This is a genomic window from Thermoactinomyces sp. CICC 10522, from assembly GCF_016055075.1.
In the GTDB taxonomy this organism is placed as follows: domain Bacteria; phylum Bacillota; class Bacilli; order Thermoactinomycetales; family Thermoactinomycetaceae; genus Thermoactinomyces_A; species Thermoactinomyces_A daqus.
In genome coordinates this window covers 1-115,343 of the sequence record NZ_JAECVY010000005.1, presented here as the reverse complement: position 1 = coordinate 115,343, position 115,343 = coordinate 1, and the positions used below count along the sequence as shown (strand labels likewise).

The following is a 115,343-nucleotide window of genomic DNA, read 5'->3' as shown; positions in this document are numbered from 1 at the left end:
GCAACCTGTCTGAAATCTCCCGTTTTTGCGCTTCCGATAACAGCGTGTACCAAGAGAGAGTACGGATTCTCCCCAACCAGTATTCATGCGAAAAGGCGATGGAATATTCCCACTCCCAGCCCGCCGTCAGCCGGAGACCCGCTTTTTCCCATTCACTGAACCAACTGAGCGGAAACCCGAGAAGCCTTTCCTTCTCTTCTTTGCGGGATCCCGGTTTATCGACTGCATCTTTTGGCAAGAACGATTTTGCCATCACAAAAGTATCCCGGAGCAAGGGATTTTGCTTGGACAGATCAAAACGCGAATCCATCACGATGAAAAGTCCGCCTTCCTTTAATATGCGTTTCACCTCCTTGATCGCCTGCGGCCGGTTAAACCAATGCCATGCCCGCAATACTGTGACCATCTCATATTGAGCAGACGGAAGAGTGCTGTTTTCCGCGGTCGCGCAGATATAGCAGATCCGGCTTCCCTCCTCCCCCTTTCGCGCTTCAGCCAGCAGTTCAGGGGAAGGGTCAACACCGGTAACCTGCGCTCCTCTTTTCACCAGTTCCCGGCTGAGTACCCCGGTTCCGCATCCGAGATCCACTATCTTTCTCCCCTCCCACCGCACGCCAAAACTTTCCAGCTGCTTAAATACTTCAACAGGAAAATCATTGCGCCATCTGGCATAATCCTTTGCCACTGAACCAAACTTGACCTCCATCATATCCCCCGAAAAAAATTTTTTATTAAGATTGTCCCCTTAATAATTATATATAATATTCTGATATATCCAACCAAAAATAAAGCAGAGATCGAATAAATTTCGACCTCTGCCGTACACTTTTCCGTTTAGTACAGGGACATATACTGCTCGCGTTCCCACGGATGAACAGTGGTGCGGAACAGATCCCACTCGATTTCTTTCGCTTCCACAAAATGAGCCAAGGCGTGTTCGCCGAGCGCTTCAACCATAACCGGGTCGTTTTGCAATTCCACCAAGGCTTCTTGCAAGTTGGCCGGCAGATTGTCAATTCCTGCATCGCGGCGCTCTTGCTCATCCATCACATAGATGTTGCGATCCGTTTGTTGCGGTAACGGAAGTTGTTGCTTAATGCCGTCCAAACCTGCTTTGAGCAGAACCGCCAAAGTCAGGTACGGGTTGGCTGATGGGTCGGGAGAACGAACTTCGATCCGGGTGCTGAGTCCGCGGGAAGCCGGAACCCGAACCAGCGGACTGCGGTTTTTCGGCGACCAGGCAACATAACAGGGTGCTTCATAGCCCGGCACCAGACGTTTGTACGAGTTAATCAGCGGATTGGTGATGGCCGTAAAAGCACGGGCATGTTTCAAAACACCGGCAAGGAAATGACGTGCGGTTTTGCTTAAACCGAGCTCGTCAGATTCATCGTAGAAGGCGTTCACTTTCCCTTGGAAAAGGGACATATGGCAGTGCATCCCTGATCCGTTTACCCCAAAGAGCGGTTTCGGCATAAAGGTCGCATGCAAACCGTAACGACGGGCAACGTTTTTCACCACCAACTTAAAGATTTGGATATTGTCGGCAGTCGTTACCGCATTGGCATATTTGAAATCGATTTCGTGCTGACCCGGTGCCACTTCGTGGTGAGACGCTTCCACTTCAAATCCCATTTTGTCCAAAGTAAGCACGATATCGCGACGGCAGTTTTCCCCGAGATCCAGCGGTGCAAGGTCAAAGTAACCGCCTTTATCGTTCAATTCAAGGGAAGGTTCACCTTTTTCATCGGTTTTGAAGAGGAAGAACTCCGGTTCGGTGCCCACGTTAAACGCGGTGAAGCCCATTTCTTCCGCTTCTTTCAAGGCGCGTTTCAAAATTCCGCGGGGATCGCCCTCAAACGGTGTGCCGTCCGGATTGTAAATATCACAAATGAGTCCGGCAACTTTTCCGTGTTCATTTCCCCAGGGATAAATCACCCAAGTATCGAGATCGGGATACAGATACATATCCGATTCTTCAATGCGCACAAATCCTTCGATGGAAGATCCGTCAAACATCATTTTATTATCAAGCGCTTTTTCCAACTGGCTGCGGGGAATTTCCACGTTTTTGATTGTTCCCAGCAAATCGGTGAATGTCAAACGAATATACGAAACCTTTTCCTGATCGGCAATCCCAAGAATATCTTCTTTGGTGTATTTTGCCATTGTGTCGTTCTCCCTTCACAATTTATTTATGACACCGGAAGCAGGAGGGAAGCATTAATGGCGGAAAAAGCGCGACATCTCTCCATGTGTAAGAGGAATTTGCCCCGGGCGGTTCGGATGGATGATCTGCTGCTTCAACATCCGGCGCAGTTCCCGCTCGGTAAGTTCTTTTTTCACCCGCTCCACTTCTCTCTTCGCTTCCAGGACTTGCTGATTTTGTTTAAACATCTCTCTCACTCCGGCCAGATTAAGCCCCTTTTCCAGATAGGACTTAATCTGCAATAGCCGATCCACGTCATTAAATGAAAACAACCGCTGATTCCCTTTGGTTCGTTCCGGGCGAATCAATCCCTGCTGTTCGTAATAGCGAATCTGACGCGGGGAAAGTTCGGTCAGCTTTGTTACAATTCCAATGGGAAACAAAGGCATATTCCGCCTCAGCTCATCGCGTACACTCATCGACGGCCGCCTCCTTTCCTCAGGCTGCTTTCCATACTTTAATTGTATTCATGTCAGGTTTATTAGTCAAGCGATGTAATAAAAATTGACATGATTAAGTGCGCATATTGATGTGCTCATTTTGCCTCCTGCCGGACTTTTTTATAATAAAAAGAGCCCGGTTTCCCAGGCTCTTCATGTTATGAAATGCCGATGCGGACGAAAAACCAGATCAGCATCCCCGTCATCACCAAAAATTTGATAAACACTCCGCCGACAAAGCCGACAAAGGTGCCAAAGGCCACTTTAAAGGCTTCTCCCCAAGATTTTTTCAGGATGAACTCAAGCAAAAGCACCAGCACAAACGGTCCGACAATAATTCCGACCGGACCGATGATGAAGGGGAAAACGATGATCCCCACAATCGCAGCGATAACGGACCAGACGGAGCCCCCGTACTTTTTCACGGCGATACTGGAAGAAAGATAATCGACCAAAAACAGAAGAAGGGTAAGAATGATCACCGTGACCCAAAACGAAACTCCCAGTGGAGCCGCCGCGGGGATAAAGAAACTGTAGACGGCAAAGCCCGCCAATAGCAGCGGCGCATCCGGCAGGGCAGGAATAAACAAACCCGCAAAAGCGAGCAGGAACAATACAGCCACCACAATCCACAGAAGCACTTCCAACCCCGGTTCCTCCTTTTATCCACTTTGCTTGAGAACAGCCAATTTTCCAGTTTCCATCATAAATTCCAACGCCTGAACGATCGCGATTTTCACGTGCGAATAGGTTAATCCGCCTTGCATAAAGGCAATATAAGGCTCGCGCAAAGGGCCGTCCGCCGACAATTCAATGCTCGCCCCCTGTACAAAGGTTCCCGCCGCCATTATGACCGGATCTTCATACCCGGGCATATGATCAGGCACCGGCTTGATATGGGCATCGATCGGCGAGGAAGATTGAATCCCCTGGCAAAAGGCTATGAGCAACTCAGGACTGCCCAGGGAAATCTGCTGAATGATATCGGCTCTGGTTTCATCCCATGCCGGGGTCGTCCGAAATCCCAATTCCTGCAACAAGGCCGACGTAAACACCGCTCCTTTCAATGCTTCGCCGACAACATGAGGAGCGAGAAACAATCCTTGATAATAATCGCGCAAGTATCCATAAGTGGCGCCCCCTTCCATGCCGATTCCGGGAGCAACCAGACGGGAGGCGGCTTTGGCAACCAAATTCGCCCTGCCGGCAATGTATCCCCCCGATTTGGCAAGGCCACCGCCCGGATTTTTGATCAGGGAACCGGCGATCAGATCGGCACCCATATGAGGAGGTTCTTGTCCCTCCACGAATTCGCCGTAACAATTATCGACAAAGATAACGAGATCAGGCCGGATGGAGCGGATTTTCCTCACCATCTCTCCGATTTGCCCGACGGTAAACGACGGGCGATCGGCATATCCCCGCGACCGCTGAATCCCGATCATTTTGGTCTTGTCCGTCAACGCGGCAGCAAATGCTTCCCAGTCGATATTTCCGGCAGGGGTGAGCGGAATTTCTTTATAAGCAATACCATAATCGGCCAATGAACCCGAGCCGTCTCTATCTGAACCGATCACTTGCTGCAACGTGTCATACGGGCGCCCCGTCAGGTAGATCAGTTCATCCCCCGGACGCAGGATTCCATAAAGGCACGCGGAAATGGCATGGGTGCCCGAGATGATGTTCGGGCGCACCAAAGCTTGCTCCGCCCCCATCAATTCAGCAAATGCCTTTTCAAAAATCTCCCTTCCCATATCGTCATATCCATAGCCGGTCGAAGAGTGCAGGTGGAACTCGCTTACCCCGAGTTTCCGAAACACCTGAAGCACTTTCCATTGCATCTCATCGACGTGATGCGAGATTTTGGCGATCATTGGAGCGATCTTTTCTTCCACTTGCAAAACGTTTCGTTCAATCCATTCACCATGTTTTAACTCATTAAACACCAATCCATCATTCCCACATTTAAAATTCCTCGCTTAAACGGGCAAATTGAAGCAAGGCGGGCGGCAGTTTCCCGAGTTGTTTGCGCGAGAGGCGAAACTCGAACCGGATCTTTGTATCCATTGCCTTGCTTGAACATACCTCTGCCGCCTCATACAGGGCAGCAATCAAATCTCCGCGGTGGATCGGGATTTCCGCCGTACCGGTCACCGTCTCCGCACTCAACATTGCCGCGATTTTCTCTTTGAGCCGCATCAAATCATCGTCGCAAAAAGCCGAGATCGAAATCGCCTCTTTGCCCTGGAGATTGACGTTCAGCTCCGGTTGGAGATCGGCTTTATTGAGGACGATCAGAGTCGGGAGATGGGCTGCATCCAGTTCCTCCAACACTTTCTCCACCGCCTTCATCTGTTCCTCCGCCTCTTTATGCGATGCATCGACGACATGTAACAACAAATCGGCCTCTTTCACCTGTTCCAGCGTCGAGCGAAACGCCGCCACCAGATGATGGGGCAATTGGCGGATAAATCCGACGGTATCCGTGAGAATCACCTGTTCCCCGCCCGGCAACTTCAAACTGCGGGAAAGGGGATCAAGTGTCGCAAACAGTTTGTTCTCCGCCAAACTGTCCGCTCCGGTCAGACGGTTGAGCAAAGTGGATTTCCCGGCATTTGTGTAACCGACCAAAGCGATTTGGGTCACCCCGGTCTTTTTACGGCGCTGCCCCAGCAAACGGCGATGTTTTTTTATCTCTTCAAGCTGAGCGGTGAGAGCGCGGATTTGGCGACGGATGTGACGCCGGTCCGTTTCCAGTTTCTTTTCACCGGGACCGCGCGTGCCGATGCCTCCCCCCAGACGGGAAAGCTCTTTCCCTCTCCCCTGAAGGCGCGGCAACAGATAATTAAGCTGCGCCAATTCCACCTGAATCCGCCCCTCCCTGGTTTGGGCCCGACCGGCAAATATATCCAAAATCAGCTGGGTCCGGTCAATCACTTTGCAGGGAAACAGCAGTTCCAGATTGCGAATTTGCGCAGGGGAAAGCTCCTGATCAAAAATGACCAGATCCGCTTCCGCCTGCTCCGCCCATTCGGCGATCTCCTGTGCTTTGCCGTGTCCGATCAGCCATGCGGGGTCGGGGCGGTCACGAAACTGGATCACCTTTCCGGCAACCTCCGCTCCCGATGTCTCGGCAAGGCGGGCCAATTCTTCCAAAGTGGAAGTGATTTCCGCCTCGTTTCGTTTGGATCCAGTTCCCACCAAAATCGCTTTTTCTCGTTCAAGCATCGAAATCGTTACGTCATCCCTTTCTCAAAGAAAAACCTGGTTTTTGGCCCTTTCATTATACCATGAATAAACAGGCGGGTTTTTTTCCGCTTCCCGAAATTGGAAATCTTCCCCTCTCAGCATCATCAGATCATCCTTGCTGGCATAGCGCAGGTTTAACAGGCGAACAGCCTGATTGCGAATCGCCTGCTCCACCAGATTGCGAACATGCCTCGCATTGCCAAACTGCTCATCCCTTCGCTCCATTTGCTCCTTAAGGTGCTGGCGCAATTTCTCCTGCGCCGTTAACGACAACCGGTACTGGCGCTCCTGCACCATCTGTTCGGCAATTTCCATCAATTCATCCAAATGGAAATCGGGAAATTGCAGATGGATGGGAAAGCGGGACGGAAGACCCGGATTTAAGCGCAAGAATTGCTCCATTTCTTCGGAATAGCCGGCCAGAATGAGAATAAAGTCATTTTTATAGTCTTCCATTGATTTGACCATCGTATCAATCGCTTCTTTGCCGAAATCCTTTTCGCCGCCTCTGGCCAGTGAGTAGGCCTCATCAATAAACAAGATGCCCCCCAGCGCTTTTTTCACGTGTTCCCTCGTTTTTTGCGCCGTATGGCCGATATACTCCCCGACCAGATCCGCGCGCTCCACTTCAACAAGATGGCCTTTGGACAAAACCCCCATCTCTTTGAACAGACGGCTTAAAATACGCGCCACAGTGGTCTTTCCCGTTCCGGGATTTCCGGAAAAGATCATGTGCAGCACCTGTTGTTCTGCGGCCAAGCCTGCCGCGCGCCTTCTTTTGCCAATCTCCAGCCACGCGTAAATCTCTTTGACAAACTCTTTGATCTTGGACAATCCGACCAAATGCTTCAACTGTTCCATACAGTCGCGCAAAGGGCCGTGCTCTTCATGAACAAATGCCTCTTCCTTCAAAGCGGCGGGACAGGCGGAAATTTGCATCTCCTGCCTGGGGTGGTCAAAAACAACATGAATTTGGCTTTTATTTATCCCTTTAAGAACTCTCCGATTCATGGAGTTCACCTCTTGATCCGGGTTCGCTAAACCATGTATACGCGCCCGCCCAGATTTTGGTGAACAAAAGAAAACCAAGCAAGCTTAAAAGGAAAGCCTGCCTGGCTTCATCACAGTAAACAGGAAAGCTCTTATACCTCTTTTTGCTCTTCAGCCGGCATCAAAGAAACAGGCCTTGCAGGAGTAAAGGTGGAAATGGCATGTTTATACACCATTTGTTGTTTACCATCACTGTCGATCACGATGGTAAAATTGTCAAAACCACGAATTACTCCCCGAAGTTGGAAACCGTTGACCAAATAAATGGTCACCGGGACAGATTCTTTGCGAATCTGATTCAAAAATGTATCTTGAATATTGATCGATTGTTTCAAAATCCGAACCTCCTATGTATTTTGCATTTAACATTATTGTACTCTATTCTCTGGGCAAATGAAACTTTCCTGCAACAAGCTGCTGAATTTCTCTCAAACATTGCGGTTCTGTCACATCAAACCAATGAATCTCCTTGAGGCGGCGAAACCAGGATAATTGCCGTTTCGCATATTTTCTGGTTCCTTTTTTTATAGAATCGACTGCTTCGGCCAGCGTGATGTCCCCGTTTAAATAGCTGATGATTTCTTTATACCCGATCGCCTGCATCGAGGTCAAACCCAAATGGTAACCCCGCTCTTTCAACCGTTTGACCTCTTCGACCAAGCCCGCTTCGATCATTTGGTCCACCCGCCGGTTAATCCGCTCATAGAGAAGCTCCCGCGGCATCGTCAGCCCGATCCAGAGCGCATCGAACGGGGAAGTTCCTTTCCCTTTCAATGATGAGAAAGGTTTTCCGGTCACTTCATAAACTTCCAGCGCGCGGATGATGCGGCGGAGATCATTGGGATGCAATTTGGCGGCTGCATCCGGGTCCACTTCACCGAGGCGACTGTGCAGGTATTCATTGCCTTTTGATGCGGCCAAATTGCGCAGCTCCTCGCGAAGATCCGGGTTTTCCGGCACATGCGGCAGTTCGTAATCATGCGTCACCGCTTCAATGTACAATCCCGTTCCTCCCACCAGCATCGGCAAATGCCCGCGCGCATGGATCTCGGCAATTTTTTGCCGGGCGAGTTTCTGAAATTCCTGAACGGAAAAAGGAACATCAGGGTCGATTAAATCGATCATGTGGTGCGGCGCTGCCCTTTGCTCCTCCGGGGAGGCCTTGGCAGTACCAATATCCATCCCCTTGTATACCTGCATGGAATCTCCGGAAATAATCTCCCCGTCAAACATTTTTGCCAGGGTCAGGCTGAGATCCGTCTTGCCGACAGCCGTCGGTCCCACGATAACAAGCAATTCCTGCTTCACTGCTTCTCCCCTTTCCGGATCACACCCCAGGCAAACTGGGATGATTCTTTCGCAACGACAAAGCCGAGCCGCTCAAATTCCCCGCTTTTGACCCGTTCTTTCAGCAAAACCGCTTTTTTCGCCACCCTGACGGCTTCAGCGACCGATTCCTGATCAAGCGGAGCCGGATTGGCCAGCGGTTTTAATTGCTGCATGGCTGCGGAGGCCTTAACCGTCTCCCGAAACATGGGATCGAACATGACAATATCAAATGATTCATCTGCACACTGCTTTAAATAGGTCCGATAATCGGATTGAATCACTTCAACCCTCCGCATGGCCCGGTCCAGCTCCTTGCGCTGTGTCTGATAACTGTGCAGGCCGTGTTTGACGATGGCCGCGATCACCGGCTCGCTTTCCAGGGCCACAACCTTGCCGGAAGGGCCGACCGCAAAGGAAGCGACGATGGAATCCGCTCCCATGCCCAGGGTGCAATCCAATACGCGATCCCCTTCGCGCATCCCGGCAACGGAGACCATCGCATCCGTATCCCCGCCGATGAGCTGTTTGATGCGCAGGGCGGACATATTGGGGTGAAAGAAAAACTGATTCCCCTCTTTGTCCTCATAGCGCCACTCTTTCTTGGTCACAATCACCGCCCGCTCCAGTCCTGTTTGCTGAAACAGATCAGGCAGGGAAGCGCGTTCCCGGCTGATATACCGGACACCGAGGGAAGCGGCCAATTCCATCGCTTCTTTTTGCTGGCGATTCCCCGGATGAAATGAGGTTGTGACAAATAAAATGCTACATCACCCTTTTAAACATTTTTTCCAGTTCATAGGTAGAAAAATGAATGAGGATCGGCCGGCCGTGCGGACAGGTAAACGGGTTCTCACAGTCGTTCAACCGCCGGAGCAGCTCTTCCATTTCATCCTGGCGCAAATGGCGGTTGGCTTTGATCGCCGCTTTGCACGACATCATTTTCGCAGCTCCGTCCCGCAGCATCGCGGTATTCACTTCGCCATGTTCTTTCAGCCATTCGATGATTTCATGCACCAATTCCACCGGCTGACCGCTTGGAAACCAGGTTGGGTAAGCCCGCACGACAAAAGTGGTGCCACCGAACGGTTCAATCTCCAATCCCCACCTGCGCAAATAGTCAAGCCGGCTTTCCAGCACTTCCGCTTCTGCCGGGGAACATTCGATCGTGAGCGGAACCAGCAGGGGATATTGTTTATGATTCTCTTCTCCCAGTTTTTTTGAGTAGATTTCATAATAAATCCGCTCATGGGCCGCGTGCTGGTCCAGCAAATAAAATCCGTCTTCCGCCTGAGCCACAATATAGGTTCCGTGAATCTGCGCCAGAGGCAACAGGTGCGGGAGACGGGGTTCAGCCGGTTGCTCTCCGGGTTCTGTTTCCGCCGCATTGTCTGGCAAGCCGGTTCCCTTTTCCTCGGGTGCGGGCTCCGGTTCCTGTTTCTCCGCTTTCCGCGTTTCTTCTGCCTGTGTCAAGGAAGAAAGGGCCGACCGATAACGAGGCGAATTCTCATCTTTTGTCTGCTTGGGTTCCGGTTCCCAACCGGCCTGCTTAGGCGCCGTTTCCTTCACACGATCCGGTTCGGTTCTGCTCGCGGGAAGCGGGTACGCCTTTTTGGCCTCGCTCGCAGCCAAGTCCCAGCGGAGTGATTCCTGGATCGGCTTTTTCTCTTTGCTTCGCGGTGCCTCGGCCTGGGGAACAAACCGCTCACGTCCGAAGGCCTGTCTGATGGCCTCTTCAATCAGCTGGCAACATTCTTTTTCCTTGCTCAGTCGCACTTCCAGCTTGGAAGGATGAACGTTGACATCGACCAGTATCGGGTCCATTTCAATATGCAAGGCACCGATGGGGTAGCGCCCGGATGGGAGCAACGTGCCGTATGCCCGTAACACCGCCTGGGTGATGGGGATGGAACGGACAAAACGGCCGTTGAGGATGATCGAGAGATAAGAACGGGTCGAACGGGTCACCTCCGGTTTGCTCATATATCCCTTGAGGCGGAAGTCCAAATTTTCACCGCTGACCTGGACAAACCGGCTGGCCACTTGTTTACCGTAAAGCGCATAGAGCGCGTGCAACAATTTTCCATCACCTGAAGTGCGAAACAACTCGCGGCCGTTATGTGTGAGGGAAAACGCGATCGAAGGATGGGAAATCGCCAGTCTGCCCACGACATCCGCCACATGGCTAACCTCAGTGTTGACGGTTTTTAAGTACTTCAAACGAGCCGGGGTATTATAGAACAAATCTTTCACTACGACATCCGTTCCACGGGATCGCGAAGTATCTTCCACATCAAGCACTTCACCGCCGGCAATCGTCACCCGGGTTGCCAGTTCGGAGGGGTCATGGGCTGTCGTCAAAGTCACCCTGGCCACAGAGGCGATGCTCGGCAACGCTTCACCGCGAAACCCGAGCGTCTGGATGGAGAAAAGGTCACGCTCTCGCTTGATCTTGCTCGTGGCATGCCGCGAAAAAGCCGTAACGGCATCTTCCCTGTCCATCCCGCTGCCGTTATCCGAAACCTGAATGAGCGAAATGCCGCCCTCTTCAATCTGCACGGCGATTTTGGTCGCTTCGGCGTCGATTGCGTTCTCAACCAGCTCTTTCACCACGGAAGCCGGGCGTTCGACCACCTCACCGGCTGCGATCTGGTTGGCGAGGTGGTCGTCCATCACTTTAATTTTTCCCATGCTGCTCTCCCCTCCCCTTCATTTTCTATCGGTTCAATTTTTGTTTCAGCTCATGGAGAAATTGCATGCATTCAAACGGGGTTTTATTCATCAAATCCCATTCTTTAACGGCCTGAACAATTTCCGCACCGATCCCGTCCGCCTCTTTGACAGCCGGCGCCTGAACCGGATCGCTCTTTTGCACCCCTTGGTAATCAAACAAGCTCAACTGGCCGGACAAATCCTCAGCCGTCGTTTCTTTGGCCGTCGCCTCACTCTCCATCCGCCCCTCCAGCTCATGAAGCAGCTGCTTCGCCCGCTTGATCACAGGTGCCGGAAGGCCGGCCAATTCCGCTACATGGATGCCATAACTGCGATCGGCTCCCCCGGGAATGATCCGGTGCAAAAAAACGACCTTTCCGTTCTTTTCAATACACTGAGCGTGAACATTGACCAAACGCTGCAATGTTTCCTCCAGACCGGTCAATTCATGGTAGTGCGTCGAAAAAAGCGTTTTTGCTCCAATTTGGTCGTGAATATACTCCACGATCGCATGCGCGAGCGCCATTCCGTCGTAAGTGGAGGTTCCGCGTCCCACTTCATCCAGCAATATCAAACTGCGCGGTGTCGCTTCTTTCAGCGCGTGACACGTTTCGGCCATCTCGACCATAAAGGTACTGCGCCCGCCAATGAGATCGTCCGCCGCCCCGATCCGCGTGAAAATGCGGTCAACGATGGCGATCTCCGCCTCGTCGGCCGGAACGAAACTGCCGATCTGCGCCATGATCGTAATCAGCGCCACTTGCCGCATATAGGTGCTTTTGCCTGCCATGTTGGGGCCGGTGATCAGTAAAATCTGGCGATCCCTGGCATCCAGATCGGCATCGTTGGCGACAAATTCCCCGCCGGGGGTGACCGCCTCCACAACCGGATGGCGCCCCGCCCTGATCTTCAACCCGTCTTCCGCATGTACGCGCGGGCGGGTATATTGATATTTTTTGGCCACCAGAGCAAAAGCCTGCAACACATCCAATTCCGCGACAGATTCGGCCAGCCGCTGCAGACGGGCTGCTTGTTCCGCCACTTTGGCACGCACTTCCGCAAAGATCTCATACTCCATCTCCACCGATTTTTCTGACGCGTTTAAAATCATCTGCTCCCGCTCTTTTAATTCCGGAGTGATAAACCGTTCGGCGTTGGCCAGCGTTTGCTTCCGCTGGTAACGGTCTTCCGGCACCAGATGCAGGTTGCTTTTGGTCACTTCGATATAATAACCGAACACGCGGTTATATCCAATCTTCAACGATTTGATTCCTGTTTTTTCCTTTTCCCGCTGCTCCAGTCCGGCGATCCAGCTCTTTCCATCCTTTTGGATTGCCCGCAATTCGTCCAATTTTTCATGAAAGCCCTCACGGATCATTCCTCCCTCTTTGACCGATACCGGGGGCTCATCGACAATCGCAGAGGCAATCCATTCCCGCACATCCACACATTCGTCAAGACCTTCCCCCATTTCAACCAATTCACGAGAACCGGAATTGATTAAACGCTCGCGCAGCTGCGGGATCACGGACAGCGACCGCTTGACATTGACCAGTTCACGAGCATTGGTGGACCCGTAAGCAATCCTGGCCGCCAACCGTTCCAGATCATAAACCTGCTTCAGCAAATCGCGAACCTCGTCCAACAAAATAAAATCGGACAAAAAGGATTCGACCGTATTTTGTCGCCGCTTAATTTCACTTAAGCTCAACAGCGGCTTGTCCAGCCACCTTCTCAGCAGGCGGCTTCCCATGGCCGTTGCCGTCTGGTCAAGAAGCCACAGCAGGGAACCCTTCTTTTTTCCGTCGGCAAGTGTCACCGTCAGCTCCAAGTTGCGCCTTGCCGACTCATCAAGCATCATATACTGTTTCGCATCATAGCGGCGCAAACGCTGAACATGCCCCAATGTCCGTTTTTGCGTTTGTTGCAGATACGCAAACAACAGGCGGACAACGCGTTCCAGTCCCGGAGTTTTGCATATGTCCGCAGCATCGGGAAATTGCCGGGGCATCTCTTTCATCACTTCCGCCTCTTCCTGCGGCGTCAGGGTGAAAGACGTGATCAGGCATTTCAACCGCGTTTCCAGCTTTTCGCGAAGAGCCGTGTTTTGTGCCAGTTTTTCCTCAAGGACAATCTCTCTCGGACGATAGCTCGATGCTTCATCCAGCACAAACTCCAAACCATCGGTCATCTCGGTAACATGCCATTCCCCCGTGGACAGATCAACCGCGGCAAGGGCCATTTCCCCCTCAGAGCCTGACAGGGTGAGCAGGAAATTATTTTCTCTCTCATCCAGCATATTCTCTTCGATAATCGTGCCCGGGGTGATCACCCGGACCACTTCCCGCTTCACGACGCCTTTGGCCGTGGCAGGATTTTCGATCTGCTCGCAAATCGCAACTTTGTACCCTTTATCGATTAAACGTTCCACATACGTATGAGCGGAATGATAAGGCACTCCACACATGGGAATTCGTTCGTTGCCGCCATCGCGGCTTGTCAGCGTGATCTCCAATTCTTCCGCCGCTTTTTCGGCATCTTCAAAGTAGGGTAGGAACCGAGCGCCTGACCGCCTCGCGGCGATTGGTTTCTCCGCCCCTCCCTCCGAACCGTACGTACACCTCTCGGCGTATACGGCTCTCCACCTGCCGGAGCCGGTTTAGCCTCCATCTCCTGCGGCAACTGCTCATCCTGCCTGTTTTTGCTGAATATGTAATGTAAAAGTGCGATGACCTTCACGGCTAAACCGGTTAACGCAAGACGCCGGATTTTCCCGGAGCCTCCCGCTCCTTCCTTCGCCCTGCGTTAAACGCAGCAGGCTGTCTCCCTTCGCCATGTACCAGGCTTTCCCTGGCGCGGACTACTACGGAGACTCCGTCACCATAGCGGATATTCAGACACCTCATGTGCCATAGCTGCAAACAAGCCTTCCGCCTTAGGTGATCCCCATTTAGATTCTGAGGAACAGGCGCGCTGTGATGTCGGATGGGACGTTCGCCCTTTTGTCTCCGACGGAGATGCTTGGTCAAGGGACGCCCCGCCCGGCAATGTCTTTCTGCCGTGCGGCTTGACCATGTGACGTTCCGGTTGCCTTCCGTCACAGGCTATGATCGGCCAGCTCGGGCTATCCTTCAAGCAGTCCAGCCTTCATCCTCATTCACAGCATTTCGTCTTGCCGTTCAGTCGTGCTGTGGCAACCCAGCAACTTACGGCTTTACCAGCATGCTACACTCCCCGTCGGGTTTCCCCTTCGGATCAGCTGGTTGACGATTGGCATCCGTGCGTCCGACCGCCAACTGCCTTGCCAGGGGCAGATTTCACTCAGAACCCTTATGGGCGCACAAACATTTCATAAAAATCGCCTAAACGAAAAAATAAAAAGGCATCAGGATATTGTGCCTTAATCGATAAGTATTGCTGAATCATCGGCGTATATTTTGCCAACGTTCTCTGCCTCCGTTTTTCTGTTTTTCATTACACCATTGTAACACGAATGACCATTCAACACATTATGTTTGCTCCGTTTTTTTCTTGCCGTATGGCGGCAAACGCCAAAATTTGCGAAAATCCTGCGATTCATCCCAAGTGATCCCGGAGGCGAGATAATGGTAAAAATCATCCAAATAGGTCTGGTACACTTTATAATCCGGGCATTGTTTCAGATCTTGCCACAAGATGGGGAGCCAGTCGGCAATCGCCTGTTTCCGCCCTTTGTAATAGGCTTCCTGCATCGATACATCGGCCAGCGGATTATACCGAAGCTGTTTATAATTGGCGGCGATCAGCTTCGCTGTCACAAACACGCCTTTGGTCAGTGTAGGGGAGACAAGCCAGCTCGGCGGCGTCCGATACTCGAATCCGCCGTAGTCCTGATAGCGAAAATCCCCCAGAAAACCGTACTTGGGACGCCGTCTCTTCCCTTTTTCATCCTCTGCGATCACGAGCAACATTGCCAAATAGTTATCCAGTGCCCGGAGCAATTTAAAATCCGGCTGTATGCCGCTGAAATGGATATGCCCTCCCAGCGGAAATCCCTCATACGGCATGGCACCTGCCAGCCACTTGGCCGGAACTTTTCCCATTTTTTTATTGGCAAAAATGAGTGACTGATAAATGCGCACAACGAGCTGTCGCGGATTTGGCGTCGGGTCGGGTCTGAGTTCGACAAGCGGTTTGTGCGAGCGATTTTGACCCAACCAGATCGCGTCACATCCCACCTTGCCGCGAACGGGAAAATAATTTGAAGCAATCAGCAATTTTCCTTGCGGTGATTCCATGACAAATTCAGGGTCTGCCCCCAAAACAATCTCCTCCAACGGTGTCCGGGAGCGTGCACACCCTTTCATGTATTGGGTGATCGCCTGCACATATGCCGTTTCCATTTCCTTATTTAAACGCGGGGACGGGTTCACTTGCTGAATCACCATTTTCCTTCCCGTGCCAATCCCCAGTTTGACAACGCCATAGTCCAATCCGAGTGCATAAACGGCGCGGATGGCCAATTCCTGCGCTTTGCGCGTTTCCCTCGTCCGTTCCGACAGGGGAACGCGCCGGTAAGTCACCCGTCTTTGTTTTTTGGCAGCCGGAAGAAAGGCGGAATTGTTTACTGAACGATAGATCAGCAAAACCCTTGTTTGGAAAACGGCCAAAATATACTCTCTCAATATGGTTGCATTCACTGCCACAGGCAGGCCATGCATCAGCAATATCCGATTTCGCTCCACCAAATTCCGGCACTTCGTCACCTGTTTCTCATCGTTCAATACAAGCATGTATTCCGATAGCCTGCTTGCTTCCGGCAGTTCTAAGCGGATGGTCGATGCCAAATTCTGCTTTTCCACAATGAAATCGCGAATCCCTTTTCCATGATCTACTGCCAGATAAGGAAGGGTAATGGTGCCCATAACCTTTCCCCTTTCTTCCCATCTCTCTTGCTCACTTCAAGGGCATGATGCTGATATAGTATGTGGAACGGGGAAAAATGGTTAGCAAAAGACAAAAGTCTAATCGGGCGGAGCATTGAAGCATATGATAGATGGTGACACAAAAAAAGGATCAGGAGCAACCACCCGACCCTCTGCAAACATAAGCTGCTGATTGATGCAAAACCAGCAGCCGGCAATCAATTTTTCATCTTTTACACTCAATCCTAGTCCTCCAAATCGTCGATGACCAGATCAGGATCCAAATCGTCAAAAGAGGACTCATCCATTTCACTGTACCCGCTCGCCACTTCTTTATCATCCAGCTCCGCATATTCCAACGGGTAGACGGGTACACAAATTTTGGTTTCTCCGATCATTTCGACGGCAAACTCCTTTTCGATTCGCACATCGACTCCATCATGATGTGAGGCGATCGACGCTTCCACGCAGTTTGGAGCCTGCGTCACAGCGGCACTAACTGAAACTGAGGCATCCCGGGTGTTTTGGTCATAATAGCTCAGCGGAACCTGCTCTGTATAAAAAACGGTTTCTTTGACAACATCGGTTTTGGTGTTTCCTTTTGTCGAATACCAGATATTAATATCATAGCTACCGCGAACTTCAACCGCTTCCCCGACTTTGCTGCATTCATATTGATGGTTGATCACCCACGCGCCCAGAATCGTGTGCAATTTTTCCGGCGGAGTAATGGTATGTGTCACTTGCGAAAATTTTCTTCCTTTTCCACATACCGCTTTGGTCACTATCTGACGGTACTCCACGGCTCTATCTGTATAGGACAATATGCTTCCCTCCTCCAAACATGTTCATTAACAAGTGTATGCAGGGCCATCGTCTAGAGTGCAAAAAAACCCCACGGAAAAAAACCGTGGGGACGTCCTTTTTTTTACGAGCAGTTGCAGGGGCCGCCGCTTCCGCAGCCGCTCCTTACCGGTCCGCCCGTTTCCACCTCTATTTTTTTGGAAATAGTATCCGCCAGCACTTGCTGAATGGTTTGCAGCAGGTCATTCACTTCGACCTGGCGCTGCCTGAACTCACAAACGATCGGCATCTCGTCCAGATATTGATTAAGCTGATCCAACTCTTTCTCCAGAAGCTTTGCATATTCCATTTTTTTATAATGTTTAGCGTGAACCCATTCTTTTTGCTTGCGCTTGATGGCGGCAATGCTGTTCTGCACAGACTCGCTTTTTTCGACTTGCTCTTCCGCCAGCCGAAAGCGGATCACTTCCTCGCTTCTGCTGAGCAACTCGGCAAATTTCCGCGCCTCGACCAGGATGGGATGGTTTTCGGGAATGGCATTCACCTCATCCACCCACTTTCGCAAGCGGTTTTTCTTCCACCCACACACCTTTTAGCGTCCATGTTTGCGGCTCGTCAATCCGCACATACGCAAATTTTCCGATCAGATGTTTAGGCCCGACAAAGTTAACCAATTTATTGGTTCGGGTTCGGCCGGACAGGACATTCGGATTTTTTTTGCTTTCCCCTTCGACGAGCACTTCGACCACTTGCCCGCGCAGTTCCTCATTTTTGCGCCGGCTGATCTCGTTTTGCAATTGATTGAGGCGGGCCAGCCGCTCTTTTTTCACTTCCATCGGCACGTCATCTTTCATCTTCGCGGCAGGCGTTCCTTCACGGGGCGAGTATATAAAGGTGAAAGCAGAATCGAATTCGACTTCTTTGACGAGAGATAAGGTTTCTTCAAACTGCTCATCTGTTTCCCCGGGGAAGCCGACGATAATATCCGTGGTCAGCACCACATCCGGAATTGCTTTCTTGATTTTGGAAACCAATTCCAGATAGCGTTCGCGCGTGTATTTACGTGCCATCAACTTAAGCACTTCCGAACTTCCCGACTGAACCGGCAAGTGGATGTGTTCCACCAGATTTCCGCGTTTGGCCAACACTTCAATCAAATGGTCATCAAAATCGCGCGGATGACTCGTAGTAAAGCGAACCCGTGGAATGCCGATCTTGCGCACATCGTCCATCAAATCGGCAAACGTATACTCCCGGTCGGTAAAATCTTTCCCGTAAGCATTCACGTTCTGCCCGAGCAGGGTGACTTCCTGATAACCTTTGCGCGCCAATTCGCGAATCTCGTCCAGCACATCTTCGGGCCGGCGGCTCCGCTCTTTCCCCCGGGTATACGGAACAATGCAGTACGTGCAGAATTTGTCGCATCCGTACATGATATTCACCCAAGCGCGCAAGCCATCTTCCCGCACTTTGGGCATGCTTTCAACAATATCGCCCTCTTTGGACCATACTTCCACCACCATTTCCTTGCTGAAAAGGGCGTTTTGCAGAAGTACCGGAAGGCGGTGAATATTGTGCGTTCCAAAAATCAGGTCAACGTGTTGGTAACTTTTTAAAATGCGTCCGACAACCACTTCTTCCTGGGACATGCATCCGCATACCCCGAGAATGAGATCGGGGTTCTCCAGCTTCAACTGTTTCAGGCGTCCCAACTCACCAAAAACCTTGTCCTCCGCATTTTCCCGGATCGCACAGGTATTAAGCAGGATGATGTCGGCATCCTCCTCGCGCTCAGTCCGGGAATACCCCATTCTCTCAAGAATCCCGGCAATCGTCTCACTATCGTGAACGTTCATCTGACAGCCGTACGTTTCGATCAAATAGTTTTTCCCCTTGCCGACCTCACGCATATTCTCGGGGATTTCCTCAAACTGAATCACTTGCACTTCTTCTTTTCCGCGTTTCTTTGCCGCTTTTAAGTCCGGAGCAACAAAGTATTGGCTGTAGTCCTTTACTTGTTTGCTCATGTTTATTCACCCTTTCTGGTGAGAGTATCCTTTCCATATATGAAAAAACAGTCGATTCACCGTGAAAATGAGATGGAGCAGGCATATTGAAAACGGTTGGGAGTTTTGAGTCACAGACTTCAGCCCCCCATTCCAAAAAATCCTCCATTCAAAACCATCATTTGGTGAAATCACATACTCGGCTTGTATTCAACAAGATGGAAATTACAGCTTTTAACTAAGTTATTATACATGATGTTTACCAATGGTTCAATGATCAGGGTTTCCAGCGGCGACAACAACTAACGAAAGGGACGTAAAACCCCGGATAAAGTCGAATAAGAAAACAGAAGAGGAAAAAACAAGCGAGCGTCACTTCATCCCAGAAAATCTGTTCCCTTTTCCTCTTCTTTTTTTATAATCATCCATTGCAACCGGGAGCCTGGGAGCATCCCCTCGCTCCCGATTGCTTTATTCTCACAGATTATGTTTGCCAAGAGTCCAAACCCTTATGGCAAATCGGATCCACTATTGATACACTGTGAATTAGGATCGGGACAGTTTTCATTGATAAACCATCCCATTTTGCAGGAGTGATCCATTTGCCCAAGAGTCAACCGCTGATCGAACTTCGCGAAGTCACCAAATCATACGACTCCCCGGAAGGAAGAACCACCCCTCTCAAAGAAGTAAGTGCAGTCATTCCGCCAGAATCGGTTATTGCCTTAATGGGACCTTCGGGCACCGGCAAAAGCACCCTGTTCCGTCTACTAAACCGCTTGGAGGACCCGGATCACGGTTCGATTACATATAAAGGAAAACCGCTTTCAGAATGGGACCCGATTTTACTGCGGAGAGAAGTCCACCATGTTTTTCAATCAGCTGTTTTATTTCCCAAAACCGTGGCCGATAACTTAAACTACCCCCTTAAATTACAAGGAAAATCGATGTCCGAAGAAGAAATGGCGCGATTGCTGGAGCGGGTTGGTCTGTCAAAATCGTATCTCACCCGTTCGATTGAAAAACTTTCCGGCGGAGAAAAACAACGCGTCCATTTGGCCCGTTCTCTCTCCTTAAATCCGCATGTACTGTTACTGGATGAACCAACAGCTTCGCTTGACCCTGAGAGCACGGAACGGATTGAACAGGAGATGCGGTGCTATCGGGAAAAAGGGCATACGGTGCTATGGATTACTCACCAACCGGAACAAGCCCGGCGCATCGCAGATCAAGTCTGGCATTTGGAAAGCGGGCATTTGCGACAGGAGGAAATGAAGCGATGACCTGGACAGCTACGGTCACCACCCTGGGATTTATATTGATTTCCATGTTTGTTTCCCTCTGGCTTCGTTTGAAACTGGAACGGGATCTGATCATCGGAACCATTCGGGCCACGATTCAGTTAATCAGCATCGGCTATGTCCTTCATTTTATTTTCACCAGTAACCATTGGTATTGGATCGGGCTGGTTTTATTGGTGATGATCACCGTCGCCTCCCAAAACGCGGCTGCTCGGGGAAAAGGAATTCCCTGGATTTTTTGCCGCATTTTTTTGACCATTTTCATCGTCGCCGGTTTTACCCTGCTCATGATGCTCTTTTTACACCTGATTCAAGCCAAACCGCAAGTTCTTATTCCCATCAGTGGAATGATCGTGGGTAATAGCATGGTTGTCTCCTCTCTCGTCCTGAATCAGATGAGACAACAGGCGGAACAGATGCGTGAGGATATTTTAGTTGCCTTATCGTTGGGAGCGACCAGCCGTCAGGCAAGCATGCGGCTGACCAGGGAAGCGATCCGCTCCGGGACGATTCCCATTGTCGATTCACTTAAAACAGTCGGACTGGTGCAACTGCCCGGAATGATGACCGGGTTGATCATTGCCGGCACGAATCCGATTGAAGCTGTGCGTTACCAGCTATTGATCATGTTTTCTTTTACTGCTTCGGCGACACTGACCAGTATTCTGATGGGCTTATTTGTTTATCCTACGCTTTTCAATCGGGCACATCAATTTATCGGTTGGAGAGGAAAAACCGACAAGTAATGCCTCCTTTCCAACTTTTATGAAAAACGCGATTCTTTTCTTTTTTAAAGGGAGAATCGCGTTTTTCGTTTTTGAGGACTCTTTTCAGCCGATCATGAAAAGGAATTGGCCCAAAAAGAAGATCCGCCTCTTTACTTAGACATATTATTAATAGTAATATTATTACTATGAAACAGACAATCAAAAAATCCCCGATCGCCCTCGCAATCCTTTCGCTTCTCATCGAGGAACCGATGCACCCTTATCGCATGCAACAACTTTTAAAAGAAAGGGGGAAACACGAGGTCATCAACATTCGTCACCGAACGGGCATTTATCAGACGATTGACCGTTTGCTTCGTGACGGCGCCATTGCCGTTCGGGAAAAAAAACAGCATGAAGGGAAACCGGAACTGACCGTTTACGAAGTGACGGATAAAGGAAGAACAGCGGCATTGACTTGGCTGAGGGAAATACTGTCCACACCGAAACCGGAATTTCCGGAATTTCCCGCCGCCGTCTCTTTTATGATGCTTCTTCCGCCAGATGAGGTGGTACGGGAACTAAAAAAAAGAGAAAGGGCACTTGAATGCCGTTTGAACGCAACCCAAAACCAGTTGCAAACCGTGACATCTGAAGGGCTCCCCCGCTTGTTCCTGCTCGAGACCGAATATCAACACGCGATGTATGCAGCAGAATTGGCATGGGTCCGCTCCGTGATCCATGACATCGACACAGGAAAAATCCATTGGGATCAGAAGTGGCTGCGTGAGATTGCGAATAAGTTTTCCCCCTTGGACAACCGTCACAGCTGACGGGTTCCAGGGGAAGCAAAGGAAACAAGGAGGAACCGGATATGTCCGATAAAGCGCCAAAAGGTTACAAGGGGATTGGCATGGAAGGATTTATTGCTTCGTGGTATGCAAAAAACACCCAAAAAAATATGGAGCAATACAAAAGAGATGCGAAGAAGGTTGCCGCCATTGTTCCGGAAGGCGGATCCGTTTTGGAAGTTGCCCCGGGACCGGGATACTTGTCAATCGAACTGGCAAAACTGGGCAACTACCGAATCACCGGCTTGGACATAAGTAAAAAATTCGTGGAGATTGCACAGGCCAAAGCGAAAGAAGTGGGTGTAACCATCGATTTTCAGCATGGCAATGCCGCCCGGATGCCATTTGATGACGGAACGTTTGACTTTATCATCTGCCGGGCTGCCTTTAAAAACTTTGCCCAGCCGGTCAATGCCATTAATGAGATGAACCGGGTTTTAAAACCTGGCGGAAAAGCGGTGATTATGGATTTGCGCGGCGATGTTTCCACAGAAGTAATGGAAAGGCACGTCGAGGAGGATCTGGGTCTTACCGGATTGAACGCATTGCTGACAAAATGGGCCTTTAAATGGATGTTGATCAAACGCGCATATACAAAAAAACAGTTTACGGAGTTGGTCGCAAAAAGCCGCTTTCAAACATGCAGAATTCAGGAAGATTCAATCGGACTGGAAGTATGGATGGAAAAAGGGCAAGAAGGCCGGTGATCCCCAAAAACCCCGGCTTCAGCCATGGGAATGAGAACGAATATCAGGCGAGGAGGGGGTGTTTTTCCCCTTCCCGCGCCATTCATTCGGCTGGCACAAAGCCATCATCAAGGGTCTTTTATCCTATACTTTTTCTTTTTTCACGAAGGAGATGGCCCCATCCTGAAGCGAAGCGATCCTGGCCAGCGATTCCACGCGAAAACCACTTTGCCGAAGCCTTGTTCCTCCATCTTGAAATGCCTTCTCAATCACAATTCCAATACCGACTACATGAGCCCCCGCCTGTTGAACCACATCAATCAATCCCTCTGCTGCTTGTCCGTTCGCCAGAAAATCGTCGATGATTAAGACGTGATCATCCGCATTTAAAAACGGTTTTCCGACGGCAATCAGAGTGGTTTCCCGCTTGGTAAAAGAGAAAACTTCCGCCTTGTAATACTGATCGGCCATGGTCAGGGATTTCTTTTTCCGGGCAAAGACGAGCGGAACCCCGAGTTGCAGTGCCGCCATCGTTGCCGGCGCAATTCCCGACGATTCAATCGTCAGAACCTTGGTAATGGCTTCATCTTTGAAACGACGGGCAAACTCTTCACCGATTTCCCGCATCAGAAACGGGTCAACCTGATGATTCAAAAAGGAATCCACTTTTAAGATCTCATCTGACAGCACTTGACCTTCCAACAGAATTTTATTTTCCAAACTTTGCATTTCGCACCCTCCCAAACAGGTGATAGTAAAAAGCACCCCGGCAGCCTGCCCACGCGGAGTGAGCGGGTTACCCGGGTGCAAACGAACACCGGCAAAGAGATCTATACGGGTCTCAGCTGATTAACGGATGTCCGTCGAGTTCAGATGCTTTTCCCTGCTCCCGGTTCCTTCGTCACAAAGGTCGTTGCAGAAAACACCCATCCCCTCCAATTGAATTTTGTCAACAGCCTCAGACCTTTCCAGGTCTCTTCATTTTTGCTCACTCATAGTCGGGCTGTTTACGGCAGCTCGGTAGAGACTCGCGGGCCTTATTCCCGCCATTATATGAGTGCATTCGTTTTTTATTTTTGATCAGGTGATGTTTTGCCTGATGATCCACATTCCTGACAATGAACAAGCCCAATTATCCATGTGTACCAGTTTAACACAAAGAACCCGGACTGGCGAGAGTTATTCTTTCCCCTTTCCGTGCGCAAACCCAATTGCGGCTCAGGCAAGGTGAATGATCAATCCCGGTTTTGCCGGATGACAAAGGCCTGGATATACCGATGCTGCTTCCCTGACCACCTCGCTCAGCTCAGCAAGGGGAGACAGATGAGTAATAAGGAGCTGTTTCGCTTGGATCTGTTTGGCTGCCATTGCCGTTTCCTTTACAGATAAATGGCTGACAGGGTTTTGAGGGCGTTCCGCTTCCAAAAATGAGCCTTCACAAACAAACAGGTCCGGCTTTGCCGCCATGCTGATCCAATCCGTTTTTGGACCTGAATCCGCCCCATACAGAATCGTTTGCCCGCCGGAGTCGATTCTCATCGCATAACAAGGGACAGGGTGATCCGTAGCAAAAAATTGAATCTTTACATCTCCCAACTTCAGCATGTCCCCTTCTTTTACCGCCTGCCTTTGAATATAACGCCCATAGCTCAATTGTCGAAACCATGAATCTGGCTGAGCAGGGGACCAGACCGGTAACGGGCGGTTCCTCATGCCTTGATTCATGGCAATCATGATCGCATACTGCAAAACAAAAAAGTCGGAAATATGATCATGATGCAAGTGGGAAAGAATGACGGCATCCACTTCATAGAGCGGAAGAAACTTGGCCAATTGCGATAACACTCCACTGCCGCAATCGATCAGAATCTTTTTCCCGCCAGCCTCCAGCAGATATCCCGGAGTCGCCCCGCCCGGTGCAGGAAAAGGGGATTGGCATCCCAATACCGTCCATTTCATCTTCACACCCCCCCGGTAAATAAAGAAACAGCCACTTTCATTTGGCGAAGTGGCTGTTTGTCCATTATTATGCGAATTCGGCAACCAATTTATCAAACTGTTCGCGGGAAATCATGATGTCTTGTTTGGCCAGCGGCTCTTCTTTAAAGCCTTTGATTTTGCTTTCATATGATTGCTGCTCTTTGTTTTGGTAGATAACCCCCGTTACCAGACCATGATTTTCCATCAGCGTTTGCATGGCCAGCTGGCGATCGGACGGATCATAGTTTTCAACTTGATCCAGGTTGACCAGATTCTCTTTGAACCAATCATACGTGTTGATTTTGTTGTAGGTGACGCAAGGACTGTAAACGTTGATCAAAGAAAAACCTTTATGCTTGATTCCTTCTTCGATCACGCGGGTCAATTGTTTCAAATCGCTGGAAACCGATTGGGCGACAAAGCCGGCCCCCACGGTCAAAGCCATTTCCATGGGGTGAATGGCCGATTCGATTGAACCGTACGGCGTGCTTTTCGTTTTGAAGCCAACTTCGCTTCGCGGCGAGGTTTGGCCTTTGGTCAACCCGTAAACCTGGTTATCCATCACGATATAGGTAATATCGACATTACGGCGGATGGCGTGAATGGTATGGGCCATACCAATGGCAAAGCCGTCTCCGTCCCCGCCGGCAGCGATCACCGTCAAGTCACGATTGGCCAGTTTCAACCCCTGAGCAATCGGCAATGCGCGTCCGTGTACACCGTGAAAACCATAAGCATTTACATAACCGGAAATCCGTCCGGAACAACCGATCCCTGAGACAATGGCCACATCATGCGGTTCCAACCCTACATTGGCAAAAGCGCGCTGCATGGCGGCCAACACGGAGAAATCTCCACAACCTGGGCACCAATTGGGTTTAACTTTATTGCGGAAGTCTTTAAATGTGGCCATGAACCAACAGCTCCTTACATTGTTTGTAAATTTCGGAAGGCAAGAACGGATTGCCGTCATACTTACCGAAATGAACCAGTTTTTCTGCCATTCCGATATTCATTTTGATGAGATTGGTTAATTGCCCCGTAGCATTGTTTTCTACAACAAGTACTTTCTTCGCTTTTTTCATTTGCTCAAGCATAATGTCGCTCGGGAATGGCAACAATTGACGAATATGGGCGTGATTTACTTTCAGGCCTTCAGCCTCAAGACGCTCTTTAGCCTCATGAATCGTGCCGCGGGTAGAGCAGAAACCAACAATGAGAAGATCCGCATCCTCATGGGCAGCGTCCAGGTAGACCGGTGTATCGAAATCAATGCCGTTTTTCAGTTTGGACAAGCGTTTCTCCATCATTTTTTTACGATTAACCGGATTTTCGGATGGACGGCCTGTCTGGTCATGTTCAACCCCGGTCACATGGTGCAACCCGTTTTTCTTGCCCGGGAGCACACGGCGGGAAATACCGTCTTCCGTAAACTCATAGCGCGGGAACAGCTCGGAATTTTCGAGTTCCGGCAACTCTTCATCCCAGCCCACCAGTTTTCCGCGGCGAATTTGAATCCGGTCGTAATCCAGCGGCTCAACCGTTTGTTTACCCAGCGCAAGAGCCAAATCGGTCAAAACGATTACCGGACATTGATACTCTTCGGCAAGATTGAATGCCTGGATTGTGTCGTAAAAACATTCTTCGGCCGTACTTGGAGCAATCACGATTTTCGGTATTTCACCATGGGTGCTGTACAGCATTGCCAGCAAGTCACTCTGCTCTTGTTTGGTCGGCAGACCCGTACTCGGACCCCCGCGCTGCGTATTGATGATCACCGCCGGAGTTTCGGTCATACCGGCCAAACCGATCGCTTCCGTCATGAGGGAAAGCCCCGGACCGGCAGAAGCGGTCAATGCGCGGACGCCGCCATAGTTCGCCCCGATCGTCATGGTGATGGCAGCGATTTCATCTTCGGTTTGTACAACGGTGCCACCGAATTCGGGCAGCTTTTTGATAAGATATTCCATGATTTCAGAAGATGGCGTAATCGGATAAGCTGCCATCAAGCGTGCACCAGCTGCAATGGCTCCCAAAGCGACGGCATCGTTTCCGATCATGTACAACCGTTTTTTGCCATCGGAGGATTCCAGACGGAATTGGGTAAAGCTGTTCCCAACCTCGCTTCTTACATATTCAGCCCCTCTTGTGATCGCTTCCATATTTCGGTCCACAACTTTTTGCCCTTTGCGCGCAAATCTCTCTTCAATGACTTCTTTAAACGAGTCCGCATCAATGCCCAAAAGTGCAGTCGAAGCTCCGACAGCCACCATGTTTTTCATTTGGGCCATACCGATTTCTTCAGCGATTTTCGTAAATGGAACAACGAGAAGGCGAGCGTTTACTCCTTCCGGAACGGTTGGATTAAACTTGGCATCGGCCAAGATGACTCCGTCTTGAATTAACTCGTGAGCATTCAAGTCAATCGTTTCCTGGTCAAATGCAACAAGAATATCCAGCTCGTCGGAAATGGAGCGGATTGGGTTTATGCTGATCCGAATCTTGGTGTTGGAATGACCACCCTTAATCCGTGAGGAAAAATGTCTGTACCCGTACAGATAATACCCTTTTCGATTGAGTGCCGAAGACAGGATTTCGCCGGCACTGTCAATACCTTCCCCTTGCTGTCCGCCCACTTTCCACGAAAGCTGCTTAACCAATGAACTCATCTCCTTTAATACAGCCACACACTACACAATATGAAATGAAAAAAAATTTATATCAACTCTTGCCCCGAGAGGATTCAAAACCCCCCCTGTGGCGAGTGATAGCATTTTCATGTATTAATTCTAGTCCTCTGCCAGACAAAAAGCAACCTATTAAACTTTTCTCTCTTTGGAATTTATCTGTTAAAAATCCCAATAAACCCTCTGTGAGAAGATGAGATTCATTTTGCTCGCATTTTTTGCTGTTTTATAAAGATAATTGTTTTTCGTAAAATCGGTAGCCATTTTCCCAAGACCATTTTTTCACAGAAGACTCAGGGAATGCCTTTAAAAGGGCCTCTGTTAGGTAATGTATGTAACGATAACTCTCCAGATGCTTGATTTTGTAGCTGATTCCGTCAAAATCCGAGCCGAAGAAAATATAATCCTCCCCTCCCAGCCCGCACAGGTGATCAATATGTTTCAGCACATGGGAAATCGACGCATCCGGATAAGAAACATGGACAAAAGACGGGACAAAAGTAACCCCGATTCTTCCATCTCGTTCGATCAGGGCCCGGATCTGGTCGTCTTCGAGATTTCGCTTATGCGGACAGATGGCCCGGCAATTCGAATGTGACGCGAGAATCGGCAGTTCTTCCTCCCCGATGACCTCCCAGAATCCCTTCACCGACAGATGGGAAACATCGAGGATCATGCGCAGTCGTTTCATCTCCTCAATCACTTGCCGTCCGAACCGGGTCAATCCTCCTCCACGTTCCTCCTCAATTCCGTCGGCCACTTCGTTGGCATAATTCCAGGTAAGACCCATTTGCCGGATTCCCAGACGCCACAAGAGCCGCAGATTGGTCAGTTCCCCTTGCAGGGCATCCGCTCCCTCAAGCAGCAGAAGCGCCCCGATCCGTTCCGGCGAACATTCTCTCAAACGCTTGCGATCGGCAATCAAGATGACATTTTGCTCGTCCTGGATGATCTCTTCATAAAAGAGGTCGATCTGCTTCAAAGCAACTTGGAGCCGCTGCGCTTTGGCTACCGTCTCCGGTACCCAAACAGCAAAAACTTGCAGAGCGACCGGCGCTTCCCGCAAATTAAAATACGAACTGTCCAGCTTCGATTGAGGGTCGTAGAACTTATGCTTCACCGGATCTTTCCACATTTTGCTCAGTACATCACAATGTCCATCCAGCCATTGCATATTTTTCACCTCATATTTATAAAAAAAACCTGTCTATAAAAATAAACAGGTTTTTTTGAATATATCGATTAGATAAATTAGCGCGGTTCCACGATTAATTTAATCGCGGTTCGCTCTTCACCATCGATCACAATATCCGTAAAAGCAGGAATACAAATCAGATCAATCCCGCTCGGCGCCACAAATCCTCGTGCGATCGCAACCGCTTTAACAGCTTGATTCAGCGCCCCTGCGCCAATTGCTTGCATCTCTGCTTGACCACGTTCACGCAAGACCCCGGCGAGTGCACCAGCAACAGAATTCGGGTTAGATTTTGCTGAAACCTTTAATACTTCCATGAAGGTACCTCCTCGATGGTTGGAGTGAATCCACTACTTCTATCCTATTCGACTTCTTCGTAAAAATTCCTTCTAATTTACATTGATACAGCTAAAAAATCACAAATAAATTTATTTAAAATCAACCGATCAAGGGGTGATCTTCATCGATCTGAATGCGCTTCATCTGTTTCGCTTTTTTGCTCTGTTTGTCCAGATCAATCAGAACAGCATTAAATTTTGCCTTTCCTTTGGCCACTTCAAAGCGAACCGGCATCTGCGTTAAAAATCGTTTGATCACTGCGCTTTTTTCCATGCCGATCACACCGTCTGCGGGCCCGACCATCCCGACATCCGTAAGGTAACCCGTGCCCTTGGGCAAAATCCGTTCATCCGCCGTTTGCACATGGGTATGAGTACCGATCAGCGCAGAGATCCGTCCGTCCAAATACCAAGCAAGCGCCTGTTTTTCAGAGGTGGTTTCGGCATGAAAATCGACCAGGACCATGGAAGAAGGAATTTGGTTCAAGATCTCATCCGCTGTCCGAAACGGGCAATCAAGCGCCCCCATATAGGCTCTTCCCATCAAATTTATCACCGTTAAGCGGCCCGCTTGTGTCGAAAAAACGGAAAACCCCTTCCCGGGAGTATCTTTGGGGTAGTTTGCCGGACGTATGATATTCGGTTCATCGTCGATAAAATCGAAGATTTCCGGTTGAGACCAGGTATGATTTCCCAAGGTGATGCAATTGACTCCCGCATCCAGCAATTCTCTTATCGCATGGCGCTGAATGCCTCTGCCGTTGCCGGCCGCATTCTCCCCATTGGCCACAATGAAATCCGGTTCGTAGATCTGAATCAGCTTTGGCAAATAATTCACAACGGTTTGTCTTCCCAATGCGCCTACAATATCACCGATCATTAAGATTCTCATAAAATATTTTAGCCTCCACAACCAGATGCTGAGAAAAAATAAAGCGGCCAAAAGGCCACTTTATTTCGCGTACTCCACCGATCTTGTCTCCCGGATGACCGTTACCTTAATATGGCCGGGATAATCCAACTGATTTTCAATTTGTTTCGTGATCTCGCGGGCCAAACGAGCAGCTTCGGCATCATCCACTTCCTCCGGTTTTACAATGATGCGGCATTCACGCCCTGCTTGAATGGCATACGATTTTTCCACACCGTCGAACGAATCACAGATCTCTTCAAGCTTTTCCAGTCGCTTGATATAAGCTTCCAACGTTTCACGGCGCGCTCCCGGTCTGGCTGCAGACAATGCATCGGCGGCCCGAACCAGTACGGCGATGACGCTCGTCGCTTCACAGTCCCCGTGATGGGATGCAATGCTGTTGATTACAACGGGGTGCTCTTTATATTTTTTCGCCAATTCCACCCCGATATCCACATGGGAACCTTCAATTTCATGGTCAATTGCCTTTCCGATGTCGTGCAACAGGCCCGCTCTTTTCGCCAAATGAATATCTTCACCCAGTTCAGCGGCGAGCAAGCCGGCCAAATGAGCCACTTCCATCGAATGTTTAAGCACATTTTGACCATAGCTCGTACGAAATTTCAAGCGCCCGATAATCTTGATCAGATCAGGATGCAATCCGTGAACCCCTGTTTCAAAAGTGGCTTGCTCTCCGTATTCACGAATTCGCTCATCCACGTCACGACGCGATTTTTCCACCATCTCTTCAATGCGCGCCGGGTGAATCCGCCCGTCGGCAACCAGTTTCTCCAGTGCCACCCGGGCCACTTCCCGCCTGATCGGATCAAATCCGGAAAGAATCACAGCTTCCGGCGTATCATCAATAATGAGATCGATTCCGGTCAGGGTTTCCAAGGTTCGGATATTCCGCCCTTCCCGTCCGATAATACGCCCTTTCATCTCATCATTTGGCAAGGTGACCACAGAAACGGTCGTTTCGGCCACATGATCCGCAGCGCAGCGCTGAATGGCCAATGACAGGATTTTGCGCGCGCGGCGATCTCCTTCTTCCAACGCCTCCTGCTCCATCTCTTTGATGATCTGGGCCGTTTCATGGCGCATTTCGTTCTCCACTTTGGCCAGGATCAGTTGGCGCGCTTCCTCTGTGGTCAAACCGGATATTCTTTCCATTTCTTTTGTCTGTTCCTGGTATAGCTCATCGATTTGTCGCTGTTTCTTTTCAATTTCCCGTTCGCGCTGATTCAGATCTTCTTCACGCTTTTCCAAAACATGTTGCTTTCGTTCCAGCGTTTCTTCTTTCTGATTCAGCCGCCGTTCAATGCGGTGCAATTCATTGCGTTGTTCGCGAATTTCCTTTTCCGCTTCACTTCGCAAGCGATGCGCCTCATCGCGAGCTTCAAATATCTTTTCTTTCTTGAGGGCTTCCGCTTCCTTGTTCGCTTTATCCAAGATTTCAGCAGCCTCTTTTTCCGCACTTCCGATCCGAGCTTCTGCTGCTGTCTTTCGAATCCAATAACCGATTCCGATTCCGATTCCGAGAGAGGCAAACAGCAGAATGACGTCAGCTACGTCCAAAACCATCGTCCTTCGCTCACCCCCTCTGTCTCTATTTACAAAACAAGACCGATGAACTCGGTCTTCTCTCGTCCGCCGTCATGTTTTGCTATACCAGGTGAAGGCTGGGAAACCAGCTAACATTTTCAAACTTCACTTTTAGTCAACAACCATACACGGAACCAGAAGAGATATCCTTACCTCTAAAAAAAGGCAAAGATACATTACAATTGTATAATTTATACATTCTCATTGTCAAGGCAGAAGGCAAGCCGCCTCTTCGTTCCACCGGATAAAATGACAGCGCTTTCACGACTTCTTTTTATTTTTTCATTAATTCTGAATGCAGTCAAGTCCATTTGAAAAAATAAGAGAGCCCCGCGAAAGGGGCTTCCGGCCGGGCAAAAGATACAGACCGGCTTTTACAGGCTGGCTGCTTTGCTTTTTTCCACCTCCGATTTTCCACCTGATAGTTTGACATAATAGGCAGTATCGGCCGATTCCGTCAAGTGAACGTTATGAGTGACCAGGATGATCTGCCGGCCAAACGTTTCCGCCACCGATTTGAGAAATTCGATCATCGGAATGATAAAATCTTCACTCACATGCTTACCGGGTTCATCGAGAATAATCGGCCCTTCCAAACGGGGTTTTACCGTCTCGATCAGGGCGATGCGCAAAGCTAAAGAGACGACATCGACAATACCGCCGCCCCGTGCATCCTGCGGCTTGTTTTTAAATGTCTGGCCCTCCCATTCGGAAACAACATAAAAGTCTGCCGTCGGATTCCCTCCGTGCTCGGATAATTCAATTTCAAAACGAAATGAGGGGCCAAACACGTATTTGAGCGCATTGGTCACCAATGTTTCCAACTGCTGTTTCGCCTGCATGCGGGCATGTTCCGCAGAGAGTTGGAATAAAACCCTCACCTTGTCCAGAAGGTCGCGTTCCCGAATGCAAACATTCCATCGCTCTTCTGTTTCCCGCAAGCTTTCCAGGTGCAAATCGCGCTCCGCTTTGCGGCTGACCAGCTCCGTTCTCGCCGCCCTGAGCGCTTCCTCCAGCTGATGCAGTGAAGCGTCCGCACCCATTTTACTTATTCAACTCCTGAGGCAGGTAGCTCCATGCTTTCTCCAGATCCTCTTTGATTTCCTTTTCCAGCCGCTCAATCTCTTCCTGCAGCTGATCCGGCTCTACTCCCAGCTCCTTGGTCTCCCTCAGTATCTCTTCTTCCTGCCGCTCCAGATTTTCCAGACGCGCTTCCGCTTTTACCAGGTCACTTTTGGCCTTCTCCAGTTGCATGCGAATCTGCTTGATTTTCTCTTCCAGCTGCTGCACGCGCATAACCTCCTTGGTATTCATTCATGATATGTTCAATGATCGAACCGCTGATCGGCGACCCGCAAGTAGGACAGGTTCCCTGCTGTTTTAAAAGCTCTGCCCATTCATTTGTCAGCCGGATAATGGTTTGCTCCTGATCATGGATATACTGTTTGCCCCTGGAGATTCTGTCCCGGACGTCAGTAAGGTTCCGATGGAACGTTTTCAATTTTCGGAGAAGTTCACTCTTGGACTCAAGCGGCGGCAACACAGTCCCCAATCCCCGGGCCCGGCGTTGCTGTTCACTCACTCTCCCCCGCAGAAAGCCGATCTCCTTTTGCAGGCTTTTCACTTTCGCGCCAAGCTGCATCAGCGTTTTCAAACGGCTCATTTTCTCGCGGGCAGCCTCATACGACCGGCCGGCCTCCGGAACCTGTTCCAAACGCTTCTGCTCCTTCTCCCAATGGCTGCGCTGCTCGCGAAGGTTGTCCCATTTACTCTTTAACTGGATCAATCTCATCCCTGTCTGCTTTTTGGCTTCGGAAGATCGCAAAGCCTCCTCCGCCAGGGGAAGCCGGTCCGCAGCCTGAATCAGCTGCCGGTTCTCCCCTATTTCCCTCTGCACACGCAGCCATTTTTCCTGCTGCCTTGTCCATTGCCGGGCGAGGATGATTTTTTGTTCCAAGCGGGCGACCGCAGCTTCGGCGAGAGAGAGGTTTTTCAGTTTCGCAATCGTCTCTTTTTCTTTTTGTTTGCTGCTTTCAATCGTTTGCAGCGCATGCACATGCTTGCGCAACGTTTCCAGAAGTTCCTGCTTGCGGCGCGCCTGATAAAAGGCTTCTTCCGCCGTCTCCAGGTCGCTCTCCAACTGATCCAGGTTTCCGTAAGGTTTCAGCTTCTCCTCCAGCTTCTCCCGCTCTTCTTCCAGTCGCCTGATCTCGCTGTTCAGCGCCAACCGGTCCCCGTTCGTTTTTTTCAGCGCGTTATCAATCAGGTGGGCTCCGCTGATACGCCCGATCGTCTTCGCCTTTGTCTGGCTCGATTCAAACAGGAGAAACGGGCTTTCCAACTGCGTTCCAAAGTGAACCAACATCTCCTTTTGATCCAGCTTGACCGGTTGGATTCGATGGACATCGGTCACCTCCTGGGGAACGGTGTTGCCGAATCCCTCAAATATCTGCTCCGTCCCGTCCGGTTTCCTCAGGATATAGCGATTTACCGACGAACTGCGCAGTCTGATCACTTCCGTTCCATCGGCAAAGATGAGGGAAACGCGGCATTCTTTTGCTCCGGTACGGATAAATTCACTTCCGCGAGGGATATTGAACAATACCCAGCGAAGCGCCCTCAAGATCGCACTTTTTCCGCTGTCCGAAGGGCCGACAAAGACGTTCAGCCCATCCGAAAAATCGATTTCGGTATAGTGGTGGGACTGAAAATTCTCGATGATCAGCTTTTGAAAACAATTCAATGGCCGCTCTCTCCTCCCGCTTCCTGTTCAATGGCGATCCGCCGCTGGGCCTCAAATTTCACTTCATCCTCCACGTCGTTCATGCGGGAAATCTCATCGATGATATCCAGGACGTCGATCGCCTGAAAATCAGCCGCAGACCGAACCTGCTGCACAAAAGAGGTTAATTGCTCCTGACGGTAAGCCGCTTTTTCCAAATAAGAGCGGTCAAGCACCTCATCTCCCCTTTTTGCGCAGGTAAGGGGAATGAACCGCACGTCAACGTCCCGCCCGAGCTCAAGCAAAACCACTTGCGGCATCCGCCTGATTTCGGACGGGTGATTGTTGATTCGCGCCAAGGCCCCCGGATTGACAATATATTTGCCATCACGGTGCTGCACGGGAAATCCTGCGTGATAATGCCCCGTCAATAAGATATCCACATCATCAGACCAAGCATCGTGAATCATCGTATGGGGAACTCCGTCGGGCAATGCCCGGTCAACCAACATGCCGTGAACCATGTGAATGCAGTAGTCCGCCTCCATTTCATTTTGCACGTGGTAATCCGCTTTGGGATCCCTTTTATCCAGGTCATAGTGAAAAGGTTGCCCGCTCAGCTGGATGACCAGTCCGTCTTTTTCCAGTTTCACCTTTTCATCCCCGCTGATCAGGCGGATCACCCCAAAGGCATCCAACAATCCCAGCATGGTCCGCGGAGTGGTGGCGGGATTGTGCCCATAGATATCATGATTGCCGGCAATGGCATAAACAGGGGCGGGAAACTGCCGGAAAAGACGGGCAAACTCACGAACGACTGCCGGCGAGAGATTGGGCCGGTCAAATACGTCGCCACCGTGCAAAATGAAATCCACTTGCTCCCGTTCGGCTATTTGAATGACCTCTTCCAGCTTAAGCCTGATGGTTTGCTCAAACTGATCGGTTCGGCTGCGCGGTGAAGTCCCGCGAATGTGGGTATCCGTCATATATAAAATCCGCATCACCAATGCTCCTTTTCCTCTTCGTACCGCGTGCGTAACTGGTTCAGCACCAACCGAACCACTCCCATCGAATAACCTTGACGCAGCAGGTACTGCCCCAGGCGCCGCTCGACGGTGGGCCAGGGTTCACGGCCAATACGAAGATAGCGCCTTTCGGCAACCTGCATTGCCAACTGGCGCTCTTTGTCCTGGTCCACCTCTGTCAGGGCTTCATCGATCAAAGATAAATCGATTCCTTTTCTCATCAATTCCTGTTTCAATCTGCGGCTGCCATATCCCTTGCCATGCATCCGCTCATTCACCCATTGCCGCGCAAATTGGCGATCGTCGAGATAGCCCGATTTTTCCATCTCGGCGATCACCTGACAGATCATCTTTGCGGAAAAATCTTTTCGTTCCAACTGCTGCCTTAATTCACAGGCTGTTCGCGGCTTATACGAAAGAAAGCGCAAAGCTGCCATCCTGACCTTGTTATATTCCTCCGCAGCCAGAATTTCTTCCAACTGATGCCGATCCATTTCCATCCCTTTATGTAACCGGAAACGAACCAAAACATCCTCATGGATGGAGCAAAAGGGTTCCCCATCCACTTCGATCTGGTAGCGTTTGGAACGAGCCGATTGTTTTTCAATACGGGTGATTCTGTTCATCGTTCCCTTCATCCATTCTGCTCCGGCTTAAAGATCAAGCCAAATCGAGAGATTCTTCCGGTTTGCTTTTGTCTTTTGCCTTTTTCCCTTTTTTCTCTTCTTTGGTTTCGGTTTCTGCGACCGGCTCTTTGATCAGAGGCAAATCAAAGTGGGTGCGAATGCGGTTTTCGATTTTCAGACAGAGTTCCGGATGTTCTTTCAGGAACTGCTTGGCGTTCTCCCGCCCCTGACCGAGACGGTCCCCTTCAAACGAATACCAAGCGCCGCTCTTGTTGATAATATCCAGTTCCGCGCCGATGTCGAGCACGCTTCCCTCTTTGGAAATGCCTTCGCCAAACATAATATCGACATCCGCTTGTTTAAAAGGCGGTGCGACCTTGTTTTTCACCACTTTGATCTTCGTGCGGTTTCCAACCATGTCATTTCCTTGTTTGATCGACTCCTGACGGCGAACTTCCAGACGCACGCTGGAATAAAACTTCAGTGCGCGCCCACCCGGAGTCGTTTCCGGATTTCCAAACATGACGCCGACTTTCTCGCGAATTTGGTTAATAAAGATGGCGACCGTTTTCGATTTGTTGATCGCTCCGGACAACTTCCGCAGCGCCTGGGACATGAGACGCGCCTGCAGCCCTACGTGTGAATCGCCCATCTCCCCTTCGATCTCCGCTTTTGGAACCAATGCCGCAACCGAATCGATGACGATAATGTCAACCGCTCCGCTGCGCACCAACGCTTCTGCGATCTCCAGCGCCTGTTCTCCCGTATCCGGCTGGGACAACAGGAGCTCGGAAATATCGACGCCAAGTTTTTGCGCATAAATCGGGTCCAGCGCATGCTCGGCATCGATAAAAGCTGCCGTCCCGCCCAATTTTTGCACCTCGGCAATCGCATGCAATGCGACCGTCGTTTTCCCCGAGGATTCAGGACCGTACACTTCAATAATGCGTCCTCGCGGAAAGCCGCCGATCCCCAGCGCGATATCCAAAGCCAATGCTCCGGAAGAAACGGTTTCCACCTGCGGGGTGACTTCTTCTCCCATCCGCATGATCGAACCTTTGCCGAATTGCTTCTCTATCTGCCTCAATGCCATTTCCAACGCCTGACGACGATCTGACATTCATGTTCCCCCTCTATCCCATTAATCACATATCAACATCATACCCTGTTTTTTCTCTCCTGCCAAGATCATTTACGAACATTTATTCGATTTTCGGTGAAAGATGCAGGCCGGACCAGCAATGGGAAGGCATAAACGTTTTCTGTAGTGTGAGATCGGAAATATTGTGGTACATTACTACTTGAAGAAGAGAAAAAGGAGGAGCGCCCAATGGACAAAGAAGCTCTCAAAGAGCAGATAATGGAAAAATTGGAAGAAGTAAATGACCCTGAGTTAAATATCGACATCGTTAACTTAGGTCTTGTCTATAATGTGGAGATTGATGATGAAGGGAATGTCAAGATCACGATGACCCTGACGGCAATCGGTTGCCCGCTGGCAGGAACCATCAACGAGCAGGTAACTGAAGCAGTGAAACAGGTGGACGGCGTGAAAGAGGTGGAAGTGGACATCGTCTGGAATCCGCCCTGGGATAAAAGCCGCATGTCCCGCTATGCCAAAATCGCGCTGGGCATTCCCGATTGAGTTGCCGCGAAAAACAAACGAGCCGGAAGAAATCCTCCGGCTCCATTTTATGTTTTCCGTTCTTCCGGTTCGCTTCCTTTCCCCGCGGCATCGCGTCATTGGCGAACCGCCCCATTTCCTCCGATTGCGGCCTAACCCGGGCAGCAAATCAACCCCCGTTTCCTCATGGCGCCTGGCAATCTGCTCGGATGCAGTTCAGCTGCGGGCGCAAGCCGCGATTGCTGGCGGAAACGTCCTGCAGAGGCTCCATTTTGTCTTCAGCCGGGATTCTCTTGTAAAATGAGCCCTTGGCATCTCCGCACTCATCAGTACCGCCGGTTATCCATAAAAAGCCAGGCATCCGTTTTCGATACCTGGCCTCTTAAAAAACTTTATTTTCGCGGGCGAGCAGGCTCCATGTTCACCCGGGCACCATTGATTTTGGACTGTCTGAGCGCTTCGTATACAAATGGCGCGACATCTTCCGGTACCTCGACAAAAGAGAAACGGTCATAAATATTGATTTTGCCCACTTGGCGCAAAGCGATCCCGGCGTGTTCCGAGATGGCCTTGGCCAATTCCTGCGGGCGCAGATTCGCATTGCGACCGACATTGATGAAAAAGCGGACCATGCCCGGCGCAGCTCCCGTTTCTCCAAAGTTATAGGTGGTGTCGATATTTTTGACAAAACGATCGGAGAAAGCCAAATATAATGCAGCCTCTGCCACCTTTTCCGCCGAAAACTTGCCGCTGAGCTGATCCACCAATTCATCGAACAGCGTAAGATCGGCATCGGATTGGATAATCTCTTCGATTTGGGCGATCCACGAGGCTTGCTGTTTGGCGGCTACTTCTTCCAATGTCGGCAGTTCGCGCGCTTTGAGCCGGGCACCTGTTTCCTCTTCAATCGTTCTGAGTTGCTTCATTTCCCTCGGTGTCACCAGCGTGAGGGCCACCCCGTTTCTCCCCGCACGGCCGGTTCGCCCGATCCGATGGACATAACTTTCCACATCTTGCGGAATATCATAGTTGATGACATGGGAGACGCTTCCCACATCAATTCCCCGAGCCGCGACATCAGTCGCCACCAAAAGTTCGATCTCTCCGCCGCGAAAAGCATTCATCACACGATCCCGCTGCTGTTGCGCCAAATCCCCGTGCAGGCCGCCGGCGAGGTAACCTCTGGCTTGCAGCGACTCCGTCAATTCGTCCACACCCTTTTTGGTGCGGCAGAAAATGATCGACAAGTCGACTTCTTCGCTGTCCAAAATCCGGCACAGCGCCTCAACCTTGGTATTTTCCAAAACGCGATAATAATATTGCTTAATGACCGGAACCGTCACCTCACCCCGGTTGACCGTGATGTAGCGCGGCTTACGCATGTATTTGTTGGCCAGTTGCCGGATCGTCGGCGGCATTGTGGCCGAGAAGAGCAGAAGCTGACGGTTTTTCGGCAAAAAGCGGAACACATTTTCGATATCATCGATAAAGCCCATGTCGAGCATTTCATCCGCTTCGTCCAGGACAACCATCTCCACTTGTTCCGTATTGATGGTGCCACGGCGCAAATGATCCAATAAACGCCCGGGCGTACCGATGACCACATGGACTCCTTGTTGCAAAGCCTTAATCTGCCGACCGATCGACTGTCCTCCATAAATCGGCAGCGTCTTCACCCGTTTGGGACGGCCGATTCTTCTCAATTCTTCCGATACCTGGATCGCCAACTCACGGGTTGGAGCCAGAATCACACTCTGAATCACCCGTTCAGCAGGATTGATGCGCTCCAAAACCGGAATCCCGAATGCGGCCGTTTTTCCAGTGCCGGTTTGTGCCTGACCGATGACATCTTCCCCCCGCAAAACGGCGGGAATGCACTCCGCTTGAATCGGAGAGGGCTCTTCAAAGCCCAAATCTTGGATTCCGCGTAAAATTTCTTGGCTTAATTGAAACTGATCAAAACGATTCATCTTGTTGTTTCACCTTTCTTTAAACGTTGCTGAAGGATGAAGCAGGCATGTTTGGCAGCCAACAGCCGAATGCGCCGGCGCGTACCCCGAAGCCTGTAACAGTACACGCGGGCAGGCGATCCTGCCTCCTTCAATCCAATATAAACGAGGCCTACCGGTTTGTTTTCAACTGAGGCCGGACCGGCTACACCGGTAATCGATAACGCAAAATCGGTTCCGAACTGCCGGCGGGTATTTTCCGCCAGAATTTCGGCGACCTGAAAACTGACCGTCCCGTGCTTTTCCAACACATCCGCCGGGACTTGCACAATCTGGTTTTTACTTTCGGCAGAATAGGAGACAAAACCGCCGCGGAACACCTCGCTGCTGCCGGGAACAGAGGTGAGCAGTTCAGAAAGCAATCCGCCTGTGCAGCTTTCCGCCACGGAAACCGTCCTGCCTTGCGCAGCGAGAGAGGAAACCAGAACTTCCTCAAGCGACCGGTCTTCCTCGCTGAAGCAAAAATCGCCGACTCTCGCCAAAATTTCTTTTTTTACCGGCTCAATCAACGCCCTGGCTGATCGTTCATCCTTTGCCTTGCTCGTTAACCTCAACACAACTCCGGCCTCTTTGGCGTAAGTGGCTATGACCGGATTTCCGTATTGCTGGATCAAATCCTTTATTTTTTCTTCCAATAAGGATTCACCGATGCCGAAAAACGAGAGAGGTTGCGAAACAATCGCCTGTTTTCCATAAAATTGCTGAAGCAAGAAGGGGCGCACGCTCTTTTCAAACATGGGGATGAGTTCATTTGGAGGGCCAGGAAGCAAAACATAGGTAACATCGTGATGGGAAACAGCCAGCCCTGGAGCGGTGCCATGATCATTTTGAAAGACGGTTCCACCCGGAAAAACAAACGTTTGTTTATAATTGTTTGCGGGCATCGACCGGCCCCGGTTCGAGAAATAACGCTCTAACCGCCCGGTTACTTCAGGGTCCTGCACCAGGTTGACCCCGATGAACTCTGCCAGCGTCTCTTTGGTCAAATCATCCATTGTCGGCCCGAGTCCGCCGCAGAGAAAGACAAGCTTGGAACGGGCATGAGCGGAACGGAGAACCTCCAGAAGCCTATTCGCATCATCACCGACTGACGTATGCAAGATCACCTCGATTCCAAGCGACACGCATTCGCGGGATAAAAACGAGGAGTGTAAATCGACTGTTTCGCCGAGAAGAAGCTCTGTTCCAACCGTAATAATCTCCGCTTGCATCAAATCGATCCTTTCCCTGTAAACCGTCCCTTTACTGTGTCTTAGTAAGGGTAACAATTTTTCTATTTTTATAGAAGTAATCAAGCCCGGAAATAATCGTAATCAGCACTGCCAGCCAGGTAGCCACGAGTGAAAACGGAAATGAAATCGTTGAAAAAGGAACGTTATTCAACATCAAGGAAACAATGGCCACGATTTGAATGATCGTTTTCAGCTTGCCAAGCGGGCTGGCCGCAATGATATATCCTTCAGCCGCTGCGATCAACCGAAGACCTGTTACGGCGAATTCACGGCTGATAATGACGATGGCAATCCAAGCATCCAGGCGCTGCATCTCGACCAAGGAAACGAGTGCCGCCGTAATCAACAATTTATCCGCCAGCGGATCCAAAAACTTCCCCAAATTGGTCACCATTTTGTTTTTTCGGGCGATGTAACCATCCAGTCCATCGGTGACCGCCGCCAATATGAAGATCAGTGTCGCAATCATTTCATTCATTTTTAGAACGACTGAACCCATTTGAATTTGCCCGATATCAAACCGCACGAGCAAAAAAATCATCACAACCGGCACGAGGAAAATGCGGGCTAATGTAATTTTGTTGGCCAGGTTCACTACAACCAACCCTCCTGGCATGAACTGATTTCTCCTTGGCAGTTTCTTCCCCTGCCATGATCATTTGGAAGTGAACCATACTTGTTGGCTCGTAAGACCATCTTACAAGATTTAAGCTGTTTTGGTTAGAACTCATTTGCTTATTTTTTGTCAACGTACTTCCTCCAAGGCAGGAAAGACCCAGTCTAATTCTTCCGTAAGTATAAACCATGCACTTCTCGCATGTCAAAAAAGAACAGAGAGGTGATCATTTCCTCTCTGTTCCATTTTCTCCTTTTTTATTCATTTTGAGACTGTTGGCCGTCAGACTCAACCCGTTTAAATTGGAACAAAGAGACTGCCTTTTGAGCCGAAGTATCGATCAAGACGCCATTGGCATGGAGCTGGACCCGGTCCGGATGATCAATCCTGAGCGATATCCATTCCTTGTCTGTAAACGTCACCGTTTGTCCGGCAGCCAATTCTTTGTCGGCGATCAAATCTCCGTTCGGTCCGCCGGATCGGGCTCGAATATCCGTCGGCTCTTGGGCAGCAATGGTTAATTCAACCTGATCGGCATTGGAAATTCCGTATACGTCACCGTATTTTGATCCAGTTTCCGCCGACTCCAAAATAGTCACTACCGGCCTTTTCGCGGAAACGGGAGCGACCGTGCCATCGCTTTCCTCGGAGGATTGAGCAGGGGTTATGCTTTTCACAGCGTTCACCTGCGGCTTATTCATTCCGAAAATCAACCAAACGATCACGCCGGCCGCCACGAGCAAGACGGCAATCGAACTGATTAAGATCCATTTCAATTTTTTATTCAATACTTCAATTTCGTTCAGCAAAACAATTTTGACCCGTTCCCAATCCGCTTTTTTTCGGCGTTTGACTTTTCTGCTTTTCGCTCTGGAAAGAGAAGCGTTTTCCTCCTCAGAAGCTGGCACCGGCAAAGACTCATTCACCGCCGCATCCTCGACCACTGTCGTCCGATAGTAGCGTAAAAGGGGATTAGGGTCGATTCCCAGCACTTTGGCGTAGGATCGGATAAATCCTCTGACATACAAAGGGTCAGGCAAAGCTGAAAAGTCCGCCCTTTCTAAGGCTTCGATGTAATCAGGCTCCAGACCGGCCCGGTCGGCCGCTTCCGAGACACTCATCTCTAGCTGTTCTCTTGTTTCTTTTAATTGTTCAAAGGGATTGGCCATCGCAATCATGTACCTCCCGTGATTGTGTTCAGTGGCCCAACTTCTTCAGTATAGCCCACAAACAAAAGATCCGTCAAAAAAGCAAGCCCTAAACGAAACAGGGCTTGCTTTCTCAAGAGGATAATGGTTATTGCACATATTTAATGTGAACATATCTTGACGAATTGACCGCTTTTCCATTTACGGTCACAACTACACCATCTGACGGTTTCAAGCCGATATACAAATCCGGCCCGTGGCTGAAATCGTAGTTATACGTCCAGGACTCCCCTTGCTTGATCGTCACGTCGGCAAATTTATTCACACTGCCGGTCGCGCTTGGCAGATTGTCTGTCAACTGGATCAAGCATTTCCCCGAAACGGCTTTGATCACGAGATTCACTTTTTCTTCGCCGCTCCAGCGATAGTTATTCACATTGTTTCCTTGTTGCATCAACATCAATTTCCCTGTCGGAGATGCCATTGGTTCAGGATTTGCCGGCAGGGTTCCCTGATTTGATGATACGGTTTGAGTCTTTGGCGCCGATTCATCCGGCGCTTCATTCCCATTATTCATATAGGAAACAACGGCCCATGCCACCGGAATGCACAGCACTAATCCGGCGATCGCAATGGCCACCGAGCGCTTGATCGGCCAATTAAAAGCAAATTTCTTCGCCGATTTTCGATTTTTGACGGCGCTTCTGCTTAAACGTTGCAACTGTGTCGCTTGTTGTTCGGGTGCCGCTTCCATACTGGCACTGATTTCTTTTGCCGGAACAGGTGGAAGGGACACGGAGGTCAAGCCCGTTTTCGTTTTTGAAACCCGGGATAACGGTCCCGAACCGGTACGCCCTGTGGGTTGCGGTCCGGTGATTCCCCGTTTTGGGATATTCGATTGTACCGGCAATTCCCGTGTTCGCTTTGCGGGTACAGGAAAAGGCATTTCTTTATTCAGCTGTTCCTGATTTGATTGTTGAGCTGCCGCGGCCGTTTGATTCGGTCTTGTATCAGACTGCTGTTGCTGGTTGGGCAAGACCGCCCGCATCATGGTGGTATTGGAACGCATATATCCAACATCGCGCCTCGCCAGTTCCCGATTGCGCCGCGCACTGTCATTATCCGTTTTCGGAGCCGTCAATGCCGTCTTTGTATCGATCCGCTGCCCGGATTTTTGGTTTAAAGGTTTGCGAAGCATCGTCTCTTGAGACACAACGCCTTGAGGGCCTGTCCCGCCTGACACAACCGGTATTTTCCCCGTTTGCCCGAGCGGGGGAAACGGAAAGGTTTGTGTCTGGGACAAATCCTTTTCAGTTACTGCCTTATGTACACCGGTAAAACGCTCTGCCTGTTCTATTTTCCGGTAATGGCGCAAGATATGATGTGGCTCTACTTTGACGCAGTTGGCATAAGAGCGAAGATAGGTTCGAACGTAAAATGGACTCGGTAATTTATCAAACTCTCCATTCTCAATCGCAATCAGAAATGATTTTTGAATTTTCGTTTTTTCTTGTAGTTGGTCGAGGGACAGTCCAATCGCTTCTCGGGCTTGTCGAAGATACGAACCAATTTCGACAGACACCCCAGCCACCTCCTGAAAGGTTGTTGAACCATCGCTTTTTTGCACCTGGCTGTTGGTTCGGCAACCTTATAAAATTGTAAATCTCCATTTATTTGCTATTCGTTTTTTTACAATTGGCTGGCATAATCCTTTTTTCTCACATGATTTACCAGCAAAAAAACATGCACCGTCTTCGCAACAATTTATGATATTATGGGGAATCCATATTTTTCAGACTAACAGAGGTACCTTGACAAAAGCAAGAACCAATCCAGCATTCTCTCGCAACTCAGCATAAAAACACGAACTATTTCGACGGCGCACTTCTATAAACACAATTCGATTCAAGCATACCACGCTGATTCTTCTGTGTCAAAAAAAGCTCTCCAAAAAGAGAGCTTTACTGAACAAAAGAAATATAAATATCCTTTTCATCAGTGTAAACATCGGTTTTTACAGGGAAATTATTAATGGTAACAGAAATATTATTAGGTTTAAATAATTTCAGCCAAATCCCAGTCGAAAAAGACTGGGAAAAATCCGGTCTGTCAGGGTTTACCTCTCCCGCAGCAACCGGTGAGCCTATCTCCTGTTGTCTGACCTCATAGCCGCTTCCGCTCCCTTTTAACCATTTGATCTTTAATTGGAGCTTGTCGGCATTTACAAGTTCATAACGATCGGTGCCATATGTGGAGGAATTGAGAGGCGACAGAATCGGTTGACGATCCCCGGCCTCATGTTTCCCCTCGATTTTCGCTTGCACCGTTTCCATGTCAGGCTTGGCATCAGAAGCATTTTCCATGCGAAACCACATGAATGCTACGGCGGCAATCACGAGTAGGATCGCCCCGATGATCAGCAGAATGGTGTAAAGCTTCCCAAAGGTGAATCCTTTTTTCTTATCCGAATTTCTATGCTCACTCCGTGAACTGCGGCGGGTAAGTACAGGCGGGTCATTTTTGGCAGGAATACCAAGTTCCCCGGAATCCGGAAGAGCAGACTTTCTCGAAGAAGGACTCCTCCTTTTCGGGCCAAGGTCAGCTGTTTCATCCGGCTCCGTCATGCCGGTTTCGTATTCTTCCGCCGCCCGATAGGCATTCGTCTGTCTGAATCGCTCTGACCGCGAACGATAGGCACGCTCCTCCGTCTCACGGACACGGCTTCCGGATAACCCCCTTTCCTCTTGGGGCGCGTAAGTCATCTCCGGCTCATCGTTCCCGTACCCTGTCGGCCCGGCGGAGGGAAGAGAAAGGCGACTGCGGCTGGCATTGTTTGCAGTCAGGGCGTTCCGGTTCGCCTGATTCTGGAGTAAAGCAAGCAAGGCTCCGGGATTTTCTCCCACCGCGATCGCATAACTGCGAACATATGAACGAACATAGATCTGCCCCGGCAAAAGATCAAATCGCCCGGTCTCGATCGCGGCTAAATACTTTTTTTGGATTCGAGTGCGCGCTTCAATATCGTCCAAGGTAAGCCTCAACGATTCGCGTGCATATCTCAACCTCTTTCCAATCTCAACGGACAACCAAAACCCTCCTCATCCAACACAAAAACGCCGTTTACTTGCTGATTTTAACACGATAGCTTTTGACTGTATCCTGTGCATCTGTATTAATTTCTTGACCATTTACCGAAATTTGCACATTGGAAGGGGTGCCGAGGCGAAACCAAATTTCATCTTTCCCCTTTGTATCCAACACCACTTCTTGTCCGACTTTCAATGTGAATTCTTCCGGTCTGTCATTGTAGGAAGGAGCGTAAATAACCCGCGATTCACCGTTTTCCCCTTTCAAAACGACTTCCAGCTTGTCCACATTCGAAATCGTGTATAATTGTCCTTCATACGGGTTATCCGATATTTCTCCTTCTTGCAGGATCGGGTTGTTCGCAGCCAAAGCATTGGCATTCCCAATTGGGGCCGGTTGACTTTGCTGCGTTCTGGGTGAAGTATAACCGGCGTGCGAGGATGGATGGCTGTTTCCCCAGTAGTAGTACGCTCCCGCCCCGATCAAAAGAAGCGCACCAATGGCCACCGCCACAGTAAGCTTAGATGATTTTTTTCCATTTTTCAATGCTTCTTTGCTTTTTTGTTTGCTTTCCAAAGCAATGCGTCGCGGAACAAACGTCGTTTGCTCAACCGCTTTCGCCTGAAACGGCGGCAGCGACAAATTTTGGGAATTTACGGGAGCCAATGGCACCGGATAGTTCGCTCCTCCTTCTCCTTGCAATCCGGAGGATGCCCTGTTCGTCACCGGCTGCGGCAATCTCAGCTGCTGTTCGGCTGGCAAGGCGACTCTTCCGGTTTGACCGTTAAATGAAGGCTCGGGCAAATAATCCGAAACACCGGGAGTCAAATGCTGAGATGGTCCGGCAGATCTGGCTGTTTCCGAAATCCCAGGCGATTGCACCTGCCGCTCAAACCTTTCCAACAAAGGCCGCGCGTCCACACCCAAACTCTTGGCATATGTCCGCAAAAAAGCTTTGGCATAAAACGGACTGGGCAGAAGTTCAAATTGTTCATTTTCGATCGCTTGCAGGTATTCCAGGTGAATATTGGTCACCTGCTTCATTTGTTCAAGCGTATACCCGTTTTGTTCTCTCACACGTCTTAAATAAACTCCGATCCCCGCCATTTCCCTATCCCCTCCCAAGCAAAAAACTAAAAAACTGCAAAAAACTCAAAACTCGTTAAAGCCGGTTTCCAGCATATCGTATGTGATTTCCTCATCAGGAAAATTCCTGAGCTCGATAATATAATCGAAATCATCCATTGTATATTCTGTCTCTTTCACAAACACATCAGGATGTTCGATCACTTTGGTCGCCGGCATGCGCAGGATTTCCCGCACCAGCATGTCGTGCCGCTCAGTCGCCCGCAACGTGGAAACAATCCCGTCGATAATGTAAACATGCTGCTCCGATAACTCATCCTGTGCCAATTGGCTGCGAATCGTCTGTTTTAACAACGTGGATGAAACAAACGTCCAGCGTTTATTCGCACAAACACTGGCGGCCACGACCGATTCCGTTTTTCCGACGCGAGGCATTCCCCGGACACCGATCAACTGATGTCCTTCTTTTTTGAATAATTCAGCCATAAAATCGACCAATAACCCCAATTCTTCTCTTGTAAAGCGGTATGTACGCTTGTCTTCCAGACAGCGATCGAGGTAACGTCCATGTCGTACCGCCATCCGGTCCATTAATTTCGGTGGTCTCAGAGCAGTGATGGTGATATTGTCAACGCGTTTCAATATTTGAGCCAGTGCATCAATTTTTTGATGATCTTCCGTCTTCAGCAGCATTCCGCGACGGTTATTTTCAACACCATTAATTGTCAATATATTAATGGAAAGCATCCCCAGTAATGAGGCGATATCACCAAGTAAACCCGGACGATTTTTGTGAATTTCATACTCCAGATACCACTCGTGGTTTTTCACATAACCACACCCTTTACCCGATATATAGGGGTTTATTATGTTTTTTAGTATAGCACATCAGCAAAGTCGGGAGAAAGATGCAAATCAAATAAAACAATTTAAGAACAAATTAAAACACCCAAAAATATCGGGTGTTTTAATTCGCGAACTACATACCGTTATTTTTTTCCATCGTCAACTAATTTCACCATCAAACCTGCCATCACGCGCTGTTCATTTTCGTCCGCGACGCTCCAGAGGTCTTTTAACAAGCGTTCCTGGTCATTTTGCGGATCAATATCCTTGGCCAGGTAATCACCGAGCTGATAGGCCAGGTCAGAGATGGTGTTGGCATCCATGCCCATTCCTTTCGCTTGGTCCACGCGCTCGGCAAGAAAGTTTTTCCACTCCTGAAAATTATCCAACACAGACATTTTGCATTTCCTCCTTAGATGCTGTTCAACGTTCCTAGGAGGTAATATGAGTTTATTTCCCTTATTTTATGTATTGGAAGTTCATTTCAGGTATACCAGCCACCGTTGACCGCCAGAACTTGACCTGTGACGTAGGCCGCCTCCGGCAAACAAACATAACGGATCAAGGAGGCCACCTCTTCCGGCAGCCCCAGCCTCCCAGCCGGTATCTCTTCCGCAAGGCTGCTTCGTTCTTCCCTGGTCAGCTGCCTCTCCAACATCGCGGTCTGTATTGCTCCCGGGGCGATTGCATTTACTGTAATTCCGGAAGGGGCCAACTCTTTCGCCAGCGCTTTGGCCATGCTGATCTGTGCCCCTTTTGCCGCCGAATAAAGCACTTCACACGCCCCACCTGTTTGCCCCCAAATGGAAGAAACCAGCACAATCCGCCCTTTTTGCTGTTGAATCATGGCCGGGAGAACGGCTTGAACCAAGGAAAATGCGCCGCGTACATGTGTATCCATCACCTGGTCGTAATCCTTTTCCGTCATGTCTTGAATCAACCCCGCCACGCTGTTTCCCGCAGCATGGATTAAAATCGTCGGATTGCCAAAATGATGGGTGATTTCCCGGTAAGCCGCAGATACGGACTCCCTGTTTCTCACATCGACCGGCACAGCCAGCGCCCGCACTCCGAACCGGCGACAAATCTGCTCTGTCTGCCTGGCGACCGTTTCCGCTGAATGATACCCAATTATCACATCTGCTCCGGCTGCGGCCAATTCGACTGCCGCCGCTTTTCCGATTCCGCCGCTCCCCCCTGTGATCCAGGCGATTTCACCATGCAATGGTTTCACTCGATCTCCCTCCAACAAAAATGCGCCCAATCGGACGCATTTTTCAGTCAATGTTTATGTCGGGGCTCTCATCCCCGCATGTACGATCAATTGCATCTTTTCAGCCATCATGAATGAGGGCGCACAATCGAAACAGCAAAACGATTCCAATCAATATGCTGTTGCATGCGCCGGTTTATATCGTCTACGCTGAGACTTTCCAGCACGGGTATGATTTTGAACAAATCCGCATCGTTAAAGCGATAGTTGGTAAACTGATTGGCAATCCACTCCGGCGAGTTGAGGAAACGCAAATTGGCCCCGATCTTTTTTTTGCGAATCCGTTCAAAGGTTTCGGGAGATATCCCCTGTTCCACCCGTTTCGGCAGTTCATCGCGAATTCTTTGCAACAGCTGATCCGGATCAAAAGTATCCCCGCCGATCATGGAAAATCCGTAACCGCGATCCAGCGAATAATCACAGCCAAAGCTGTCATCGATCAAGCCGTCATCATACAGGGACTGGTAAAGCTCGGAAGAGGAGCCGATGAGCGCCTCCAGGACGATCTGGGTGGCCAGCTCCTGTTTCATCAGGGCTTCCCCCGTCAGGTTGACAGCATCTTTCCCTTCCTTAAAGCCAAACAAACATTTGGATATCCCTACACTCAGTTCCATTTCCTTCACTTTTTCCGCCACCTGATCAGGTTCATCCGGGAAAAAGCGGTGAATCTCCTTGATCTCATCAAACGTTTTGGCCGACTGATTTTCGCGGATCAGTTCTATCGTCGCCTCAGGGTCGACCGGCCCAACCAGGAACAGAAGCATATTGCTCGGATGATAAAATGTTTGGTAACAGGTGTAAAGCAACTCTTTTGTAATTTTGGAAATCGACTCGATGGTGCCGGCGATATCAATTTTAACCGGATGTTGTTGATACATCGCTTCAATCAAGCCAAAATAGGAGCGCCAGTCGGGATTGTCGTCATACATTCGGATTTCCTGGCCGATAATCCCTTTTTCCTTTTCCACATTTTGATCCGTAAAGTAGGGACTTTGCACAAAATCGAGCAGGGTCGTCAAGTTCTTTTGCACCTGGTCCGTGCAGGAAAACAGGTATGCCGTACGAGTAAAACTCGTAAACGCATTGGCTGAAGCTCCCTGGCGGGAAAACTCCTGAAACACATCTTCCCCTGAAGGCTGCTCAAACATCTTGTGTTCCAAGAAGTGAGCGATTCCGTCCGGGACAGACATCTTTTCTTGCCCCTGAACCTGAAAGGTGTTGTCAATCGAGCCGTATCGGGTGGTAAAGGTCGCATAGGTCTTGTTAAAGCCGGGCTTTGGCAACAGATATACCTGCAGCCCGTTGGGCAGTTTTTCGTAATACAAGGTTTCTTCAATCTGCCGGTGCTCAATTTTTTGCATTCGCGTTTCCCTCCTGGTCGCGCAAGAAGTAAATGGTTTCAAGCTGAATTTTTTCGGCAACCCGCGTAATATCCTCTTTGCGCACCTGCTCAAGATCATGAAGCAACGCTTCCAGCGTTCTTTCCCTTCCGCTCAATACCGACTGATTAAAATGGAAATGAATCAGTTCAAACGAACGATCCTGCTGTTCTTTCAGCTGATTGGAAAGCGTCGCCTTGGTCTGATCCAATTCCTTGTCACTGATATCTCCCTGCTGCATGGCCGCCAACTGTTTCTTGATGATATCCACCGCTTTTTCAAAGTTGGAAATTTCGATCCCCGACTGGATGATGAGCAACCCTTTGTGGCTTTCCAGCCTGGATGAACAGTAATAAGCGAGACTTGCTTTTTCGCGCACGTTCAAAAACAATTTCGAGTGGGGAAACCCGCCGAAAATGCCGTTGTACATCATCAAAGCGGGATAATCATCATCCTGGATGGTCACGTTGGTTCGGCATCCCAGATTGAGTTTTCCCTGCTTCACATTGAGGCGGTCAATGACTGTTTTTTCCTTGCGCGCTGCGGAGTGAACCGCTGAAGGCACAGCAAGCGTTTTCCGCCTCTGCCGAAGTGAATCGCCAATATTTCTCTCCAAACGTTTTACCACATCGTCCGCAGAGACATTGCCGACGCAATAAATATCGATTGGGCAGGTTTGAATCACTTCCTGGTAATATGTATAGAGATTCTGCGCGTCAATCTGCGGCAAATCCTCGATCCGGCCATGGTTGAACAGCGCGTATGGCTCACCTTTGCACATCTCTTCCACCATGCGCTGGGAGGCATATCGGATCTTGTCATCTTGAAGGCTTTCAATTTTCTGTTTCAAATTTTTCTTTTCCGCCTCCACATAGGAAGCTTTAAAGCCTCCCTGTTCCAAGTGCGGTGAAAACAAGGCTTCACTAAAAAGATTAATTCCTTCATCCAACAGGGATTTTTTCTCGCTGAGATACCGTTCGTTGGCAATTTCCATCCCGATCTGGATGAGATGGCGCTCCCCCCGTTTGAACACATCACCAAACAGTGTCGCACCGTAAAAAGAATCCAGTTTTCTCCTCAATTCGATCGTCGTGGGGTAAGAAGCTGTTCCCCGCTGAAGCACACTCGGCAAAAGTGCTGTTTTCGTCACATATTCCGGCTTTAATTCCTGAGCGATAAACGCCAGCAACGCCGTCGTCTTAAATTTTTCGCTCGAGCAGACGTGAACGCGCACGTCGCCGATTGAAACGGTTTCAAATTGGATTGTCGACACGTTGACACCTCTCCTTTTTAAATGGGCCGATGTATAAACATTATAGTCTAATTAGCCGCGGTTGGAAACGATAACCACTTATAGTATGACCGAAAAGCAGAAAAAAACCTCTACCCGTTTTTTTTGGATAGAGGCCAAAAATGTTTTCGTCAGGCCATCAGTTTGGCAATTTTTTTCGAAAGCGCCAAAAGGATAATCCCGAAGATAATCGAGAGGGCACCGATCGCACCGAATATCTGGAAGTAACCCATCGTCTCGGTGAAGGCAGCCAACTGTCCGGCAAGAATGTCCGCAATACCGGTGCTGGCCAGCCATACTCCCATCAACAGGGATGCGTATTTGATCGGTGCAATTTCACTCACCATCGACAAGCCGATCGGCGACAGGAACAATTCCCCGACCGTGTGGAAGAAGTAAGTGAAAATGATAAAGAGAATATTGGCTTTCACGGTGACATGATGCGCATCACCGCCGGTTTGCATCACTGCTGTCAACAACACCATATATCCGATTCCGAGCAGGATCATTCCCAATCCCATTTTGACCGGGGTTGGCCAGTCACCTTTTTCCCGCTTGGACAAGGCAGACCACAGCTTGGCAATCAGAGGGGCAAGGATGATGATAAAAGCGGGATTAATCGACTGGAACATTTCCGTCGGAACTTCCCAGCCGAAAACATTCCGGTTCACAAAAGTCTGGGTATAGAAAGTTAACGATGTACCCGCTTGCTCAAATCCGGCCCAGAAGAAAACAACGAAGCAAGTTAAAATAATAATCGCTAGGGTTCGCCGTTTTTCCTGTTTCGTCAGCGGCGTTTTTTTATCCACCGCCGGCATCTGCTTGGACGGCGCCATTTTGCCAACCGGTTTTTTTCCAATCTCACCGAGGAAACGGTTGGACAGCGCATTAAACAGCACTTGCCCGATAATCATCCCGATGGAAGAAGCCAGGAACCCATAACGATAGCCGTGTTGAATGACTCCATTCACATTCGTGCTGAAGTAGTCGCCGACCAGCCCGACGACCAGCGGAGCCAGAAAGGCACCGAGGTTGATCCCCATATAAAAGATCGTAAACGCAGCATCTCTCCGTTTATCATCTTTTTCATAGAGCTCGCCGACCAAAGTTGACACGTTCGGCTTGAAAAATCCGTTACCGAACACCAAAAGGGCAAGCCCCAAATACAATCCCCACCGACTGTGTTCGGCAAATAAAATGAAGTTTCCCAGCGCCATGGTGACCCCGCCGAGAGTAATCGCCCACCGCCGTCCGAGAAAGCGGTCGGTCAGATAACCACCGGCCAACGGTGTAAAGTAACAAGCACCGGTATAAAAACCGAAAATCAGAGAAGCCGTCCCCTGATCATAACCCAGGCCTCCGCTCAGGTAAGAGGCGGCCAGATAAAGGGCGAGAATCCCCCTCATGCCATAGTAACTGAACCGCTCCCACATCTCTGTGAAAAAGAGCAGATAAAGGCCGCGCGGGTGTTTCTTTTTCGGCTCTGGTACAGGCACGTTACTTTTTTCTATTTTTACTGCAGCTTCCATGACAGACCTCCTTAGAGCATGTCGTCGGAACATCCATTGGAAAGATACGAATTTCCGTTATCCGAAAAAAAGTTTTACTAAGTAAATGCTTTATAAAGTAAAACAATTGTATAAAAAAATATCCGTGATGTTTTCCCCGATGACAATATGATTTAAATTTAAAGAAAATAACCACGAAAAAAATGATTACCAGAGCAGAGACGGCGCCGAATTTTCTGGCTTTTACACCATTTTTATAAAATTGCCGTAGGAATATTTTAGTATAAACCAAAAGATAAATCAAAGGAAAAAATTAGAAAAAGAGAGAGTAAGCCTGTATTTATCACAATCCAAATGATCGTAGCACTTCTTGAATCCAAGAGAATAAAAGAAATCATTGTTAAAATTTCAATATAGATATGTAAATCGAGATAATAGTATCAATTGTGTAAAATAAACAAAATTTTATAAGAAAGATTGAATTACGCAAAAAAGACCCCAGCTGGTTGCTGAGGTCTCTTCACGACCGTTTATCGGGCCCCTTTTTCATATGGCTTTCCGTTTGCCGCGGGCGGTTCTGCCTTGCCGACAAATCCGGCCAAGGCCAAGATGGTCAGGATATACGGAAGCATGCTCAGCACTTCACTCGGCACGTAATTCGTCAAATGATACAGCTGACCGGTAAGTGCCAAAGCCACAGCCAATCCGAAGAACAGACCGGCCCACAAAACGCCGAAAGGACGCCATTTGCCAAAAATCAGTGCAGCCAGGGCGATAAATCCTTGTCCGGCCACCGTCACCTGCGTAAACTGGCTGCCAATGGCAATCGAAAGGCCCGCACCGCCGATTGCTGCCAGCGCACCGCTGATCATGACAGCGATATAGCGCATCACAATCACGTTGATTCCGGCCGTTTCCGCCGCGTGCGGATGTTCCCCGACCGCTCTTAACCGCATGCCAAATGACGTCTGGTAAAAGAGAAAATAAGTGATAATGACCAAGGCGATCGCGATATAGGTCGTCGGAAGCGCCTGAAAAATCGAAGGACCCAATACCGGGATCTTATTCAGGAGGGGAATCGAAATCACACTCAGCTTATCCGGGACAACCGGCGTTTGCGAAGAGCCGTTATACATATGCTTGGTTAGATAGACAGCCAGTCCAAGCGCCAAAAAGTTAATCGCAACCCCACTGACCACCTGATCCGCTTTAAACGTAATCGAAGCAATCGCATGCGGCAAAGCTAACAAAATGCCGGCAACAATCGCGCACAAGAGTCCGATCCAGGCGTTGCCGAAGAAGATCGTCGTTACCGCTCCGGTAAAAGCGCCGATCGTCATCAGGCCTTCCAGCCCGATGTTCACCACCCCGGAACGCTCCGAGTACAATCCGCCAAGTCCGGCCAAAATCAGTGGTGTTGAGTAAAGCACGGTCATCGATAAAATGTTTGTCAGGGTTTCAAGCATTGGTTTTCACCCCTTTTTTGCGCCGGGAATGAAAGATCTTTTCCACAATGTTGGCGGCCACAAACAAAATGATCGCCGCAAATACAACGCGAATGACCTCAAACGGCACTCCTGCTTCAAACTGCATGTTTCCGCCGCCATATTCCAGAACCCCGAAAAGGATGGAGGCCAAAATCACTCCGACAGGTGTATTGGCTCCCAGCAAAGCGACGGCGATCCCGTCAAAGCCAATGCCGGTGAAATCGTTCATAATCGGCAAATAACCATTCGTACCGAGCGCTTCGACCGCTCCGGCCAAACCGGCAAATGCCCCGCTGATCATCATTGACAAAATGACGCTTTTCTTCACATTCATCCCGGCATATTCAGCCGCGAGCGGATTGAAACCGACAGCCCTCAGTTCGTAACCCAGCCGGGTGCGCCAAACGAGGACATACATGACGAAAGCAGCGGCCAAGGCGATCAGAATGCCCAAATGAACGCGCGCTCCTCCAAACAGATCGGATAACCACTGAACCCTCAGTGAAGCGGAATCGGGAATTTTCTCCGTGGAATCAGCTCCGGGGGCCAGCCAATGAAAAACAACGGCATTGGAAAGATAAAGGGCGATATAGTTCATCATAATCGTGATAATTACCTCATGAACCCCGCGCACTGCTTTTAAGAGGCCGGGAAGATAAGCCCAGATCGCTCCGGCCAGCCCGCCGGCGATCACGGCTGCAACGGCATGCAAACCGGAAGGGAGCGGTAATTTTAAACCGACGATGATAGCGGCCATCTGTCCGACGATAAACTGCCCTTCAACCCCGATATTAAAGAGACCGGTGCGAAAGGCAATGGCTACGGCCAAACCCGTCAATAACAAAGGGGTGACGGTCCGGATCGTCTCTCCCAGATCATAAGGCTGAAACAAAGCACTGACAAAGAGGGCATTATAGGCTTCGAGCGGGTTATACCCGGCCGCGACCATCATAATGGCCCCAATCAACATTCCCAGCACAATCGAAATGAGGGAAGCCAGAAATGTTGACATCTTGTTCATCCGCGAGAACAGTTGCTGCACAGCTATTTCACCTCCTGTTTTTTGCCGCCCGCCATCAGGAGACCCAATTCTTCTTCCGTCGTCGTTTCCGGATCAACCCAGCCGACGATTTTCCCTTCGTAGATCACGGCAACGCGGTCACTCAGTTTCAGGACTTCATCCAGTTCCAGGGAGACCAGCAGAACCGCTTTGCCTTTATCCCGTTGTTCGACAAGACGGCGATGGATCGACTCAATCGCACCAACATCCAGGCCTCGGGTTGGCTGTGCAGCAATCAGAAAGTCGGGATCGCGGTCCACTTCCCGCGCGATGATCGCCTTTTGCTGGTTACCGCCCGACAGTCCCCGAATCGGAACGTGTTCATTTGGGGTGCGCACATCAAACTCTTTGATCAAGCGCTTGGCATATTGATCAATCTCGCCATTTTGAATAATTCCCCTCTTGGTAAACGGGGCTTGATAATATGATTGCAAAACCATGTTTTCACTGACGGTAAAATCGAGCACAAGCCCGCGTTTATGCCGGTCTTCCGGAATATGGCCGACACCAGCTTCGATCACCTTTCGCGGTTTGAACCGGGTCATGTCTTTTCCATTGATGTGAATGGAACCGGACTCGATGTCGCGCAATCCGGTAATCGCCTCGATCAATTCCGTCTGTCCGTTTCCGTCAACACCGGCGAGTCCGACGATTTCACCGGCTCTCACTTCCAGATCAAGGCCATTTACCGCACGGACACCGCGATGATCCAGAGCGACCAGTTGTGAGATCTTGACAATCGGTTCACCGGGTTGCTTTTTCTCTTTTTCCACGGTGAAGGAAACCTCGCGTCCGACCATCAAGGCGGCCAATTCATTTTCATTCGTTTCGGCCACATCGACCGTTTGAATCACTTTTCCGCGGCGAATCACCGTCACCCGGTCACAGGTGCTCATGATCTCCTTCAGTTTATGGGTGATAAAAATGATCGTCTTGCCTTCGTCGACCAGCCGTCGCATAATCTCCGTCAACTCTTCAATCTCCTGCGGCGTCAAGACTGCCGTCGGCTCGTCGAAAATGAGGATATCTGCTCCGCGGTACAACGTTTTCAAAATTTCCACACGCTGTTGCATCCCGACGGATATATCGGCAATTTTCGCCCGCGGATCCACTTTGAGGCCGTACTGATCCGATAAGCGCTGAATCTCTTTCTCCGCTTTTTTGATATTTAACAGGCCGAACTTGCTTCGCTCATCACCCAAAATGATGTTTTCCGTTACGGTAAACGGCTCAACTAACATAAAGTGTTGGTGAACCATCCCGATTCCGAGTTTGTTGGCCACAGTGGGTCCCGTAATTTTGACCGGCTTCTCGTTAATGCGGATTTCTCCTTCGTCCGGTTGGTACAGGCCGAACAAAATGTTCATCAGCGTCGACTTTCCTGCACCATTTTCCCCCAATAACGCATGAATTTCGCCTTTTCTGACCGTCAGATTGATCTGATCATTGGCGATAATTCCGGGAAAACGCTTCGTAATCCCAACCATTTCCACTACATTCACCCTGATTCCCCCCTTCTCGGCGGCATATTTTTCCATTTGTCATTAAATTAAAAAGCGAAAAAAGCTTGAGGATTTAAGTATACAAGGTATTAGGGCATATTTCAAAGGGATTTCTATTTAAAAAGGCCAGCATAGACGCTGACCCGATTTCCAATATTATGGTTTAAAGTTGGCAAGTTCTGCTTCGGTACTCGGAACTTTGAGTTGACCGCTAATAATTTTTTGTTTGTACTCTTCCACTTTCTTCTCAACATCGGGACTCACATGTTTATCAGCCATGGAGATTCCGTTTTCTTTCAGACCCATCACCACATGTTGACCCGGTTTCAGTTTTCCGTCTTTCAATTCCTTGGTCACATTGTAAACAGCCACATCGACGCGTTTGACCATCGAAGTCAGGGTATGGTCGGGAGCGAGGTTGGATTGGTCACGGTCTACACCGATCGCCCAGTACTTCCCTTTCTCGCGGGTTTTCACTTCATCAAACAAGCCTTTGCCTGTACCGCCCGCAGCATGGAAAATAATATCTGCTCCGTTGTTATACATGCTTTGGGCCAGGGAACGTCCTTTTACCGCGTCAGCAAAACTCTCGGCATAAGCGACCGAAACGGTAGCTTTCGGATTTACTGCTTTTACCCCGGCTATATAGCCCACTTCAAATTTTTTGATAAGCGGAGATGTCACCCCGCCGATAAATCCAACTTTGTTTGTTTTCGTTGTTAAACCGGCAATCACACCGACCAGGAATGAGCCTTCCTCTTCCTTAAAGGTAACGGCAGTCACATTTTTCGGGATTTTTCCTCCGAGATCACTGTCGACAATGCCAAATTTCGCATCAGGGAACTGATTGGCAATATCAGGAATCGCCTTGTCGAATTTGTAACCGATCGCCCAGGTGATATTGCGTCCCTCACGTGCAAACTTCGTCAAGTTCGGTATATAATCATCATCGCTTTTTGATTCAAGGGCTTTAATGTCGACACCGTAATCTTTTTTCGCTTTCTCCAGCCCTTCCCAGGCGGATTGGTTGAACGACTCGTCATTCAGCCCGCCGGTATCCGTCACCAACCCGGCTGCAAAACCGCCTTTTTTGGTAGTCGCCGACGAACATCCGACTACTGTGAACACCAATGCCGCACAAAGGAAAAGTGCAAGCCAGGATCTTTTTGCCATGCAGTGGCCCTCCTCCAAAAAAATTAGAATATGAGTTCTTTCCGATTGCAGAATAATCGGAAGGCAGCCGGAAATAAACATATTCCGAAACCGAATTTTATGTATTTCGGAGAACTATGTTTATATAAATTGAATCCATTTTTTCCGGCTGTTTTTTATTGCTCATAGTAATTTATATCATGCTTGTTCACTATTTGGCTACATTTTTCTTTTCTTGATATTGCTCCAGTGTTATTAATACTTCCCTGGGCTTGCTGCCTTCATACGGCCCGACGATTCCATTGCTTTCCATCATGTCGATCAAGCGCGCCGCCCTTGTATAACCAACCCGCAATCTCCGTTGCAAAAGCGAAACGGACGCCGTCTTCGCTTCCAAAACGAGCTGAACCGCCTGCGGAAACAGTTCATCATCCACCCCGTCCATCCCCTGATCCGGGGCCGTGGGAATCAACTCTTCCTGATAACGCGGTTCCTGCTGTTTGCTCACAAAGCGGACAACCGCTTCCACTTCATCATCGGAGAGAAATGCCCCTTGTACGCGGATCGGTTTGGAAGCACCGATCGGCAAATAAAGCATATCACCCCGTCCCAGCAATTTTTCCGCTCCCCCCATGTCCAAGATGGTGCGGGAGTCGGCCTGTGAAGAAACGGCAAAGGCAATTCGCGAAGGAATATTCGCCTTGATCACCCCTGTGATTACATCGACAGAGGGCCGCTGCGTGGCGATGATTAAATGAATCCCTGCCGCCCTGGCCATTTGGGCAAGCCGGCAAATCGCGTCTTCCACGTCGGAAGGAGCCACCATCATCAAATCGGCCAGCTCGTCCACAATGACGACGATGAAGGGAAGAGGCTCCAGGTTCTTCTCTTTGTTTTCGGCCGCCATCTGGTTATAGCGCTCAATATCTCTCGCCCCGTGCTTGGCAAACATTTCATACCGTTTTTCCATCTCGGTCACCACTTTTTTCAGGGCGATCGCCGCCTTGCGCGGATCCGTGACAACAGGGACCAGCAGATGGGGAATTCCGTTATATACATTCAATTCCACCATCTTGGGATCGATCATCATCAATTTCACTTCGTCCGGCCGGGCTTTGTACAGCAAACTGGTGATGATTCCGTTGATGCAGACGCTTTTTCCCGAGCCGGTCGCTCCCGCTACCAGCAAATGCGGCATGCGCGCGAGGTTGTCAACAATTGGTTTGCCGTAAATATCCCGCCCCAGCGCAATGCTCAATTTGGAGGGATGATCGCGATATTCAGGGCTTTCCAAAATATCCCTCAGTCCGACCAGAGAAACCTCCTGGTTCGGCACCTCGATGCCAACAGCCGGTTTTCCCGGTATGGGCGCCTCAATGCGGATATCTTTCGCGGCCAGGGCCAAAGCGATATCATCTGCGAGATTGACAATCCTGCTCACTTTCACCCCGATCTCCGGCTGAATTTCATACCGCGTCACAGTCGGGCCCCGATGAATCCCGGTCACCTTGGCCTTGACTCCGAAGCTTTCCAGCGTCTCCTTCAGTGTGCGCGCATTCTCCCTATGGTCGTCTTGGTCCACCAGACTGCGCTTTTTCGTTTCCCGGAGCAAGGTCGTCGGCGGCATCAGATAATGCGCCATTTCATCTTTCGAATGAAAGCGCACTTCCATCGTTTCTTCTTCCTCGGCATCCTGCTTCTCCACCTGCTCAGTCTTCGGTTTCGTTTTCAACTTTAGCGCTTCCGGAATCATTTTTTCCAGTTCCAGCTCCATTTGCGTTGCTTGCTGCGCCTTTTCTTTTTCATTTCCCCCGTAGATGGCGTCTTCAAAGTCATAAATCACCGGTTCGATCGGATCGCGGCTGACAGAGGCTGCCGCCTTCGTTTCCCCGGATCTTTTTCTCCTGATCCGCTTCGGTGGTTGCTTCTGTTTGTAGTATTGGCGCAACCAATCGATGATCAGCTGTCTGCCCCGTTTTTTCCAGGCACGGAATAATTGTTTCACGATCCCGAAGAATTTCACATAAGAAAAATCGGCCACGAGCAAAATTCCGCACAGCACCAATGCGCCCAGTACAATCAATGTCCCCATATCATCAAATAAAAAGTGCAATAAGGCATAAGCGAAAGCACCGGTCATTCCGCCCCCGACATCAAGAGGAAGGCGGGAAGTCCGTTCCTCCAAAAGCAAATTCCATGTCGTGTCCACAATTCCGCTGTTCGTATGGATCGTTTGAAAAGTCCAATAGTGATTTAACGTCAGAAATGAAACGAGAATCATCGTCAACCCGCTCATGCGCGGAGTCCATTTCCGTGGCCATTTGCGGTTGGCCATGACATAAACGGCCAGCCAGACTCCCAGAAGCGGAATCACAAAATTCCATGTACCGAAGACAAACCGGGCCAAGTAAGTCAAGTTCCGCCCGATTGCCCCGTAGCTGGCCATGGTAATAAAAGAGGCAGCGAGAATCACAATCCCGTAAATCTCAAACAAAATCTCATTTTTGAGCGATTTCTCCGCATTTGCTTTTTTCTTTTTTCGTGCCATATGTATCACCTTTCACAAAACCGTCACTCTTCATTATAACATGGAAAAGCTTGCCTGCAGAATGGTCCGTCCTAAATTTTGGGAATAGAGTGAAAGAAGAGATATTTTTATTGCCTGACCGAAGAGGTACGTTTTGCCAATCTCAGCAGGGGATCGGGCCTGTTGAGACCCTTCGGAACACAGGCAGGTTGGATAGCATATTCACGAGCCGATTTGCAACAAGCTTTCAAAAAGGATCATTCCCCTCCAAGCGTAGTTGAGGCGGCCGGGTCTTTTATACGGAAATAATTAGATATGATATAATAATCTAAAAAAATTTAATTGTTACAGAGAGGAGGCAGGCGCCGTCACTGGCCTTTCGCAAGTGGTCCAAGGCGTAAAAAATGAGGGTTTCCTTATTCGTAACCTGTTTGACTGATGTATTTTTCCCGGAAGTGGGTAAAGCCGTTGTCGAGATACTGGAAAGGCTTGGATGCGAGGTGGATTTTCCCGAAACGCAGACATGCTGCGGCCAGCCTGCCTATAACAGCGGGTACCACCTGGAAACCAAAGAGGTGGCCGAGCATATGATCGAAACGTTCGAACCGGCTGAATATATCGTAACACCATCCGGTTCATGCGCAGCGATGTTCCATGAATATGAACAGTTATTCAGCGGTCAGCCGGATTTACAAGCACGTGCCCGGGCCCTGGCGAACAGAACCTATGAATTCACCCAATTTTTGACTGAGATCTTGCAGGTTGACGACCTCGGGGCGGAACTCCACGCAACAGCCACTTATCACCCTTCCTGCCACATGAACCGTCTTTTGGGGGTAACGGAAGCTCCGTACCGCCTGCTGGAAAATGTCAAAGGGCTGAAGTTGATTCCACTTCCTCATGCGCATGATTGCTGCGGGTTCGGCGGCACCTTCTCTGTCAAAATGAATGCGATTTCATCCCGGATGGTCGATGAAAAAGCACAGCATATCGAGGAAACAAGAGCCGGGCTCCTGATCGGAGCCGATTGCAGCTGCCTGATGAATATCGGCGGCCGTTTGAGCCGCTTGGGAAAACCGGTCAAAGTGATGCATATCGCCCAAGTGTTAAACCATCTCCGGCAGAGAGGGGATGAAAAAGATGCCGATTAAAATCGGACAAGATCCCTTTTTTAAACGCGTCGAAAGCGGAATCAACGACCGGCAGATGCAGAAAGCCGTCAGTTCCGCACAGGAACGATTTCAGAAACGCCGGCGGGAGGCAACAGAAGAGCTTGGAAACTGGGAAGAGTGGAGAAAATGGGGTGAAGCGATACGCGCTCATACCATGCGCTATCTGGACTACTATTTGGAGCAACTCTCCGAAAATGTAAGCAAAGCCGGCGGGCACGTTTTTTTCGCCCGGACTGCCGCGGAAGCGAATGAATACATCATCCGGATCATTAAAAGCAAACAAGCAACCCGTGTTGTGAAATCCAAGTCGATGATGACTGAGGAAATCAGTTTAAACAAAGCCTTGGAAGAAGCAGGCTGCGAGGTATTGGAAACGGATTTGGCCGAATTTATCTTGCAAGCCGATGATCATGACCCTCCTTCCCATATTGTCGTCCCTTCTTTGCACAAGGACAGGGAAAAAATTCGTGAAATATTTGCGCGCCTGGGGTATCAGGGTTCTGCCGTCCCCGAAGAAATGACGCGTTTTGCCCGCAACTATCTGCGCAAGAAGTTCCTGTCCGCCGAAATCGGCATTACCGGTTGCAATTTTGCGGTAGCCGAATCCGGTTCGGTCGTTTTGGTGACAAATGAAGGAAATGCCCGCCTCTGCACAACCCTTCCCAAGACGCAAATCACCGTAATGGGGATGGAGCGGCTGGTTCCCACTTGGGAAGAACTGGATGTATTGGTCACATTATTGTGCCGAAGCGCTGTCGGCCAAAAATTGACCACTTACGTAACCGGGCTGACCGGTCCCCGGCGGGAAGGCGAGGGAGACGGGCCGGAAGAATTCCATTTGGTCATTCTCGATAATGGCCGTTCAAATATATTGGGCACGGAATTTCAAAGCATCCTTCACTGTATCCGCTGTGCTGCCTGCATCAATGTCTGCCCCGTCTACCGCCATATCGGCGGGCACGCATACGGATCGATTTACCCCGGGCCGGTCGGGGCAGTCTTGACTCCGCTGCTGGCTGGTTATGACGAGTATAAGGAGCTTCCTTACGCTTCCAGTTTGTGCGCGGCATGCACCGAAGTTTGCCCTGTCCGTATTCCCCTCCATGAATTATTGATCGAGCACCGCCGGAAAATAGCGGAGGACGAGAAAAAAGCTCCGCCGGGTGAACGGCTGGCCATGAAAGGATTTCGCCTGGCCGCCACTTCGCCAAAACTTTATCGGCTTGCGTCCAAAGCCGCGTCCATAATGGCAAAACCGTTAACGGAAGAAGCAAAGCTGAAAACGGGCTTCGGTCCGCTTAAACCCTGGCTGGAAACACGTGACTTCCCGGCACCGGAACAGGAAACTTTTCGGGAGTGGTTCCAAAAACAGCGGAAAAAGGGGGAAAATTCATGACCATTTTAAACCGGGACGCTTTTTTAAATAAGCTGGCCGAAAGGCTGGGGCGCCCGCGCATGCGGGAGGAGATACAAAAACCGGAGTGGGATCAGGCCAGACTCGTTCCGCCGGAAGATAGAAAGGGGTGTGAAGAGTGGGTTGAGCGCCTGGAAAAACAAGCACAACTCAATCGCACCACCTTTTTCCGCATACCGGCTGACTTCCTGCCCGAAGCAGTTTGGAAGATGATCAAAAAGGCCGGGGCGAAAACGGTTATTACCTGGGATGATGTGCGTTGGAACGAGTACGGACTCGATCCGGCATTGAATGCCAAGTTGGAGGAGCATAGGATCAGGCTTCAGCAATGGTGTGACGAACAAGCAGCGGAAAGCATTTCGCTGGCTGAACAGGCGATGATCGGCATCACCTTCAGTGACTTGGCTCTGGCCGAATCTGCAACCGTGATGTTACTCAACGGACGGGGAAAAGGAAGATCCGTCAGCCTGTTGCCGCACAAGTACATCGCCATCATTCCGAGAAGCACCATCGTGCCACGGCTCACCCATGCAACCCGTGAAATCCGTCGCCGCATAGAGAAAGGGGAATTGCTTCCTTCCTGCATTAACTTTATTTCCGGACCGAGCAACAGCGCAGATATTGAAATGAATCTGGTGGTGGGCGTTCACGGACCGGTGGAGGTCACTTATATCGTCGTGGATGACCGCTAAGCGTTATCCCTGCGGTGAGAAGGGACGAGTGCTTATCTGAGCGCAAAAAAAGCCCACTCTTTTGATCGAGCGGGCTATTTCCGGCAAATCCAATCACATGGCAGGAGTGATCGCCAGTGGGGAAAGGAACCTCTTCCACTCAGGCTTTGTCATTCTGTCACATCGAAAAACTGAAGGCATTTACCTTGGCAGCAATCCCTTTGGCCATTTCTTTTTGCGTGCTGCGCCGGTCGCGCCTGGCCACTCCCGACTGATAGGCGGCTTCGATCACCGCTTCTCTCACCTTTTCCACTACACGGCTGTTAAATACACTGGGAATGATATACTGCTCACTCAGCTCCTCATCGGAAACGACGGAAGCGATGGCCTGAGCGGCAGCCAATTTCATCTCTTCGGTGATTTTGGACGCGCGGCAATCGAGGGCGCCTCGAAAAATCCCGGGAAAACACAGCACATTATTAATTTGGTTCGGATAATCGGACCGGCCTGTCGCCATCACCCGAACATAAGGTTCCGCTTGATCCGGCGCAATTTCCGGAACCGGATTGGCCATGGCAAATACAATCGGATCGGGAGCCATGCTTTGAATATCTTCCACTTTCAAGACACCGGGACCCGAAACCCCGATAAAAATATCCGCTCCTTTTATCACTTCGGACAGAGAGCCTTCAAGCCTGCGGGGATTGGTATGGGCTGCATACCAATTCCAGAAAGAATTCTCATACCTGCGGGTTGCGACAATCGCCCCTTCCCGATCGACACCGATCACATCCCGCACACCGGCGGCCAACAGCATCTTGGTGCAGGCAATTCCGGCTGCACCGATGCCGCAAACGACCACTTTGCAATCGGCCAGATCTTTGCCGACCAATTTGACCGCGTTAATCAGCCCGGCCAGGGCCACGACCGCCGTTCCGTGCTGATCATCATGAAACACGGGAATATCCAGTTCCTGCGAAAGCCGTTGTTCAATCTCAAAGCATTTCGGAGAGGCGATGTCCTCCAGATTAATCCCGCCGAACGTCGGGGCCAGCGCCTTGACAATTCGGATGATCTCCTCCGTATCCTGCGTCGCCAGGCAAATTGGAAAAGCGTCCACTCCGGCCAGCTGTTTAAACAGCATCGCCTTCCCTTCCATCACCGGCATGGCCGCTTCCGGTCCGATGTTTCCCAACCCGAGCACTGCTGAACCGTCTGAGACAACCGCCACTGTATTTCGTTTGATCGTGAGTGAATGGGCCCGCGAGGATTTTTCCTGAATCGCCTTGCAGACCCTCGCCACTTCCGGAGTATAGACGCGGGACAGATCATCGCGGTTTTTGATCGGCATTTTGGGCACCGTTTCGATTTTTCCTCCCAAGTGCATTAAAAAGGTGCGGTCCGAAACGTTGATGACGTGAACACCGGAAATTTCTTTCACGATCGACACCAGCCGGTCGCCCAATCCGTAGTCGGTAATATTGACGGTAATATCGCGAATGGTGAATGTTTTTCCTTCCTGAATCACGTCGATGGCAATGATATCCCCGCCTGCTTCACTGATGATTGAGGCGATTTTCCCGAACGAAACCAATTCTTTTTCCAGTTTTAATCGCAAGATGATACTCGTCTTTGCCCCCATTGAAATGCTCATTCAGATCGCCTCTTTTCTGATGATATATAGTCCGGGAAGGAAATGGCCCGATTAACCTCCGGTATAAGCCCTGATTGGTTTGCCCGCCGGATCGCTCCTGTCCTCCGACCGCATTCTCCCATGCGGATGAATCGGCAGCTTCAAAACAGCCTAAAGACCGATGCTCCGCGTTCAGGGCATGTTTCACCATTTTGCGGTTGCCGGACCCGGTTCTGTACACCTTCAGGGACGGGAACGATTTTCCAGCCCCGCCTCGACGGAAGCGGTTTTATCAGAAATCCGGCAATGTTCCGGCATCAATCGCTTTCTGCCGTTCAATCCGCTTTTATTCCATGGCATCCCGGGACAAAAAATTCGCGTGCCAATCCCGAAAGGGAATGCAAGGGCTTCATTCGTTGTGGTTATTTCGACTCCCTTTATTTTCATTTCTTATCCATCCCCACCGGAACTCCTTTTCTCTTTTTTTAACACTTCGTGAACTTCAATCAAGAGCGGCCTCCACTTCTGTCATCCGTTCCTGCCGGCCGCCTTTTCATCTCGGCACAGCGGGCCGGCGTCGGAAATATTTTGCCGGGATTGCATAAATTTTCAGGATTAAATACCTCGCGAATTGCCAATTGCACAGCCAGCTCCTTCTCGGAGAAGAGATAGCGCATCTCTTCCCGCTTTTCCAGACCGACACCGTGCTCCCCGGTGATGCTGCCACCCACCTCGGTGCAAACCTTCAAAATCGCCGATCCCGCCCGGACGGCTCTCTCTTCTTCACCGGGGATTCGCGCGTCAAACATGATGAGCGGATGCAAGTTACCGTCTCCGGCGTGAAAAACATTGGCAATGCGCACTCCATGTTCGCGGCTGATCTCTTCAATCCGGGACAGCACTTCCGGAAGCCGGCTGCGGGGGATGACTCCGTCCTGGACCAGATTATTCGGGGAAATGGTTCCGACGGCGCCAAAAGCAGTCTTGCGGTTATTCCACCAGCTCTTTCTTTCTTCCTCGGAAGAAGCCGGGCGCACTTCCCGCACCCCGTGTTTCCGGCACACGTCCACAATGCGCTCAATCTGTTCGTCCAAACCCTCGGCAATTCCGTCCACCTCGACCAATAAAACAGCCCCGAGATCGCGTGGATACCCTATCGGAAACGTCCCTTTTTCCACGGCTTCTATCGCCAGGTTGTCCATCATCTCCAAAGCCGCCGGGTAAATCCCCGCAGCGATGATGCCGGTAACCGCTTCGCTCGCCTGTTTCACCTCATCGAACATGGCGAGCACGGTTCGCACCCCTTCCGGCTTTTTTTCAAGCCGTACCGTGATCTCCGTCACAATGCCCATCGTCCCTTCCGATCCGACAACCAATCCGGTTAAATCATACCCGGGTTCGTCGGGAAGACCGCCGAGTTGAACCACTTGACCGTCGGGCAACACCATGGTCAAACCGAGAACGTGGTTGGTGGTGACGCCGTATTTGAGACAGTGGGCCCCTCCGGCATTTTCACCCACATTTCCCCCGATGGTACAAACCTGCTGACTCGAGGGGTCCGGGGCGTAATAGTAGCCGTGACCGGCAACGGACTCTGTCAGGTGCAGATTGATATACCCTGGTTGCACCACTGCCCGCCGGTTCGGGAGATCGATTTGCAACAGGCGGTTCATCCTGGCCAGACTGATGATGACCTCGCCACCCGTCGGAGTGGCCCCTCCGCTCAAACCGGTTCCCGCTCCGCGCGGAATAAAGGGAATTCCCCTCTGAGCCAGAAAGCGGACGACCTCTGCTGTCTCTTCCGTGCTCCCGGGAAAGACAACGGCTCTGGGCAACGCCTTTTTCAGGGTGTAGGCATCACACTCATAGGCGAGTAAATCTTCCTGACGGAAAAGGACGGCATCCTTTCCGACACAGCGCTGCAGGGCGGCAATCAGTTCCTGATGTTCACCGCCATCCTGTCTGCCGGCCGTCTCCTGCTCATCCCCTTCCCCGCAGCGATAAGCCTCGTCCAGCAATTCAACCGTATGCACGACCCGTTCCCGTCCGCGGCGCTGATGAACGCCCATCGATATTTGCAGCATGCAACCGGGATTTCCCATAGCAATCCAGTCCACGTCCGGCGGAACATCATCCATTTTACGTTCCAGAAGGCGCCCGGCCATATCAGGGTAAACCAGGTTATAAATCCCCGCACTCCCACAGCAACGGTCGGCTTGGGGCATCTCAATCAAAGTCAGCCCCGGAATTTGTTTAAGCAGCTGCCGCGGCTCGTTTCGCACTTTTTGTGCATGGGCCAAATGACAGGCATCGTGATAGGTTACGACCCCTTCCACCCTGCCGGACGGCGGTCTCAGACCGATCTCGCACAAAAAAGCGGAAATGTCCCGCACCTTTTTTACAAACTCCTGCGCCTTTTCATGGTAATCGGGATCGTTTCTGAGGAGTTGGTCGTATTCTTTCATCGCTGCCCCGCAACCAGCTGCATTGACAATGATGGTATCCACATCCGCCCGCAAAAACGAATCAATATTTTGTTTCGCCATTTTTTTTGCGGTCTCCCGATCCCCTGCATGTATTTGCAGGGCCCCGCAGCAAACCTGCCCCCGCGGCACCGCCACTTCCAAACCGTTGCGGCTTAAAACCCGGACTGTTGCTTCATTGATTCCCGCGTATAAAACATCCATCACACACCCGGCCAAGAAAGCCACACGCCCGCGCTTTTCGCCAAGCGCCGGGGTCACTTCCGCCAGGGTCTGCCGGGAAAATCGCTTCGGAACCGGCGGCAGAACCGCCTCCATCTTCCGGATGTGCTCGGGTAACAACCGGAGAATCCCCGTTTTTCTGACTAAAGACTGAAGACCTGATTGCTGGTAAAACCGGAGCAGACGGCCCAGCGCATGCAAGCGGCCGGGATTGGGAAAAAAATGCCGCAAAAACAACCGGTTGATCCGTCCCTTTACTCCCCGTGGAGGCATGGCCTGATAAAGCTGACCGCGCGCCTCTTCGATCAAGGCACCGACCTCCACCCCCGAGGGACAGGCCGTTTCGCAAGCCCGGCAATCCAGGCACTGAAAAACCGGATCAAACAAGCCTTGGTTTAAGGAAATCCGCCCTTCGCCCGCTGCTTTGATCAAATGAACGCGCCCTCGCGGAGAATGGGGCTCCAGTTTCTCTTCCTGATAAGTGGGGCACGCGTCCAAACACATGCCGCAATGGATGCATTTTGACCATTTCTCCGGATCGGGCGGATCAGCAAACGGATATCCTGTCAGCGGTTTTGTTTTCTTGATCGGATCAGGCACGATTGATCCCTCCTGCCCATCGACCCGGATTAAAACGCCCTTCCGGGTCCAAACTGGATTTGATCTTTTGCATCAAAAACAGTCCGGACGGCATTTTGCCCCAAACGGGGATCTTCTCTTTCAAAAAGGAAGGGGCATGCAGCATCACCACATAACCAAACCCTTCTTCAATCCGCTGCCGCACCTTTTCAATCAGTTCTTTGGCACAGGCCCATTGATTCTCGTCTGGCCGGAGGACAGCCAGGGTGATCCCGGTGCCCGGTCCCCCGTGAACCAACGCTTCTATGCCCGCTTCTTCCGCCAGACGATGCACCAGTTCAACCACCGAGTCCGCCTGATCAGGCAGCGTGCTGATTTTCAATGCAACTTTTTCCGCACTTTGCGCATCCCTGGCATGTGGCAGAAGTTCTCCCAATGAACGCCATAGTGCAGCCGCCCATTCATTTCGCAAAATCTCCCGAATCGTTATCCCTTCTTCCTTTGCCCAGTTCACCACCTGGTTCTGCTCCTTGGCAACCGCCTTGCTCTCATCTTCAAATCCGATCATCAAGCCAAACGAATCATGCTCACCGGGAAGAAGCGATGTCAGCACCGAATCATTCACCAATTCGGCCGCAGAAGGTTCCAGCGACGAATCCAGCAGGCGCCGGCTGAACCGCTTCAGGGAAGGAAGATCCCCGTTTTCCAGGATGATCACTGTTTCCTCCGGCGGCAAGGGACGCAATTTAAATGTGCATTCACTAATCACGCCCAGAGTTCCGAGCGATCCGACAAACAGCTTATTCATGTCATATCCGGCGACATTCTTGACGACTTTTCCACCAGTCGAAATGATCTCGCCATCAGCCAGAATCACTTTAAGTCCGGTCACCCAGTCACGCGGCGTTCCATACTTCAACCGTTTGGGGCCGGTCAGGGCGGCAGCGACTATTCCGCCCGCCGTACTCAACTCCGGCCATCCCGGATCGAGCGGCAACATTTGCCCTTTTTCCCGCAAGACCGACTGGATCCTGCTCAGCGGAATACCCGCTTGCACTGTCACCATCAAGTCTCCGGCGGAATATTCCGCAATCTGATTGTATCTGGCCAGCGACAAGGTAACCGCCGCCTCTCTCCGGTCAGGATGGCCATAACTTGCGCGCGCCCCCAGACCTTGAGGGTTGATTACTGCTCGCGCCTCGCCGGCCCAGCGGATCACTTCAACTGCATCTTCCTCCGATTCGGCAAAAACGACCAAATCGCCACCGGCATCATCAGCCGGTAACATCACTTTGTTTTCTCCCAGCCGTTCAATCAGACGGTTTCGGTCTGTTTGGGTTATATCGCGTTTATTCACGGTCACAGCCTCTCCCCTGTATGACAAGATGACAGCGCCGGGATTTCAATTTTCCCTTTGATACAATTCAACATACGATTGTCTCTGATGGTGCAAATGATGCTCCATTTCCTTCGCCGCCGTTCCGTTCGAACTCCGTAAAAACAACCGATCGCATCATCCTCCTTTTCCCCTTGTTTCAGTCCAGCCAACGTATATCGTATATAATATATTATATAGAATAATTAAATTATTTTCCCATGTCATTTCATCTCTGTCATCGCAAGGAGAACTCCGGCAACATTACCCAAAAAGAAAAAAAGAACCCTTAACGAATTAAGAGTTCCTGAGGTGTTTTTCACAAATTAAACCCGTGGCTGGTTGGTAATCTTCATGCCCGGTTGGTAGCGCGGATCCAGGTAATGAGCCGGATCGGGACTGATCAGGCGAACCAGCGTCGCCTCTCCTTCATTTTGCTTGTTCACCAGCATGGTTATTCCATCCACAGTCATCTCTTCCAGTTTTATTTGCGACGGATCATAATAAGCGAGGTCCAACGGAAAGGCAGAATAATAAATCATTGCAGCAACGCTCCCTTTTTTCGGGCTTCAATTCTCGTGTTCAATTCGGCCAGTGCATCAGAGATGCCCCCGACCTTGTCGATCAATCCATACTCGACGGCATCCCGGCCGATCACGTTCGTTCCGATGTCCCGCGCCAATTCCCCCGTCCGGAACATCAATTCGCGAAATTTTTCTTCCGAGATATCGGAGTGTTCCGCCACAAACCGGACAACCCGATCCTGCATTTTTTCCAGATATTCAAATGTTTGTGGCACACCGATCACCAAACCGGTCAAGCGTACGGGATGGATGGTCATGGTTGCCGTTTCGGCGATAAAGGAAGTGTCGGCAGCGACAGCGATCGGCACCCCGATGCTGTGCCCTCCCCCGAGAACGACTGAAACCGTCGGCTTGCTCATCGTGGCGATCATCTCCGCAATGGCCAGTCCTGCCTCGACATCTCCGCCGACCGTATTAAGGACGACGATCATCCCTTCGATTTTGGGATTTTGTTCCACCGCGATAATCTGGGGAATCACGTGTTCATATTTTGTTGTTTTGTTCTGCGGCGGCATCACTAAATGCCCCTCGATCTGGCCGATAATATTTAGACAAAAGACATTGGTTTCCAACTGGGGCACATTAATTTGCCCTAACTGTTGCAAGGCATGAACCGTTTCATTCTTCTTCTTTAACTCCTCTTCGGAGGGCCTCGCCTCGGTTTTTTCTTTTTCCTCATTCGGTTGGTTGGTCATGGAAAATCATCCTTTCCTCTCATCTCTCCTTAGTATGTACGAGAGGGAGGCCTTCTAATAAAAAATTAAACAATAACGCCGGGTCTCAATGTTTTCCAATATTTTGACCAACGGCGCATCTTTCTTCATTTATTTTCCATAAATTCCTTTGTTATCTTTATTTCAACTTTCCTTCCTTTTTCTTATAATAGAGGAGAGATAGCATCCTTCCATTTGCACTCCTTGTCCAAGCTATCTCAAACGGAAACGATGTTCCCCGGTTTTGAGGACGCCAGTCGTCCTCTTTTTTTTGCATGCAAAAGCACCTGTTCTCCCCAGAAAGGAGGCAGGTGCTCACTGGTTTGACCAAGAAGTGTCGGTTTGTCCTGTTGCCGGAACACGGCGCTCTTAAGCCTTTGCCAGTTCCTCAATCATCCGGATCACTTTGTCGCGCGGATCTTCACCCTCATTTTTTTCCATTTGCGCAACCACTTCCGCCCTCCGGTCAAACAGGCGAAATACTGCATTTAAAAAAGTTTCCGCCGTCATTTCTTCTTCCTGCAGCACGTCGCAATATCCCATCTTTTTAAATGACTCTGCGTTCAGGATCTGATCCCCGCGGCTCGCTGCTTTTGAAAGCGGAATCAAGAGCATCGGTTTTCTCAGGGCCAAAAATTCAAAGATCGAATTGGAACCGGCGCGGGAAATGACCAGATCGGCCATATTCATGAGATGCGGCAATTCGTCAGAAACGTACTCAAACTGCTTATAACCCTCAAATTGCAGCGAACTGTCAACTTGCCCTTTACCGCAAATATGGACAATTTGAAATTGTTCCAGCAGTGAAACCAGATTTTCCCTTACCGCTTCATTAATCCGCTTGGCACCAAGACTTCCTCCCATGATAAGCAAAACGGGTTTATTCGGCGAAAACCGGCAGATCGCCAATCCCTGTTCGCGATCTCCTTGTTTCAGCTCTTCACGGATCACGGCTCCCACATATTCGGCGCGATCCGACTTGAAATAGCGGGTCGTTTCCGGAAAGGTCGTAATCACCTTCGAGGCAAACGGGGTCGCCAATTTGTTGGCCAGACCCGGAGTTAAATCGGATTCATGGATGATCACCGGAACCCGATTCAACCAACCGCCGATTACAACAGGGACGGAAACAAATCCTCCCTTGGAGAAAATAAGCCCGGGCTTTTGCCGTCTGATCAGCCGGTAAGCCTGAAAAATCCCTTTTAAGACGCGAAACGGATCTTTAAAATTGTTCCAGTCAAAGTAACGGCGCAGCTTACCGGTGGAAATCGCATGGTACCGGACCTGATCCAGCCCGGCGATCAACTGCTTTTCAATCCCGTTTTCAGATCCTATGTATTCCACTTCCCAACCTTCCCGCAAAAAGTGCGGAATCAACGCCAGATTGACGGTGACATGCCCTGCAGTCCCGCCGCCGGTAAACAAAATACTCTTACGCAAAGAAAAGCCTCCTTTCCGCTTTTGCCTTTTGGAATAAATCCATTTTAACAGCTTTTTCACCAACCACATCAAAAAATTATTTGAAAGAATAATGGAAAACAGAAATTTCCATTTTAATGGATGATCCCCCTGATCATCCGGGTAAAAAACCATAACCGTAATCATCCAAAGAGGGCATACCATACATGTGGACATTTACTTTTTCCGTCAGGTTAAAATCCTGTGATCAGCTGCAACCTGATTTATTCATCCCGAGAAAGGCGGAGTGAAAATTAATGGATATTTTAATCGGATCGATTTTGGGCATGGTGGAAGGCTTGACGGAATTCGCCCCTGTCTCCTCCACCGGACACATGATACTCGCCGGTCATCTGCTGGGATTTGAAGGAACCGTCCGGGCTACGACGTTTGAGGTGGTGATCCAACTCGGTTCGATCTCGGCTGTCGTTGTCTTTTTTTGGAAACGCCTGCTGAGCCTGGTTGGGCTCTATCGCACCCCCGGGCAGGAAAAAAGCGCGCACTTGAATCCCGTTCATATCCTCCTCGGAATGTTTCCGGCCTGTCTCCTCGGACTCTTGTTTCACAACTACATAAAAGAGAAGCTGTTTACAGCGCAAACGGTGATCTGGGCTTTAATCCTCGGTGGGATTCTGATGATCCTAGCTGAGGCATTTCGCAAAGCGCCCCCCTCTGCTGCAAACTTGGATCAGGTAACCTACAGCCAGGCGTTTATTGTCGGCTTGTTTCAATGCCTTGCTCTGTGGCCCGGTTTCTCGCGTTCCGGTTCGACCATTTCAGGTGGATTGCTGGCGGGAATGAATCATCAGACGGCATCGGAATTCACCTTTATCCTGGCTGTTCCGATGATGGTGGCCGCTACCGTAAAAGACCTTCTGGATAACTGGGAGCTTCTTCACGCCAGCGACCTTCCTCTCTTTATAGCCGGGTTTGTCACTGCGTTTGTCTTTGCCCTGATTTCGATCCGGTTTTTCCTTCGACTGATCAGCCGGCTGAAATTGACGCCTTTCTCCATTTACCGGTTTATCCTGGCCATCGCCTTTTGGGGTCTCATGAAATGATGCGGAGATACCATGATCAATATCAGAAAAGCCGGGAACAAAGAGATCGCGCGGCCCGGTCCGAACAACCCGCAAAAAAAGAACAGCCGGAGAGGCGAAACTCTCAAAGCTGTTCTTTTGCCTTGTCCTTATGTCAGTTTTGATGGGTCGGTTTTAAGGTCGGCACACGGACTGGAGCATGATTTTTTCATCGAACAGGCCTGACATTTCCCCAGCTTGCTCCTTTTGACAAAACGGAACAAAGTGAAGGCGGCATAACCGAAAATGATGAGACCGAGCAAAATGTCCACCAGCATCCTCTCTCCCCCTTTTCATTGAAATCCCAACCATTTGCCCCCCTGATAAATGATCAGCGAGATCACGTAGGCGACCGCCAGCGCATATCCGACGGAGAACCAGGTCCATTTCGCCGATCCGGTTTCCTTTTTGATGACGGCCACAGTCGCCAGACACGGAATATAGAGGAGGATAAAGGCCATAAAGCTGTATGCCTGCAGCGGGGTGAAAAAGTGCGAAATGATTTGCCCCAGGCCGGCATCACCCGAAGTCGCGTAAATGATGTTCATGGTCGACACAACGACCTCTTTGGCCAGGAAACCGGTAAGCAAGGATGCTCCCGCCTGCCAATTGCCAAATCCGAGCGGGGCCAAAAGCGGAGCGAGGATTCCTCCGATTTTGGCCAAAAAGCTCTGGTTCATCTCGACTCCGAACCCACCGGGTCCCGCATACCCCAACAGCCAGATGGCAACGGAACCCCCAAAGATAAACGTCCCCGCTTTTCTCATAAAACCTTTTCCCTTTTCCCAGGTGCTCCGCATTAACGTGAGCCACTGCGGAACCCGATAGGGCGGCAACTCCACGACAAAAATCGATTCTCCGTCATCCATCAGGCCGGTTGAGAACAGTTTGGCCAAAATCAAAGCCACAACCACCCCCAACACATAGAGGGACAGGACGATCAGCGCCTGATGTTCTTTAAAAAAAGTTCCCACAAACAGACTGTAAACCGTCAACCGTGCTGAACAGGACATCAAAGGGGTCAGGATGATGGTCAGCAACCGCTCTTTTGGCTGCTCGATGGTGCGGGCGGCCATCACTCCCGGCACATTACAGCCGAAGCCGATAATCATCGGAATAAAAGCTTTGCCGTTGAGGCCCACCGCTTCCATCAATTTGTCCATCACCATCGTCACACGCGCCATATATCCTGAATCCTCAATAAAGGAAATGAGCAAAAACAGGATAAAAATTTGCGGAACAAAGACGAGAACGCCGCCGACTCCGGCCACAATTCCCTGAATCACGACAGCCTTCATAAATTCCGACGCCCCGATTTGTGTCAATAACTGCGTCAGGGTGTCAGCGAGCGGACCATTGATCCATTCATCAAGCAAGTCGGACAATGGTGTGCCGAGCCAATCAAAAGTAAGCTTAAACATCAAGTACATAAACAGCAAGAAAACAGGAATGCCCAGAAAGCGGTTCGTCACAATCTGATCAAGGCGATCAGTGAAGGTGACGCCAACTTCCTTGGCCCGGGTCACACAGCTTTCCAAAACGGATTGGATAAAGCGGCTGCGCACCCGGTGTATATGCTGCTGAAGCGATTTTACAGACGCTTCGGCGCACACCTCACGTTCTGCCTGTTCAAACAAACGCTTCAAGTCTTCTTCGGAAATGTATTTGGTTAACAGCCCTTTCACCGTCTGGTTGCCTTCAAAAAATTGCAGGGCAAGCCAGCGCTTTGAAGGCAATGACAGCCCGTCCGGAATCTTTGAACACAACTCGCGCATGGCTCGTTCCAAAGGCAAACCGTAATCCAGATGCAAAGGCTCTTTGTTTTCTTTGGCACTTTCCGACAATCGGCCGGCCAATTCGGCGCAACCTTTGCCGGTGCGGGCGACAATGGGAACCACCTGACAGCCGAGCTGTTCTCCCAAACGCTCCGCCTCAATCAGGCTCCCCCGTTTTTGGGCCACATCGATCATATTAAGCCCGATCAAAACCGGTTTTCCATACTCCAGCAATTGGATGGTTAAATACAAATTTCGTTTTAACTGTGAAGCATCGACAATATTTAATATCAAGGAAAATTCATCATGTAGCAAAAAGTGCGTCGCCACGCTCTCATCGCGTGATACAGGATTGAGCGAATAAATTCCGGGAAGGTCGATTAAGGTGCCTTGCTTGTTTTTCAGGGTACCCACTTTCTTTTCGACGGTCACTCCGGCCCAGTTGCCGATATATTCGTATGAACCGGTCAGGATATTAAACAGGGACGTTTTCCCCGTATTTGGGTTACCGGCCAACGCAATGTTGATCATATGCGTTCCACTTGAATGCCCAGAGCTTCCTGACGCCGGATGCCAATGCATTGACCATCGATCTCGATTGCGATCGGCCCCCGAAACGGCAAAATCCGTTTAACCGAAACAACGGAGCCTTCCATAATGTCCAAATCGACCAAACGCTGTTGCACAATCGGATTTACATTCGCTGTATCGATAATCCGTACACGATCTCCCTGTTTGATTTCCGTGAGTAAAATGGTTCTCACCCCAGTAAAATAATGATAATCATTATCAATTCATTTACATTATATGAGATAAATTCTCATCTGTAAATGATTTAATGCAAGCATGTGATGGAGGTATTCATGAAAGCGAGCGGCCTTTGTCTCCGCTGAAGTGGTCTATGTCAATAATCAACGCACTTGAATTTGATCATTATATCTGCTGTTTTCACAGCAAGAAAAAAAGGAAAAAATAAAGGGGAGGAGTATCAAATCCGATTGCCAGCATGTTGCTTCTGTAACATTGCCTCAAATCAGTTGACAAACCACCTGACAGAAGGGATTCCTTTGGAACACAAAGCACTTATTCACTTGCTCCTGCATTACAAATATATCGGCATCTTCAGCCTCTTTATGTTCGGGTTGATCGGGCTGCCCGTGCCGGATGAAGTATTGCTCACACTCATCGGCATTTTGGTCACAGAAAAAAAACTGGCGTTGATCCCGAGCGCGCTGACCAGCTATGCAGGCAGCGTAACGGGGATGTCTTTCAGCTACTGGATCGGCCGGGCTTTAACCAAGACCTTAGTCAAAAGATTCGGCCGTTGGTTTGGCATCACCCCGGAGCGATTGGGAAAGGCACATACATGGTTTGAACGGTACGGAAAATGGACGATCAGCGCCAGTTACTTCATTCCCGGTTTGCGTCACGTGATCGCTTACTTTTCCGGTTTCAGCCGTTTATCCTACCCCCGTTTTCTCCTGTTTGCCATCATCGGCGCCGGCTTCTGGATCACCCTGTTTCTTTCTTTGGGCCTGTTGCTCGGACGGGATTGGCTGTTTTTGCTGGCGGCCATTCACCGCTATATGCTGATTGCCGTTTGTCTGGCCGCAATGTTGTTGCTGTTCGGCTGGTCTCTCAAAAAAACCATGACAAAACCCCGGAAGAATCCCGAACATGATTAACATGCCGCCTTCCGGGGCCTTTCTTTTCCGCGCCATCCTCTTTGGCTCCGCTATATATCCCACTTTCCGCTGATTTTCGCCCACAAGCCGGGGTCCAGATTCCCCCCGCTGATGATGACACCGATTTTCTGCCCGCATGCAAAGGGAACTTTCCCTGCCAACAAGGCGGCCACCGTTACGGCTCCTGACGGCTCCACCACCCACTTGAAGCGAGTAAAAATATAGCGCATCGCCTCGATAATCTCCTCTTCCGTCACCGTGACGATTTCGGAAACATGATTTTGGATGACGGGAAACGTCAATGTCCCGAGTGAAGTGGTTCGCAGTCCGTCCGCGATCGTATCGGGTGAGTCGATGGTTACCCGCTCTCCTTTTGCCAAGGATAAGGCTGCATCATTTGCCTTGGCGGGTTCGGCTCCGACGATGCGAATCGACGGATTCACTCCATGCGCGGCAATGGCCGTCCCGGAAATTAATCCGCCCCCGCCAACCGGGGTCATGATTCCATCCAATTCCGGTACTTCTCTCAAAAGCTCCAATGCAGCCGTCCCTGCCCCGGCGATCACGCGCGGATGATCAAAAGGGGGAATCAAGACCATTCTCTTTTGCTCCATCCACCTCTTGGCAACCTGTTCGCGATCTTCTTTCCACCGGTCATAAAAAACGATCTCCGCCCCATAGCCCCGGGTTGCTTCCACTTTTACCCCGGGGGTATCCTGAGGCATGACGATGACCGTCTCAATCCCCAGAATTTTGGCGGCCAGCGCAATCCCCTGGGCGTGATTTCCGGAAGAAAAAGCGATAACGCCCCTTTTTTTGTCATCGTCGTCCAGTCCGCTGACAGCATGGTAAGCCCCGCGAAACTTAAAGGCTCCGCCGCGCTGAAAATGTTCGCATTTGAAATAAACTTCGTACCCCGTCCACTCATTAAATGAACGGGAAGTCATGACCGGAGTCCGGTTTGCAATCCCGTCCAGATTCTGCGCTGCTTGCACAATATCATCAAAGTTTACGCTTTTCCCCACTTTGATCCGCTTCTCCCCTCTTGGAGCCGGCCATCGCAAGATCCGGGATACGCCGGCAAAATTCCGGGCAGTAACCAAAGCCCGGATAGAAAACAAGCCCGCTCCGTTTCTTTCCTTCGCCTTCTTTAGATCACCCTCAAGGAAAAAAACCCATTCCCTTCTTCAGAAATCCGCCTCTTCACCGGGAATCACTGCCGAAAAACGCAGCACAGCCCGGTGTCCTCCGGCTGAACCACCTCAAAACATGCAAATGCGATGCGTGAGCAATATTCCCCCGCTTTTCTCCTTCCTGGGCAATCATCCATACGGCTGTGCCAAAGACTACATATAACGAATACATATATTGTATCCCAATTGTCAGTGCGAAAGGAATGAAGACTATGCACCACAAACAAAGGGGAGAATTTGACCACCCCTATGCCCATCTCCAGCAACAGCCATTTCCGTTTCCTCCGAGCCGGCCTCAACAACCGATGCAGCCCGGACAACCAACCACCCCGTCTCAGCCGCTGACGCCATACCCGATGATGCCACGGCAACCTTCGCAACCCGGACCGGGAGGACCTTCCCCGACCAGGCCATCGTACCCATCCCCCATGCCAGCCAGACCGCAACAACCTTCACCGCCGGGGCTCGGAACTGGTCCGACCCGTTCGATGCCGAATCCCCTGCAATGGTTTCTTCAATATATTTATCGACCGCCGCATCGGTATTAAGAACACCTTGGCGCGTCATCGACAGGGCTGACGATTTCCAACTGAAAGAAACCGTCAGCCCGTTTTTTGGCCCCGCCACTCTGCATGATTTTCTCACCCCGCCAGGAAAAATAGACGGTTCAATCAACTGAAGACAAAAGGCCTTCAACTGCCCCTTCCTGTACAGCATCGGCCAACGAACGGCCGATGAGCGGCGAACAAGGATCGTTGCAGAGCAAATAAAGCTGATGCAGGGCCCGTGTACACCCGACAAACAGCAACTTTGCGTTTAATTCGTCATCAGGATAATGTTGATCATCAAGGTCCATCATCACCACCGCATCAAATTCCATCCCTTTGCTCAAATAAACGGGCAGGATGGAAAGGCCGCCCCGATACTCAGTTTGACCGGAGAGGATCAGGTTGGGCTGCCATCCGTTCGCCAACAATTGTTCATATATTTTTCTGCTTTCTTCTTCCGTTCGCATGATAATCGCCAGCGATTGAACTTTGGCAAACGTTTGCCGGAGCAATTGCAAAAGCTTCTCCAGCCTCTCCTCCCTGCCGGCGTGAATCACACGGACGGGTTCCCCGCTGCGGTAAACAGGTTTGGCCAGAGCGACATCCCCTGCATATTTGCTCACAATCTGATTGGCAAAGCGTATGATCTCCATCGTGGAGCGATAACTTGTATTCAGCTCAAATTTCCGAACCTGATCCTGATCGAACACCTCAGCCAATTCACGCCACTCTGTAATCCCGCGAAAGGAATAAATGTTTTGCAACAAGTCGCCCAAAATTGTAAAAGAATTTCCCCGGCAGTGCTTTTTTAAGATCGCCAGTTGATAAGGCGATACGTCTTGCGCCTCATCCAAAACAATGTGATCATACACTTCCTTGGCATCCAGTCCGAAAAAGCGGTGCTTAATTGCCACGAGCGGGGCCAAGTCTTCCCATTCGATTTCTTTCTTTTTCCCGGCCACCATCCCGTATTCCGCCGGCAAAGATCGCAGCAGCTGCTGATACCATTTCAAGGGAGTGTGATTCGGCCATGTTTTCATAAAGCTGCGCAACCGGGCGGATGCTTTCTTTTTTATCTCTCTGCGCGGATCAAGATGGCGGATTTCTTTATATTCCGTTTCCAACCAGCGTTTGATCCGGGCCATCACCCGCTCTTTGCGCTTCATCAGCGGCTCATGCCGATATTCCTCATAAAACCATTTTTGAATTTCTTCAGCCGGCAGATGCTTGTTCTCCCAGGCCACAAACGGACGGTCTGGCACAAAGGACGCCTCATACTCATCCAGTCGTTTTTCCACCAGTTGCATAAAACGGATGCTTCCTTTGAAACGGGCAACCTCACTGCCCTTTGTCCCCTCCGTTCGCTGCTCAAACCACCATTCCAACCGTTCATCCTGACTTCGCAACTCCACTTGCTCTTCCAATTGTTCCAAAGCCCAGTCGGCAAATGTGGTTTGTTTTACATCCCCCACTCCCAGTTCCGGCAGTACATCGGAAATATAATCAATAAACATTTGGTTTGGAGCAAATATAATCATTTTCTCCGGGCGGATCTTTTCCTGGTAGCGGTAGAGTAGATAAGCGAGCCGATGAAGCGCGACCGTCGTTTTCCCGCTGCCGGGTACACCCTGAATGATGATGGCCCGGTTACGCTCCGCGCGAATAATCTGATCCTGTTCATACTGAATCGTCGACACAATGTCCCGCAGGCGGTGATCTTTATTTTCCTCCAGACGATAAAGCAAAAATTCATCAGTCACGTTCACATTTTCCGCACCGCGCACATAACTGTCGACGACCCGCTCCAACTGCTGATTTCGAATGGCGATATTCCGTTTCAAATGGACTGTTCCTTCAATGCGTCCATCGGGAGAATCATAATAAGCCCGATCACTCTGTCCGGAAAAAGAATAAAACATGCTCGAAACCGGCGCCCGCCAATCAACCACCAGCAAATCGCCAGTATCCTCGTCTTGAAGTCCCACTTTGCCAATATAAATGGGAACCACCCGGCTTGTTTGCTGCTCCTGAAAATCAAACCGTCCGAAATAAGGTTCCTTTTTGGCAATGTCCAGATTTTGCCTTTGTTTTTGCCGCTGAGCGTCCAGCGCTTGTTCCACAGGATCCTTCCCATAATAACGGGGGATTCCATCCAGTGTTTTTTGTTGCTGTTCCACTTTTTTCAATACATCTGCCAATTTTTTCTTCTCCTCATTAAAAGGGGTATCCAACCGATTCACATCCTTCCAAGAACAGTAAAAAGCACCGGGATTGGACGGTGCTTGCATTAAATCCATGTAATTTTTTAAAACGGGAAATGGTTATATTCTACACCATTTCTTTCTTTCCTCCAAAAATAATATCAAAACTCATTCGAATTCCGAAAAAAGGTCCAGTACAGAAGACGAAGTGGGCAAACACCAATCTCTTTGCAAAACAAACGCCAAAGTTTTCCAGCTGATCAGACATACTCCCGCCAAGATCATCTGCTGAATGACGGATTCCGTCACAACCGTTTTCTCCTCTTCTTCTCCAATCACCATAAACACCTGGTATCCCTGTGATACTGCCGTGAGCGCGGTAAAGACGGCGGCCGGATCGAGTCCTATCCCGGCCAAAATCAGACTTTTGCACTTCGTCTGCCTGATTGCCCCAACAAAATCACAATGCTCCCAGGCATTGGTCTCTGTTCTCGGAAGAATCGGCACTGCCGGAAAGAGGCTGTGCAATTTTTGCTCCAGCACCCCTCTCCTGCTTCCCTTCTCCGTCCTCAGCAAAGATATCAACGCCGGCATCTGAAAAATCCCCGCCAGCCGGCCAAGCGCAATCATCCGTTTCATCAATCCGGAATGTGCCACCGGACCGGCAGCAGCCAGCAGCTCCTCTTCCAGATCCAGATAGACCAGAACCATCCTGCCCGGATCGTGCTGCGGAGGAGCGGGCCCCATTTCCGGAAACGGTTTTCCTATTTTAAACCAACCGGGATCAACACCTTCATAATGGCGTTCATTATGAACTTCATGATGCACTTCATGGTGCACTTCCGTAAAAGTGCCACGTCGCTTCCTATTCATAATATTCCCCTTTTTACCCCTCTGATCCTTTCTTCAATGTATGCCCGGTTCTTCACAAAAGAGACTGTCTCATCTGTAACCGGACAGCAGGCCATTGCAATAAATCCCTGAACATGGGAAAAACGGCCATATCCTTTTGTGTTCATGACGAATAGCTTAATTAGGGACATCAGCAGAGGAAATGGAGGAATCATGATGCCACGTCGTACCGAATTGGCCCGGACGGCCGAACAATGTGCACGAACCTGTGAACAGCTGGCCCATACCCTTTGGCACCGGCAGGACGTGCACCGGAGAATGAGACAAATCCGCCTGTTGCAGGATTGTGCCTTTTCCTGCAGACATTTACACCTGTTACTTATCAGAAATCGTCCGGAAGCAAGACAAGAAGCGGAGCGCTGTGCTTCAATCTGCGAAAGATGCGCCAGGGAGTGCCGGAAATTCTCCGATCCGGAATCCCGCCACTGCGCCGAGGTGTGCACGAACTGCGCCAGAGATTGCCGAAACTACGTCCGCGCTCGGTCGTTCAGTTATGAGTGGGATCTGTACAGCTATTTTTAAACCGGGGCCTCCCGGTTTTTTTATGCATCCATCCAATATCCTATATATGGATGGATAACTGTCCGCTGAGCGAGAGATATTACCCCTAGCCAAATTCAGGAGCCATCAAAAGGAAAGGAGTGAAAACCAACATGAAACAAGTGCGATTGTTTGGCCTTGTATTCGCCATCATCTGTCTGTTAATTGTTCCCCTTGACGCCAAGGCACATGAAGCAAAACCGTATCACTTCGGGTTTAAAAAGAGCAAAAACGGCCAGCTTCCTTCCATCGCCCAGGAAGGATTCATGGAGATCCTGAAAGAGCATGGGGCCATTTTCCTCGGGGATTCTCATAAAAAAGAGCTGTATCTCACCTTTGATAACGGATATGAAAATGGATATACCGGCAAAATCCTCGACATTCTCAAAGAAAAAAAGGTTCCTGCGGCCTTTTTTGTTACGGGTCATTATGTCAAAGACCAGCCCGAATTGATCAAACGAATGGTTAAAGAAGGACATGTGATTGGCAATCATTCATGGAATCATCCGGACCTGACCCGGGTTTCGGCCGACACGATCAAAAACGAGCTGACCCAAGTGAAAGACGAGGTCACCCGTATAACCGGTACGAAAGATATGCATTTCCTCCGACCGCCCCGGGGGATTTTCAGCGAGCAATCCCTGGCTGTCAGCGGCAAACTTGGCTATACGAACGTTTTCTGGTCCGTCGCTTACAAGGATTGGGATCCCAAAAGGCAAAAAGGCTGGAAATATGCTTATGAGAATGTAATGTCCCAACTCCATCCCGGGGCTGTGATTCTGCTGCATACCGTCTCTAAGGACAATGCCGAGGCATTGAGCAAAATCATCGATGATGCCAGAAAGCAGGGGTACCAATTTAAGAGCTTGGAACAACTGAAAGTGAAAAATTACCGGTAGGAATATGGAAAAAAGAAGGAGCCATGCCCGGCTCCTTCGACTTCATTTTTCACGGGTATGTCCTTATTCTTTTCTTGATAAACCCATGGCCTGAATCAGGGCTTCATGGATTCGCGTGTTTTCATAAACCCCCATAAACAGCCGGCCGCCACATCCTGCTGCCGTCAACGGAACATCAACAGCCGTATGCCCCGTGGTTGTCCAATCAGCAAAAAACTTCTGGTCAGAATGGGCTACATCGAAAGGCCCGTCTTCTCCGGATATGGATTTTTCGTCACCAGACTCATCTTTGCTGTCCGCCTCTTCCACAGCCAAGCCGCCGGTTTCATGATCAGCGAGGACGATGACTAAAGTATCCGGATGTTTTTTGGCATATTCCTTTGCCAGGGCAACTGACTTGTCCAGCTGTTGTCCTGCTTTGATCATTCGTGTCGCGTTATTTTGGTGCCCCATCTCATCAATCGCTTCCTCTTCGACCATCAGGAAAAAACCTTTTTTGTTTTTGGACAAGGTATCGATCGCTTTTTTCGTCATTTCAGGGAGGGAAACAACCGGGGCATACTGATCGCCATCGCCTTCAGGAAGCTGTTTGAACATTTCTTCATTCGCAAAAAGCCCAAGCAGTTTGTCACCATCCGCTCTTTTTAATTGCTCTGCATTGGTAACATAGTCATAACCGAGCCGCTTCGCTTCTTCAACAAGATTCCCCTTTGTCCCTTTGCTCGCTTCACTTTGGCCTTCCGCCGGATGATCAGGATAAGCGCCGGGATTTCCCGCCGGGTACCAATAATCTTCCCCACCGCCAAGGAGAACGTCGACTTTGCTGTTTTCAAGGTACTGTTTGCCGATCTCGCTCTGCAAGGAACGATCGGAGACATGTGCTCCAAAGGCTGCCGGCGTGGCATCGGTAATCTGGCTGGTTGTAACCAAACCGGTTGATTTGCCTGCCTTTTTCGCCCGTTCCAAAACAGTTTCCACCGGCTGGTGATTGACATCCACTCCGATGGCCCCATTGTAAGTTTTTACCCCGGATGCCATTGCCGTTGCGGCAGCGGCCGAATCCGTCACCACACTGGCTGAAGAAGTGTGAACCTGACCGATGTAAGGCATATCATTCATGGACAGCGCAGCCGTTGCGATCAATTTTCTGTTCAACTTTTCCCTCTCCTATCACTGATTTGTTTAATCTCCTCCATTCTAAATCGGTTTTATTAAACAATCTTGAAGAAACTGCAAAAATAGAATTCATTTCGTGTTACTGAATCAAATTTCCAACAACTGACCTAAGAGACAGACCTACAGCCTGCGCGCTGAACAGACCGAGATCCATCATGCTCGAGAAGAGGCATCAGCATTTCCCGAATGATGATAATCCATTTTTTGAACCGGAAGGAGATGAAGGGATTTTGAAATTCAGACAAGAAAAACTTAGCGCGGGAGACGGTTACCGGGGTACAAGGAAGAGCATGTCCAAAATTGCCCGGCGTTTACACAAACAACGTCTTGTTTTCGAATAAAGCGCGTTCCACGCACCCATTTAATATTGACAAATAACTAATTTTATGTTATTATTAAATTTTATTTGACAAACTAAAACACCACCTGTTATGATGGATACGAGACGAAACCCAATCCGGCAATCCACAGAGACAGGGGGTACATATGGAAAACTTACCATGCAAGGGATGCAGAGGATTATGTTGCGGACCTGTTCCTGTTACAGAGCGAGAGCTTAAGATAATAAAAAAGAAAATTAGATCGATGCCACATAAACAACGTTTGGCATTGGAGAAACAACCGCGGTTTTATGGAACGTGTATCTTTTATGACCTGGAAAAGGACCGATGTGGGATTTATTCGGCAAGACCGGAAATTTGCCGTGTGTTTGGCTATCATAAAAACCTGTCTTGTTTCCGCAAACCCGAATTGGCGACAAAAGATAATTGGACAGCCAAAGAAAAACATGTTGGTATATTGTCTCAGGATTTTACTTGGAAGGACTTCAAATGACGTTTTTTGGTTTTTTTCAACGCTTGGCAATTTGATCATCCGCCATCCTTCATTTGCGTGAATGGAATGCGGATGCATCTTTTGTTCGAAAGAAAACATTTTTTTCACTATAAAGAATAAATCCAAGGCCATGAAACAGTTCGATGGCCTTGGATTCATTACCCACTGCGCCGACCTCTCCGTTGATCCCAATCCGGCATTGTTCCGGAATTTACCCCGTTCTGCAGATTGTTCAGCACTCGGACAAACGATTACGGACAATCTGTGTCGCTTTCACCATATTTTTCAGTGAAGCGACGGTTTCCTCAACTCCACGGGTTTTTAAGCCGCAATCAGGATTAACCCAGAACAGTTCAGGTTCCAGAACTTGCAGGCCGCGTTCAATGATGGCAATGATTTCATCAGCGGACGGAATTCGCGGACTGTGGATATCATATACTCCCAGTCCGATTCCTTTGTCATAGTCATAATCTGTAAACGCAGATACCAATTCCCCGTGGCTTCGCGATGTTTCGATTGAAATCACATCCGCATCCAACCGGCTTATGGAGTCGATAAAGTCATGAAACTCACAGTAGCACATATGCGTATGGATTTGCGTCGTGTCTTTCACCGAAGAAGTCGTTAGGCGAAATGCCTTCACTGCCCAATCCAAATACTCCTTCCGTGACGATTTTTTAAGCGGCAATCCCTCCCTGAGGGCTGGTTCATCCACTTGGATCATCTTTATTCCGGAAGCTTCCAACGCTTCCACTTCTTTTCTCAATGCCAGAGCAATCTGCCAGGCCACTTGCTGTCTCGGCAGATCATCACGAACGAATGACCAATTCAAGATGGTTACGGGCCCTGTAATCATTCCCTTGACCGGTTTTTCCGTGAGGGATTGGGCAAAAACACTTTCCTTCACACTCATGGGTTCAAGAAACTCCACATCACCATAAATGATGGGTGGTCTTACACAGCGCGATCCATATGACTGAACCCACCCATTCTGCGTAAAGGCAAACCCTCCCAGCTTCTCACCAAAAAACTCCACCATATCGGTCCGTTCAAATTCCCCGTGAACCAGAACATCGAGTCCGATCTCTTCTTGAATATGGATCCAGTTTTTGATTTGCTTCCGGATAAATTCATCATAACGCTCTCCTGTCCACTCTCCCTTCCTCCACTTTCGCCTGGCTTGCCGCACTTCTGAAGTCTGCGGAAAACTCCCGATCGTCGTGGTCGGCAACAGCGGGAGTTTCAATACGTCCTGTTGCTTCTTTCGCCGCTCCTCAAACGGGAGGTTACGTTGCAGATGATGAGTTTGCAGATTTTCGACAGACCGATGCACTTCCGCACGGTTTCTCACCGGGGATTGAGCCAACTGACGCAGTGCCGCACGGCTGTTGTCCAATCTCTCCGAAACAGTGTGGAAACCATGGTTAAACCCTTTGACCAAAGCGGCGATTTCATCCAGTTTTTCATCGGCAAAAGCGAGTGCATTTTTTATTTCCGGTTCCAAATAAGTCTCATGTTTGACGGAGACAGGAACATGCAACAAACTGCAGGATGGTTGCAGCCATATGCGGTCCGGGGAAACATAACCGGTGATTTCCCTGATCAACTCCGATTTTTTCGGCAAATCCGAACGCCAAACATTTCTCCCGTCAACCAGCCCAACCCCCAGCACTTTGTCAGCAGGAAAACCATACATTTTGATATATTCAAGATTCTTCTCCAAACCGTATGCAAAATCCAGCCCAATCCCTTGGACGGGCAAATCGATCAGCTCCGGATACCATTCGGCATAATCAAAATAAGTTTGCAGCATGATGCGAAGCTGAGGGGCTGCTTCGTGCAATTGCCTGTAAATGTATGCGACCGTTTCCATCTCTTCTTTGCTGATGGATGTAACCAGAACCGGTTCATCAAATTGAATCCACTCAACGCCTTCCTGCTCCAATTCCTGCAAGATTTGCACATACAACGGCATCAACTGCAAGATAAACGCAGGCAGCTGTGCGCGTTCGTACCCCTTGGAAAGTTTTATAAACGTATAAGGCCCGACAATCACCGGCTTCCCTTGAATCCCCAGTTTTTCTTTTGCCTCGCGATAAGCTTTAAGAGGTTTATTTTCCGTCAGGGTTGGTTGCACTCCCTCATATTCCGGAACAATGTAGTGATAATTCGTGTTAAACCATTTTGTCATTTCACAGGCAACTGCTGTCTGATTTCCTCGCGCCATCGAAAAATAAATATGAAGCGGAACTTCTCCTCCTTCATGGCGAAACCGTTTTGGTACCAGCCCAAACATGACAGCCATATCCAACATATGATCATAAAACGTAAAATCGCCCACAGGGATCAAATCGATTCCATGATCTTTTTGCTTTTGCAGATGCGACAGACGAATCTGTTCCATTCGTTTAAGAAAATCGGCTTCTTCCAATTTTCCTGCCCAAAACGCTTCCAGAGCCTTTTTCCACTCGCGATTTTCCCCAATGCGCGGATAGCCTAAGTTACTGCTTTTGATCCTGCTCATTCTGCAAACCTCCCATATGAGTTCATACATAATAAAAAAGCATTCCCAACGTTCACAGAGAGCGTTAGAAATGCGAAAATAAGCAGGATCAGACAGACGAACCCCTTCACTTTTCTAACACCTCCCTATCTCCCGTAGGTCAAGCAGTGTTGTCAGAATAGGCAGGTCTCCTGGCTCCAGGATCTTCACCAGCTAAACCGCCTTCCCAATCCAGTCAAGGATCAGTGACATCATCTTTTTAGCTGATTCCCCTGTCACAGTGGCGGGACCGCACCGGATTCACACCGGTTTCCCTATTAAACTTTAGAGATGGCTTCCTCTAAAGTACCTATTCCCACTATTTTCATTTGTTTTTGCTATTATAAAGGATCATCAAAGAAAGAACAAGAACAAATTGCTGAATTGTTTTTTTACTGTCCCAAAAACAGATTTCCTCCATGCGCCCATAACACAATCCGTTTATAAATGTTGTCAGCAATCGATTTTACCTCAAATTAAAAAGCCACAACCCCTGATGTTTCAAGGGTTGCAGCCTCTTGTGCGGTTTAGATCCGATTATACTTCCATGATGATTGGCAGAATCATGGGACGGCGGCGGGTTTTCTCAAACAAGAATTTGCTTAGCGCATCACGAATACTTGTTTTCAGGGAAGCCCACTCGCTCACTTGTTCCCTCATACATTTTTCCATCGTTTGGCTTACAATGCGATTCGCTTCTTCCAAAAGCTGTTCTGATTCGCGAACGTAGACAAAGCCGCGCGAAATAATATCCGGACCGGAAAGAATCGTACCGTTTGTTTTACTTAGGGTAACCACAACGACTAAAATGCCGTCTTGGGAGAGTAGTTTACGATCTCTTAGTACGATGTTTCCAACATCTCCAACGCCTAGTCCGTCAATCAGCACTTTCCCTGTCTGAATTTTGGGACCATATCTCGCTTTTCCGTCTGAGAATTCGACTGTATCTCCGTTGTCACAGATAAAAATATTTTCTGGGCGCACTCCCACAGATTCGGCAAGTTGGGCGTGAGCACGCAACATGCGGTACTCACCGTGAATCGGAATAAAATATTTGGGTTTCATCAGGCTTAGCATCAGTTTCAAATCTTCTTGAGAACCATGTCCTGACACGTGAACATGAGAAGTCGTACTGTAAACGACATCAGCGCCGATGCGGAACAGCTGGTCAACAGTGCGGCCGATCAATTTTTCATTCCCCGGAATCGGCGTCGCGGCGATGATCACCGTATCGCCGGGCAAAATCTCCACTTTCCGGTGGGAAGCGTTTGCCATGCGCGTAAGTGCAGACATCGATTCCCCCTGGCTGCCGGTGGAAATCACCGCAACCTTGTTGGCCGGAAGGTGATTAATTTCATCCGGATCTATCAATAAATCTGATGGAATCTCCAGATAACCCAATTCCGAGGCGATATTTACCACATTCACCATACTGCGTCCGACCACCGCCAATTTCCGCCCGTACGTGTGGCAAGCGTCCACCACTTGCTGGATGCGGTGTATGTTGGAGGCAAATGTGGCTACAATGACCCGTTGCTTCGCTTTCCGAAATACTTCTTTAATTCCGTCACCAACCGTGCGTTCCGAACCGGTAAACCCGGGACGTTCTGCGTTGGTACTGTCCGACAACAAACATAAAACGCCTTTTTTCCCTATTTCCGCCATTTTGTGCATGTCGGCCACACGACCCCCGACAGGGGTCAAATCAAATTTGAAATCGCCCGTATGCACCACAGCCCCTTCGGGAGTCTCAATGCAGACTCCGACCGAGTCCGGAATGCTGTGGTTCGTATTGAAAAACGTGGCCTTCAAATGGGAACCTAATTTGATTTCCGACTGGTTATTGATCACATGCCGTTTCGTGTCATTCAGCAGATGTGCTTCTCGAAGCTTATGTTCGACCAATCCCATTGTCAGTTTCGTCGCGAAAATGGGAACGTTTAGTTGCCGCAAGATATATGGAAGACCGCCAATATGATCCTCGTGTCCATGTGTTAAGATAATTCCGCGTACTTTCTCCCGATTCTCAACAAGATACGTGATGTCCGGAATGACAATGTCGATTCCCAACATGTCCTCTTCAGGGAACATTAAGCCCGAGTCAATGACGACAATGTCATTCTCGTACTGCACCACATACATGTTTTTTCCGATTTCATCCAACCCACCGAGAGCAAAAACGTAGAGTTTGCCCCGCTGGTTTTTTGTCACAAATGTACCTCCTATATATTCTGTTGTCGTCACCCTAAACCGCACAAATCTCACTTGTTCTCATTATATACGATCAAAAAATATGTATGCAACCAATTCTTGTTGAAACGGAGCTGAAGAAATCATCGCGATTGAGGAAAAATGAGAAAAACCGACCTGCACATACAGATCGGCTCATTCTGATTATAATAATTCCCTGATCCATTCATCCGTTGCCGCCCTTTGCAGTTCATCCATTTCTGTGAGCGGCAACCGGACATAAGGCTCCGACCAGCCCTTTTGCGCCATCGCATACTTTAACGGCACAGGGCTGGATGTGATAAACAAACCGTGGAAGACGGGCAACAGTTTCTGATGAATGGCGATCGCCTTCTGATTGTCACCGGCAAAAAAGGCATCGATCATCTCTTTTATCTCTCTGCCGACCAAATGACTGGCCACACTGACCACACCGGCTCCGCCCACAGCCAGCACCGGCAGGGTGATTCCGTCATCGCCGCTGTAAACGGCCACATCCGGGGAAATGGAAGCGATCAGGTTGGAGATTTGCCCCATGTTTCCGCTCGCCTCTTTGATCGCCACGACCTGATCCAATTCGGCCAGGCGCTGCATCGTATCAACAGTCATATTGACACTGGTGCGCCCGGGGACATTGTAAAGCATGACCGGCAGTGACGTCGCAGACACAATCGCCTTAAAATGTTGCACCAGTCCCTCTTGCGAAGGCTTGTTATAATACGGTGCAACCAGCATGATTCCGTCGACACCGATCTCTTCCGCCTCTTTGGTCAGTTCGATGCTTTGCTGTGTATTGTTGCTGCCGGTTCCCGCAATCACTTTCACGCGTCCGGCCACTTTCTCTTTGGTAAAACGGAACAAAGCCAATTTCTCTTCGTGAGTCAAAGTAGGCGATTCGGCTGTTGTTCCTGAAACGACGATCCCGTCGCTCCCCGTTTCGATCAAGCGCTCAATGCATTCTTCCAGCCGGGGCCAATCAATTTCGTTTTCCTTGGTGAACGGGGTGTACATCGCAGTAATTAACCGGCCAAAAAACATATCTCTCACTCCATTTCCAAATGCACGCTCACGCATAATTGAGATTATGCAGGTTAAATTTCCGGTGAAGGGCACGAATGGCTTTTACCATATCTTCTCCGTGCACCAGCACCCAGATCGTCGTATGCGAATCGGCCGACTGCAAAATTTGTACATCTTCTTCAGTCAGCGCTTCAGAGATTTTCGCCATAACCCCCGGCACCCCGGCAATGCCCGCACCAACGACCGAAACTTTGGCACAGCCGCGGGAAAGTTCCGGAGTTAATCCCAAGTCGCTGATGATGGCTGCTGCCTGGTCGGCAAGGTCATCATAAACCGTATAAGCGATCTCACACGGATTGACACTGATGAAGTCGACACTGATCCCATGGTCGGCCATCGCTTTAAACACGCTTACCTGCCAATCATATTGGCCCTGGTTTACACGGATTTTTATTTGCGTCACATTGGGCATCTGTGTAATCCCGATAATCGTGGTTTCCCGCACTTCACTGGCCGGGCGGTCGATTTCCGTCAAATGCGTCACCAGTGTTCCCTTATGATCCGACATCGTCGACCGCACGCGAATCGGGATTTGCGTTTGCATGGCAATTTCAACGGCCCGCGGGTGGATCACTTTGGCCCCCTGAAACGCCAGGTTGCACATCTCGGTATACGTAACCTGTTCCAGTTGGGCGGCATCTTCAACAATGCGCGGATCAGCGGTCATGATCCCTTCGACATCAGTGAAAATATCCACATATTCTGCATGCAAAGCGGCCCCCAAAGCGGTCGCGGTCGTATCGCTGCCGCCCCGGCCCAATGTCGTGATCTCCCCATCGGTTGTCTGCCCTTGAAAACCGGTCACGATCACGACATTTCCTTTTTCCAGTTCATGTTTGACCCGCTTGGGATTGACGGTAATAATCTGTGCGTTGGTATGATGATTATTCGTAATGATTCCCGCTTGTCCACCAGTCAGTACACAGTTTTGAATTTCATGTTTTGTTAAGAGGGAAGAAATCGTGGCGGCGGAAATAATTTCACCACAGCTCATCAACAAGTCTTTTTCGCGCGGAGTGATTACGTCCCCATATTGTTTGGAAATACTTAATAGTGTATCTGTTGCATAGGGGTCTCCCTTTCTCCCCATCGCAGAAACCACGACGACCAGACGATATTCTTCGGCCAGCGCCTTGCGAATATGATGCAATACGCGCTGGCGCTGTTCGGGGGTCGCCACTGAGGTTCCGCCAAATTTCTGTACGATGATCCTCATGGTGTATCCCTTCTCTATCTTTCATTTTCAATGAGTACTTCCGCAATTTGAATCGCATTGGTGGCTGCCCCTTTGAGCAGATTGTCGGAAACGACCCACAGGTTGAGTCCGCGCGGATGATTCAGGTCACGCCGCAGCCGTCCGACAAACACCTCGGTGCGATCCGCAGAATGAAGCGGCATCGGGTAAATTTGCCCGGCAATGTCATCCTGAACCACAATTCCCGGCATCTCGCTTAAAAGTGCCCGAACCTCATCCAATTCAAAATCTGATTTTAATTCCACATAAACAGATTCGCTGTGTCCGCGGAAAACCGGTACGCGCACACATGTCGCCGTTACGCCGATCGAGTCATCGGCAAAGATTTTTTTCGTCTCACGGACCATTTTCATCTCTTCCAGGGTAAACCCGTTTTCTTCAGCTACATCCACTTGCGGAATCACATTAAAAGCCATTTGGTAATGCCGATCCAATTTTCCCACCGGAAGCACACTGGCGGTCACTTCATCCCCGTTCAAACTCGCCTTCGTTTGCTGCTCCAGCTCGTGGATCGCCTGCCAGCCGGCTCCCGAAACAGCCTGGTAGGTGGAAACGATCACGCGTTCGATGCCGTAGCGATCATACAGCGGTTTTAGTGCAACGACCATTTGAATGGTTGAACAGTTTGGATTGGCAATAATCCCTTTATGATTTTTCGCCGCTTCCGGATTTACTTCCGGCACCACCAGGGGAACTTCCGGATCCATCCGAAACGCATTGGAATTATCAATCACAACCGCTCCTCTTTTCGCCGCTTCCGGCGCGAGCACCTTACTGACACCGCCGCCCGCACTGAACAGGGCAAAGTCAACACCGGCAAAGCTCTCCGGCGTCGCTTCTTCGACCACCACTTCTTCCCCGCGAAAAGTGATCGTTTGCCCGGCAGATCTTTTGGATGCAAGAGGGCGCAATTCTTTTACTGGAAAATTTCGTTCATCCAAATACTTGAGCATTTGTTGTCCCACAGCCCCGGTTGCTCCGACGACAGCTACTGTGTATTCCCTGTTTGCCACTCAATTTCCCTCCAATAATCCTGATCATATGGGAGTCGTCCTCCAAACAGCAAAAAAGCAGGCAATTGGAGGACGTCTGTCTTATTGCGAAAGCTCTTATCTATTATGAAGTGAAATCGCGATATTTTTCAACTATTAATGGTTGCAACTGCCTTCCTTCAATGGCTGACAAACAGGTTTCGGGGATCAGTTCCATCCGCGCCACCATTGATTTCGGCTTTTTTTCCGGAGCATCCTGACCAAAAGGAACAAAATATACATCTTTTGTTGTCAGCAGACAGGCCAGATTCTTTGCGTTCAACCCCAGCGCGTCGTTGGTGGAAATGGCCAACACGACCGGCCGGTGATTGCGCATCTGCGCCTTGGCGGCCATCAGCACCGGCCCATCTGTCATCGCATTTGCCAGACGCGATAATGTATTCCCCGTACAAGGGGCAATCACCAGGCAATCCAAAGTTTTGGCGGGGCCGAGAGGTTCAACCTCGGGGATGGACATAAGCGGTTCCTGCCCGGTAATTTCTTTGATTTTTCGCTTCCAATACTCCGCCGTCCCAAACCGGCTGTCCACCGTTGCGACGGTATGGGAAATAATCGGAACCACTTTTGCCTCCATTTCAACCAATCGCTGCATTTGCGGCAGAACCTCGTCATGCGTGCAGTGGGACCCTGTCATGGCAAAACCGATTGTCAATCCGGCAAAGCTGATCTCCCTCACTACACGGCTCCCTCCTTTTGCAATTCGGTTGTCATCAGTTGCGTGATGGTTCGGGCGAGGATACGACCCGCCGTCTTCGGCGCCACTATACCCGGCAAACTCGGAGCCAAAATCGCCTTGATTCCCCGTTTCTCGGCAAAGGTGTAATCCACTCCGCCCGGTTTGGAAGCCAGATCAATGATCACCACATCATGAGGAACTTGTGCCAGCACTGTGGAAGTGATAATGAGGGCGGGAATCGTATTAAAAATCAAATCGGCATTGCGGACATACTGAGCCAAATCCTCGATATCGAACGATTCCATCCCCATTTCAAAGACCCTTGCTTTATAGGCGGAACCACGCACCCCCACCTTGACCCGTGCCCCGATTGCATGAAGCGTTCTCGCCAGCGACATCCCGCATCTTCCCAGCCCGAGAACGATGCATTCAGAACCGTGGATGGTGATGTCCGTATTTTGGATCGCCATCATCAATGCTCCCTCCACGGTCGGAATCGAGTTATAAATGGCAACGTCATCCCGCTCCATCAGTTCAAACAGAGCGATCTGATATTTTTGGCAGAGATTTTTCAAATATTGTGTTGCCATCCCAGCAAACATCAGGCAATGCTTGGGAAGCGCCGCCACATGTTCTTCTGTGAGCACCAGGGTTTTGGAGGTAAATACGCTGTTTACCATCCCGTACTCATCTGTTCCGATAATGGGTAAAACGAGGACATCAGCTTGCCTCAACACATCTGCCGATAATTCCTTCAAGGTCGCGCCGCTGAGGGGGCTTTGCAAATTGTCATAACCGATGAGACTTACCCTGGCATCCATCTGGATACAGCTTTTTATAACTTCCAACTGTCTCGCATCTCCACCGAGGAAGACAACATGCTTACCTTCCAGCATATGCAATTAACTCCTTTCCCCGGAAGAATAAGTACACAAAAAGGCATTGCCAACTAATCAATCCTTGCTTGCATCATATGAGGGTGTTGGGTATTCGGTTCCGCACTTTTTATCCTTTCTGCTCAGCCGTGCTGATGATCACCATCTCCGGCCCCACTTTTTTGACCAGACGCCAGGATAATTCAATCTGCCGCGATTTCTTTTTGAACCACGAGGAACCCACCGGGATCAAAATGGATTCGATTTTTCCGGTCTGCGGGTGAAAAGTCAGATCCGCATGCAAAAAGTTTCCCAGTCGCTCACCGTTAACCAAATCAATGCATTCCTTTTCGGCAAATTCACTCCAACGCATATTTCTCCTCCATTTTTGCTCAGCATGATAAAAAAGCTTTCTTTACCTCATATTTATGAACGGAAAAAGCAAAACATAAGAAAAATCCCCCCGCTGTTGCAGGGGAAAATAAACATTCCTCTTATCGCAAGCACGATCCGGGGGATGAAAGCCTGAACAGACCCGTTCCTCATTGCGCTTTGACACAAAAAAGCCCGGGGGATTATCCGATGCGCCCCCCAGGCTTTCTTTATTGACAACACTTTTTTTTAGCTTTTTGCACTTCGAGGATGAGCAGATCCAACTTCATGGAAAGCGGCAAGACTTCCGCAGCTCCCAAGCGAACGGGTTCACCGCTCACAAACTGATACAGCTCATGCCTGAGCCGCTCCAATTCTTCTTCCACTGCCTTGCATGGCAAGATTTCAGCCATGAAGATCCCCTCTTCCTATTTGCCGGTATGACCAAACCCACCTGCACCGCGAGCTGTTTCATCCAACTGCTCCACGATCTCCAACGATACCTGCGGCACCTCTGCGAAGACAAGCTGAGCAATGCGATCTCCGCGTTCAACGCTAAACGGTTCATCCCCCAAATTAAGCAAAATGACACCAATTTCGCCCCGATAGTCAGCGTCGATCGTACCGGGAGAATTGAGAACGGTGATCCCCTGCTTTAAGGCCAAGCCACTTCGGGGCCGTACTTGCGCTTCCAGGCCCGTCGGCATGGAAACGGCGATTCCGGTAGGGATCAACTTCCATTTCCCCGGCTCGATCACGGATGTTTCCTTTACCGCTGCATGAAGGTCAAATCCGCTGGAACCAATGGACATTTTTGTTGGAAGAGGCAAATCTTCGTTTCCTTGTAGTTGAATAACTTTGACACCGATCAAGCGAGTTCCTCCCTGAAACCTTCTGGTATTTTACCGTCAGGTGAGATGAGAGCCAGCGACATGGGAGAGGTGAAAAGCTCACAAGCCAGCTCATTGACATCATTTAAGGTAATCCGCTCCACACTGTCCACGATTTCATCCATGGACAGATGCCTTCCCAGCAGAAGCTCATTTCTTCCCAAACGGCTCATGCGATTGTTTGTGCTCTCCAAGCCCAACATCAAACTGCTTTTCAGCTGTTCTTTTGCTTTGTTCAATTCATCAGCGGTCAATCCATGCCGTTTCACTTGCTCCAGTGTCTGGCAAATGCATTCGCACACTTCTTCTTCCTGGCCATGCTTGGTTCCGGCATAAACGGCAAACACGCCCCCATCGCGATGCGCGGAGTGATATGAGTAAACAGAATAAGCAAGGCCCCGCTCTTCCCGGATTTCCTGGAACAAACGCGAACTCATGTTTCCTCCGAGAACATTATTAAGTAAAACCAGCGTATAAATGCGTGAATCCCGAATCGAAAGTCCCGGAAGGCCAATGCAGAGATGAGTCTGTTCCGTCGGCTTTTGTCTTACTTTCACCCCCGGCACAAATCGGAGGGGATTCGTCCCTTTGACCGCCGACTTTCCTTGAAATCCGCCAAATGATGCGACGATTTGGTCGTAATAATCATCCGGCAGATTCCCGGCCACCGCAACCACCACCTGGTCCGGCGTATAATGATCCTTTTTGTATTCAAGCAGGGCTTCTCTCGTAAAGCGGAGGACCGTCTCCTCATTTCCGAGCACGGGATAGCTGAGAGTGTGATTCCCGAGTGAGGCGACCGACAGCAAATCGTGAACCAAGTCGTCCGGTGTATCTTCCACCATGCGAATTTCCTCAACAATCACCTTTTTCTCTTTTTCAATTTCGCCCTCGGCAAAAACGGAGCCAAAAAACATATCCGTGAGAATTTCCAGAGCGGTGGAAAAATGTTGATCCAGCACTTTTCCGTAATAGCAGGTGATTTCTTTGGAAGTAAATGCGTTGACATGGCCGCCGATCGCATCAAAAGCCTCCGCCAGCTGCCTCGCCGATCTTTTTTCCGTCCCCTTGAACATCATGTGCTCAATAAAATGGGAAATTCCGTTATTTTGTTGATTTTCATCTTTTGAACCCGCACCCACCCAGATGCCCAGCGCGACAGAGCGGACATGCGGGATTTTCTCGGCGACGATCCGAACCCCGTTTGGCAACGTATGTTTTACGATCAAGTAAGATCCTCCTTATCCACGGCAAGAGAGCATTAATCAAGCAGTATCCATACTATAACAAAACTTGCATATCCGCTCAAATCAATCTGCCCGATTGGATGAAAGAACTTCACCGACCGTTGTCCATTTTAATCCTTTTCTCTTCCCCTCACGCAAAATTTGCCGCAAAGCTTTTACCGTCCGGTCTGTCGGATGCGTCAACAAAAGGTGACCTGGTCCGAGTTCCCTTTTCACTTTGGTAACCATCATCCCCGGGGAGACGGATTTGCGCCAATCGACAGTGTCAACAGTCCATAAAACCGTTTGCAGCTGGTGCTTGGCTGCGACTTCACATACCATCCGGTTAAAATCACCTGCGGGAGGAGCAAACCATTTGCTTTTGGTGTTCAACGTTCGCTCAATCAGGGACTCGGTTTTCCCGATTTCCCGTTCCATTTGATTCCTGCTAATTTTGCTCATCAACGGATGCGAATAAGCGTGATTGCCGATCTCATGCCCGTCGGCTGCGATTCGCCGTGCCATGTCCGGATTTTTTTCCAGCCACGAACCATCAAGAAAAAATGTGGCTTTTACCTTTTCCTCTTTCAATATCTTTAGCATGTCAGGAATATATTCCGTGCCCCAGGCCACATTCACCATCAAAGCAACCGCTTTTTTTCGTTCATTCCCACGGTAAACCGGTTGGGGACCGAGATCGCTCAAAGAGACTTTCGGGGGAATCTCCCGATAAACCCAAACGATTTTCGACTGATCTTTTTGTCTGAGAGTCCGTCGCACCGTTTCTTCTATGTTCACTTCCCTGCCATTTAGGCCGGGAATCGCTTTCCATACCCGATCAACCCGTGCATCAATCGGTTTTATGTAATACTTGGCTGCCTCTTTTTTCACCCGTTCATAAAGCGGGTTTTCTTCATCAAAATAATGAAATACCTGTATTGATTTATGATTTTTCACAGATGCCACATAAGATTCGATTACTGGTGTTTGCACCAAGACGACCATAAAAACAACAGACAAGAGTATGGATGCCGCCCGGATCGGAAACAAGGCTTGTCACCTCCTTTTTTCCTACCATATGCGGGCAGGCATCTTCCTATTCTTCCCCTGAAAACGTAAAAAAAGAGACAGATCGCTCTGACTCTTTTGTTGCTTCCCTGTCACGATTCTTTTTTCTTATCCGCCTGCTCCTTCAGAAGCACTTTCCGGGATAAGTTAATCCGGCCTTGGTCGTCGATCTCTGTCACTTTCACCATGATCGAATCACCGACCTTGACTACATCGCTCACCTTGCCCACACGGTTGATATCCAATTGGGAAATATGGACAAGCCCCTCTTTTCCAGGGAAGAGTTCCACAAATGCGCCGTATTTTTCCACGCGCTTCACTTTGCCGAGATAGGTTTCTCCCACGGCGACTTCGCGCACCAGATCTTCAATGATCTGTTTTGCCCGTTCATTTTGTGCGGGATCGGGCGAAGCGATGTAAATGCGTCCGTCTTGCTCAATATCGATCTTGACGCCGGTCTCCTCGATAATTTTATTGATGACGCGACCGCTCGGGCCAATCACATCGCGAATTTTGTCAGGATGAATTTTCATTGTGAGGATCTTGGGCGCATACGGCGAGAGCTCTTTTCTCGGTTCGGAAATCACTTCGGCCATATGATCCAGGATAAACAGGCGCGCTTTCCGCGCTTGATCAAGGGCGCGCTCCAGGATCTCCCGGTCGATCCCTTCAATTTTAATATCCATTTGCAGCGCTGTTACCCCTTTTCGGGTACCCGCCACCTTGAAATCCATATCGCCGAGATGGTCTTCCATGCCTTGGATGTCAGTCAGGACAACCACATTGTCTCCCTCTTTGACCAATCCCATGGCAATCCCGGCCACCGGCGCTTTAATTGGCACCCCGGCACTCATCAAGGCGAGGGTGGATGCACAAATGCTCGCTTGGGAAGTGGAACCGTTTGATTCCAAAACTTCGGAAACAAGGCGAATCGTATACGGGAATACCTCTTCGGAGGGGATCACCGGTTCCAGGGCCCGTTCCCCCAAAGCACCATGTCCGATCTCCCTGCGTCCGGGTGCACGAATCGGTTTCGCTTCGCCCACGCTGAAAGGAGGGAAATTATAATGATGCATAAACCGCTTGGACTCTTCCAGATCAAGCCCGTCCAAAATCTGCACATCACCGAGCGCACCCAAGGTACAAACGCTGAGAACCTGCGTCTGTCCCCGTTTGAACAACCCGGAACCGTGCGTGCGGGGCAGAATATCGATTTCGCTGGACAGAGGGCGGATCTCGTCGTATTTCCGTCCATCCGGCCGCTTTTCTTCTTCCAAGATAAGACGGCGTACTTGTTCTTTTACGATCTGATCGAATACGTGGAAAATCTCGCTTTCTTTTTCCGCATATTCCTCCTCGGCCATCTCTTGCGCCAATAGCTGTGCCACCTGTTCTTTCACTTGGTCAATCGCATCTTGGCGCGCCTGCTTTTCCGTCACCTGAACCGCGTCAATGATCGCCGAAGTTGCCAGTTCGCGTACCCGCTGGTTGATGGTTTCATCCACCTGATACAGCTGTGTCTCCATTTTTGGAAGACCCACTTGGCTCACAATCTGTTCCTGGAAGGCAACCAGCTCTTTGATTACCTCATGGCCGAAAAGAATCCCTTCCAAGATCACCGATTCGGGGATTTCATCAGATCCGGCTTCCACCATGTTGATTCCGTCTTTGGTGCCGGCCACGACCAGGTGCATTTCCGATTTTTCCATCTGCTCCACTGTCGGATTGATGACGAACTTCCCGTCGACCCTGCCGACCACGACACCGCCGATCGGCCCTTTAAAAGGAATATCGGAAATGGAAAGTGCTGCCGAGGCCCCGATCAGAGCAGCAATCTCAGAGGAACAATCCTGATCGACCGACATCACGGTTGTCACCACTTGGACTTCATGGCGAAACCCTTCATCAAAAAGCGGACGGATCGGACGGTCGATCAGCCTTGAAGCAAGAATCGCTTTTTCACTGGGCCGTCCTTCGCGTTTGATAAAACCGCCCGGGATTTTTCCTACTGCATACAACCGCTCTTCATAATTGACCGTGAGCGGGAAAAAATCCGTGTCCCGCGGCTCCTTGGAAGCTACGGCTGTGGCCAAAACCGCCGTCTCCCCATAGCGAACCATGACGGAACCATTTGCCTGACCAGCAAATTTTCCAACTTCTAAGATCAGTTTACGACCTGCGAGCATCGTTTCAAATATTGCCGGTTCCATGTTACAGTATTTTCCTCCTCTCGAAAACGTACATAAACAATCCATAATTCTTCATATGTACATTATGATCCTTCTCCGGTCATTTTAAAAGACAATAAGTTAAAAAGCGGGGCAAATGCCCCACTTTTTGGCTATCGACGCAATCCGAGTTTTTCGATCAGCTCGCGATAACGGGTAATGTCTTTGTTCTTCAGGTAGTTGAGCAAATTACGGCGTTGCCCTACCATTTTCAAAAGACCACGGCGGGAATGATGATCTTTTTTGTGGTCTTTCAGGTGAGCGTTCAGCTCATTGATGCGATGGGTCAAAATCGCAATTTGCACTTCCGGAGATCCGGTATCTCCTTCATGCTTTTTAAATTGGTCAATGATTTCTTTTTTGCGTTCGTTTGTCAATGCCATTGTGTATCCTCCTTTTGCTAAAACCCCCGTGACCCAGAGTATCGCCGAGGCATCGATCCACCGAGCCAGGGTTAAACCCAGCAGACAGCGCCTGCTGACACCGGATAAGTATATCACAGGAAAGCACGGAGTACAATAACCATTATTCTACAAATTCTTTCAGCCAGTTCTCCGCGTATTCCCGATCGGACTGAATTTGCTTAATTAATTCGTCCACAGAGGGAAACTTCTTCTCTTCCCGGATAAATGAGAGGAATTCCACTGATAAAATCTGTCCATATAACTGCACATTTTTCCCCAGAAGATGAACTTCCAGGCTCTCGCGGGGAACCGGGTCCGCAAAGGTGGGACGAACCCCGATATTCATAATCCCATATGATTTTTCACCGCCGACTGAAGCACTGACGATGTATACGCCCCGTTTGGGCACAAGATAAGGATCAAGCAAATCGAGGTTGGCAGTGGGAAAACCGATCTTCCGTCCTCTCTGGTCCCCGGTCACCACTTTCCCTTTCAGCTCATAGGGACGGCCCAGAATTCGGCAGGCAACTTCTACATCTCCCGCATCCAGCGCCTGACGCAAGCGGGTGCTGGATGCGGCGATTTCTCCTGACAAGATCGGCTCAACAATGCGCGTCACAAACCGGCCCCGGGCGAGAAGCGGGAGGTCGGACGCCTTTCCGGCGGCACATCGGCCAAACGTAAAATTAAAGCCGGTGACAATCCCTTTGACCCCCAGCGGATGCAATACTTTCTCCACAAAATCTTCCTTCTTGAGCGAGGCAAAATCAAGGTCGAATTTTATAACATACGTTCGCTGTACTCCCAACTTCGCAAACTGATCCAGCTTGGCCGGAAGCGGAGTCAGGTAGCGATTCACGCCCGCCTGCCCCAACACCTCTCGCGGATGGGGATGAAACGTCATGACCGCCGGCACCGCATCCAGTTCTTTAGCCAGCATGACCGCTTCCTTGATCACAGCCTGATGCCCGAGATGCACACCGTCAAAATAACCGATCGCAAGCACAATTTTTTGCGCTTTTGGATCTTGTTTCTCAATCGGATAAGTTAAAAATATCGTTTCCATCAACATTCCACTTCCCGAAACACTTTTTCCGGTTTCGCCAATCCGCCGGGCATCACTCGATACAAAGCACAAAATCGTCCGGATTCCGAGTAAACCCGCACCAGGCTTCCCGATGCAGGCAAGCCTGAAAACCGAAGTTCCCAACCGTCCAGGACGCGTTTGACATCTTCATCACCAACAACCAGCGATGGCCATAAGCTGAGCGCATCGCCGGGGGAAACGAGATATTCTCCCAGCTTTTGCTGCTCTGCCGCCTGGGCGAGTTCTTCCAACATCCAGCAATCTTCCAAGTGAAACGGACCGCTTTGCGTGCGGACAAGCCCGGTCATGTGAGCAGGGTAACCGAGCGCTCGTCCGAGATCGACGCAAAGCGTACGGACATAAGTCCCTTTGGAACACAGGACATCAAACGAAATCTTGGGATAAGGTGTATCTTCGATCCCCAGCAGATGCAGTTCATAAATGAAGACTTTCCGCGAAGGACGCTCAATCTCTTTTCCCTCACGAGCCAGTTCATACAGTTTCTTTCCTTTGATCTTTACCGCAGAATACATCGGCGGAACCTGCTCAATCTCTCCTGTAAAGCGGCTGAAAATCGCTTCAACACAAGGATGATCCAATTTTTCCACGGAATCTGCCTTTGCCGTGATTTCACCCGTCTGGTCTTCCGTATCGGTAGAGATTCCCACCATAAACGAACCGCGGTACCGCTTCGGCATGGCCTGAATATACTCGGCTATGCGGGTCGCTTGTCCCAAACAAACAGGCAGCACGCCCTCCACTTCCGGATCAAGCGTGCCTGTATGTCCCACTTTTTTTTGTCCTGCCAAACGCCTCACTTTGGCCACAACGTCGTGGGAAGTGAGCCCTTTTGGCTTAAATACCGGCAAAATCCCGTGGTATGTCATCTTTTTTCACACTCCAGTTCCAGGCGAAGGCGGGGAAGCATTTTTTCTTCCGCTTCCTTGAGCGAACCGTGAAAGGTGCATCCGGCTGCCCGGGCATGTCCACCGCCGCCAAACGCTTTGGCCACCTTTCCGACATCGACGAACTCCCGGGACCGCAAACTCACTTTTACCGTCCCGTCCTCCGTTTCCCGGAACAGGATTCCGACATCAACCCCCAAGATGTTTCGGGCGTAATTCACAATGCCATCCAGATCTTCATGTGACTGCAAAAAAGCGTCCGTATCCTTCCTGCTCAAACTCATCCAAGCCACAAGCCCGTCATCGGATCGGCGCAGGCTGGAGAGCGCTTTTTGCAGCAATTGAAGCTGTTCGATGGTCACCGTTTCAAGAACGGCATCGGCGATTTTGTGGGACTCGATGCCCGTATCCACCAGCTGTGCGGCAATTCTCAGGACTTTGGGGGTGGTGTTGGAATAGCGAAATCCGCCGGTATCAGTCAATAAACCGGTATAAAGATAACTGGCCAGCCGTTGATCCAGGGAAACCCCCGCCTGTTCAACCCAATCGAACAGAATCTCAACCGTCGCCGCCGCATCGGGCACGACGATGTTGACATCTCCAAAGCGTTCATTGGTCGCATGATGATCAATATTGATGATGAAGGCATCTTCTGCGAGCAACTGCCGGATGTTGCCCATCCGTTCCCGATCAGCACAATCGAGCGCGATCACATGACGAAAGCGCCCGCTAATCTGATCAGTGGAAACGATCTCTTTTGTTCCCTCCAGGATGAAAAATTTCTTGGGAACGGGGGATTCATTCACCATTGTCACCTGTTTGCCCCATCTTTTCAACAGGTATCCTGCGGCAAGGGTGGAGCTGACTGCATCTCCATCCGGATTGACATGAGATACAATCAGCACTTGATCCGCTTCGCTGATGAAATGTTGAAGAGACTCAAACCACACCATTATTCTTTAGTCCCCTCTGTTTTCACTTCGTAAAGCAAGCGGGAAATGTGTTCGCTGTGCTCCAGCGACTCATCCATCACAAACAGCAGCTCGGGAACGTGGCGCAACCGGATGCGGCGCCCGATTTCCGAACGGATATAACCTTTGGCTTTTTCCAGTGCGGACAGCGTTTCTCCTTTTTCTTGAGCGCTTCCCAATACGCTGATATACACTTTGGCAATTTGCAAGTCGCCCGTCATTTCCACCCTGGTGATGGTGACAAAGCCGATGCGCGGATCTTTGATCTCTTGCTGAATGATTTGGCTCAGCTCTTTCTTTACCTGTTCGCCGACACGGCTTACCCGAATGCGTGCCACCTTCAAAACCTCCTAACACTCTTGAGTTACACATATGTGACGACAGCATCGTAAATCTCTAGCTCATCGAAATTCTCGATGAGGCGAAGCGCCTGCTGCAGTTCCTGTTCAACCACTTTCCTGCTGCTGCCCACACCGACGACAGCGATTTCCGTCAACTGGCGATCATCTTGTTTTCCCGTTTCCGCCACCGATAGATTGAATTTGTTGCGAACCTTGGCTTGCACACTCTTGATGACACGGCGTTTATCTTTGAGGGAAGCGGAAGCAATCACCCGCCCTTTGATCTCCAGTAGGCCGATGACGCTCATTACTTCCGTTCCACTTCTTCAATCACATATACTTCGATAAGGTCGCCTTCTTTGATGTCATTATAGTTTTGCAGGGTTAAACCACATTCATACCCCTGTGCAACCTCTTTTACATCATCTTTAAAGCGTTTGAGCGTATCCAGTTTGCCATCGTGAATAACAACCCCATCGCGGATGATGCGGGCATTTCCATCGCGAACGATCTTGCCTTCGATGACATAACAGCCGGCGATGGTTCCCACTTTGGACACTTTGAAAATTTGCCGAACTTCGGCCGAACCGACCACTTTTTCTTCAAACTCCGGATCGAGCATTCCTTTCATGGCCGCTTCGATTTCTTCAATTACATTATAAATGACCCGGTGCAAGCGAATATCCACTTTTTCCTGTTCGGCCATGGAACGGGCATTGGGTTCGGGACGGACGTTAAACCCGATCACAATCGCATTGGATGCCGACGCCAGGATGATATCCGATTCGCTGATCGCTCCGACACCGGAGTGAATGATTTTTACGTTCACGCCTTCCACATCGATTTTTTCCAGTGAACTTTTCAGCGCTTCTGCCGAACCCTGAACGTCTGCCTTGATGATAATATTGAGATCTTTCACTTCGCCCTCTTTGATCTGTTTGAAGAGGTCATCCAGGCTGACACGGCTGCTGGCGCCACGCTCTTCCTCGATTCGCTTCTGCATCCGTTTCTCGGCGATGGCCCGCCCTTTTTTCTCATCTTCAAACACCATGAACTGGTCTCCCGGGCTTGGAACATCAGGCAAACCCAAAATCTCGACCGGAGTGGACGGCGGTGCGGTTTTAATGCGGCGACCGCGATCGTTGATCATCGCCCGGATTTTGCCGAAATAATTGCCGGCGACAATTCCGTCTCCCACCTTCAGTGTACCGTTTTGTACGAGAACCGTCGCAACCGCTCCGCGCCCCTTATCAAGCTCTGCTTCGATGACGACGCCGCGGGCACGTTTATTCGGATTTGCTTTCAGCTCTTGTACTTCAGCCACGAGCAAGACCATCTCGAGGAGATCTTCAATTCCGTTTCCCGTCAAAGCGGAAACAGGAACGAAGATGGTATCCCCGCCCCATTCTTCGGGAACCAGGCCGTGCTCCATCAGCTGCTGCTTAACCCGGTCAGGATTGACACCCGGTTTATCCATTTTGTTCACCGCGACGATAATCGGCACATTTGCCGCTTTGGCATGGTTGACCGCTTCGATTGTCTGCGGCATCACGCCATCATCGGCAGCGACGACCAAGATGGTGATATCTGTCACTTGTGCACCACGTGCCCGCATGGTCGTAAAGGCGGCGTGCCCCGGAGTATCCAGGAAGGTAATTTTCTTGCCGTTTACTTCTACCTGATAAGCGCCGATATGCTGGGTAATTCCGCCTGCTTCCCCCGCGGTGACGTTACTGTTGCGGATCTGATCGAGCAACGTGGTTTTACCGTGATCGACGTGGCCCATGATGGTGACAACCGGCGGACGTTCCACCAAATCCTCAGGTGCATCCACTTCTTCTTGCTCTTCAAAATTGGATTCATCCACTTCTTCTTTGTAAATGACGGTGACATCAAACTCTTCCGCGATCACGCTCATCGTCTCTACATCGATTTCCTGGTTGATGGTTGCCATGACGCCGTGGGAAATCAGCTTCTTGATCACCGCGGATGCTTCCCGGCGCAACAGTTTGGCAAAGTCAGCCACTGTGAGCGGGCCGGAAACGGTGATTTCCTTGGGCAGAACCGGAGCTTGTTTTTCCCGGTTTTCTCCCTTGCGGTCCCCTTTTTTACGGTTGCGCCCTTTCCCGCGCCCGATGGCAAAGTCTTTGGGCGGATCGTCTTTTAATTTGCTGAAACGGCCTTTTTTCGGATCTTCTTTTTTCGCGCGCTTCGGCTGCTCCACTTTATCCTTTGCCATGAAGCCGGCGGACTTTTGGACTTCCTCGGCGGCGGAAATCCGCGGCTGACGCCCTGGCGATTTCGGCTGATTTTGTCTCTGGTTCGGCCGGTTTGGACGCGAATTTCTCTTATTTCCCGACGGCCTTTGGCTTCTTGAACCTGACTGGTTTTGATTTTTCGCTTGTTGTTTCACTTTCTTCTCTCCCTGAGCCTTCTCTTTTGCTTCCGAAGGGGCTCCCCCTTCTTTATTCATGTGTTGTTCCACTTTCTGGATCATTCCTTCATCCAGTACGCTCATATGGTTGTTCACCTTCATGCCAACCTGTTCCAACAGATTGAGCATCTCTTTACTGGAAATATTCATTTTTTTGGCATACTCGTAAACTCGCATTTTGGCCAATCGATTCACCCCCGTCAAGTACTTACCAGCTTGGCAAACGAACGGGCAAAACCCGCATCCGTCACGGCTACAACCACTCGTTCGTCTTTTCCAATCGCTTTCCCCAATTCTTGCCGCGTTCCGTAACGAATGAGCGGAACATCATAGGATGAACATTTATCTGTAACCTTCTTCTCGGCATTTTTAGCCGCATCCGTAGCCAGAAAAACGAGCTTAGCTCTTCCAGAACGTACTTCCTGCAAAACCAATTCTTCTCCGGACACTACCTTTTTCGCCCTCGTGGCAAGCCCGAGCAACTGCAGGATCTTATCCATCTGATCCGGGGTCAAGCGTTTTTACATAATCGCGAAGCTGGTCATAAAGTTCGGATGGTACTTGCACTTTGAGGGCTCTGTCCAATGCTTTCTTTTTCTGTGCCAAATCGATATACTCCATTTTTGCGCACAAGTAAGCACCGCGTCCTGATTTTTTTCCGGTCGGATCAATTACGATCTCATTTTCCGGTGTGCGCACAATGCGAACAAGGCTTTTTTTAGGAAACATCTCCTGCGATGCAACGCACTTGCGCATGGGAACTTTACGTTGCTTCATTTTTTAGAGCAACCTCCCCACCAGTTTATTCATTGATAAGATCTTCGATTTCACGGATTTCTTCTTTTTCCTCTGCGCCAGCCAAATGCGCCTCTTCTTCTGCGGTCCGATCTTCTTCTGCAATCGGATCTTCTTCCCCGATCAGATCGTTCTCCGCTTCTGATTCACTTTTAATATCGATTTTCCAATTTGTCAATTTGGCGGCCAGGCGGGCGTTTTGCCCTTCTTTGCCGATCGCAAGCGAAAGCTGATGATCCGGCACAACGACCCGCGCCATTTTTTCCTCTTCATAAACGGTGACGGAAACAACCTTGGACGGGCTCAGCGCATTGGCAATCCACTCATCAATCTGATCAGACCAACGCACAATGTCGATTTTTTCACCCCGCAACTCGCTGACAACCGTTTGTACGCGAGCCCCGCGGTGCCCCACACAAGCTCCGACCGGATCCACATCCGGATTGTGCGAAGCGACGGCCACTTTGGAGCGATAACCGGCTTCACGGGCAATCGCCTTGATTTCGACGATACCTTCATAAATTTCCGGAACTTCCAATTCAAACAGGCGTTTCAACAATCCCGGATGAGTGCGGGAAAGAAAGATTTGCGGACCTTTCGTCGATTTCTCTACTTTGGTGATAAAAGCTTTCACACGGTCACCGTGTTTGAACCTTTCACCGGGAATCGTTTCCGCATGGGGAAGAAGCGCTTCCACCCGTCCCAGATCCACGTAGTAATAGCGGCTGTCCGCCCGCTGGACGATCCCCGTGATAATGTCTTCCTCACGGTCCACAAAGTCTTTGTAAATCGCCGTCCGCTCTGCTTCGCGAATTCGCTGGGTCACCACTTGTTTCGCCGTTTGGGCGGCGATGCGGCCAAAATCGGCGGGCGTTACTTCGATTTCGACAATATCCCCCAATTGGTAGTTCGGATCGATCTCCCTTGCCGCATCCTGCGAAATTTCCAGACGGGAATCCAAAACCTCTTCCACCACTGTTTTACGGGCAAACACCCGGACTTCTCCGGACTGCCGGTTAATGTCAACACGCACGTTCTGCGCTGAATGGAAATTCCGTTTGTATCCGGAAATCAATGCAGCTTCAATCGCTTCAATCAAAATATCTTTGCTGATCCCTTTTTCTTTTTCTAACTGCTCCAGGGCCTCGATGAACTCGGCATTCATCGGTCCCATTCCTCCCTTCGCTTTAGAACACGACGCTCAAGCGGGCTTTTGCCACTTTTTCAACCGGTATTTGAAAACTTTTTTTCTTTTCTTGAATGGTAAGTTGCACCCCATCGTATTGGCTCAACACACCATCAAATACCTTTTGCCCATCAATCGGTTCATACGTCGTAATATGCACATTTTTTCCCACGGCTTTATGAAAATCTTTTTCTTTTTTCAGGGGTCTTTCCGCACCCGGAGAAGAGACTTCCAGGATGTAGGCACCCGGAATCGGATCAGCCTCGTCCAGAGAATCGCTCAATTTTTCGCTGACGCGACTGCAATCATCCAGGTCTACCGGACGCTCCTCACGATCAATGAAAATGCGCAAAAACCAATTGTTCCCTTCTTTCTTGTACTCTACGTCGACCAGTTCCAATCCTTCTGCTTCCAAAATCGGCTTTGCCAGTTTTTCCACTGCTTCTGTTACCTGCCGACTCAAAGCCAACCCTCCTTAAAAACGGCTAATGACAGAACATCTTCGGCAAAATGCAAAGAGTGGGTCAGCGCCCACTCTTTTACCAACAGATGTATCTACAATAAGTATAGCCAAAGCGATTATACCACAATCATCAAATCGCTGGCAATTGCAAATCCTTGCTCCCGACGTGCGGAAAACCAAAGGGCCGATCGAAAAATGCAGCGATCCCAGCGATGCTGATCGCTCAGAAACCGGACCGCGCCGCGACTTCCCCGAAAAAACGGGACACATCATTTCTGATTACGATAACAAATAGTATAATAAACATGTGACCTTCACGATCCAGAAGGAGGATGACGATGACAAAGCAAAATAGCAAGCAATTACCCCAACGATCCGAAATCCCGGTGGAATACACCTGGCGGCTTGAAGATATTTTCGACAGCGACCAAAGTTGGAACGATGAATTCGCCCAAGTAAAAGAACTGTTGCCCAAAATATCCCAATACAAAGGAAAACTTGGCACTTCATCCGAAACGCTCTTGGCCGCCCTCAAATTTCAGGACCATGTGCTCTACCGCTTGGGAAAGCTTTATACATACGCGCACATGCGTTATGATCAGGACACCACCAACTCCTATTTCCAGGCACTGAATGACCGGGCAAAACGGCTGTATTCCGATGCGGCAAGCGAAATGTCTTTCATGGTTCCGGAAATTCTGAGCATCAGTGAGCAAAAATTACAATCCTTTATTCAGGAAAACAAGGAATTGCAACTATACAAACACGCATTGGATCAAATCAACCAAAAAAGGCCTCATGTCCTGTCCGAACCGGAAGAAGCGCTTCTTGCGCAGGCCAGCGATGTGATGCGTTCCTCAGCCAATACATTCGGCATGCTGAACAATGCCGATCTTCGCTTTCCGACCATCATTGATGAAGAAGGAGACGAAGTGGAGATTACTCACGGGCGGTTCATCCAGTTTATGGAGAGCAGCGACCGCCGGGTGCGCAAAGATGCTTTTATGGGGCTTTACGCCACTTACAATAAATATAAAAACACCTTTGCCAGCACGCTGAGCGGGGCGGTGAAGAAAAATAATTTCTTCGCCAAGGCGCGCCGTTACCAATCGGCGAGACAGGCTGCCCTGTCATCCAACCACATTCCGGAAAAAGTATATGATCAACTGGTGGAAACGGTGAATGACCATCTTCACCTTCTGCACCGCTATGTTTCGATCCGCAAGCGCGCTCTCGGGCTTCCGGAACTTCACATGTACGATATTTATACACCGCTGGTAAAAGATGTGAAATGGAAAGTGACCTATCCGGAAGCACAGCAGATTCTCCTCGAAGGCTTAAATGTGTTGGGGGATGAATATATTTCCATCCTGAAGGAAGCATACGAAAACCGGTGGGTCGATGTTTATGAAAATAAGGGCAAACGCAGCGGAGCCTATTCTTCCGGCGCATACGGAACCTCGCCTTATATTTTGATGAACTGGCAGGACAACATGGACAATCTGTTTACGCTGGCACATGAATTCGGTCATTCCGTCCACAGTTACTACACCCGGAAGCACCAGCCTTTTGTTTACGGCGATTATACGATTTTTGTAGCGGAAGTTGCTTCCACTTGCAATGAAGCACTTTTGAACGACCATCTGCTCAAGACCACAAATGACAAACAAAAACGGTTATATCTTCTCAATCATTATCTGGATTCTTTCCGCGGGACGGTATTCCGCCAGACGATGTTTGCCGAGTTTGAACACTTGATCCATCAAAAAGCCCAAGACGGTGAAGCGCTGACCCCTGACTTGCTGACAACTCTTTATTATGAGTTAAACCGGAAGTACTACGGAGACGAAATCGTCAGTGACAAGGAAATCGGACTGGAATGGGCGCGCATCCCCCATTTCTATTACAATTATTATGTTTATCAATACGCAACCGGCTTCAGTGCAGCGGCGGCTCTGTCCAGCCAGATCTTGAGCGAAGGCAAACCGGCTGTGGACCGCTATCTCTCTTTCCTGAAGGCGGGCAGCTCCGATTATCCGATCGAAGTGCTGAAAAAAGCCGGCGTTGACATGACGACGGCAGAGCCGATCAAGCAAGCGCTAAAAACATTTGAAACGAAATTGGATGAGCTGGAAGAGCTCCTCTTCTGACAAAAGAACCCTGCCCTTGCCCGTCAAGCAAAAAGCCATTGAGTCTATGAAGCAGTACTTTACAGACTCAATGGCTTTTTTGTGTTTGTAGCAGGAGAACAAATGTTTATCATCAAATGTTATTGTTACATAGAATATTCGATGTTGGATGAAGGTGAGTACAAGTTTGATAACGGAAGGTTCAAGAACTCCGGAAAAGGCTGGAACTGCTGATAAAACGGCTCAGTGCCTTTCAGGGGTAAAAGAGCGAAATCTGATCTGAATAGCGCAAAGACGCTTCCAAAAAACAGTTTTCCCAAAACATTTCGAATCAGGAGTGGATGCTATTTGAAAGCGATTATTTCCCAATTAGAAAACTATATGAGTAAGTTAGAAGAAAATCGTTATTTTAATGGATCTGTATTAGTAGGTTATAAAGGAGAAATTTTACTAAGCCGTGGTTATGGTTGGAGTAATATAGAACATACTGTACCGAATACACCTCAAACTAAATATCGAATTGGCTCCATCACTAAAGGTTTTACAGCCATGGCTGTTCTTCAGCTGCAAGAACAGGGACTACTATCGGTGTTAGAACCCATTCGTAATTATATTCCCGACTTTCCCAAAGGTGATCAAATCACGATCCATCACTTGCTTACACACACTTCCGGCATTCCTGATTTTGTTAAATTCCCGGATTACTGGACCAGGATTATGCGATTGCCTTCTACTTTGGATCAAACCATCGATTTATTCAAGAATCTTCCTCTGGAGTTTATACCCGGAGAACGGTTTTCTTATTGTACATCGTCCTACATTTTACTTACTAAGATGATTGAACGACTTTCTAAGCAATCCTATGCCAGTTTTCTAAATCGTTACATTTTTGGCCCGCTTAAAATGAATGACACGGGTGTAGATGATGGTCGTACGATAGTCCATAATCTTGCTTCAGGATATTCTGTCTGGAAAGAGATAATTCATACAGAACACATGGACATGTCCATTCCTGTCGGGGGATATGGGTTGTATTCTACAGTCGAGGACTTATATCGCTGGGATCAGGCTTTATATACAAATAAACTCGTATCATATGAGTCACTCCAATCTATGTTTACTCCTCATCTGGAAAACTATGGTTACGGATGGGCTGTTCAACAGCTGGAGATCGGTAACAAATATCATACTTGTATTAGTCATTATGGGGATATCAATGGTTTCTGCGGAAATATTCTTCGATTCGTAAACGATAATCTTACAGTTATTATCTTGAGCAACCTAAATATTACTCCGGTAACATGGATCGGAAAAAACCTAGTTCGTTTATTTTTTGGTGTACCGATCTCATTTCCTGAAGTAACGACATCAATTGATCTAAATGAAAGTGTTGTTAAGCGCATAATTGGAATCTATCAGATAGAAAACTCTGAAAGAAAAATAACAATTACCTATGAAGGAGGACAATTATATCTAAGTGTGACTAAAATGCATGGAGCACCTTTTCAATATCCAATACACCCTGTTTCCGTCACTGAAGATTACATCCAGTTCAGAACTGAATATATCGATGAGACATTAGTATTTAATATAAACAAAACTCCCATTCAATTAATGTATAGAGAGATGGATCAGACACATATAGCCTTTCATTTAAGCTAATTAGATAAATAAGCTCATATCCCAGGGGACCGGATTTCATATTTGAGTCGCAGTATCTTATTTGGCGACGGCATCCGTCTGTTCCTTTCAGACCCGGAAGGGTTTATATCAAATTACGGAAGTGATGCTCCCTTTACCCCTTCCAGAAAGCACTCAAACGCACAAAGAAGGCGGTAGAAATAGCGTGCATGCAGCAAACAAAACTAAAAAATAAGATAAACAGGGATGCTCAATGGGCCATCCCCGTTTTTTTTTCTGCATTTTACCTGCGGAAAAACACCTGTGGTATTCTCCCATAAAAATCTGTCTATTCTTTTAAAGGCATATTTTTGTTATCGTTTTTTCTCATAGAGTTTATATACAAAATTCCTTATTTAGAGTCCAATCTAAACGACGAATCCACTCGTCTTGCACATCCTTTGCGGCATTTTCCACACGCAACAACACATTCCAAACTTTAGCAATACAATAAGCCTTTATGAGATTAGGCTCATAAGAAATATTTCTGTGTGAAGCATATCCATTAATAAAAGATTCAAGGAGAAAATCAGCCTTGTCCGGATAATGGAAATTCGTAAACCAATATACCCACGCCAAATCATTTAACGGATGCGCCCACTCCGCCCACTCCCAATCCAGTACAGACAGCTTCTTTCCAGGTGATATCAATATATTATGCGGCCCATAATCCCCGTGGGTTAATACCCACTCACTTTCCCTTTCCTCAATGACTGACAAAATCCCGGCTGATGACGTTTTTAATGATAAAGGTACGAAGTCCAAGTCGAACGCTGTTTCTCTCAGAGAATTCAAGGAACTCTTTCGAATAATTCCATTCCCATTAAGACAGGTAATAGCATGAATATGAGAAGCAAGAGTTATACCAAGCAACTTGTATAATTCAACAGCATCATTCCACTTGTGATCGTCTAAAATGAACTGACCGTTGATTCCTTCTCGGTAATCCATAACCATTATTCTGAAATCGAACAGATCAAATGTTTCATATAAAGCAGGAGTGATATCGGATCCATTAAGCAGGCTGAGACAACTAATTTCGTTTAAAGCATCCTGGTTATCCCTTCGTGCAATCTTGGCAACTAATAATGGATCTGTACCGTCCATTAGAACTGTCGAGTTCGTATACCCCCCTTTTAATGGAGTTATTTTCAATGCACCGTATTGCTGAATCAATTTTACAAAAATTCGTTCCATCATTTTAGGTGACCTCATTCTTTCAAGTCAGATGTAAAACAATGATTGAACAATCTATACATTACTCTTCTAGATGATCAAAGTTGTTCTTTTTCAACTAAAGATCATATCAAACGACAGAACGGGATGCCCAATTGAGCATCCCGTTTCTTTTTGATTGAATTGTGAAAAGCACTTGGTGTATAAGCTTGGTCAGTCACAGGCAGCGCATGTTTGTAAAGTACTACTGCACAGGTGGCTCTACGCGATTTGTGATACTGGTGGAACAGGCGCTAAAATTTTCCGGGCACCGGGTTCTTTACTTTTCAAACAGATGCAGGTATTCGCCATAACCCTCTTTTTCCAGATCTTTTTTGGGAATGAAGCGGAGCGCGGCTGAATTGATGCAATAGCGCAAATGTGTCGGAGCAGGGCCGTCATTAAACACATGTCCCAAATGGGAATCTGCTTCTCTGCTGCGAACCTCCGTACGAATCATGCCAAACCGGTCATCCAGCTTTTCGACGATTTGCTCAGGATGAAGCGGTTTGGTAAAACTGGGCCAGCCACATCCGGCATCAAACTTGTCCAGAGAACTGAACAAAGGTTCACCGGAAACAATATCCACATAAATCCCTTCTTCATCATGATCCCAATATTCATTGCGAAAGGGAGGTTCTGTTCCTTCCTTTTGTGTCACTTCATACTGGAGAGCAGTCAACCTCTTTTGCAGTTCCTCTCGATTCGGAATCGGACGGCGTGCCCGTCTGACTTTCGAGGACTCTTCTTTCATCACTTTGCACCTCTTTTTTCGATACTGGTAAGTTTTATTATATACAAAAAAGATTATCCAGTTTGGATAATCCATAAACGGTATTCCCTGAAAACTAAAGAGTGAGTAAGGCATGACCCGAGAAGTAACCGGTTCATTTGCTCTGTGAAGAGCTCCTTAGAAAGGAGGTGATCCATC

At 49.5% G+C, this 115,343-nt stretch carries 108 protein-coding genes, 2 pseudogenes and 2 riboswitches (1 of these 112 running past the window's edge); of the genes and pseudogenes, 16 read left to right on the top strand and 94 right to left on the bottom strand.

Annotated features, from left to right (window positions below; all coding sequences use genetic code 11):
* From I8U18_RS09535 to miaB, 20 genes and pseudogenes are all read right to left on the bottom strand, one after another.
* On the bottom strand, positions 1-706 hold the 5' portion of the coding sequence (locus I8U18_RS09535) for a class I SAM-dependent methyltransferase (RefSeq protein WP_198064709.1). It extends 83 nt beyond the left edge of the window; the window shows 706 of its 789 coding nt (coding positions 1-706); its start codon is at positions 704-706; the stop codon falls past the left edge of the window.
* Positions 707-834: 128 nt separating this feature from the next.
* The gene (gene glnA / locus I8U18_RS09530; RefSeq protein WP_033099696.1) at positions 835-2,169 is read right to left on the bottom strand and encodes a type I glutamate--ammonia ligase; all 1,335 of its coding nucleotides are present in this window, start codon (positions 2,167-2,169) and stop codon (positions 835-837) included.
* A 54-nt stretch (positions 2,170-2,223) separates the two neighbouring features.
* Positions 2,224-2,628, bottom strand: a complete 405-nt coding sequence (locus I8U18_RS09525) for a MerR family transcriptional regulator (RefSeq protein ID WP_033099695.1) — start codon at positions 2,626-2,628, stop codon at positions 2,224-2,226.
* Positions 2,629-2,807: 179 nt separating this feature from the next.
* Positions 2,808-3,290, bottom strand: coding sequence for a DUF456 domain-containing protein (locus I8U18_RS09520; protein ID WP_370589385.1), 483 nt, complete (start codon positions 3,288-3,290; stop codon positions 2,808-2,810).
* A 21-nt stretch (positions 3,291-3,311) separates the two neighbouring features.
* Positions 3,312-4,595, bottom strand: coding sequence for a methionine gamma-lyase family protein (locus I8U18_RS09515; RefSeq protein ID WP_198064707.1), 1,284 nt, complete (start codon positions 4,593-4,595; stop codon positions 3,312-3,314).
* Between the two features lie 19 nt (positions 4,596-4,614).
* On the bottom strand, positions 4,615-5,877 hold the full coding sequence (gene hflX, locus I8U18_RS09510; RefSeq protein ID WP_198059249.1) for a GTPase HflX: 1,263 nt from the start codon (positions 5,875-5,877) through the stop codon (positions 4,615-4,617).
* Positions 5,878-5,901: 24 nt separating this feature from the next.
* Positions 5,902-6,909: a stage V sporulation protein K gene (gene spoVK, locus I8U18_RS09505; RefSeq protein ID WP_052153954.1), complete on the bottom strand. Its 1,008-nt coding sequence runs from the start codon at positions 6,907-6,909 to the stop codon at positions 5,902-5,904.
* 131 nt (positions 6,910-7,040) lie between these two features.
* Positions 7,041-7,283, bottom strand: coding sequence for an RNA chaperone Hfq (gene hfq / locus I8U18_RS09500; protein WP_033099693.1), 243 nt, complete (start codon positions 7,281-7,283; stop codon positions 7,041-7,043).
* Between the two features lie 43 nt (positions 7,284-7,326).
* Positions 7,327-8,256: a tRNA (adenosine(37)-N6)-dimethylallyltransferase MiaA gene (gene miaA, locus I8U18_RS09495; protein ID WP_033099692.1), complete on the bottom strand. Its 930-nt coding sequence runs from the start codon at positions 8,254-8,256 to the stop codon at positions 7,327-7,329.
* Positions 8,253-8,978, bottom strand: coding sequence for a class I SAM-dependent methyltransferase (locus I8U18_RS09490; protein WP_198064706.1), 726 nt, complete (start codon positions 8,976-8,978; stop codon positions 8,253-8,255). Before I8U18_RS09490 ends, miaA begins: the two co-directional genes overlap by 4 nt.
* A 61-nt stretch (positions 8,979-9,039) precedes the next feature.
* Positions 9,040-10,965 carry a DNA mismatch repair endonuclease MutL gene (gene mutL, locus I8U18_RS09485; RefSeq protein ID WP_198064705.1) on the bottom strand — a complete coding sequence of 642 codons (1,926 nt, stop codon included), beginning with the start codon at positions 10,963-10,965 and terminating at the stop codon, positions 9,040-9,042.
* 25 nt (positions 10,966-10,990) lie between these two features.
* Positions 10,991-13,501, bottom strand: a complete 2,511-nt coding sequence (mutS, locus tag I8U18_RS09480) for a DNA mismatch repair protein MutS (protein WP_232336347.1) — start codon at positions 13,499-13,501, stop codon at positions 10,991-10,993.
* Positions 13,486-13,668, bottom strand: coding sequence for a hypothetical protein (locus I8U18_RS09475; protein ID WP_152568467.1), 183 nt, complete (start codon positions 13,666-13,668; stop codon positions 13,486-13,488). The genes mutS and I8U18_RS09475 overlap by 16 nt, the downstream gene beginning before the upstream one ends.
* A gap of 68 nt (positions 13,669-13,736) precedes the next feature.
* Positions 13,737-13,907, bottom strand: coding sequence for a hypothetical protein (locus tag I8U18_RS09470; protein WP_160173797.1), 171 nt, complete (start codon positions 13,905-13,907; stop codon positions 13,737-13,739).
* 421 nt (positions 13,908-14,328) lie between these two features.
* A pseudogene (locus I8U18_RS09465) lies at positions 14,329-14,430 on the bottom strand (MutS N-terminal domain-containing protein); the annotation flags it as partial.
* 65 nt (positions 14,431-14,495) lie between these two features.
* Positions 14,496-15,890, bottom strand: coding sequence for a putative amidoligase domain-containing protein (locus I8U18_RS09460; RefSeq protein ID WP_198064704.1), 1,395 nt, complete (start codon positions 15,888-15,890; stop codon positions 14,496-14,498).
* 99 nt (positions 15,891-15,989) lie between these two features.
* On the bottom strand, positions 15,990-16,133 hold the full coding sequence (locus I8U18_RS09455; RefSeq protein ID WP_160173796.1) for a hypothetical protein: 144 nt from the start codon (positions 16,131-16,133) through the stop codon (positions 15,990-15,992).
* 2 nt (positions 16,134-16,135) lie between these two features.
* Entirely contained in the window at positions 16,136-16,714 is a 579-nt protein-coding gene (cotE, locus tag I8U18_RS09450) for an outer spore coat protein CotE (protein ID WP_033099688.1), read from the bottom strand.
* A 104-nt stretch (positions 16,715-16,818) separates the two neighbouring features.
* Positions 16,819-17,259 carry a YlbF/YmcA family competence regulator gene (locus I8U18_RS09445; protein WP_220184938.1) on the bottom strand — a complete coding sequence of 147 codons (441 nt, stop codon included), beginning with the start codon at positions 17,257-17,259 and terminating at the stop codon, positions 16,819-16,821.
* Complete coding sequence (miaB, locus tag I8U18_RS09440; protein WP_033099687.1) at positions 17,240-18,721, bottom strand: tRNA (N6-isopentenyl adenosine(37)-C2)-methylthiotransferase MiaB; 1,482 nt, start codon at positions 18,719-18,721, stop codon at positions 17,240-17,242. The genes I8U18_RS09445 and miaB overlap by 20 nt, the downstream gene beginning before the upstream one ends.
* A 581-nt stretch (positions 18,722-19,302) precedes the next feature.
* On the opposite strand from miaB, the gene I8U18_RS09435 reads away from it, so the two are divergent.
* The 4 genes from I8U18_RS09435 to I8U18_RS09420 all read left to right on the top strand — a co-directional run bounded on the left by I8U18_RS09435 (position 19,303) and on the right by I8U18_RS09420 (position 22,266).
* Positions 19,303-19,983 carry an ABC transporter ATP-binding protein gene (locus I8U18_RS09435; RefSeq protein WP_198055763.1) on the top strand — a complete coding sequence of 227 codons (681 nt, stop codon included), beginning with the start codon at positions 19,303-19,305 and terminating at the stop codon, positions 19,981-19,983.
* Positions 19,980-20,747 (top strand): ABC transporter permease, encoded by a 768-nt coding sequence (locus tag I8U18_RS09430; RefSeq protein ID WP_033099685.1) that lies wholly within the window; start codon positions 19,980-19,982, stop codon positions 20,745-20,747. The genes I8U18_RS09435 and I8U18_RS09430 overlap by 4 nt, the downstream gene beginning before the upstream one ends.
* 167 nt (positions 20,748-20,914) lie before the next feature.
* Positions 20,915-21,541 carry a PadR family transcriptional regulator gene (locus I8U18_RS09425; protein WP_198055762.1) on the top strand — a complete coding sequence of 209 codons (627 nt, stop codon included), beginning with the start codon at positions 20,915-20,917 and terminating at the stop codon, positions 21,539-21,541.
* Positions 21,542-21,582: 41 nt separating this feature from the next.
* Complete coding sequence (locus I8U18_RS09420; RefSeq protein WP_232336346.1) at positions 21,583-22,266, top strand: class I SAM-dependent methyltransferase; 684 nt, start codon at positions 21,583-21,585, stop codon at positions 22,264-22,266.
* Positions 22,267-22,389: 123 nt separating this feature from the next.
* On the opposite strand, the gene I8U18_RS09415 is transcribed toward I8U18_RS09420, so the two are convergent.
* The 14 genes from I8U18_RS09415 to recA all read right to left on the bottom strand — a co-directional run bounded on the left by I8U18_RS09415 (position 22,390) and on the right by recA (position 36,456).
* Positions 22,390-22,974 carry a xanthine phosphoribosyltransferase gene (locus I8U18_RS09415; RefSeq protein ID WP_033099682.1) on the bottom strand — a complete coding sequence of 195 codons (585 nt, stop codon included), beginning with the start codon at positions 22,972-22,974 and terminating at the stop codon, positions 22,390-22,392.
* 246 nt (positions 22,975-23,220) lie between these two features.
* Positions 23,221-23,322: riboswitch (purine riboswitch) on the bottom strand.
* Positions 23,323-23,463: 141 nt separating this feature from the next.
* Positions 23,464-24,204 carry an MBL fold metallo-hydrolase gene (locus I8U18_RS09410; protein ID WP_033099681.1) on the bottom strand — a complete coding sequence of 247 codons (741 nt, stop codon included), beginning with the start codon at positions 24,202-24,204 and terminating at the stop codon, positions 23,464-23,466.
* A gap of 67 nt (positions 24,205-24,271) precedes the next feature.
* Positions 24,272-25,138, bottom strand: coding sequence for a 2-oxoacid:ferredoxin oxidoreductase subunit beta (locus I8U18_RS09405; RefSeq protein ID WP_033099680.1), 867 nt, complete (start codon positions 25,136-25,138; stop codon positions 24,272-24,274).
* Positions 25,125-26,885, bottom strand: coding sequence for a 2-oxoacid:acceptor oxidoreductase subunit alpha (locus tag I8U18_RS09400; RefSeq protein ID WP_198055761.1), 1,761 nt, complete (start codon positions 26,883-26,885; stop codon positions 25,125-25,127). The genes I8U18_RS09405 and I8U18_RS09400 overlap by 14 nt, the downstream gene beginning before the upstream one ends.
* Positions 26,886-27,138: 253 nt before the next feature.
* Positions 27,139-28,086 carry a dipeptidase gene (locus I8U18_RS09395; RefSeq protein ID WP_198055760.1) on the bottom strand — a complete coding sequence of 316 codons (948 nt, stop codon included), beginning with the start codon at positions 28,084-28,086 and terminating at the stop codon, positions 27,139-27,141.
* 77 nt (positions 28,087-28,163) lie between these two features.
* A complete protein-coding gene (locus tag I8U18_RS09390; protein WP_022737614.1) occupies positions 28,164-28,424 on the bottom strand; it encodes a stage V sporulation protein S in 261 nt (86 codons plus the stop codon).
* A gap of 121 nt (positions 28,425-28,545) precedes the next feature.
* Complete coding sequence (locus tag I8U18_RS09385; RefSeq protein WP_198055759.1) at positions 28,546-29,337, bottom strand: TIGR00282 family metallophosphoesterase; 792 nt, start codon at positions 29,335-29,337, stop codon at positions 28,546-28,548.
* Between the two features lie 60 nt (positions 29,338-29,397).
* Positions 29,398-30,942: a ribonuclease Y gene (rny, locus tag I8U18_RS09380; RefSeq protein WP_033099676.1), complete on the bottom strand. Its 1,545-nt coding sequence runs from the start codon at positions 30,940-30,942 to the stop codon at positions 29,398-29,400.
* 395 nt (positions 30,943-31,337) lie between these two features.
* Positions 31,338-32,006: an ATPase gene (locus I8U18_RS09375; protein ID WP_033099675.1), complete on the bottom strand. Its 669-nt coding sequence runs from the start codon at positions 32,004-32,006 to the stop codon at positions 31,338-31,340.
* A 1-nt stretch (position 32,007) separates the two neighbouring features.
* A complete protein-coding gene (locus tag I8U18_RS09370) occupies positions 32,008-32,253 on the bottom strand; it encodes a hypothetical protein (RefSeq protein WP_152568466.1) in 246 nt (81 codons plus the stop codon).
* Entirely contained in the window at positions 32,192-33,706 is a 1,515-nt protein-coding gene (locus I8U18_RS09365) for an AAA family ATPase (RefSeq protein ID WP_052153950.1), read from the bottom strand. The genes I8U18_RS09370 and I8U18_RS09365 overlap by 62 nt, the downstream gene beginning before the upstream one ends.
* Positions 33,703-34,686 carry a metallophosphoesterase family protein gene (locus tag I8U18_RS09360; RefSeq protein WP_033099673.1) on the bottom strand — a complete coding sequence of 328 codons (984 nt, stop codon included), beginning with the start codon at positions 34,684-34,686 and terminating at the stop codon, positions 33,703-33,705. The genes I8U18_RS09365 and I8U18_RS09360 overlap by 4 nt, the downstream gene beginning before the upstream one ends.
* Complete coding sequence (locus I8U18_RS09355; RefSeq protein WP_198059251.1) at positions 34,686-35,336, bottom strand: RecX family transcriptional regulator; 651 nt, start codon at positions 35,334-35,336, stop codon at positions 34,686-34,688. Before I8U18_RS09355 ends, I8U18_RS09360 begins: the two co-directional genes overlap by 1 nt.
* A gap of 34 nt (positions 35,337-35,370) precedes the next feature.
* The gene (recA, locus tag I8U18_RS09350; protein ID WP_033099671.1) at positions 35,371-36,456 is read right to left on the bottom strand and encodes a recombinase RecA; all 1,086 of its coding nucleotides are present in this window, start codon (positions 36,454-36,456) and stop codon (positions 35,371-35,373) included.
* Between the two features lie 210 nt (positions 36,457-36,666).
* Here recA and I8U18_RS09345 point away from each other — a divergent pair, with 210 nt between their 5' ends.
* Positions 36,667-36,981: a metal-sulfur cluster assembly factor gene (locus I8U18_RS09345; protein ID WP_033099670.1), complete on the top strand. Its 315-nt coding sequence runs from the start codon at positions 36,667-36,669 to the stop codon at positions 36,979-36,981.
* The gene (locus tag I8U18_RS09340; protein WP_198055823.1) at positions 36,950-37,264 is read left to right on the top strand and encodes a hypothetical protein; all 315 of its coding nucleotides are present in this window, start codon (positions 36,950-36,952) and stop codon (positions 37,262-37,264) included. The genes I8U18_RS09345 and I8U18_RS09340 overlap by 32 nt, the downstream gene beginning before the upstream one ends.
* Before the next feature lie 88 nt (positions 37,265-37,352).
* Here I8U18_RS09340 and I8U18_RS09335 read toward each other — a convergent pair whose 3' ends face one another.
* From I8U18_RS09335 to I8U18_RS09250, 18 genes are all read right to left on the bottom strand, one after another.
* On the bottom strand, positions 37,353-38,930 hold the full coding sequence (locus I8U18_RS09335) for a DEAD/DEAH box helicase (RefSeq protein WP_033099668.1): 1,578 nt from the start codon (positions 38,928-38,930) through the stop codon (positions 37,353-37,355).
* Positions 38,927-40,180 (bottom strand): competence/damage-inducible protein A, encoded by a 1,254-nt coding sequence (locus I8U18_RS09330; RefSeq protein ID WP_033099667.1) that lies wholly within the window; start codon positions 40,178-40,180, stop codon positions 38,927-38,929. The genes I8U18_RS09335 and I8U18_RS09330 overlap by 4 nt, the downstream gene beginning before the upstream one ends.
* A gap of 31 nt (positions 40,181-40,211) precedes the next feature.
* The gene (gene pgsA / locus I8U18_RS09325) at positions 40,212-40,796 is read right to left on the bottom strand and encodes a CDP-diacylglycerol--glycerol-3-phosphate 3-phosphatidyltransferase (protein WP_198055817.1); all 585 of its coding nucleotides are present in this window, start codon (positions 40,794-40,796) and stop codon (positions 40,212-40,214) included.
* Positions 40,797-41,074: 278 nt separating this feature from the next.
* Complete coding sequence (locus I8U18_RS09320; RefSeq protein WP_160173794.1) at positions 41,075-41,986, bottom strand: helix-turn-helix domain-containing protein; 912 nt, start codon at positions 41,984-41,986, stop codon at positions 41,075-41,077.
* Between the two features lie 127 nt (positions 41,987-42,113).
* The gene (locus I8U18_RS09315; RefSeq protein WP_033099664.1) at positions 42,114-43,547 is read right to left on the bottom strand and encodes a helix-turn-helix domain-containing protein; all 1,434 of its coding nucleotides are present in this window, start codon (positions 43,545-43,547) and stop codon (positions 42,114-42,116) included.
* Between the two features lie 379 nt (positions 43,548-43,926).
* Entirely contained in the window at positions 43,927-45,051 is a 1,125-nt protein-coding gene (locus I8U18_RS09310; RefSeq protein WP_033099663.1) for a helix-turn-helix domain-containing protein, read from the bottom strand.
* Between the two features lie 34 nt (positions 45,052-45,085).
* Complete coding sequence (locus tag I8U18_RS09305) at positions 45,086-46,159, bottom strand: helix-turn-helix domain-containing protein (RefSeq protein ID WP_198055758.1); 1,074 nt, start codon at positions 46,157-46,159, stop codon at positions 45,086-45,088.
* Between the two features lie 45 nt (positions 46,160-46,204).
* Positions 46,205-46,969: a DUF3388 domain-containing protein gene (locus I8U18_RS09300; RefSeq protein WP_198055757.1), complete on the bottom strand. Its 765-nt coding sequence runs from the start codon at positions 46,967-46,969 to the stop codon at positions 46,205-46,207.
* 158 nt (positions 46,970-47,127) lie between these two features.
* A complete protein-coding gene (locus I8U18_RS09295; protein ID WP_198055756.1) occupies positions 47,128-47,382 on the bottom strand; it encodes a DUF3243 domain-containing protein in 255 nt (84 codons plus the stop codon).
* An 86-nt stretch (positions 47,383-47,468) separates the two neighbouring features.
* The gene (gene ymfI, locus I8U18_RS09290) at positions 47,469-48,218 is read right to left on the bottom strand and encodes an elongation factor P 5-aminopentanone reductase (protein ID WP_033099659.1); all 750 of its coding nucleotides are present in this window, start codon (positions 48,216-48,218) and stop codon (positions 47,469-47,471) included.
* 107 nt (positions 48,219-48,325) lie between these two features.
* Positions 48,326-49,618 carry an EF-P 5-aminopentanol modification-associated protein YfmH gene (yfmH, locus tag I8U18_RS09285; RefSeq protein ID WP_198055755.1) on the bottom strand — a complete coding sequence of 431 codons (1,293 nt, stop codon included), beginning with the start codon at positions 49,616-49,618 and terminating at the stop codon, positions 48,326-48,328.
* Positions 49,605-50,909, bottom strand: a complete 1,305-nt coding sequence (gene yfmF / locus I8U18_RS18200) for an EF-P 5-aminopentanol modification-associated protein YfmF (protein ID WP_033099657.1) — start codon at positions 50,907-50,909, stop codon at positions 49,605-49,607. Before yfmF ends, yfmH begins: the two co-directional genes overlap by 14 nt.
* A gap of 149 nt (positions 50,910-51,058) precedes the next feature.
* Positions 51,059-52,456: a peptide MFS transporter gene (locus I8U18_RS09275; protein ID WP_033099656.1), complete on the bottom strand. Its 1,398-nt coding sequence runs from the start codon at positions 52,454-52,456 to the stop codon at positions 51,059-51,061.
* A gap of 509 nt (positions 52,457-52,965) precedes the next feature.
* A complete protein-coding gene (locus I8U18_RS09270; protein ID WP_033099655.1) occupies positions 52,966-53,901 on the bottom strand; it encodes an ABC transporter permease in 936 nt (311 codons plus the stop codon).
* On the bottom strand, positions 53,894-54,943 hold the full coding sequence (locus I8U18_RS09265) for an ABC transporter permease (protein ID WP_198055816.1): 1,050 nt from the start codon (positions 54,941-54,943) through the stop codon (positions 53,894-53,896). The genes I8U18_RS09270 and I8U18_RS09265 overlap by 8 nt, the downstream gene beginning before the upstream one ends.
* 23 nt (positions 54,944-54,966) lie before the next feature.
* Positions 54,967-56,469 (bottom strand): ABC transporter ATP-binding protein, encoded by a 1,503-nt coding sequence (locus tag I8U18_RS09260; protein WP_033099725.1) that lies wholly within the window; start codon positions 56,467-56,469, stop codon positions 54,967-54,969.
* A gap of 171 nt (positions 56,470-56,640) precedes the next feature.
* Positions 56,641-57,657 (bottom strand): BMP family lipoprotein, encoded by a 1,017-nt coding sequence (locus tag I8U18_RS09255; protein ID WP_033099654.1) that lies wholly within the window; start codon positions 57,655-57,657, stop codon positions 56,641-56,643.
* A 190-nt stretch (positions 57,658-57,847) separates the two neighbouring features.
* Positions 57,848-60,184 carry an FtsK/SpoIIIE family DNA translocase gene (locus tag I8U18_RS09250; RefSeq protein ID WP_033099653.1) on the bottom strand — a complete coding sequence of 779 codons (2,337 nt, stop codon included), beginning with the start codon at positions 60,182-60,184 and terminating at the stop codon, positions 57,848-57,850.
* A 383-nt stretch (positions 60,185-60,567) separates the two neighbouring features.
* On the opposite strand from I8U18_RS09250, the gene I8U18_RS09245 reads away from it, so the two are divergent.
* From I8U18_RS09245 to I8U18_RS09235, 3 genes are read left to right on the top strand one after another with little or no spacing between them, the layout of a single operon-like run.
* Positions 60,568-61,314, top strand: a complete 747-nt coding sequence (locus I8U18_RS09245; RefSeq protein ID WP_033099652.1) for a (Fe-S)-binding protein — start codon at positions 60,568-60,570, stop codon at positions 61,312-61,314.
* Positions 61,304-62,731 (top strand): LutB/LldF family L-lactate oxidation iron-sulfur protein, encoded by a 1,428-nt coding sequence (locus I8U18_RS09240; RefSeq protein ID WP_198055753.1) that lies wholly within the window; start codon positions 61,304-61,306, stop codon positions 62,729-62,731. The genes I8U18_RS09245 and I8U18_RS09240 overlap by 11 nt, the downstream gene beginning before the upstream one ends.
* Positions 62,728-63,441, top strand: coding sequence for a LutC/YkgG family protein (locus I8U18_RS09235; RefSeq protein ID WP_033099650.1), 714 nt, complete (start codon positions 62,728-62,730; stop codon positions 63,439-63,441). The genes I8U18_RS09240 and I8U18_RS09235 overlap by 4 nt, the downstream gene beginning before the upstream one ends.
* Positions 63,442-63,598: 157 nt before the next feature.
* On the opposite strand, the gene I8U18_RS09230 is transcribed toward I8U18_RS09235, so the two are convergent.
* The 8 genes and pseudogenes from I8U18_RS09230 to I8U18_RS09200 all read right to left on the bottom strand — a co-directional run bounded on the left by I8U18_RS09230 (position 63,599) and on the right by I8U18_RS09200 (position 72,449).
* Positions 63,599-65,074, bottom strand: coding sequence for an NAD-dependent malic enzyme (locus tag I8U18_RS09230; RefSeq protein WP_198055752.1), 1,476 nt, complete (start codon positions 65,072-65,074; stop codon positions 63,599-63,601).
* Positions 65,075-65,296: 222 nt separating this feature from the next.
* Positions 65,297-65,500 (bottom strand): hypothetical protein, encoded by a 204-nt coding sequence (locus I8U18_RS09225; RefSeq protein WP_198055751.1) that lies wholly within the window; start codon positions 65,498-65,500, stop codon positions 65,297-65,299.
* Positions 65,501-65,559: 59 nt separating this feature from the next.
* Positions 65,560-66,990, bottom strand: a complete 1,431-nt coding sequence (locus I8U18_RS09220; protein WP_033099723.1) for an FAD-binding oxidoreductase — start codon at positions 66,988-66,990, stop codon at positions 65,560-65,562.
* Positions 66,991-67,032: 42 nt separating this feature from the next.
* A pseudogene (locus I8U18_RS17750) lies at positions 67,033-68,361 on the bottom strand ((Fe-S)-binding protein); the annotation flags it as partial.
* On the bottom strand, positions 68,351-69,700 hold the full coding sequence (locus tag I8U18_RS09215) for an FAD-binding oxidoreductase (RefSeq protein ID WP_052153948.1): 1,350 nt from the start codon (positions 69,698-69,700) through the stop codon (positions 68,351-68,353). The gene I8U18_RS09215 and the pseudogene I8U18_RS17750, both read right to left, overlap by 11 nt.
* 338 nt (positions 69,701-70,038) lie before the next feature.
* Positions 70,039-70,254 carry a YlzJ-like family protein gene (locus tag I8U18_RS09210; RefSeq protein WP_033099647.1) on the bottom strand — a complete coding sequence of 72 codons (216 nt, stop codon included), beginning with the start codon at positions 70,252-70,254 and terminating at the stop codon, positions 70,039-70,041.
* Positions 70,251-70,991, bottom strand: coding sequence for a ClpP family protease (locus I8U18_RS09205; protein ID WP_033099646.1), 741 nt, complete (start codon positions 70,989-70,991; stop codon positions 70,251-70,253). The genes I8U18_RS09210 and I8U18_RS09205 overlap by 4 nt, the downstream gene beginning before the upstream one ends.
* Before the next feature lie 387 nt (positions 70,992-71,378).
* The gene (locus I8U18_RS09200; RefSeq protein WP_033099721.1) at positions 71,379-72,449 is read right to left on the bottom strand and encodes an undecaprenyldiphospho-muramoylpentapeptide beta-N-acetylglucosaminyltransferase; all 1,071 of its coding nucleotides are present in this window, start codon (positions 72,447-72,449) and stop codon (positions 71,379-71,381) included.
* Positions 72,450-72,724: 275 nt separating this feature from the next.
* On the opposite strand from I8U18_RS09200, the gene bacA reads away from it, so the two are divergent.
* A complete protein-coding gene (gene bacA / locus I8U18_RS09195) occupies positions 72,725-73,528 on the top strand; it encodes an undecaprenyl-diphosphate phosphatase (RefSeq protein ID WP_033099645.1) in 804 nt (267 codons plus the stop codon).
* 128 nt (positions 73,529-73,656) lie between these two features.
* Here bacA and I8U18_RS09190 read toward each other — a convergent pair whose 3' ends face one another.
* The 3 genes from I8U18_RS09190 to I8U18_RS09180 are packed head-to-tail and all read right to left on the bottom strand — an operon-like array spanning position 73,657 to position 76,085.
* On the bottom strand, positions 73,657-73,824 hold the full coding sequence (locus tag I8U18_RS09190) for a FeoB-associated Cys-rich membrane protein (protein ID WP_081943679.1): 168 nt from the start codon (positions 73,822-73,824) through the stop codon (positions 73,657-73,659).
* Positions 73,825-73,839: 15 nt separating this feature from the next.
* Positions 73,840-75,852 carry a ferrous iron transport protein B gene (gene feoB, locus I8U18_RS09185; RefSeq protein ID WP_198055750.1) on the bottom strand — a complete coding sequence of 671 codons (2,013 nt, stop codon included), beginning with the start codon at positions 75,850-75,852 and terminating at the stop codon, positions 73,840-73,842.
* Positions 75,849-76,085: a FeoA family protein gene (locus I8U18_RS09180; RefSeq protein ID WP_235281589.1), complete on the bottom strand. Its 237-nt coding sequence runs from the start codon at positions 76,083-76,085 to the stop codon at positions 75,849-75,851. The genes feoB and I8U18_RS09180 overlap by 4 nt, the downstream gene beginning before the upstream one ends.
* A gap of 303 nt (positions 76,086-76,388) precedes the next feature.
* On the opposite strand from I8U18_RS09180, the gene I8U18_RS09175 reads away from it, so the two are divergent.
* Entirely contained in the window at positions 76,389-77,006 is a 618-nt protein-coding gene (locus I8U18_RS09175; protein WP_152568464.1) for a DedA family protein, read from the top strand.
* Positions 77,007-77,056: 50 nt separating this feature from the next.
* Here I8U18_RS09175 and I8U18_RS09170 read toward each other — a convergent pair whose 3' ends face one another.
* From I8U18_RS09170 to I8U18_RS09155, 4 genes are all read right to left on the bottom strand, one after another.
* Positions 77,057-78,031: a pyridoxal-phosphate dependent enzyme gene (locus I8U18_RS09170; RefSeq protein WP_198055749.1), complete on the bottom strand. Its 975-nt coding sequence runs from the start codon at positions 78,029-78,031 to the stop codon at positions 77,057-77,059.
* A 378-nt stretch (positions 78,032-78,409) separates the two neighbouring features.
* Positions 78,410-78,895, bottom strand: a complete 486-nt coding sequence (locus I8U18_RS09165) for a hypothetical protein (protein ID WP_198055748.1) — start codon at positions 78,893-78,895, stop codon at positions 78,410-78,412.
* Positions 78,867-80,978, bottom strand: coding sequence for a HelD family protein (locus I8U18_RS09160; protein ID WP_198064703.1), 2,112 nt, complete (start codon positions 80,976-80,978; stop codon positions 78,867-78,869). The genes I8U18_RS09165 and I8U18_RS09160 overlap by 29 nt, the downstream gene beginning before the upstream one ends.
* Before the next feature lie 138 nt (positions 80,979-81,116).
* Complete coding sequence (locus tag I8U18_RS09155; RefSeq protein WP_198055746.1) at positions 81,117-81,821, bottom strand: cysteine hydrolase family protein; 705 nt, start codon at positions 81,819-81,821, stop codon at positions 81,117-81,119.
* Positions 81,822-82,016: 195 nt separating this feature from the next.
* Between I8U18_RS09155 and I8U18_RS09150 the strand changes: the two genes are divergently transcribed.
* Both I8U18_RS09150 and pdaA read left to right on the top strand, forming a co-directional pair.
* A complete protein-coding gene (locus I8U18_RS09150; RefSeq protein WP_198055745.1) occupies positions 82,017-82,382 on the top strand; it encodes a four-helix bundle copper-binding protein in 366 nt (121 codons plus the stop codon).
* A gap of 131 nt (positions 82,383-82,513) precedes the next feature.
* Positions 82,514-83,299: a delta-lactam-biosynthetic de-N-acetylase gene (gene pdaA, locus I8U18_RS09145; RefSeq protein ID WP_198055744.1), complete on the top strand. Its 786-nt coding sequence runs from the start codon at positions 82,514-82,516 to the stop codon at positions 83,297-83,299.
* Positions 83,300-83,362: 63 nt separating this feature from the next.
* Here pdaA and I8U18_RS09140 read toward each other — a convergent pair whose 3' ends face one another.
* Complete coding sequence (locus I8U18_RS09140; protein WP_255517832.1) at positions 83,363-84,454, bottom strand: alkaline phosphatase; 1,092 nt, start codon at positions 84,452-84,454, stop codon at positions 83,363-83,365.
* 507 nt (positions 84,455-84,961) lie between these two features.
* Here I8U18_RS09140 and I8U18_RS09135 point away from each other — a divergent pair.
* A complete protein-coding gene (locus tag I8U18_RS09135) occupies positions 84,962-85,309 on the top strand; it encodes a YkgJ family cysteine cluster protein (protein ID WP_033099636.1) in 348 nt (115 codons plus the stop codon).
* Positions 85,310-85,541: 232 nt separating this feature from the next.
* Here I8U18_RS09135 and metE read toward each other — a convergent pair whose 3' ends face one another.
* The 24 genes from metE to rimP all read right to left on the bottom strand — a co-directional run bounded on the left by metE (position 85,542) and on the right by rimP (position 109,388).
* Entirely contained in the window at positions 85,542-87,833 is a 2,292-nt protein-coding gene (gene metE / locus I8U18_RS09130; protein ID WP_181735403.1) for a 5-methyltetrahydropteroyltriglutamate--homocysteine S-methyltransferase, read from the bottom strand.
* A gap of 143 nt (positions 87,834-87,976) precedes the next feature.
* A riboswitch (cobalamin riboswitch) is annotated at positions 87,977-88,180 on the bottom strand.
* 208 nt (positions 88,181-88,388) lie between these two features.
* Entirely contained in the window at positions 88,389-90,062 is a 1,674-nt protein-coding gene (gene rnjA / locus I8U18_RS09125) for a ribonuclease J1 (protein ID WP_033099635.1), read from the bottom strand.
* 183 nt (positions 90,063-90,245) lie between these two features.
* Positions 90,246-91,118, bottom strand: a complete 873-nt coding sequence (gene dapA / locus I8U18_RS09120; protein ID WP_198055741.1) for a 4-hydroxy-tetrahydrodipicolinate synthase — start codon at positions 91,116-91,118, stop codon at positions 90,246-90,248.
* A 28-nt stretch (positions 91,119-91,146) separates the two neighbouring features.
* Entirely contained in the window at positions 91,147-92,376 is a 1,230-nt protein-coding gene (gene dapG, locus I8U18_RS09115; RefSeq protein WP_033099633.1) for an aspartate kinase, read from the bottom strand.
* 14 nt (positions 92,377-92,390) lie between these two features.
* Positions 92,391-93,428 (bottom strand): aspartate-semialdehyde dehydrogenase, encoded by a 1,038-nt coding sequence (locus I8U18_RS09110; protein WP_033099632.1) that lies wholly within the window; start codon positions 93,426-93,428, stop codon positions 92,391-92,393.
* Positions 93,429-93,531: 103 nt separating this feature from the next.
* Positions 93,532-94,134 (bottom strand): dipicolinate synthase subunit B, encoded by a 603-nt coding sequence (locus I8U18_RS09105; protein ID WP_033099716.1) that lies wholly within the window; start codon positions 94,132-94,134, stop codon positions 93,532-93,534.
* 8 nt (positions 94,135-94,142) lie between these two features.
* Positions 94,143-95,039, bottom strand: coding sequence for a dipicolinate synthase subunit DpsA (dpsA, locus tag I8U18_RS09100; RefSeq protein WP_198055739.1), 897 nt, complete (start codon positions 95,037-95,039; stop codon positions 94,143-94,145).
* Between the two features lie 109 nt (positions 95,040-95,148).
* Positions 95,149-95,391 (bottom strand): YlmC/YmxH family sporulation protein, encoded by a 243-nt coding sequence (locus I8U18_RS09095; protein WP_033099630.1) that lies wholly within the window; start codon positions 95,389-95,391, stop codon positions 95,149-95,151.
* A 229-nt stretch (positions 95,392-95,620) separates the two neighbouring features.
* Positions 95,621-95,803 (bottom strand): Spo0E family sporulation regulatory protein-aspartic acid phosphatase, encoded by a 183-nt coding sequence (locus I8U18_RS09090; RefSeq protein WP_033099629.1) that lies wholly within the window; start codon positions 95,801-95,803, stop codon positions 95,621-95,623.
* Between the two features lie 15 nt (positions 95,804-95,818).
* A complete protein-coding gene (gene dut, locus I8U18_RS09085) occupies positions 95,819-96,262 on the bottom strand; it encodes a dUTP diphosphatase (RefSeq protein WP_033099628.1) in 444 nt (147 codons plus the stop codon).
* Complete coding sequence (locus tag I8U18_RS09080; protein ID WP_033099627.1) at positions 96,259-97,509, bottom strand: M16 family metallopeptidase; 1,251 nt, start codon at positions 97,507-97,509, stop codon at positions 96,259-96,261. The genes dut and I8U18_RS09080 overlap by 4 nt, the downstream gene beginning before the upstream one ends.
* 81 nt (positions 97,510-97,590) lie before the next feature.
* The gene (locus tag I8U18_RS09075; RefSeq protein ID WP_232331085.1) at positions 97,591-98,556 is read right to left on the bottom strand and encodes a polysaccharide deacetylase family protein; all 966 of its coding nucleotides are present in this window, start codon (positions 98,554-98,556) and stop codon (positions 97,591-97,593) included.
* A 110-nt stretch (positions 98,557-98,666) separates the two neighbouring features.
* Positions 98,667-100,784, bottom strand: a complete 2,118-nt coding sequence (pnp, locus tag I8U18_RS09070) for a polyribonucleotide nucleotidyltransferase (RefSeq protein WP_198064702.1) — start codon at positions 100,782-100,784, stop codon at positions 98,667-98,669.
* A 131-nt stretch (positions 100,785-100,915) separates the two neighbouring features.
* Positions 100,916-101,185: a 30S ribosomal protein S15 gene (gene rpsO, locus I8U18_RS09065; RefSeq protein WP_033099624.1), complete on the bottom strand. Its 270-nt coding sequence runs from the start codon at positions 101,183-101,185 to the stop codon at positions 100,916-100,918.
* A gap of 142 nt (positions 101,186-101,327) precedes the next feature.
* The gene (gene ribF, locus I8U18_RS09060) at positions 101,328-102,272 is read right to left on the bottom strand and encodes a riboflavin biosynthesis protein RibF (protein ID WP_198055737.1); all 945 of its coding nucleotides are present in this window, start codon (positions 102,270-102,272) and stop codon (positions 101,328-101,330) included.
* A complete protein-coding gene (gene truB / locus I8U18_RS09055) occupies positions 102,272-103,180 on the bottom strand; it encodes a tRNA pseudouridine(55) synthase TruB (protein ID WP_198055736.1) in 909 nt (302 codons plus the stop codon). The genes ribF and truB overlap by 1 nt, the downstream gene beginning before the upstream one ends.
* Positions 103,177-104,151, bottom strand: coding sequence for a DHH family phosphoesterase (locus I8U18_RS09050; RefSeq protein ID WP_033099621.1), 975 nt, complete (start codon positions 104,149-104,151; stop codon positions 103,177-103,179). Before I8U18_RS09050 ends, truB begins: the two co-directional genes overlap by 4 nt.
* Positions 104,151-104,507: a 30S ribosome-binding factor RbfA gene (gene rbfA / locus I8U18_RS09045; RefSeq protein WP_033099620.1), complete on the bottom strand. Its 357-nt coding sequence runs from the start codon at positions 104,505-104,507 to the stop codon at positions 104,151-104,153. The genes I8U18_RS09050 and rbfA overlap by 1 nt, the downstream gene beginning before the upstream one ends.
* 26 nt (positions 104,508-104,533) lie before the next feature.
* Positions 104,534-104,818, bottom strand: coding sequence for a DUF503 domain-containing protein (locus tag I8U18_RS09040; protein ID WP_033099619.1), 285 nt, complete (start codon positions 104,816-104,818; stop codon positions 104,534-104,536).
* Complete coding sequence (gene infB, locus I8U18_RS09035) at positions 104,818-107,121, bottom strand: translation initiation factor IF-2 (protein ID WP_198064734.1); 2,304 nt, start codon at positions 107,119-107,121, stop codon at positions 104,818-104,820. Before infB ends, I8U18_RS09040 begins: the two co-directional genes overlap by 1 nt.
* 23 nt (positions 107,122-107,144) lie before the next feature.
* Positions 107,145-107,444, bottom strand: a complete 300-nt coding sequence (locus tag I8U18_RS09030; RefSeq protein ID WP_033099617.1) for a YlxQ family RNA-binding protein — start codon at positions 107,442-107,444, stop codon at positions 107,145-107,147.
* Positions 107,437-107,721 (bottom strand): RNase P modulator RnpM, encoded by a 285-nt coding sequence (gene rnpM / locus I8U18_RS09025; protein WP_033099616.1) that lies wholly within the window; start codon positions 107,719-107,721, stop codon positions 107,437-107,439. The genes I8U18_RS09030 and rnpM overlap by 8 nt, the downstream gene beginning before the upstream one ends.
* Before the next feature lie 25 nt (positions 107,722-107,746).
* Positions 107,747-108,904: a transcription termination factor NusA gene (nusA, locus tag I8U18_RS09020; protein WP_033099615.1), complete on the bottom strand. Its 1,158-nt coding sequence runs from the start codon at positions 108,902-108,904 to the stop codon at positions 107,747-107,749.
* Positions 108,905-108,926: 22 nt separating this feature from the next.
* Positions 108,927-109,388: a ribosome maturation factor RimP gene (gene rimP, locus I8U18_RS09015; RefSeq protein ID WP_033099614.1), complete on the bottom strand. Its 462-nt coding sequence runs from the start codon at positions 109,386-109,388 to the stop codon at positions 108,927-108,929.
* Between the two features lie 338 nt (positions 109,389-109,726).
* On the opposite strand from rimP, the gene pepF reads away from it, so the two are divergent.
* Together pepF and I8U18_RS09005 are read left to right on the top strand one after the other, a co-directional pair.
* Positions 109,727-111,538 (top strand): oligoendopeptidase F, encoded by a 1,812-nt coding sequence (pepF, locus tag I8U18_RS09010; RefSeq protein ID WP_198064701.1) that lies wholly within the window; start codon positions 109,727-109,729, stop codon positions 111,536-111,538.
* 327 nt (positions 111,539-111,865) lie between these two features.
* Complete coding sequence (locus tag I8U18_RS09005; RefSeq protein ID WP_198059513.1) at positions 111,866-113,179, top strand: serine hydrolase domain-containing protein; 1,314 nt, start codon at positions 111,866-111,868, stop codon at positions 113,177-113,179.
* Between the two features lie 354 nt (positions 113,180-113,533).
* On the opposite strand, the gene I8U18_RS09000 is transcribed toward I8U18_RS09005, so the two are convergent.
* Positions 113,534-114,397, bottom strand: a complete 864-nt coding sequence (locus I8U18_RS09000; protein WP_198055733.1) for a phosphotransferase family protein — start codon at positions 114,395-114,397, stop codon at positions 113,534-113,536.
* Positions 114,398-114,692: 295 nt separating this feature from the next.
* Positions 114,693-115,166, bottom strand: a complete 474-nt coding sequence (gene msrB, locus I8U18_RS08995; protein ID WP_198055732.1) for a peptide-methionine (R)-S-oxide reductase MsrB — start codon at positions 115,164-115,166, stop codon at positions 114,693-114,695.
* Positions 115,167-115,343: the final 177 nt, after the last annotated feature.

What these genes read in the sequence shown, in the direction of transcription:
- glnA (WP_033099696.1), bottom strand. Translation starts at nt 2,169, where the DNA reads ATGGCAAAATACACCAAAGAAGATATTCTTGGGATTGCCGATCAGGAA.
- I8U18_RS09525 (WP_033099695.1), bottom strand. Translation starts at nt 2,628, where the DNA reads ATGAGTGTACGCGATGAGCTGAGGCGGAATATGCCTTTGTTTCCCATT.
- hflX (WP_198059249.1), bottom strand. Translation starts at nt 5,877, where the DNA reads ATGCTTGAACGAGAAAAAGCGATTTTGGTGGGAACTGGATCCAAACGA.
- spoVK (WP_052153954.1), bottom strand. Translation starts at nt 6,909, where the DNA reads ATGAATCGGAGAGTTCTTAAAGGGATAAATAAAAGCCAAATTCATGTT.
- mutL (WP_198064705.1), bottom strand. Translation starts at nt 10,965, where the DNA reads ATGGGAAAAATTAAAGTGATGGACGACCACCTCGCCAACCAGATCGCA.
- I8U18_RS09460 (WP_198064704.1), bottom strand. Translation starts at nt 15,890, where the DNA reads ATGGGCACCATTACCCTTCCTTATCTGGCAGTAGATCATGGAAAAGGG.
- miaB (WP_033099687.1), bottom strand. Translation starts at nt 18,721, where the DNA reads ATGAGCAAACAAGTAAAGGACTACAGCCAATACTTTGTTGCTCCGGAC.
- I8U18_RS09430 (WP_033099685.1), top strand. Translation starts at nt 19,980, where the DNA reads ATGACCTGGACAGCTACGGTCACCACCCTGGGATTTATATTGATTTCC.
- I8U18_RS09425 (WP_198055762.1), top strand. Translation starts at nt 20,915, where the DNA reads ATGAAACAGACAATCAAAAAATCCCCGATCGCCCTCGCAATCCTTTCG.
- I8U18_RS09420 (WP_232336346.1), top strand. Translation starts at nt 21,583, where the DNA reads ATGTCCGATAAAGCGCCAAAAGGTTACAAGGGGATTGGCATGGAAGGA.
- I8U18_RS09415 (WP_033099682.1), bottom strand. Translation starts at nt 22,974, where the DNA reads ATGCAAAGTTTGGAAAATAAAATTCTGTTGGAAGGTCAAGTGCTGTCA.
- I8U18_RS09410 (WP_033099681.1), bottom strand. Translation starts at nt 24,204, where the DNA reads ATGAAATGGACGGTATTGGGATGCCAATCCCCTTTTCCTGCACCGGGC.
- I8U18_RS09405 (WP_033099680.1), bottom strand. Translation starts at nt 25,138, where the DNA reads ATGGCCACATTTAAAGACTTCCGCAATAAAGTTAAACCCAATTGGTGC.
- I8U18_RS09395 (WP_198055760.1), bottom strand. Translation starts at nt 28,086, where the DNA reads ATGCAATGGCTGGATGGACATTGTGATGTACTGAGCAAAATGTGGAAA.
- I8U18_RS09390 (WP_022737614.1), bottom strand. Translation starts at nt 28,424, where the DNA reads ATGGAAGTATTAAAGGTTTCAGCAAAATCTAACCCGAATTCTGTTGCT.
- I8U18_RS09385 (WP_198055759.1), bottom strand. Translation starts at nt 29,337, where the DNA reads ATGAGAATCTTAATGATCGGTGATATTGTAGGCGCATTGGGAAGACAA.
- rny (WP_033099676.1), bottom strand. Translation starts at nt 30,942, where the DNA reads ATGGTTTTGGACGTAGCTGACGTCATTCTGCTGTTTGCCTCTCTCGGA.
- I8U18_RS09375 (WP_033099675.1), bottom strand. Translation starts at nt 32,006, where the DNA reads ATGGGTGCGGACGCTTCACTGCATCAGCTGGAGGAAGCGCTCAGGGCG.
- I8U18_RS09360 (WP_033099673.1), bottom strand. Translation starts at nt 34,686, where the DNA reads ATGCGGATTTTATATATGACGGATACCCACATTCGCGGGACTTCACCG.
- I8U18_RS09355 (WP_198059251.1), bottom strand. Translation starts at nt 35,336, where the DNA reads ATGAACAGAATCACCCGTATTGAAAAACAATCGGCTCGTTCCAAACGC.
- recA (WP_033099671.1), bottom strand. Translation starts at nt 36,456, where the DNA reads ATGTCAGATCGTCGTCAGGCGTTGGAAATGGCATTGAGGCAGATAGAG.
- I8U18_RS09345 (WP_033099670.1), top strand. Translation starts at nt 36,667, where the DNA reads ATGGACAAAGAAGCTCTCAAAGAGCAGATAATGGAAAAATTGGAAGAA.
- I8U18_RS09340 (WP_198055823.1), top strand. Translation starts at nt 36,950, where the DNA reads ATGCCAAAATCGCGCTGGGCATTCCCGATTGAGTTGCCGCGAAAAACA.
- I8U18_RS09335 (WP_033099668.1), bottom strand. Translation starts at nt 38,930, where the DNA reads ATGAATCGTTTTGATCAGTTTCAATTAAGCCAAGAAATTTTACGCGGA.
- I8U18_RS09330 (WP_033099667.1), bottom strand. Translation starts at nt 40,180, where the DNA reads ATGCAAGCGGAGATTATTACGGTTGGAACAGAGCTTCTTCTCGGCGAA.
- I8U18_RS09320 (WP_160173794.1), bottom strand. Translation starts at nt 41,986, where the DNA reads ATGGCCAATCCCTTTGAACAATTAAAAGAAACAAGAGAACAGCTAGAG.
- I8U18_RS09305 (WP_198055758.1), bottom strand. Translation starts at nt 46,159, where the DNA reads ATGGCGGGGATCGGAGTTTATTTAAGACGTGTGAGAGAACAAAACGGG.
- I8U18_RS09295 (WP_198055756.1), bottom strand. Translation starts at nt 47,382, where the DNA reads ATGTCTGTGTTGGATAATTTTCAGGAGTGGAAAAACTTTCTTGCCGAG.
- yfmH (WP_198055755.1), bottom strand. Translation starts at nt 49,618, where the DNA reads ATGCAAAAAATTGAGCACCGGCAGATTGAAGAAACCTTGTATTACGAA.
- I8U18_RS09275 (WP_033099656.1), bottom strand. Translation starts at nt 52,456, where the DNA reads ATGGAAGCTGCAGTAAAAATAGAAAAAAGTAACGTGCCTGTACCAGAG.
- I8U18_RS09270 (WP_033099655.1), bottom strand. Translation starts at nt 53,901, where the DNA reads ATGCTTGAAACCCTGACAAACATTTTATCGATGACCGTGCTTTACTCA.
- I8U18_RS09265 (WP_198055816.1), bottom strand. Translation starts at nt 54,943, where the DNA reads ATGAACAAGATGTCAACATTTCTGGCTTCCCTCATTTCGATTGTGCTG.
- I8U18_RS09260 (WP_033099725.1), bottom strand. Translation starts at nt 56,469, where the DNA reads ATGGTTGGGATTACGAAGCGTTTTCCCGGAATTATCGCCAATGATCAG.
- I8U18_RS09255 (WP_033099654.1), bottom strand. Translation starts at nt 57,657, where the DNA reads ATGGCAAAAAGATCCTGGCTTGCACTTTTCCTTTGTGCGGCATTGGTG.
- I8U18_RS09250 (WP_033099653.1), bottom strand. Translation starts at nt 60,184, where the DNA reads ATGGCACGAAAAAAGAAAAAAGCAAATGCGGAGAAATCGCTCAAAAAT.
- I8U18_RS09245 (WP_033099652.1), top strand. Translation starts at nt 60,568, where the DNA reads ATGAGGGTTTCCTTATTCGTAACCTGTTTGACTGATGTATTTTTCCCG.
- I8U18_RS09240 (WP_198055753.1), top strand. Translation starts at nt 61,304, where the DNA reads ATGCCGATTAAAATCGGACAAGATCCCTTTTTTAAACGCGTCGAAAGC.
- I8U18_RS09235 (WP_033099650.1), top strand. Translation starts at nt 62,728, where the DNA reads ATGACCATTTTAAACCGGGACGCTTTTTTAAATAAGCTGGCCGAAAGG.
- I8U18_RS09230 (WP_198055752.1), bottom strand. Translation starts at nt 65,074, where the DNA reads ATGAGCATTTCAATGGGGGCAAAGACGAGTATCATCTTGCGATTAAAA.
- I8U18_RS09225 (WP_198055751.1), bottom strand. Translation starts at nt 65,500, where the DNA reads ATGAAAATAAAGGGAGTCGAAATAACCACAACGAATGAAGCCCTTGCA.
- I8U18_RS09210 (WP_033099647.1), bottom strand. Translation starts at nt 70,254, where the DNA reads ATGATTTATTATTCTGCCTTTCCGTTGGACCTCGCTTATTATGATCCG.
- I8U18_RS09205 (WP_033099646.1), bottom strand. Translation starts at nt 70,991, where the DNA reads ATGACCAACCAACCGAATGAGGAAAAAGAAAAAACCGAGGCGAGGCCC.
- bacA (WP_033099645.1), top strand. Translation starts at nt 72,725, where the DNA reads ATGGATATTTTAATCGGATCGATTTTGGGCATGGTGGAAGGCTTGACG.
- I8U18_RS09190 (WP_081943679.1), bottom strand. Translation starts at nt 73,824, where the DNA reads ATGCTGGTGGACATTTTGCTCGGTCTCATCATTTTCGGTTATGCCGCC.
- feoB (WP_198055750.1), bottom strand. Translation starts at nt 75,852, where the DNA reads ATGATCAACATTGCGTTGGCCGGTAACCCAAATACGGGGAAAACGTCC.
- I8U18_RS09155 (WP_198055746.1), bottom strand. Translation starts at nt 81,821, where the DNA reads ATGAATAGGAAGCGACGTGGCACTTTTACGGAAGTGCACCATGAAGTG.
- I8U18_RS09150 (WP_198055745.1), top strand. Translation starts at nt 82,017, where the DNA reads ATGCCACGTCGTACCGAATTGGCCCGGACGGCCGAACAATGTGCACGA.
- pdaA (WP_198055744.1), top strand. Translation starts at nt 82,514, where the DNA reads ATGAAACAAGTGCGATTGTTTGGCCTTGTATTCGCCATCATCTGTCTG.
- I8U18_RS09135 (WP_033099636.1), top strand. Translation starts at nt 84,962, where the DNA reads ATGGAAAACTTACCATGCAAGGGATGCAGAGGATTATGTTGCGGACCT.
- metE (WP_181735403.1), bottom strand. Translation starts at nt 87,833, where the DNA reads ATGAGCAGGATCAAAAGCAGTAACTTAGGCTATCCGCGCATTGGGGAA.
- dapA (WP_198055741.1), bottom strand. Translation starts at nt 91,118, where the DNA reads ATGTTTTTTGGCCGGTTAATTACTGCGATGTACACCCCGTTCACCAAG.
- dapG (WP_033099633.1), bottom strand. Translation starts at nt 92,376, where the DNA reads ATGAGGATCATCGTACAGAAATTTGGCGGAACCTCAGTGGCGACCCCC.
- dpsA (WP_198055739.1), bottom strand. Translation starts at nt 95,039, where the DNA reads ATGCTGGAAGGTAAGCATGTTGTCTTCCTCGGTGGAGATGCGAGACAG.
- I8U18_RS09095 (WP_033099630.1), bottom strand. Translation starts at nt 95,391, where the DNA reads ATGCGTTGGAGTGAATTTGCCGAAAAGGAATGCATTGATTTGGTTAAC.
- I8U18_RS09090 (WP_033099629.1), bottom strand. Translation starts at nt 95,803, where the DNA reads ATGGCTGAAATCTTGCCATGCAAGGCAGTGGAAGAAGAATTGGAGCGG.
- pnp (WP_198064702.1), bottom strand. Translation starts at nt 100,784, where the DNA reads ATGGAACCGGCAATATTTGAAACGATGCTCGCAGGTCGTAAACTGATC.
- rpsO (WP_033099624.1), bottom strand. Translation starts at nt 101,185, where the DNA reads ATGGCATTGACAAACGAACGCAAAAAAGAAATCATTGACCAATTTAAA.
- ribF (WP_198055737.1), bottom strand. Translation starts at nt 102,272, where the DNA reads ATGGAAACGATATTTTTAACTTATCCGATTGAGAAACAAGATCCAAAA.
- truB (WP_198055736.1), bottom strand. Translation starts at nt 103,180, where the DNA reads ATGACATACCACGGGATTTTGCCGGTATTTAAGCCAAAAGGGCTCACT.
- I8U18_RS09050 (WP_033099621.1), bottom strand. Translation starts at nt 104,151, where the DNA reads ATGGTGTGGTTTGAGTCTCTTCAACATTTCATCAGCGAAGCGGATCAA.
- I8U18_RS09040 (WP_033099619.1), bottom strand. Translation starts at nt 104,818, where the DNA reads ATGAGCGTCATCGGCCTACTGGAGATCAAAGGGCGGGTGATTGCTTCC.
- infB (WP_198064734.1), bottom strand. Translation starts at nt 107,121, where the DNA reads ATGCGAGTTTACGAGTATGCCAAAAAAATGAATATTTCCAGTAAAGAG.
- I8U18_RS09030 (WP_033099617.1), bottom strand. Translation starts at nt 107,444, where the DNA reads ATGGATAAGATCCTGCAGTTGCTCGGGCTTGCCACGAGGGCGAAAAAG.
- rnpM (WP_033099616.1), bottom strand. Translation starts at nt 107,721, where the DNA reads ATGAAGCAACGTAAAGTTCCCATGCGCAAGTGCGTTGCATCGCAGGAG.
- nusA (WP_033099615.1), bottom strand. Translation starts at nt 108,904, where the DNA reads ATGAATGCCGAGTTCATCGAGGCCCTGGAGCAGTTAGAAAAAGAAAAA.
- pepF (WP_198064701.1), top strand. Translation starts at nt 109,727, where the DNA reads ATGACAAAGCAAAATAGCAAGCAATTACCCCAACGATCCGAAATCCCG.
- I8U18_RS09000 (WP_198055733.1), bottom strand. Translation starts at nt 114,397, where the DNA reads ATGATGGAACGAATTTTTGTAAAATTGATTCAGCAATACGGTGCATTG.
- msrB (WP_198055732.1), bottom strand. Translation starts at nt 115,166, where the DNA reads ATGAAAGAAGAGTCCTCGAAAGTCAGACGGGCACGCCGTCCGATTCCG.